The sequence below is a fragment of the Streptomyces sp. NPDC036815 genome, from assembly GCF_055609205.1.
Genome location: NZ_JBVJPW010000002.1, coordinates 448,547 through 539,284 on the forward strand (window position 1 = coordinate 448,547; position 90,738 = coordinate 539,284).

General features: G+C 71.2%; 92 protein-coding genes and 1 rRNA gene (1 of these 93 running past the window's edge). 56 read left to right on the forward strand and 37 right to left on the reverse strand.

Annotated elements, in window-relative coordinates:
- A protein-coding gene (locus tag ACZ69I_RS08310) for a phosphoglyceromutase (protein ID WP_470831001.1) crosses the window boundary here: on the reverse strand, positions 1 to 551 show its 5' portion. It extends 211 nt beyond the left edge of the window; 551 of the gene's 762 nt are visible here — the first part of the coding sequence; its start codon is at positions 549 to 551; its stop codon lies off the left edge, out of view.
- A 198-nt stretch (positions 552 to 749) separates the two neighbouring features.
- Between ACZ69I_RS08310 and ACZ69I_RS08315 the strand changes: the two genes are divergently transcribed.
- Positions 750 to 2,033, forward strand: coding sequence for an MDR family MFS transporter (locus tag ACZ69I_RS08315; RefSeq protein WP_470831002.1), 1,284 nt, complete (start codon positions 750 to 752; stop codon positions 2,031 to 2,033).
- Between the two features lie 132 nt (positions 2,034 to 2,165).
- On the opposite strand, the gene ACZ69I_RS08320 is transcribed toward ACZ69I_RS08315, so the two are convergent.
- Positions 2,166 to 2,675 carry a type III secretion system chaperone family protein gene (locus tag ACZ69I_RS08320; protein WP_470831003.1) on the reverse strand — a complete coding sequence of 170 codons (510 nt, stop codon included), beginning with the start codon at positions 2,673 to 2,675 and terminating at the stop codon, positions 2,166 to 2,168.
- Positions 2,668 to 4,014, reverse strand: a complete 1,347-nt coding sequence (mshA, locus tag ACZ69I_RS08325) for a D-inositol-3-phosphate glycosyltransferase (RefSeq protein ID WP_470831078.1) — start codon at positions 4,012 to 4,014, stop codon at positions 2,668 to 2,670. The genes ACZ69I_RS08320 and mshA overlap by 8 nt, the downstream gene beginning before the upstream one ends.
- A 156-nt stretch (positions 4,015 to 4,170) precedes the next feature.
- On the opposite strand from mshA, the gene ACZ69I_RS08330 reads away from it, so the two are divergent.
- The 3 genes from ACZ69I_RS08330 to ACZ69I_RS08340 all read left to right on the forward strand — a co-directional run bounded on the left by ACZ69I_RS08330 (position 4,171) and on the right by ACZ69I_RS08340 (position 8,066).
- Positions 4,171 to 4,971, forward strand: a complete 801-nt coding sequence (locus ACZ69I_RS08330) for a class I SAM-dependent methyltransferase (RefSeq protein WP_470831004.1) — start codon at positions 4,171 to 4,173, stop codon at positions 4,969 to 4,971.
- Positions 4,972 to 5,279: 308 nt separating this feature from the next.
- The gene (locus ACZ69I_RS08335) at positions 5,280 to 6,380 is read left to right on the forward strand and encodes a C40 family peptidase (protein WP_470831005.1); all 1,101 of its coding nucleotides are present in this window, start codon (positions 5,280 to 5,282) and stop codon (positions 6,378 to 6,380) included.
- 348 nt (positions 6,381 to 6,728) lie between these two features.
- A complete protein-coding gene (locus tag ACZ69I_RS08340; protein ID WP_470831006.1) occupies positions 6,729 to 8,066 on the forward strand; it encodes a PP2C family protein-serine/threonine phosphatase in 1,338 nt (445 codons plus the stop codon).
- Between the two features lie 31 nt (positions 8,067 to 8,097).
- Here ACZ69I_RS08340 and ACZ69I_RS08345 read toward each other — a convergent pair whose 3' ends face one another.
- The 3 genes from ACZ69I_RS08345 to ACZ69I_RS08355 all read right to left on the reverse strand — a co-directional run bounded on the left by ACZ69I_RS08345 (position 8,098) and on the right by ACZ69I_RS08355 (position 9,669).
- On the reverse strand, positions 8,098 to 8,436 hold the full coding sequence (locus ACZ69I_RS08345) for a DUF2516 family protein (protein ID WP_361721631.1): 339 nt from the start codon (positions 8,434 to 8,436) through the stop codon (positions 8,098 to 8,100).
- A 114-nt stretch (positions 8,437 to 8,550) separates the two neighbouring features.
- Positions 8,551 to 9,183, reverse strand: coding sequence for a hypothetical protein (locus ACZ69I_RS08350; RefSeq protein WP_470831007.1), 633 nt, complete (start codon positions 9,181 to 9,183; stop codon positions 8,551 to 8,553).
- 60 nt (positions 9,184 to 9,243) lie between these two features.
- Positions 9,244 to 9,669, reverse strand: coding sequence for a helix-turn-helix domain-containing protein (locus tag ACZ69I_RS08355; protein WP_467672873.1), 426 nt, complete (start codon positions 9,667 to 9,669; stop codon positions 9,244 to 9,246).
- Between the two features lie 167 nt (positions 9,670 to 9,836).
- On the opposite strand from ACZ69I_RS08355, the gene ACZ69I_RS08360 reads away from it, so the two are divergent.
- The 4 genes from ACZ69I_RS08360 to ACZ69I_RS08375 all read left to right on the forward strand — a co-directional run bounded on the left by ACZ69I_RS08360 (position 9,837) and on the right by ACZ69I_RS08375 (position 14,437).
- The gene (locus ACZ69I_RS08360; protein WP_470831008.1) at positions 9,837 to 12,230 is read left to right on the forward strand and encodes an ATP-binding cassette domain-containing protein; all 2,394 of its coding nucleotides are present in this window, start codon (positions 9,837 to 9,839) and stop codon (positions 12,228 to 12,230) included.
- Between the two features lie 130 nt (positions 12,231 to 12,360).
- Complete coding sequence (locus ACZ69I_RS08365; RefSeq protein ID WP_470831079.1) at positions 12,361 to 12,735, forward strand: helix-turn-helix transcriptional regulator; 375 nt, start codon at positions 12,361 to 12,363, stop codon at positions 12,733 to 12,735.
- Positions 12,736 to 12,745: 10 nt separating this feature from the next.
- A complete protein-coding gene (locus ACZ69I_RS08370) occupies positions 12,746 to 13,162 on the forward strand; it encodes a VOC family protein (RefSeq protein WP_470831009.1) in 417 nt (138 codons plus the stop codon).
- Between the two features lie 120 nt (positions 13,163 to 13,282).
- On the forward strand, positions 13,283 to 14,437 hold the full coding sequence (locus ACZ69I_RS08375) for a MerR family transcriptional regulator (RefSeq protein ID WP_470831010.1): 1,155 nt from the start codon (positions 13,283 to 13,285) through the stop codon (positions 14,435 to 14,437).
- 116 nt (positions 14,438 to 14,553) lie between these two features.
- On the opposite strand, the gene ACZ69I_RS08380 is transcribed toward ACZ69I_RS08375, so the two are convergent.
- Positions 14,554 to 14,925, reverse strand: coding sequence for a winged helix-turn-helix transcriptional regulator (locus ACZ69I_RS08380; protein ID WP_470831080.1), 372 nt, complete (start codon positions 14,923 to 14,925; stop codon positions 14,554 to 14,556).
- Between the two features lie 74 nt (positions 14,926 to 14,999).
- Between ACZ69I_RS08380 and ACZ69I_RS08385 the strand changes: the two genes are divergently transcribed.
- Positions 15,000 to 15,914: an NAD(P)-dependent oxidoreductase gene (locus ACZ69I_RS08385; RefSeq protein WP_470831011.1), complete on the forward strand. Its 915-nt coding sequence runs from the start codon at positions 15,000 to 15,002 to the stop codon at positions 15,912 to 15,914.
- Here the strand turns inward: ACZ69I_RS08385 and ACZ69I_RS08390 are convergent.
- Entirely contained in the window at positions 15,889 to 17,082 is a 1,194-nt protein-coding gene (locus ACZ69I_RS08390) for an alkene reductase (protein WP_470831012.1), read from the reverse strand. The two genes, ACZ69I_RS08385 and ACZ69I_RS08390, sit on opposite strands and share 26 nt — an antisense overlap.
- 164 nt (positions 17,083 to 17,246) lie before the next feature.
- Between ACZ69I_RS08390 and ACZ69I_RS08395 the strand changes: the two genes are divergently transcribed.
- Positions 17,247 to 18,731 (forward strand): peptidoglycan D,D-transpeptidase FtsI family protein, encoded by a 1,485-nt coding sequence (locus ACZ69I_RS08395; protein ID WP_470831013.1) that lies wholly within the window; start codon positions 17,247 to 17,249, stop codon positions 18,729 to 18,731.
- Positions 18,732 to 18,733: 2 nt separating this feature from the next.
- Here ACZ69I_RS08395 and ACZ69I_RS08400 read toward each other — a convergent pair whose 3' ends face one another.
- Positions 18,734 to 20,803 (reverse strand): HelD family protein, encoded by a 2,070-nt coding sequence (locus ACZ69I_RS08400; protein ID WP_470831014.1) that lies wholly within the window; start codon positions 20,801 to 20,803, stop codon positions 18,734 to 18,736.
- Positions 20,804 to 20,869: 66 nt separating this feature from the next.
- Here ACZ69I_RS08400 and ACZ69I_RS08405 point away from each other — a divergent pair, with 66 nt between their 5' ends.
- Positions 20,870 to 21,532, forward strand: coding sequence for a TetR/AcrR family transcriptional regulator (locus ACZ69I_RS08405; RefSeq protein WP_470831015.1), 663 nt, complete (start codon positions 20,870 to 20,872; stop codon positions 21,530 to 21,532).
- A 33-nt stretch (positions 21,533 to 21,565) separates the two neighbouring features.
- Here ACZ69I_RS08405 and ACZ69I_RS08410 read toward each other — a convergent pair whose 3' ends face one another.
- Positions 21,566 to 22,681 (reverse strand): phosphotransferase, encoded by a 1,116-nt coding sequence (locus ACZ69I_RS08410; protein ID WP_470831016.1) that lies wholly within the window; start codon positions 22,679 to 22,681, stop codon positions 21,566 to 21,568.
- Between the two features lie 209 nt (positions 22,682 to 22,890).
- Here ACZ69I_RS08410 and ACZ69I_RS08415 point away from each other — a divergent pair, with 209 nt between their 5' ends.
- Both ACZ69I_RS08415 and ACZ69I_RS08420 read left to right on the forward strand, forming a co-directional pair.
- Positions 22,891 to 23,640, forward strand: coding sequence for an HAD family hydrolase (locus ACZ69I_RS08415; protein WP_470831017.1), 750 nt, complete (start codon positions 22,891 to 22,893; stop codon positions 23,638 to 23,640).
- Positions 23,641 to 23,711: 71 nt separating this feature from the next.
- Entirely contained in the window at positions 23,712 to 24,689 is a 978-nt protein-coding gene (locus ACZ69I_RS08420; RefSeq protein ID WP_470831018.1) for a hypothetical protein, read from the forward strand.
- Here ACZ69I_RS08420 and ACZ69I_RS08425 read toward each other — a convergent pair.
- From ACZ69I_RS08425 to ACZ69I_RS08435, 3 genes are all read right to left on the reverse strand, one after another.
- Positions 24,666 to 25,763, reverse strand: a complete 1,098-nt coding sequence (locus ACZ69I_RS08425) for a phosphotransferase family protein (RefSeq protein ID WP_470831019.1) — start codon at positions 25,761 to 25,763, stop codon at positions 24,666 to 24,668. The two genes, ACZ69I_RS08420 and ACZ69I_RS08425, sit on opposite strands and share 24 nt — an antisense overlap.
- Positions 25,764 to 25,825: 62 nt before the next feature.
- Complete coding sequence (locus ACZ69I_RS08430; RefSeq protein WP_470831020.1) at positions 25,826 to 26,599, reverse strand: HAD family hydrolase; 774 nt, start codon at positions 26,597 to 26,599, stop codon at positions 25,826 to 25,828.
- On the reverse strand, positions 26,599 to 27,510 hold the full coding sequence (locus tag ACZ69I_RS08435) for a winged helix-turn-helix domain-containing protein (RefSeq protein WP_470831081.1): 912 nt from the start codon (positions 27,508 to 27,510) through the stop codon (positions 26,599 to 26,601). The genes ACZ69I_RS08430 and ACZ69I_RS08435 overlap by 1 nt, the downstream gene beginning before the upstream one ends.
- 125 nt (positions 27,511 to 27,635) lie before the next feature.
- Here ACZ69I_RS08435 and ACZ69I_RS08440 point away from each other — a divergent pair, with 125 nt between their 5' ends.
- Positions 27,636 to 27,824, forward strand: coding sequence for a hypothetical protein (locus ACZ69I_RS08440; protein ID WP_470831021.1), 189 nt, complete (start codon positions 27,636 to 27,638; stop codon positions 27,822 to 27,824).
- A 38-nt stretch (positions 27,825 to 27,862) separates the two neighbouring features.
- On the opposite strand, the gene ACZ69I_RS08445 is transcribed toward ACZ69I_RS08440, so the two are convergent.
- Complete coding sequence (locus ACZ69I_RS08445; protein WP_467672904.1) at positions 27,863 to 28,768, reverse strand: winged helix-turn-helix domain-containing protein; 906 nt, start codon at positions 28,766 to 28,768, stop codon at positions 27,863 to 27,865.
- 235 nt (positions 28,769 to 29,003) lie between these two features.
- On the opposite strand from ACZ69I_RS08445, the gene ACZ69I_RS08450 reads away from it, so the two are divergent.
- Positions 29,004 to 29,189 (forward strand): hypothetical protein, encoded by a 186-nt coding sequence (locus ACZ69I_RS08450; protein ID WP_470831022.1) that lies wholly within the window; start codon positions 29,004 to 29,006, stop codon positions 29,187 to 29,189.
- A gap of 119 nt (positions 29,190 to 29,308) precedes the next feature.
- Here the strand turns inward: ACZ69I_RS08450 and ACZ69I_RS08455 are convergent, their stop codons facing one another.
- Both ACZ69I_RS08455 and ACZ69I_RS08460 read right to left on the reverse strand, forming a co-directional pair.
- Complete coding sequence (locus tag ACZ69I_RS08455) at positions 29,309 to 30,589, reverse strand: GNAT family N-acetyltransferase (protein WP_470831023.1); 1,281 nt, start codon at positions 30,587 to 30,589, stop codon at positions 29,309 to 29,311.
- A gap of 64 nt (positions 30,590 to 30,653) precedes the next feature.
- Positions 30,654 to 31,265, reverse strand: a complete 612-nt coding sequence (locus ACZ69I_RS08460) for an RsiG family protein (RefSeq protein ID WP_467672910.1) — start codon at positions 31,263 to 31,265, stop codon at positions 30,654 to 30,656.
- Positions 31,266 to 31,427: 162 nt separating this feature from the next.
- Here ACZ69I_RS08460 and dtd point away from each other — a divergent pair, with 162 nt between their 5' ends.
- Entirely contained in the window at positions 31,428 to 31,853 is a 426-nt protein-coding gene (dtd, locus tag ACZ69I_RS08465) for a D-aminoacyl-tRNA deacylase (protein ID WP_470831024.1), read from the forward strand.
- 29 nt (positions 31,854 to 31,882) lie between these two features.
- On the opposite strand, the gene ygfZ is transcribed toward dtd, so the two are convergent.
- The 3 genes from ygfZ to ACZ69I_RS08480 are packed head-to-tail and all read right to left on the reverse strand — an operon-like array spanning position 31,883 to position 33,913.
- Complete coding sequence (gene ygfZ / locus ACZ69I_RS08470; RefSeq protein ID WP_467672914.1) at positions 31,883 to 32,848, reverse strand: CAF17-like 4Fe-4S cluster assembly/insertion protein YgfZ; 966 nt, start codon at positions 32,846 to 32,848, stop codon at positions 31,883 to 31,885.
- A 34-nt stretch (positions 32,849 to 32,882) separates the two neighbouring features.
- Complete coding sequence (locus ACZ69I_RS08475) at positions 32,883 to 33,311, reverse strand: Fur family transcriptional regulator (protein ID WP_470831025.1); 429 nt, start codon at positions 33,309 to 33,311, stop codon at positions 32,883 to 32,885.
- A gap of 29 nt (positions 33,312 to 33,340) precedes the next feature.
- Positions 33,341 to 33,913, reverse strand: coding sequence for a heme-binding beta-barrel domain-containing protein (locus tag ACZ69I_RS08480; RefSeq protein WP_355819309.1), 573 nt, complete (start codon positions 33,911 to 33,913; stop codon positions 33,341 to 33,343).
- A gap of 246 nt (positions 33,914 to 34,159) precedes the next feature.
- Here ACZ69I_RS08480 and ACZ69I_RS08485 point away from each other — a divergent pair, with 246 nt between their 5' ends.
- Positions 34,160 to 34,423 (forward strand): DUF3099 domain-containing protein, encoded by a 264-nt coding sequence (locus ACZ69I_RS08485; protein ID WP_389714049.1) that lies wholly within the window; start codon positions 34,160 to 34,162, stop codon positions 34,421 to 34,423.
- Positions 34,424 to 34,517: 94 nt separating this feature from the next.
- On the opposite strand, the gene ACZ69I_RS08490 is transcribed toward ACZ69I_RS08485, so the two are convergent.
- The 7 genes from ACZ69I_RS08490 to ACZ69I_RS08520 form a co-directional block, all read right to left on the reverse strand.
- Complete coding sequence (locus tag ACZ69I_RS08490; protein ID WP_062773190.1) at positions 34,518 to 34,805, reverse strand: DUF1416 domain-containing protein; 288 nt, start codon at positions 34,803 to 34,805, stop codon at positions 34,518 to 34,520.
- Positions 34,806 to 34,839: 34 nt separating this feature from the next.
- Positions 34,840 to 35,685 carry a sulfurtransferase gene (locus ACZ69I_RS08495; protein WP_467672920.1) on the reverse strand — a complete coding sequence of 282 codons (846 nt, stop codon included), beginning with the start codon at positions 35,683 to 35,685 and terminating at the stop codon, positions 34,840 to 34,842.
- Positions 35,686 to 35,856: 171 nt separating this feature from the next.
- Positions 35,857 to 35,937 carry a putative leader peptide gene (locus ACZ69I_RS08500; RefSeq protein ID WP_351007875.1) on the reverse strand — a complete coding sequence of 27 codons (81 nt, stop codon included), beginning with the start codon at positions 35,935 to 35,937 and terminating at the stop codon, positions 35,857 to 35,859.
- 194 nt (positions 35,938 to 36,131) lie between these two features.
- Positions 36,132 to 36,884 carry an LmeA family phospholipid-binding protein gene (locus ACZ69I_RS08505; RefSeq protein WP_467672922.1) on the reverse strand — a complete coding sequence of 251 codons (753 nt, stop codon included), beginning with the start codon at positions 36,882 to 36,884 and terminating at the stop codon, positions 36,132 to 36,134.
- Between the two features lie 134 nt (positions 36,885 to 37,018).
- Positions 37,019 to 38,218: a hypothetical protein gene (locus ACZ69I_RS08510; RefSeq protein WP_470831026.1), complete on the reverse strand. Its 1,200-nt coding sequence runs from the start codon at positions 38,216 to 38,218 to the stop codon at positions 37,019 to 37,021.
- A 5-nt stretch (positions 38,219 to 38,223) separates the two neighbouring features.
- Positions 38,224 to 38,478: a MoaD/ThiS family protein gene (locus tag ACZ69I_RS08515; protein WP_467672926.1), complete on the reverse strand. Its 255-nt coding sequence runs from the start codon at positions 38,476 to 38,478 to the stop codon at positions 38,224 to 38,226.
- Between the two features lie 12 nt (positions 38,479 to 38,490).
- The gene (locus ACZ69I_RS08520; protein WP_467672928.1) at positions 38,491 to 39,336 is read right to left on the reverse strand and encodes an alpha/beta hydrolase; all 846 of its coding nucleotides are present in this window, start codon (positions 39,334 to 39,336) and stop codon (positions 38,491 to 38,493) included.
- 212 nt (positions 39,337 to 39,548) lie between these two features.
- Here ACZ69I_RS08520 and ACZ69I_RS08525 point away from each other — a divergent pair, with 212 nt between their 5' ends.
- From ACZ69I_RS08525 to ACZ69I_RS08550, 6 genes are all read left to right on the forward strand, one after another.
- A complete protein-coding gene (locus ACZ69I_RS08525) occupies positions 39,549 to 40,307 on the forward strand; it encodes a response regulator transcription factor (RefSeq protein WP_467672930.1) in 759 nt (252 codons plus the stop codon).
- Positions 40,308 to 40,330: 23 nt separating this feature from the next.
- On the forward strand, positions 40,331 to 41,353 hold the full coding sequence (locus ACZ69I_RS08530) for a LacI family DNA-binding transcriptional regulator (protein ID WP_389714037.1): 1,023 nt from the start codon (positions 40,331 to 40,333) through the stop codon (positions 41,351 to 41,353).
- A gap of 120 nt (positions 41,354 to 41,473) precedes the next feature.
- Positions 41,474 to 42,502: a S1C family serine protease gene (locus tag ACZ69I_RS08535; RefSeq protein ID WP_467672934.1), complete on the forward strand. Its 1,029-nt coding sequence runs from the start codon at positions 41,474 to 41,476 to the stop codon at positions 42,500 to 42,502.
- Positions 42,503 to 42,553: 51 nt separating this feature from the next.
- A complete protein-coding gene (locus tag ACZ69I_RS08540) occupies positions 42,554 to 42,715 on the forward strand; it encodes a hypothetical protein (RefSeq protein ID WP_467672936.1) in 162 nt (53 codons plus the stop codon).
- A gap of 42 nt (positions 42,716 to 42,757) precedes the next feature.
- The gene (locus ACZ69I_RS08545) at positions 42,758 to 43,492 is read left to right on the forward strand and encodes a response regulator transcription factor (RefSeq protein ID WP_467672938.1); all 735 of its coding nucleotides are present in this window, start codon (positions 42,758 to 42,760) and stop codon (positions 43,490 to 43,492) included.
- Entirely contained in the window at positions 43,489 to 44,967 is a 1,479-nt protein-coding gene (locus ACZ69I_RS08550; protein ID WP_470831027.1) for a sensor histidine kinase, read from the forward strand. The genes ACZ69I_RS08545 and ACZ69I_RS08550 overlap by 4 nt, the downstream gene beginning before the upstream one ends.
- Before the next feature lie 22 nt (positions 44,968 to 44,989).
- On the opposite strand, the gene ACZ69I_RS08555 is transcribed toward ACZ69I_RS08550, so the two are convergent.
- Positions 44,990 to 46,270 carry an LmeA family phospholipid-binding protein gene (locus ACZ69I_RS08555; RefSeq protein ID WP_470831028.1) on the reverse strand — a complete coding sequence of 427 codons (1,281 nt, stop codon included), beginning with the start codon at positions 46,268 to 46,270 and terminating at the stop codon, positions 44,990 to 44,992.
- Between the two features lie 139 nt (positions 46,271 to 46,409).
- Positions 46,410 to 48,239, reverse strand: coding sequence for a bifunctional metallophosphatase/5'-nucleotidase (locus tag ACZ69I_RS08560; protein ID WP_470831029.1), 1,830 nt, complete (start codon positions 48,237 to 48,239; stop codon positions 46,410 to 46,412).
- A gap of 140 nt (positions 48,240 to 48,379) precedes the next feature.
- On the opposite strand from ACZ69I_RS08560, the gene mshD reads away from it, so the two are divergent.
- The 10 genes from mshD to ACZ69I_RS08610 all read left to right on the forward strand — a co-directional run bounded on the left by mshD (position 48,380) and on the right by ACZ69I_RS08610 (position 58,979).
- The gene (gene mshD, locus ACZ69I_RS08565) at positions 48,380 to 49,309 is read left to right on the forward strand and encodes a mycothiol synthase (RefSeq protein ID WP_470831030.1); all 930 of its coding nucleotides are present in this window, start codon (positions 48,380 to 48,382) and stop codon (positions 49,307 to 49,309) included.
- A gap of 122 nt (positions 49,310 to 49,431) precedes the next feature.
- A complete protein-coding gene (locus ACZ69I_RS08570) occupies positions 49,432 to 49,848 on the forward strand; it encodes a GntR family transcriptional regulator (RefSeq protein ID WP_470831031.1) in 417 nt (138 codons plus the stop codon).
- Positions 49,845 to 50,744, forward strand: a complete 900-nt coding sequence (locus ACZ69I_RS08575) for an ABC transporter ATP-binding protein (protein WP_470831032.1) — start codon at positions 49,845 to 49,847, stop codon at positions 50,742 to 50,744. Before ACZ69I_RS08570 ends, ACZ69I_RS08575 begins: the two co-directional genes overlap by 4 nt.
- Positions 50,741 to 51,703, forward strand: coding sequence for an ABC transporter permease (locus ACZ69I_RS08580; RefSeq protein ID WP_470831033.1), 963 nt, complete (start codon positions 50,741 to 50,743; stop codon positions 51,701 to 51,703). Before ACZ69I_RS08575 ends, ACZ69I_RS08580 begins: the two co-directional genes overlap by 4 nt.
- A gap of 114 nt (positions 51,704 to 51,817) precedes the next feature.
- A complete protein-coding gene (locus tag ACZ69I_RS08585) occupies positions 51,818 to 54,190 on the forward strand; it encodes an RNA degradosome polyphosphate kinase (RefSeq protein WP_470831034.1) in 2,373 nt (790 codons plus the stop codon).
- Positions 54,171 to 55,295 carry a CHAD domain-containing protein gene (locus tag ACZ69I_RS08590; RefSeq protein ID WP_470831035.1) on the forward strand — a complete coding sequence of 375 codons (1,125 nt, stop codon included), beginning with the start codon at positions 54,171 to 54,173 and terminating at the stop codon, positions 55,293 to 55,295. Before ACZ69I_RS08585 ends, ACZ69I_RS08590 begins: the two co-directional genes overlap by 20 nt.
- A 66-nt stretch (positions 55,296 to 55,361) precedes the next feature.
- The gene (locus ACZ69I_RS08595; protein ID WP_470831036.1) at positions 55,362 to 55,787 is read left to right on the forward strand and encodes an NUDIX hydrolase; all 426 of its coding nucleotides are present in this window, start codon (positions 55,362 to 55,364) and stop codon (positions 55,785 to 55,787) included.
- A gap of 503 nt (positions 55,788 to 56,290) precedes the next feature.
- Positions 56,291 to 57,637: a hypothetical protein gene (locus ACZ69I_RS08600; RefSeq protein ID WP_470831037.1), complete on the forward strand. Its 1,347-nt coding sequence runs from the start codon at positions 56,291 to 56,293 to the stop codon at positions 57,635 to 57,637.
- Between the two features lie 47 nt (positions 57,638 to 57,684).
- Positions 57,685 to 58,218 (forward strand): hypothetical protein, encoded by a 534-nt coding sequence (locus ACZ69I_RS08605; protein ID WP_470831038.1) that lies wholly within the window; start codon positions 57,685 to 57,687, stop codon positions 58,216 to 58,218.
- A gap of 14 nt (positions 58,219 to 58,232) precedes the next feature.
- Positions 58,233 to 58,979 (forward strand): ATP-binding cassette domain-containing protein, encoded by a 747-nt coding sequence (locus ACZ69I_RS08610; protein WP_470831039.1) that lies wholly within the window; start codon positions 58,233 to 58,235, stop codon positions 58,977 to 58,979.
- Between the two features lie 242 nt (positions 58,980 to 59,221).
- On the opposite strand, the gene ACZ69I_RS08615 is transcribed toward ACZ69I_RS08610, so the two are convergent.
- On the reverse strand, positions 59,222 to 59,377 hold the full coding sequence (locus tag ACZ69I_RS08615) for a hypothetical protein (RefSeq protein WP_470831040.1): 156 nt from the start codon (positions 59,375 to 59,377) through the stop codon (positions 59,222 to 59,224).
- Between the two features lie 248 nt (positions 59,378 to 59,625).
- Here ACZ69I_RS08615 and pstS point away from each other — a divergent pair, with 248 nt between their 5' ends.
- The 4 genes from pstS (at position 59,626) to pstB (ending at position 63,803) form a co-directional block, all read left to right on the forward strand.
- Positions 59,626 to 60,753 (forward strand): phosphate ABC transporter substrate-binding protein PstS, encoded by a 1,128-nt coding sequence (pstS, locus tag ACZ69I_RS08620; RefSeq protein WP_467672958.1) that lies wholly within the window; start codon positions 59,626 to 59,628, stop codon positions 60,751 to 60,753.
- A gap of 113 nt (positions 60,754 to 60,866) precedes the next feature.
- Complete coding sequence (gene pstC / locus ACZ69I_RS08625; protein ID WP_470831041.1) at positions 60,867 to 61,889, forward strand: phosphate ABC transporter permease subunit PstC; 1,023 nt, start codon at positions 60,867 to 60,869, stop codon at positions 61,887 to 61,889.
- The gene (gene pstA, locus ACZ69I_RS08630; protein WP_470831042.1) at positions 61,886 to 62,962 is read left to right on the forward strand and encodes a phosphate ABC transporter permease PstA; all 1,077 of its coding nucleotides are present in this window, start codon (positions 61,886 to 61,888) and stop codon (positions 62,960 to 62,962) included. Before pstC ends, pstA begins: the two co-directional genes overlap by 4 nt.
- Before the next feature lie 64 nt (positions 62,963 to 63,026).
- Positions 63,027 to 63,803 (forward strand): phosphate ABC transporter ATP-binding protein PstB, encoded by a 777-nt coding sequence (pstB, locus tag ACZ69I_RS08635; protein WP_467672964.1) that lies wholly within the window; start codon positions 63,027 to 63,029, stop codon positions 63,801 to 63,803.
- Between the two features lie 133 nt (positions 63,804 to 63,936).
- Here pstB and ACZ69I_RS08640 read toward each other — a convergent pair whose 3' ends face one another.
- Together ACZ69I_RS08640 and ACZ69I_RS08645 are read right to left on the reverse strand one after the other, a co-directional pair.
- Complete coding sequence (locus tag ACZ69I_RS08640) at positions 63,937 to 64,935, reverse strand: inorganic phosphate transporter (protein ID WP_467672966.1); 999 nt, start codon at positions 64,933 to 64,935, stop codon at positions 63,937 to 63,939.
- Positions 64,936 to 64,944: 9 nt separating this feature from the next.
- Complete coding sequence (locus ACZ69I_RS08645; RefSeq protein ID WP_030784908.1) at positions 64,945 to 65,565, reverse strand: DUF47 domain-containing protein; 621 nt, start codon at positions 65,563 to 65,565, stop codon at positions 64,945 to 64,947.
- A gap of 218 nt (positions 65,566 to 65,783) precedes the next feature.
- Here ACZ69I_RS08645 and ACZ69I_RS08650 point away from each other — a divergent pair, with 218 nt between their 5' ends.
- Positions 65,784 to 66,143, forward strand: coding sequence for a metal-sensitive transcriptional regulator (locus ACZ69I_RS08650; RefSeq protein WP_467672968.1), 360 nt, complete (start codon positions 65,784 to 65,786; stop codon positions 66,141 to 66,143).
- A gap of 24 nt (positions 66,144 to 66,167) precedes the next feature.
- Here ACZ69I_RS08650 and ACZ69I_RS08655 read toward each other — a convergent pair whose 3' ends face one another.
- Both ACZ69I_RS08655 and ACZ69I_RS08660 read right to left on the reverse strand, forming a co-directional pair.
- Positions 66,168 to 66,362 carry a hypothetical protein gene (locus ACZ69I_RS08655; protein WP_467672970.1) on the reverse strand — a complete coding sequence of 65 codons (195 nt, stop codon included), beginning with the start codon at positions 66,360 to 66,362 and terminating at the stop codon, positions 66,168 to 66,170.
- A 102-nt stretch (positions 66,363 to 66,464) separates the two neighbouring features.
- Complete coding sequence (locus tag ACZ69I_RS08660; protein WP_467672972.1) at positions 66,465 to 67,295, reverse strand: SCO4651 family lipoprotein; 831 nt, start codon at positions 67,293 to 67,295, stop codon at positions 66,465 to 66,467.
- 142 nt (positions 67,296 to 67,437) lie between these two features.
- Between ACZ69I_RS08660 and ACZ69I_RS08665 the strand changes: the two genes are divergently transcribed.
- The 3 genes from ACZ69I_RS08665 (at position 67,438) to ACZ69I_RS08675 (ending at position 69,698) form a co-directional block, all read left to right on the forward strand.
- Positions 67,438 to 67,593, forward strand: a complete 156-nt coding sequence (locus ACZ69I_RS08665; protein ID WP_389714006.1) for a hypothetical protein — start codon at positions 67,438 to 67,440, stop codon at positions 67,591 to 67,593.
- 98 nt (positions 67,594 to 67,691) lie between these two features.
- A complete protein-coding gene (locus tag ACZ69I_RS08670; protein ID WP_470831043.1) occupies positions 67,692 to 69,269 on the forward strand; it encodes an FAD-binding oxidoreductase in 1,578 nt (525 codons plus the stop codon).
- Positions 69,270 to 69,404: 135 nt separating this feature from the next.
- On the forward strand, positions 69,405 to 69,698 hold the full coding sequence (locus tag ACZ69I_RS08675) for a hypothetical protein (RefSeq protein WP_470831044.1): 294 nt from the start codon (positions 69,405 to 69,407) through the stop codon (positions 69,696 to 69,698).
- 23 nt (positions 69,699 to 69,721) lie between these two features.
- Here the strand turns inward: ACZ69I_RS08675 and ACZ69I_RS08680 are convergent, their stop codons facing one another.
- Both ACZ69I_RS08680 and ACZ69I_RS08685 read right to left on the reverse strand, forming a co-directional pair.
- On the reverse strand, positions 69,722 to 70,438 hold the full coding sequence (locus ACZ69I_RS08680) for a phosphatase PAP2 family protein (RefSeq protein ID WP_470831045.1): 717 nt from the start codon (positions 70,436 to 70,438) through the stop codon (positions 69,722 to 69,724).
- Positions 70,439 to 70,686: 248 nt separating this feature from the next.
- Positions 70,687 to 71,700 (reverse strand): C40 family peptidase, encoded by a 1,014-nt coding sequence (locus ACZ69I_RS08685; protein WP_467672982.1) that lies wholly within the window; start codon positions 71,698 to 71,700, stop codon positions 70,687 to 70,689.
- A 590-nt stretch (positions 71,701 to 72,290) separates the two neighbouring features.
- On the opposite strand from ACZ69I_RS08685, the gene ACZ69I_RS08690 reads away from it, so the two are divergent.
- The 9 genes from ACZ69I_RS08690 (at position 72,291) to ACZ69I_RS08730 (ending at position 83,293) form a co-directional block, all read left to right on the forward strand.
- Complete coding sequence (locus ACZ69I_RS08690; protein WP_470831046.1) at positions 72,291 to 72,542, forward strand: DUF397 domain-containing protein; 252 nt, start codon at positions 72,291 to 72,293, stop codon at positions 72,540 to 72,542.
- 227 nt (positions 72,543 to 72,769) lie between these two features.
- Positions 72,770 to 73,513 carry a DUF4232 domain-containing protein gene (locus tag ACZ69I_RS08695; protein WP_470831047.1) on the forward strand — a complete coding sequence of 248 codons (744 nt, stop codon included), beginning with the start codon at positions 72,770 to 72,772 and terminating at the stop codon, positions 73,511 to 73,513.
- Positions 73,514 to 73,665: 152 nt separating this feature from the next.
- Positions 73,666 to 75,606: a hypothetical protein gene (locus tag ACZ69I_RS08700; RefSeq protein ID WP_470831048.1), complete on the forward strand. Its 1,941-nt coding sequence runs from the start codon at positions 73,666 to 73,668 to the stop codon at positions 75,604 to 75,606.
- Positions 75,607 to 75,822: 216 nt separating this feature from the next.
- Positions 75,823 to 76,131 carry a hypothetical protein gene (locus ACZ69I_RS08705; protein ID WP_055570172.1) on the forward strand — a complete coding sequence of 103 codons (309 nt, stop codon included), beginning with the start codon at positions 75,823 to 75,825 and terminating at the stop codon, positions 76,129 to 76,131.
- A 258-nt stretch (positions 76,132 to 76,389) separates the two neighbouring features.
- Entirely contained in the window at positions 76,390 to 77,238 is an 849-nt protein-coding gene (locus tag ACZ69I_RS08710; protein WP_470831049.1) for a DUF8175 domain-containg protein, read from the forward strand.
- A complete protein-coding gene (locus ACZ69I_RS08715) occupies positions 77,228 to 78,577 on the forward strand; it encodes a hypothetical protein (protein WP_467672994.1) in 1,350 nt (449 codons plus the stop codon). Before ACZ69I_RS08710 ends, ACZ69I_RS08715 begins: the two co-directional genes overlap by 11 nt.
- The gene (locus ACZ69I_RS08720) at positions 78,574 to 80,133 is read left to right on the forward strand and encodes an SCO6880 family protein (protein ID WP_467672996.1); all 1,560 of its coding nucleotides are present in this window, start codon (positions 78,574 to 78,576) and stop codon (positions 80,131 to 80,133) included. The genes ACZ69I_RS08715 and ACZ69I_RS08720 overlap by 4 nt, the downstream gene beginning before the upstream one ends.
- A gap of 21 nt (positions 80,134 to 80,154) precedes the next feature.
- Positions 80,155 to 81,555, forward strand: a complete 1,401-nt coding sequence (locus tag ACZ69I_RS08725; protein ID WP_467672998.1) for an ATP-binding protein — start codon at positions 80,155 to 80,157, stop codon at positions 81,553 to 81,555.
- Positions 81,545 to 83,293 carry a P-loop NTPase family protein gene (locus tag ACZ69I_RS08730; protein WP_470831050.1) on the forward strand — a complete coding sequence of 583 codons (1,749 nt, stop codon included), beginning with the start codon at positions 81,545 to 81,547 and terminating at the stop codon, positions 83,291 to 83,293. Before ACZ69I_RS08725 ends, ACZ69I_RS08730 begins: the two co-directional genes overlap by 11 nt.
- Before the next feature lie 173 nt (positions 83,294 to 83,466).
- On the opposite strand, the gene ACZ69I_RS08735 is transcribed toward ACZ69I_RS08730, so the two are convergent.
- Positions 83,467 to 84,150, reverse strand: coding sequence for a TetR/AcrR family transcriptional regulator (locus ACZ69I_RS08735; RefSeq protein WP_470831051.1), 684 nt, complete (start codon positions 84,148 to 84,150; stop codon positions 83,467 to 83,469).
- Positions 84,151 to 84,217: 67 nt separating this feature from the next.
- Here ACZ69I_RS08735 and ACZ69I_RS08740 point away from each other — a divergent pair, with 67 nt between their 5' ends.
- The 6 genes from ACZ69I_RS08740 (at position 84,218) to ACZ69I_RS08765 (ending at position 90,369) form a co-directional block, all read left to right on the forward strand.
- Entirely contained in the window at positions 84,218 to 85,801 is a 1,584-nt protein-coding gene (locus ACZ69I_RS08740; protein WP_470831052.1) for an MFS transporter, read from the forward strand.
- 52 nt (positions 85,802 to 85,853) lie between these two features.
- Entirely contained in the window at positions 85,854 to 86,474 is a 621-nt protein-coding gene (locus tag ACZ69I_RS08745) for an NADPH-dependent FMN reductase (RefSeq protein WP_470831053.1), read from the forward strand.
- Positions 86,475 to 86,630: 156 nt separating this feature from the next.
- The gene (locus ACZ69I_RS08750; RefSeq protein ID WP_470831054.1) at positions 86,631 to 87,599 is read left to right on the forward strand and encodes an ATP-binding cassette domain-containing protein; all 969 of its coding nucleotides are present in this window, start codon (positions 86,631 to 86,633) and stop codon (positions 87,597 to 87,599) included.
- Positions 87,596 to 88,414: an ABC transporter permease gene (locus tag ACZ69I_RS08755; protein ID WP_470831055.1), complete on the forward strand. Its 819-nt coding sequence runs from the start codon at positions 87,596 to 87,598 to the stop codon at positions 88,412 to 88,414. The genes ACZ69I_RS08750 and ACZ69I_RS08755 overlap by 4 nt, the downstream gene beginning before the upstream one ends.
- A gap of 54 nt (positions 88,415 to 88,468) precedes the next feature.
- Positions 88,469 to 89,701: a sensor histidine kinase gene (locus ACZ69I_RS08760; RefSeq protein WP_470831056.1), complete on the forward strand. Its 1,233-nt coding sequence runs from the start codon at positions 88,469 to 88,471 to the stop codon at positions 89,699 to 89,701.
- The gene (locus ACZ69I_RS08765) at positions 89,698 to 90,369 is read left to right on the forward strand and encodes a response regulator (protein WP_470831057.1); all 672 of its coding nucleotides are present in this window, start codon (positions 89,698 to 89,700) and stop codon (positions 90,367 to 90,369) included. The genes ACZ69I_RS08760 and ACZ69I_RS08765 overlap by 4 nt, the downstream gene beginning before the upstream one ends.
- An 88-nt stretch (positions 90,370 to 90,457) precedes the next feature.
- Here ACZ69I_RS08765 and rrf read toward each other — a convergent pair.
- Positions 90,458 to 90,574, reverse strand: a 5S ribosomal RNA gene (gene rrf, locus ACZ69I_RS08770).
- Positions 90,575 to 90,738: the final 164 nt, after the last annotated feature.

The following is a 90,738-nucleotide window of genomic DNA, read 5'->3' on the forward strand; positions in this document are numbered from 1 at the left end:
GCTACCAGGACCGTCCTGCCGGTCAGCAGGTCCGGGACGATGCCGTCGAACCAGTACGGGAGCATCCGGACGACGACGTCCTTCAGGCACTCCGTCCGGGGGCGCAGCTCCGGCGGGAGCGTCGCGTAGCGGGGGTCGGAGAACTGCGAGTACTCCGCGTCGCGGTCGAGCGCCGGCGGCGGGGTGTCGTACGAGCGGCGCCAGAGCATGAACTGCTCCTCGCCGAACTCGGCGAGCGTCTGCGCCTTGTCCTTGCCCTGGAGCGCGCCGTAGTGGCGCTCGTTCAGGCGCCAGCTGCGGTGGACCGGGATCCAGTGGCGGTCGGCGGACTCCAGCGCCAGCTGGGCCGTGCGGATCGCGCGCTTCTGGAGCGACGTGTGGACCACGTCGGGGAGCAGGCCGGCGTCCTTCAGCAGCTCACCGCCGCGGACCGCCTCCTTCTCACCCTTCTCGTTGAGGTTGACGTCCACCCAGCCGGTGAACAGGTTCTTCGCGTTCCATTCGCTCTCGCCGTGGCGGAGGAGGATCAGCTTGTACGGTGCGTCGGCCATGCCTCTGAGCGTAATCGAACCCCGGGGAGCCTCGCGCGCGCGGGCGTGAGGGCGGGCGCGGGCGGCGGCAGGGGTGACAGTTGACGGCTCCCGTCAATTGAGTGGCCGTTCCTGACCCGGAACTCGTAATGTGCGGTTACCGCGTGAGCCACTTACATACGCGGATGAGCCACTTACATACTTTCCCGGGGGATCCCTATGCCGTTCACCGCCGTGAGACGCGCCGTCAGCGAGAGCGTCTCGGGTCTGCCCCGCGCCTTCTGGTGGCTGTGGACGAGCACCCTGGTCAACCGGCTCGGCGCCTTCGTCGCCACCTTCATGGCCCTGTACCTCACCCTGGAGCGCGGCTACTCCGCCTCGTACGCGGGGCTCGTCGCCGCCCTCCACGGGCTCGGCGGCGTCGTCTCCTCGCTGGGCGCGGGGGTCATGGCCGACCGGCTCGGGCGGCGGCCCACCCTGCTGATCGCCCAGGCGTCGACCGCCGTGTCGGTGGCGGTGCTCGGCTTCGTGCAGCACCCCCTCGCCATCGCCGGTGTCGCCTTCCTGGTGGGCATGGCCAGCAACGCCTCCCGCCCCGCCGTGCAGGCGATGATGGCCGACATCGTGCGCCCCGAGGACCGGGTACGGGCGTTCTCCCTCAACTACTGGGCCATCAACCTCGGATTCGCCGTCTCCTCGGCCGGGGCGGGGTTCATCGCCTCGTACAGCTACCGCGCGGGCTTCCTCATCGAGGCCGCCATGACCATGGCCTGCGCGATCGTCGTCTTCATGAAGCTGCCGGAGTCGCGGCCCGTGCGTACCGCCCTGGAGAAGGAGTCCGAGCCGGAGGCCGGGCTCGGGACCGTCCTGCGCGACGGGCGGTTCATGGGCGTCGTCGGCCTTTCGTTCCTCGTCGCGCTGGTCTTCCAGCAGGGGTCGGTGGGTCTGCCGGTCGCCATGGGCGCGGCCGGGTTCACGCCCGCCGACTACGGCGTCGCCATCGCCGTGAACGGCGTACTGATCGTCGCCCTGCAGATCCCCGTCACCCGGTTCATCGAACACCGGGACCCGCGGCGGCTGTTGGTGATCTCCTCGGTCCTCGCCGGGTACGGATTCGGGCTCACCGCGTTCGCCGGGTCGGTCGGCGTCTTCGCGCTCACGGTGTGCGTGTGGACGCTCGCCGAGATCGTCAACGCGCCGACCCAGACCGGTCTGGTCGTGCGGCTCTCGCCCACGCACGGACGCGGGCGCTACCAGGGCATGTACACGATGTCGTGGTCCGTCGCCGCGCTCGTCGCTCCGCTGATGTCCGGCACGATCATCGACCGGTTCGGGGCCCAGTGGCTGTGGGGGGCGTGCGCGGTGCTCGGGACGGGGGCGGCGCTGGGGTACTGGGGGTTGATGCGGGGGCTTCCGGAGGGGGCGGATGTGGTGGCGGTGGACGCCAAGGGCGCAGGGTCCGTTGCGCCTCGTACAGATTCCGTGGACGCACCACGTCCGTAGTGCAGTACGGCTCCAGGCGCTCGCGTCGCCGCCGTGCCGGCCGTCGTTGTCGACGGTGATGTCCGTACGTACGTTCGCGAAGGGCGTCCCGCGATGGCTCTCTCGAACGAAGGCGCGGACAATGCCCCCCAATTACTCCCCCGCCCCCACCCTCCTCCCAGTCAGATGCGTGAACGCATCCAGGTTCCGCGTCGACTCCCCCCGGGAAACCCGCCACTCGTACTCCTTGCGGATCGCCGAAGCGAACCCGAGCTCCAGGAGCGTGTTGAAGGAGTCGTCCGAGGCGGAGAGGACCGCCCCGAGGAGGCGGTCCAGTTCGGCGGGGGTGACCGCGGAGAGCGGCAGCTTGCCGGCGAGGTAGATGTCGCCGAGCGAGTCGATCGCGTAACTGACGCCGTAGAGGCGCAGGTTGCGCTCGAGGAGCCAGCGATGCACCGCTTCGTGGTTCTCGTCGGGGTGCCGGATCACGAACGCGTTCAGGGAGAGGGAGTGCTTGCCGACCCGCAACGAGAGCGTGGTCGAGAGCTTCCGCGTGCCCGGCAGCTTCACCACGTACGAGCCGGGCTCCGGCGCCTCCCACTCGAGCTCGGCGTCGTCCAGGGTCCGCTCGATGATCGTCGCGGTGTCTGCCTGCTCAGCCATGGTGCGAGCGTACGTGACGCCGGAAGTCGTGCATGGCTGCGGTGTAGACGTCCGCCGTGGCGTTCGCCGCCGTGTCCCAGCCGAAGGACTGCGCGTGCCGGGCCGCCGCCTCCCCCATCCGGTCCACGAGGTGCGGGCGGTCGGCGAAATCGCGCAGCACGCGCGCGTAGTGGGCCGGTTCGTGGCCGGAGATCAGGAAGCCGGTCTCGCCGTCGCGCACGGCGACGGGCAGACCGCCCACCGCGGCCGCGAGGACCGGCGTGCCCGCGGCCTGCGCCTCGATGGCGACGAGGCCGAAGGACTCGCTGTAGGACGGCATGACCAGGACCGAGGCCGCCCTGAACCAGTCCGCCAACTGCTCCTGCCCGACCGGCGGCTGGAAGCGGACGACGTCCGCGATGCCCAGCTTCGCGGCCAGCTTCTGGAGCCCTTCGGGCTTCGCGAGACCGCTGCCGCTCGGGCCGCCGACGATGGGGACGACGATGTTCGAGCGCAGCGCGGGCCGCTCGTCCAGGAGCACGGCGACCGCGCGGAGCAGCAGGTCCGGGGCCTTGAGGGGCTGGATGCGGCCCGCGAAGAGCGGCACGAGGGCGTTCTGGGGCAGGCCCAGGCGGTGCCGGGCGGCGGCGCGGCCGTCGGCGGGGCGGAACCGGTCGAGGTTCACGCCGGGGTGGACGACGGCCACCTTTCCGGGCTCGGCCTCGTAGTGCCGTACGAGCTCGTCGGCCTCTTCGGCGGTGTTGGCGATGAGGCGGTCGGCGGCGCGGACTATCTGCGTCTCGCCGATGACGCGGGCGGCGGGCTCGGGGGTGTCGCCCGCGGCGAGCGCCGCGTTCTTGACCTTCGCCATGGTGTGCATGGCGTGGACGAGGGGGACGCCCCAGCGCTCGGCGGCGAGCCAGCCGACGTGGCCCGAGAGCCAGTAGTGGGAGTGGACCAGGTCGTAGTAGCCGGGGCGGTGGCCCGCCCAGGCCTGCATCACGCCGTGGGTGAAGGCGCAGAGCTGGGCCGGCAGCTCTTCCTTGGCGAGGCCTTCGTAGGGTCCCGCGTCGACGTGCCGTACGAGGACGCCGGGCGCCATCTCGACGGCGGGCGGGAGTCCGCCGGTGGTGGCGCGCGTGAAGATCTCGACCTCGACGTTGATCGCGGCGAGGCGCTTGGCGAGCTCGACGATGTAGACGTTCATGCCGCCCGCGTCGCCGGTGCCCGGCTGGTGCAGGGGTGAGGTGTGCACGCTGAGCATGGCCACGCGGCGTGGACGCCGGTGGGCGCCGGGAATGCGGAGCCTGGAGGGTGCCGCCGGGGAGCGACGCCCGAGCCTGGACACGTACTGGCTCACGTGGCGGTCCTCCTTGCGTACGGGCATGACAACACGGAGGGCGTACGGTCCTCCGCAGGGAGAACACCGGACGTCGCTGCTCCATTTCCGCCCGGCCCCTTTTTGCCAAAGCGTTACGCGGGGTCCTCGACCGTCGCCCCCGCATACCCTTCTCCCATGGCCCCACGCACCCCTTCCCGCCCCGTGGGAACGGTGACGCGCGGGACCACGAACCCGAACCGGCTGCGCCGCATGGACCGCTGGATCGCCGCCACGCACGGCGCCGCGCTGCGCCGCTCCCCGGACCCCGTCGCCGTCGACCTCGGCTACGGCGCCTCCCCCTGGACCGCGGTCGAGCTCCTCCTCAGGTTGCGCACCGTCGCGCCCCACGCGCGCGTGGTCGGCATCGAGATCGACCCGGCGCGGGTCGCGGCGGCCGCCCCGTACGCGCGCGAGGGCCTCTCCTTCCGGCACGGCGGCTTCGAGGTGCCGCTGCCGGGCGCGTCCCCCATCCTGATCCGGGCCGCGAACGTCCTGCGCCAGTACGACGAGGAGCAGGTCGCCGACGTCTGGGAGCGGCTGCGCGCCCGCCTCTCCCCCGGCGGGCTGCTCGTCGAGGGGACCTGCGACGAGATCGGGCGCCGCCACGTCTGGGTCGCGCTCGGGCCCGAGGGGCCGCGCACGGTGACGTTCGCGACGCGGCTCGGCTCCCTGGAGCAGCCCTCCGACCTCGCCGAGCGGCTGCCGAAGGCGCTGATCCACCGGAACGTACCGGGCGAGCCGGTGCACGCGTTCCTGCGGGACTTCGACCGGGCCTGGGCGGCGGCGGCGCCGTACGCCTCGTACGGGGCCCGGCAGCGGTGGATCAGGGCGGTCCGGGATCTGACCGCCGACTGGCCGGTGAGCGACGGGGTGACGCGGTGGCGGCAGGGCGAAGTCACGGTGCGGTGGGAGGCGTTGGCGCCGGCCCGCCCCTGAGCCGACCCGCACAGCGGCCCTGAGCCGACCCGCACAGCGACCCTGAGCCAACCGCACAGCGCCCCCGAGCCGACCCGCACAGCCGCCCCGAGCTCAGCCACACCCCGCCCCTGACTCCCCGCCACCCGCCCCGCACACCACCCCACTTCGCGCTCCCGCGCCCTCGTCCCGCCCTCGCGCCCCCTCGTGACCAGCGGGGAACGATCTCCGCGTGTCGTTCGTCACATGGGGCGGACAGTGGGATTCAAGTGACCGCCGGGCTCTGTCCTAACGGGCTCCGACGTGGCACCATCCCGGTGGCGAACCGAATGTTACTGACGGTAAATCAGCTTTGGGGGTGTCGGGGCGTGACTGGCAAGAGATACTCGACGGCGACGGCCGTGGCGCTGATCTGCGCGGCGACGGTGCTGGCCGCACCGGGAACGGCCTTCGCGCGTCCGGCGAAGTCACCGGCCGACCCGACTCCCCGTACCGACACGTCACTTGAGCAGGTCCGCAAGGAGATCGACGATCTCTACCACGACGCGGGCGTGGCCACGGACGCGTACAACGCCGCCGAGGAGAAGGCCGACAAGCAGTCCGAGCAGATCGTGAAGCTGGCCAAGGACATCGCCGACGGCCAGGCGAAGCTCAAGACGCTGCAGGCCCGCGCGGGCGCCGCGGCCCGCGCTCAGTACCGCGGCGGCGGCATGCCGGACGAGGCCCAGTTGATGCTCAGCGAGGACCCGCGCCAGTTCCTGGACGGCGCCGGACGCATGCGGCAGGGCGAGAAGGCCACCAAGGGCATGCTGACCGAGCTGGAGCGGACCCAGGACGACCTGCGGGTCTACGCCAAGGACGCCACCGCCCGCTGGAAGAAGCTGGAAGCCAACCGCAAGGCGAAGGCCGCGTCGAAGAAGAAGATCAAGAAGAAGATCGCGGCCGCCGAGAAGATCGAGTCGACGCTGGAGAAGAAGGAGCGGGACCGGCTGCGCAAGCTGGAGGAGGCCGCCGCCCTCAAGAAGCAGTCCGCGTGGGTGAGTTCGGGCGTCCTGAAGGACATCGACGGCAAGGCGTCGCCCCAGGGCAGGAAGGCCATCGAGTTCGCCACCGCGCAGATCGGCAAGCCGTACGTGTGGGGCGCCGAGGGCCCGGGGTCGTACGACTGCTCGGGGCTCACCTCGAAGGCCTGGTCGGCCGCGGGCCGCGGCATTCCGCGGACGTCGCAGGAACAGTGGAAGCAGCTGCCGCACGTGGACGTGAAGAACATGCGCCCCGGCGACCTGATCATCTACCACTCGGACGCGAGCCACGTCGGGATGTACCTGGGCGACGGCGCGATCGTGCACGCACCCCGGCCGGGCCGGAACGTGACGATCACGGGTGCGGGCTCGATGCAGATCCTCGGGGTCGTACGCCCGGACAAGTAGCCGTACGCCCGGACGGTTAGTCGTATGCCGGACAGGTAGCGGCCGGGCGGCGTCGGCCAGGTGGCACCGGCGCCCCCACGTACGGGCCGGCGCACCCGTCCGCCCGCGGACGCCGCCCGCATGTGACCCACTCCACCCCGCCCCTCCCCGCTCAACCCGCACGGCGTGATGTTCGTCATCCCTTGCGGGAGCCCGCCGTGCCCAAGTGCGTTCCTGGATGCGGCATATGACGGTGGCCGTTTGCCGCGCGGCATTCCAATGGAGGCGCGGCTACCGCTATGGTCCCCGTCGGTGCTGCGTCGACCTGCGCGGCACCACGCCCTCGGGGGGAGGGAAGGAAACCAAGCGATGCCCGTACCCATACCGCGGCAGAGAGCGATCCCGGCCGCGGAAGGCGGTCAGGCTCATCCGGCGCCCCCGTACGACACGGCGGCCGCCCACGACCCGGCGACACCCGCCCCCGACCGCCCCACGGCCGACCAGGGCACCGGCAACAGCAACGGCTCCGGCCTCACCCTGCTGGTGATCGAGGACGACCCGGCGGGATCCCTGAGCGTCCCCGAACTCCTCGACTCCGCGGGCAAGCCCATCCGCGTCCGCACCGCCCGCAACCTCACCGAGGCCGAGCGGCTGCTCACGGACGACGTGCACTGCATCCTGCTCGACCTCGCCCTGCCCGCGCCCGGCGCCGCGGAGGGAGACGAGGACGAGTTCGTCGCCCTCCAGCACGTGCTGCGCCTCGCGCCCCGGCACGCCGTCCTCGCGCTCACCGGGGACGACGACTCCGAGCGCGGCGCGGAGGCGGTACGGGTCGGCGCCCAGGACTACCTCTTCCGGGACGAGCTGGACGGGCGGCTGCTGAGCCGCACCATCCGGTACGCGGTGGAGCGCAAGCGCGCCGATGTCGCACAGCGCCAGCTGACCGAGTCGCGGCTGCACGCGCAGGAGAACGCCCGCCTCGAGCGCGGCCTGCTGCCCACGCCGCTCCTGGACGGCTCCCCGCTGCGGTTCGCCGCCCGCTACCGGCCCGGCCGCTCCCGCGCGCTGCTCGGCGGCGACTTCTACGACACCGTGCGCACCCCCGACGGGTCCGTGCACGTCATGATCGGCGACGTCTGCGGCCACGGCCCCGACGAGGCCGCGCTCGGCGTGGAGCTGCGGATCGCCTGGCGCGCGCTGACCTTCGCGGGCCTGTGCGGCGACGAGCTGCTGTCCACGCTGCAGAAGGTCCTGGAGCACGAGCGCCCGGACGACGAGATCTTCGCGACGCTCTGCACGGTCGACATCGCGCCCGACGGCCGCCGGGCCGGGCTGTGCCTCGCCGGGCACCCGGCGCCGCTGATCGCGCGCGAGGGCCGCCTCGCCGAGCTGCTTCCGTACGAGGACGGCGGCCCGGCGCTCGGCCTCCTGCCGCGGGCCCGCTGGCCGCGCCGCCAGGTGGAGCTGGGCGGCGCGTGGAGCCTGATGCTCTACACGGACGGCCTGATCGAGGGCCGCATCGGCCAGGGGAACCAGCGGCTGGGGCAGGACGGCATGGTGGACATGGTCCGCCGCCAGATCGCCGAGGGGCTGCGGGGCGACGAGCTGCTCGAAGCCGCCGTGAACGAGGTGCGCGACCTCAACGGCGGGGACCTGACGGACGACGTGGCGGTACTGCTCCTGGACCGGTCGCCCGGCGGACGGTGAGCCACCGCCTCCGGGCCGGACGCGCTACCGGCTAGCGGCCGCCGTTGTAGGGACCGTACGGGCCGTCGCTGCTGGAGCCGCCGCGGCGGCCGCCCCGGCCGCCGCCGGTGATCTGCTGGATCGCGGGGCGCACGTCGACCATGTACACGATGGTGGCGACGAGCCCGATGATCGGCAGGAACGACAGGATCGGGAAGAGCAGGTTCACCACGAAGGCGATGCCGAGAATGATCAGCCAGAACGGCTTGGTCTTCTTGTCCGCCGCGCGATAGGCGTCCTCGCGCCGGACGGCGGCGTCGATGAGCGCGAATCCGCTGAAGACGATCAGGGCCAGCGACAGCAGCCACATGAAGTTCGCGAACCCTTGCATCAGCACAACGTCCACCACCAGTCTCGGCTCTTCGATTACGCGGCCACGGTACCCGCTACCCCGTCAACGGGGCGGGCACCCCGGGAGTGCCCGCCCCTCACACACGACGGATGACTACTTGGCGGGCGGCGTGGTCTTCTTCGCCGCCGTCTTGCGCGTCGTGGTCTTCTTCGCGACGGGCTTCTTCGCCGGAGCCGGGGCCGCGGCCACGGTCTGCGGCCCGGCCGGCGCGGTCGACTGCTGACCGATCCTGGGGGCGACGGCGTCCCCGGTCTCCGGGGCCTGCGGCTCCGCGTCCGGCTCGACCGTCTCGGCCAGGTCGAGGATCTCCTCGGCGGCCTCGCCGCGCCAGGACTTCACGGCCTGCTCGCCGTGCTCGGCGACCTCGTCGTACCGCTCGCGCGCCTTGACCGCGAGCTCGGCGGCCACGCCGACGCTGCGCAGCGCGAGGTCCTGTGCGGTCTCGCCGAGCTTCTTCAGGTCGGCGTCGAACGTGCCGAGGACCTCGGTGACCTTCGCCTGGAGGGCCTCCTGCGCCTCCTTGGCGCGGGCGGCGGCCTTGTCCTGCACGGCCTTGGGGTCGGTGTTGCGCACCGCGTCGATACGGGACGGCGCCTCGGCGATCAGCTGCTCGACCAGGCCGGGCACCTTCTTCGCCTGCTGGAACGCGAGGTCCGCGGACCCGGCGACGAAGTACGCGGGCGTGGGGTTCTTGAGGGTCTTGCGCAGGTCATCGGTGATGGCCATGACGATGGTCCTCCCGGATTCGCGTCAGCTTGTCACTTGAGGGTGTGCTTCTGGTGGGCATCACGTGCCGTCGGCGGCTCGGGGCTCTTCCCCGTCACCGGCGTCACCGGCGGCGTCCTGTTCCGCGTACGACGAGGTCTCGAAGCCGTTCTCCTTGCGGAACGACTCGTAGATCTGCAGCAGCACCTGCTTCTGGCGCTCGTTGATGGAGGGGTCGGCGAGGATGACGGCGCGCGTCTCCAGCTCGTCCCGCTCCTTCTCGTCGAGGATCCCGGCCCGCACGTACAGCGTCTCGGCGGAGATCCGCAGGGCCTTGGCGACCTGCTGCAGGACCTCGGCGCTCGGCTTGCGCAGCCCGCGCTCGATCTGGCTCAGATACGGATTGGACACCCCGGCGGCGTCGGCGAGCTGCCGCAGCGACAGCTGCGCGGTGCGCCGCTGTTCGCGCAGGTACTCACCGAGATTGCCGACGTTGAGCGATGCCATGCGTCGATGGTGCAGCACCCTTGCTAACTTTTGCAAGCGCCTGCTTGCAAAAGTGCGCCACGCCACTGTGGACCGATCAGGAATCGAGAAGCATCCGCCCCGCCCCGCCGCTAGCGTGACCGAGGTGGACCGCGGGCCGGTCCGAGGCCCGAGGGACGGAGAGCGCGATGAGCGAGGCCGGACAGACACCATCGCAGGCGGACGGCGCGCACGCCGCCGACCGGCACGACCTGATCCGCGTGCACGGCGCCCGCGAGAACAACCTCAAGGACGTCAGCATCGAGATCCCCAAGCGGCGCCTGACGGTGTTCACCGGGGTGTCCGGGTCGGGCAAGAGCTCGCTGGTGTTCGACACGATCGCCGCGGAGTCGCAGCGGCTGATCAACGAGACGTACAGCGCGTTCGTCCAGGGGTTCATGCCCACGCAGGCGCGGCCCGAGGTCGACGTGCTCGACGGGCTGACCACCGCGATCACCGTCGGCCAGCAGCGGATGGGCGGCGACCCGCGCTCCACGGTCGGCACCGCCACCGACGCCCACGCCATGCTGCGCATCCTCTTCAGCAGGCTGGCCGAGCCGCACATCGGCCCGCCCAGCGCGTACTCCTTCAACACCGCCTCGGTCCGGGCCAGCGGCGCGATCACCGTCGAGCGCGGCGGCAGGACGAAGGCGCAGAAGGCCACCTACCAGCGCACCGGCGGCATGTGCGTGCGCTGCGAGGGGCGCGGCACGGTCTCCGACATCGACCTCACCCAGCTCTACGACGACTCCAAGTCGCTCTCCGAGGGCGCGTTCACCATCCCCGGCTGGAAGTCCGACAGCCAGTGGACCGTGCAGGTCTACGCCCAGTCCGGCTTCGTCGACCCGGCCAAGCCGATCCGCGAGTACACCAAGAAGGAGCTGCGCGACTTCCTCTACGGCGAGCCGGTCAAGGTGAAGGTCAACGGCGTGAACCTCACCTACGAAGGGCTCATCCCCAAGATCCAGAAGTCGTTCCTCGCCAAGGACAAGGAGTCGCTGCAGCCGCACGTCCGCGCCTTCGTCGAGCGCGCCGTCACCTTCACCGTCTGCCCCGAGTGCGACGGGACCCGGCTCAGCGAGGGCGCCCGCTCCTCGAAGATCGGCCGCAAGAGCATCGCCGACCTCTGCGCGATGGAGATCCGGGACCTGGCCGAGTGGGTGCGCGGCCTCACCGAGCCGTCGGTGGCACCGCTGCTCACCGCGTTGCGGCAGACCCTCGACTCGTTCGTGGAGATCGGCCTCGGCTACCTCGCGCTCGACCGCCCCGCGGGCACGCTCTCGGGCGGCGAGGCGCAGCGCGTCAAGATGATCCGCCACCTCGGCTCCTCGCTCACCGACGTCACGTACGTCTTCGACGAGCCCACCGTCGGCCTGCACCCCCACGACATCCAGCGGATGAACGACCTGCTGCTGCGCCTGCGGGACAAGGGCAACACCGTGCTCGTCGTGGAGCACAAGCCGGAGACGATCTCGGTCGCCGACCACGTCGTCGACCTCGGCCCCGGCGCGGGCACGGCGGGCGGCACGGTCTGCTTCGAGGGCACCGTCGAGGGCCTGCGGGCCTCCGGCACCGTCACGGGACGCCACTTCGACGACCGGGCCGCGCTGAAGGAGACGGTGCGCGAGCCCACCGGCGCACTGGAGATCCGCGGCGCGGACACGCACAACCTGCGCGGCGTCGACGTCGACATCCCGCTCGGCGTGCTCACCGTCGTCACCGGCGTCGCCGGATCCGGCAAGAGTTCGCTCGTGCACGGGTCGATGCCCGCCGACGCGGACGTGGTGACCGTCGACCAGACCCCGATCCGCGGCTCCCGGCGGAGCAATCCGGCGACGTACACCGGGCTGCTCGACCCGGTCCGCAAGGCGTTCGCGAAGGCCAACGGCGTGCAGCCCGCGCTGTTCAGCGCCAACTCCGAGGGCGCCTGCCCGACCTGCAACGGCGCCGGTGTCCTCTACTCCGACCTGGCGATGATGGCCGGCGTGGCCACCCCGTGCGAGGAGTGCGAGGGCAGGCGGTATCAGGCGTCGGTCCTGGAGTACCGGCTCGGCGGCCGCGACATCAGCGAGGTCCTCGCGATGTCGGTGGACGAGGCCGAGGCGTTCTTCGGCGACGGCGAGGCGCGGACCCCCGCGGCCCACCGCATCCTGCGGCGCCTCGCGGACGTCGGGCTCGGCTACCTCAGCCTCGGCCAGCCGCTCACCACGCTCTCCGGCGGCGAGCGGCAGCGGCTCAAGCTGGCCACCCACATGGCCGACAAGGGCGGCGTCTACGTCCTCGACGAGCCGACCACCGGCCTCCACCTCGCCGACGTCGAGCAGCTGCTCGGCCTCCTCGACCGGCTCGTCGACTCGGGCAAGTCGGTCGTCGTCGTCGAGCACCACCAGGCGGTCATGGCCCACGCCGACTGGATCATCGACCTCGGTCCCGGCGCGGGGCACGACGGCGGGAAGGTCGTCTTCGAGGGCACGCCCGCCGACCTCGTCGCCGCCCGCTCCACCCGCACCGCCGAGCACCTCGCGAAGTACGTCGGTGTGTGATCCGGCCGCGGTCGCGGCGGCGCCGGGGGACCGGCACCCCGGGCGCCGCGCCGCCCGCCTCGGTACCGTGGTCCCCGTGTCCCGTGTCTCCCTCCCCGACCTCGTCCGGCTGCGCCAGGCCCGCGACCGGATGGACCGTGACTACGCGCAGCCCCTGGACGTCCCCGCCCTGGCGCGCGGCGCCCTCATGTCGGCGGGCCACTTCTCCCGCAGCTTCCGCGCCGCCTACGGCGAGACCCCGTACAGCTATCTCATGACCCGGCGGATCGAGCGCGCGAAGGCGCTGCTGCGCCGCGGCGACCTCAGCGTCACCGAGGTCTGCTTCGAGGTGGGCTGTACGTCGCTGGGTTCGTTCAGCTCGCGCTTCACCGAGCTCGTCGGCGAGAGCCCGAGCGCCTACCGGGCCCGCGACCACGCCGACGGCGCCGCCGTCCCCGCCTGCGTCGCCAAGCTCCGCACCCGCCCGGTCAGGAACGGGGAAGCGAAGACCGGACCCAGTGCCTAGCGTGGTGGGCATGGACATCGAACTCGCACAGTGCTTCATCGCCGTCGACGACCACGACAAGGCCCTCGCCTTCTACCGTGACGTGCTCGGCTTCGAGGTGCGCAACGACGTAGGTTTCGAGGGCATGCGCTGGGTGACCGTGGCGCTGCCCGGGCAGCCGGGCGTGGAGGTCGTCCTGGAACCGCCGCTCGCCGATCCGAACGCCCCCGCCGCCGACCGGCGGGCGGCGGCCGAGCTGATGGCCAAGGGCATGCTCCGGGGCGTCAACTTCCGGACCGGCGACTGCGACGCCACGTTCGAGCGGATCCGCGCCGCGGGCGGCGAGGTCCTCCAGGAGCCGGTGGACCAGCCGTACGGCGTGCGCGACTGCGCGTTCCGCGACCCGGCGGGGAACATGCTGCGCTTCGTCCAGCCGCGCGAGAAGTAGCCGCGCGGACCCCTCCGCGGGAAGCGGACACTCTCGTAGGACGTGGTTGACCTTCACCTCGGGGGAAGCCGCAGCATCGGTCGTGCCGGGCGACGTGCCCGGCACGAGGGAGGGACGGGCATGGGCCTGCTGACCATCGGGGCGTTCGCGAAGGCGTCCCGGCTTTCGCCGAAGGCACTGCGCCTCTACGACGAACTCGGCCTGCTGCCCCCGGCCCGCGTCGATCCGGTGACCGGCTACCGCTTCTACGCGCCGGACCAGCTGGAGCAGGCCCGGCTCGTCGCCTGGCTGCGCCGCCTCGGCATGCCGCTCGCCCGCATCCGGCACGTCTGCGCGCTCGACGCGGAGACGGGTGCGGGCACCGGTGCGGAAGGGGCCACGAGTGCGGCCGCCCGGGAAGTACGGGCGTACTGGGCGCAGGTCGAGGCCGACGTCGCAGCCCGGCGTGACCTGGCCGCCTTCCTCGTCGACCACCTGTCACGGAAGGACCCCGCCATGTCCCCGACCACCCAGCCCCTGGGCATCCGCTACGCCGCCCTCTCCGACACCGGACGCGTACGGGAGAGCAACCAGGACACCGCGTACGCCGGTTCCCGGCTGCTCGCCGTCGCCGACGGCTTCGGCCGCACGGGCGCCCCCGCGAGCGCCGCCGCCGTCGACACCTTCAAACGCCTGGAGAACCTGGAGGCCCTGGAGTCGGGGGACGTCCCCGCGGCCAGCCTCCTCAACCTCCTCGAGGAAGCGGTCGAGCAGGCGGGCCGGGCCGTGCACGGCGCCACGGCCTCCGGGACCGAACCGGCCGACGAGGCCGGTACGACGCTCACCGCCATGCTCTGGACCGGCTCGCGGCTCGCCCTCGTCCACATCGGCGACTCCCGGGCCTGTCTCCTGCGCGACGGCGAGTTCTTCCGGATCACCCACGACCACACGCTGGTGCAGTCCCTGCTCGACGAGGGCCGCATCACGCCGGAGGAGGCGTCCTCCCACCCGCAGCGGTCGCTGCTGCTGCGCGCCCTCACCCACGGCGGCGACGCCACCCCCGACGTACGGCTGCACGACGCCCGGCCCGGCGACCGCTATCTGCTCTGCTCCGACGGGCTGTCCACGGTCGTCCCGGACGAGGAGGTCCGGCGGGTCCTCGGCACGACCGCCGACCCCGAGCGGGCCGTACGGGAACTCGTCGGGCTGGCCAACGCGCTGGGCGGCCCCGACAACGTGAGCTGTGTCGTCGCCGACGTGGTGGAGCTCCCGGCCGTCCCCGGACCGCGCGGATAGCCACTTTTAAGTGGGTACTTGGCGGGCGGTGAGCGAGCGGCGAAGCTGAGGGGGAAGCGCGCGGGCAGGCCGTGCGGCTACCGAGAACTACGGAGGAGGTGCCGGATGACGGTCCGTCAAGATGCTTGCCGCGTACGGGAATCGGTCTGTTCCGCAGCCGTCATCCTGTCCAGGCGCCGGTGCCCCCAGTCCGACAGCGGGGCCAGCGCCTCGGCGAGGTCACGGCCGTACTCCGTAAGGGAGTAGACGGTCTTCAACGGCCGCACATCGTGCACCTCCCGGTGCACGAGGCCGTCCTCCTCCATCTCGCGCAGCGCCTGCGTCAGCACCTTCTCCGTCAGCCCGGCAAGCAGGCGGCGGATCTCGCCGGGACGGCGCGGGCCGCTTTCGAGGGTCCACAGCAGCCCGGTCTTCCACTTGCCGTCGATCACGGCGATCGCGGCGGTCACCCCGCACACGGTCGGGTCGTGCGCACGCCCGCGCGTCATGTTCTCCGCCCCCTCGTCCTGCTCACCTCTACGCCCCCTCATTCTTCTTCACTTCTTACGGGAGTCGATCAACCATGTCTCTGCACACCGAACAGTCTGCCGCCACGGCCCCCGCCACCGCCCCCGCCGTCACCGTCATCGGCCTCGGGCCGATGGGCCGGGCCCTGGCCCGCGCCTTCCTCGCCGCCGGGGTACGGACCACCGTGTGGAACCGGACGCCCGGACGGGACGGGGAGCTGGCCGAGCTGGGCGCGGTCGGCGCCGCCACGGCCGAGGAGGCCGTCGCCGCGAGCCCGTTGACCGTGGTCTGCGTCGTCAACTACGACGCGTCCGACGCCGTGCTGCACCGCCCCGACGTCACCCGTACGCTCAAGGGCCGCACGGTGGTGAACCTCAGCGCCGACACCCCCGACCGCGCCAGATCCGCCGCGAGCCGGGCCGCCGAGCACGGCATCCGCTGGCTGGACGGCGCGATCATGACACCGGCCACGACCATCGGCACCCCGCACGCAGTGTTCATCCACAGCGGGGAGGCCGCGCTCTACGAGGAGCACCGCCCCGTCCTCGAAGCGCTGGGCGGCACCCACACCCACCTCGGCGAGGAGATCGGCCGGGCGGCGGCGTACGACGTGGCGCTGCTCGACATCTTCTGGACCGCGATGACCGGCTATCTGCACGCGATGGCCCTGGCGAAGGCCGAGGGCATCACCGCGCGCGAGCTGGCGCCCTTCGCGGCCGGCATCGGCGCGATCCTGCCGGAGCTCTTCGAGGAGTTCGCGGGGGACGTCGACGACGGCACGTTCTCGGGCGAGCTCAACCCGATCACGTCGGCGGCCTCGACCATGGCCCACGTCATCCACGCCTCCGAGCTCCACGGCATCGACGCGGGCGTCATGCGCGCCGCCGAGCGCCTGGCCCGCCGCGTGATCGACGAGGGCCACGGCGCCGACGGATCGACCCGGATCACCGAGCTGCTCGGCCGCCGCTGAGCGGGGGCAGGGTGGGGTAGTCGGTGTAGCCGGCCGCCCCGCCCACGTACATCAGGCCCTTGTCCTTGAGGGGGTTGAGCGGGGCGCCGAGGCGCATCCGCTCGACCAGGTCGGGGTTGGCGAGGAACGCGCGGCCCAGGGAGATCAGGTCCGCCCCGGCGGCGAGCAGCCGCTCCCCGGCGCGCCGGCCGCCGTCGGCGGGCAGCGGGCCGCCCCAGCCGAGGACCGGGTTGGCGACGAGCGTGCCCGGCCAGCTCGCGCGGATCCGCCGGAAGAGGGCGCTGTCGGGGTCGGCGAAGACGACGTGGAGGTAGGCGAGTGCGCCGACGCCCTCGAGGGCGTCGAGCAGCGCCGGGTAGATGTCCTCGGTGTCGCCCTCCTCGATGCCGTTGACGGTGATGCCGGGGGCGATGCGCACGCCGACGCGTTCGGCGCCGATCGCGTCGGCGACGGCGCGCACGACCTCCGCCACGAAGCGGACGCGGTGCGCGACGGGGCCGCCGTAGGCGTCGGTGCGGTGGTTGGTGTTGCGGGCGAGGAACTGCTGCAGCAGGTAGCCGTTGGCCGCGTGCACCTCGACCCCGGCGAACCCCGCGTCGACGGCGCGGCCGGCGGCGGCCGCGAAGTCGGCGACCGTGGTGTCGATGTCGTCGAGGGTCATCTCTCTTGGTACGACGGCCGGTTGGGGGCCGCTGGGCGTGTGGATGGTGCCCGGGAGCGGCACGGGCGACGGCGCGAGCGGCGTCAGTCCGCTGTTCTCGGGGTGCCCGACCCGGCCGCCGTGCTGCAGTTGCAGGAACATCCGCCCGCCCGCGTCGCGCACCGCGTCGGTCACCCGCCGCCAGCCCGCGACGTGGGCCTCGTCGTGGATCGCGGTGATGTTGGCGTACGTCTGCCCGACCGCGTTGGGCGTGGACGCCTCGGCGACGATCAGCCCGGCGGTGGCGCGCTGGGCGTAGTACGTGGCCATGACGGGCTCCGGGACGCCGTCGGCGGAGGCGCGGTTGCGGGTCATCGGCGCCATGACGAGCCGGTTGGGGAGGGTGAGGTCGCCGAGGCGGGTGGGTTGCAGGAGGGGGGAGTCGGCTGTGGCTGCCGGGGTGGCGGGAGCGGTGGCGGAAACGGGAGCGGTGACGGTAGCGGTAGCGGTGACAGTGGTGGTGGTCATGCGAGGACTCTGCTCCCGGCCGCTTCGGGAAAGCTGACGGTCTGCTGACGCCTCCCGAAGGCGGCGCCGAGGCGCCGGATCCCCTGTTCTCGCCCGCCCCCGGGCGAAAGTGGCCAGGATGGTTGTCCGCACCGTTCGTTCGCCGGCACCGGGGGGCGCCACCCATGAACCGTCCGTTGCGTCACATAGCCGTCTTCTGCGGCATCCTCACGCTCGCCCTGCTCCTGCGGGCGACATGGGTGCAGTTCGCGCAGAACGACGAGTTGTCGAACGACAAGCACAACCGGCGCGTGCAGATCGAGGCCTTCTCCCACCCCCGCGGCGACATCATCGTCGGGGGCAAGCCGATCACCGGCTCGAAGGAGACCGCGGGCTCGGACTTCAAGTACAAGCGGGTCTTCAAGGAGGGCCCGATGTACGCGCCGGTGACGGGCTACTTCTCGCAGGCCCAGGGCGGCACCTTCCTGGAGGGCGTCCACAACGGCATCCTCAGCGGCAACGACGACCGGCTCTTCATCAAGCGCACCCTGGACATGCTGACCGGCAAGAAGCAGCAGGGCGGCGACGTCGTCACGACCATCGATCCGGAGGCCCAGAAGGCCGCCTACCAGGGCCTGGTGAACCTCGACGCCAAGGGGGCGGTGGTCGCCCTCGACCCCCGCTCCGGCAAGGTGCTCGCGCTGGCCAGCACCCCCTCGTACGACCCGTCGGCCTTCGCGGGCATCTCGCAGGAGGAGGGGCGGGTCTTCGAGCGGCTCGCCGAGCGCGAGGACAAGCCGCTGAGCAACCGCGCGCTGCGCGAGACCTACCCGCCGGGCTCCACCTTCAAGATCCTCACCGCGGCGGCCGCCCTGGAGCACGGCGTGGTGACGGACATCGACAAGCCGACCGGCGCCGAGACCCCGTACAAGCTGCCCCTCAGCTCCACCCGCATCGGCAACGACGTGCCCGCCGCGAACTGCGACAAGGTGTCGATGAAGACCGGCATGCAGTGGTCCTGCAACAACGTCTTCCTCGACATCGCGCTGAAGGTCGGCAAGGACCGGATGCGCGAGACGGCGGAGAAGTTCGGGTTCAACGACGAGCAGTTCCTTCCCGTACGCGCCGTCGCCGGCAGCTATCCGGAGAAGCTCGACAAGCCGCAGACCGCGCTGACCGGCATGGGACAGGGGAGCGTGACCAGTACCCCGCTGCAGATGGCGATGGTCACCGCGGGACTCGCCAACGACGGCAAGGTCATGAAGCCGTACCTGGTCGAGGAGTTGCGCGGCCCGGACCTCTCGACGGTCGAGAAGGGCGAACCGCACGAGCTCGGCCGGGCCGTCTCCGAGAAGACCGCGAAGACCGTGCAGGAGATGATGGAGAACACCGTCGAGAACGGCACCGCGAACAAGGCGCGCATCGACGGCGTGACGGTCGGCGGCAAGACCGGCACGGCCCAGCACGGCGCGAACGTCGACGACGAGCGCCCGTACGCGTGGTTCGTCTCCTACGCCAGGGCCCCCGGCGGAGACGACGGCGAATCGCCGGTCGCGGTCGCCGTCTTCGTCGACCCCTCCGCCATGGACATCGCGCGCTCGGAGATCGCGGGCGGCAAGCTGGGGGCGCCGATCGCGAAGGCGGTGATGGAGGCGGTGCTGGAGCGCTGAGCCTACGGCCGCCACGGCAGCGGCCTGGCGTGCAGCACGTCCAGGCGGGAGACGGCGCGGGTCAGCACCACGTACAGCCGGTGCAGCCCGCGCCGTTCCGCCTCCGCGATCGACGCGGGCTCGACGGCGACGACGTGGTCGTACTCCAGGCCCTTGGCGACCGAGGCGGGCAGCAGGGTCACCCGGGCGCCGAGCCGGTCGGGGCCCGCGGCCTCGACGCCGGCGGCCGCCAGGGCCGCGCGCACCCCCTCGACGTCCCGGTCCGCCGCGATGACCCCGATCGAGCCCTCCCGCCCGAGCCCGTCCCGCACCGCGTCGACAGCCGCGGCGGTCACGTCGTCGGTCTCCGTGACCCTCAACTCCCCGTCGGCGCGCAGCGACCGGGCGGGCGGTACGTCCACGTCGAGCCGTCCGAGCAGCTCGTTGGCGAGCCCGACGATGGCCCGCGGGACCCGGAAGCCGGTGGTCAGCGGAGTGACCGCGGCATCCGGTTTGCCGAGGTGGGCGAGGAGCTCCGGCCAACTCCTGGCGGCCCAGGGGGTGGTGGCCTGCGCCAGGTCGCCGAGGACGGTGAGTGAGCCGAAGCCCGCGCGGCGGGCGATGGCCCGGCACTCCATGGGCGAGAGGTCCTGCGCCTCGTCGACGACGATGTGGCCGTATCCCGCGGGGCGTTCCAGGAGCCCCTCCACCTCGTCGAGGAGCACGAGATCGGCGGCGCTCCACTTGGCCGACTTCCAGGAGCGCGGCGGCCGGGCCCACAGCACGGCCCGCTGCTCGGCGCCGTCGAGGACCCCGTCGGCCGCGGCGGCGAGCGCGTCCGCGTCGGCGAGCAGCTCCGCGAGCACCTCGTCCGCCCGGACCCTCGGCCAGGCGGCGTCGACGAAGGCGCCGACGGGCCGGGACCGGGCGATCTTCATCAGCCAGGTGTTGTTCCGCGGCCCCGCCCGCCGCTCGGCCCGCACCTGGACCGCCCGGACGGCCCGGCTGCGCACCCGCTCGCGCCCGACGGCGTACGGCGGTTCCTCGCCCCGTACGTCCTCGATGATCCGCTCCAGTTCACCGAGCGGCACGCGCCAGCGGTACGAACCGTCGGGCACGGCGAGGGAGTCGGCGGGCGGCGCGACCCGCGCGTACAGCGCGCGGCGCAGCACGTCGGCCATCCGGGCGTCGTGCTTGACGACGGCGGCCGCCTCGTCGTCGACGGCGCGCACCGGGTGCCGCGCGATCTCGTCCTGGACGGTGGACTGCCGCACGCCGGTCTCGCCGAGGGAGGGCAGGACCTCGGCGATGTAGCGCAGGAAGGTGCGGTTGGGCCCGAGGATCAGGAGGCCGGAGCGCTGCACGCGCCGGGGGTGGGTGTAGAGGAGGTAGGCGGCGCGATGCAGGCCGACGGCGGTCTTGCCGGTGCCGGGGGCGCCCTGCACGCAGACGGACGCGGCGAGTTCACCGCGTACGAGGTCGTCCTGCTCGGGCTGGATGGTGGCGGCGATGTCGCGCATGGGGCCGACGCGGGGCCGCTCGATCTCCCCGGCGAGAATCCCGCCCACCGGCCCGCCCGCGTCCCGCTCCCCCTCTCCCTCTCCCACGCCCTCGCCCAGGGGTTCGTCCTCCATGCCGGTGAGGTCGGCGGAATCGCCCTTGCTGCCGGGCGCCCAGCCGAACCGGCGGCGGACGGCGACGCCCTGCGGGTCGCGGGTGCCCGCCTGGTAGAAGGCGCGGGAGACGGGGGCGCGCCAGTCGACGACGAGGGGCGGGGCCGAGGGGTGCTCGGTGATGCGCAGCCGCCCGATGTGGTAGCGCTGGCCGCGGTGTTCGCCGGCCCGGTCGCCCTCGGTGCCGTCGGCGGCGAAGTCGAGGCGGCCGAAGAAGAGGGGGGCTTCGGGGAGCTCGCGCAGGGCCTTCGCGTGGCTGCGGAACTGGTAGCCGAGCACTTCGGCGTCGGCTCCGGACGCGGAGACGTCCGCTCCGCCGGTGACCAGTTCCTCGGCGCCTTCGACCATGCCGGTCAGGGCGGCGCGGCAGGTGTCGTGGTAGCTGCGTTCCTGGGCGAGGGCGTCGGAGGGCGTCGTCATGCGGCCAGAGTAATGTAACCGAGTTAAATTCGTAACCTAGTATCACCCATCGGCTACACTTCCCCCATGAGCAGCGCCAGCACGAGCAGCCACCCGCGTCCGGAGGCCGGGGGCCTGCGCGCCCGCAAGAAGCAGCGCCGGTACGAGGCGATCTCCGAGACCGCGATCGCCCTCTTCCTGGCGAAGGGGTTCGAGAAGGTGTCGGTGGCGGAGGTGGCGGAGGCCGCCGAGATCTCCAAGCCGACCCTCTTCCGCTACTTCGCGTCGAAGGAGGACCTGGTACTCCACCGCTTCGCCGACCACGAGGACGAGGCGGCCCGCGTGGTCACCGCCCGCCCCGCCGACGACACCGCGCTCGACGCGCTGCGCCGGAACTTCCTGACCGGCCTCGACCACCGCGACCCGGTGACCGGCCTCAACGACCACCCCGGCGTCCTGGCCTTCCACCGTCTCCTCTACGGCACCCCGTCCCTGGTCGCCCGCCTCCACGGCTACCAGGACCGCTCCGAACAGGCCCTGGCCGCCGCCCTGTCGCAGGCCCACGGCGGCACCCCCCTCGAAGCCCGCCTGGCCGCCGCCCAGATCGTGGCCGTCCAGCGCGTCCTGGCCGAGGAGAACTGGCGGCGCGTGGCGGGGGGCGAGAGCGTGGAGGAGGTGGCCGGGGACGCGAGCGCGGCGGCGGACGACGCTTTTGCGCGACTGCGCGGGGGGCTGGCCCGGTACGCGTGAGGTGCGCTGCGGACTCCCACCGGCGGGCCCGCGCTACACAGGTGCCGCGCGGCTCTCCCGGTCCGCGCCCGCGTCCCGGCGGGCCCACCCCCGCAACGCCTCCATGACCTGCCACTGACTCGGCACGTCCGCCAGGTCCAGGGCGGTACGGGCCCGGCTGAGGACCCCGTGGACCTTGCGGCCCGCGTGGATCAGGGGCCACCAGGAGAGGCCCGGCCGGGTGTCGAGGGTGAGGGCGGCGCGGATGACGTCGGTGAACACCGACTGCGCCCGCTTGTAGTCGAGGAGGACGGGGAGGTCGTCCTCCCATCCGGCGGAGCTGCCCGGCCTGGCCTGTTCCACGGCCTCGCACCACCGCCGCGCCAGGTCCCGCTCCTGCTCCGGGCGGTAGCGCATCAGATACAGGTGGGTCGCCAGGTCGTACAGCGGGTCCCCCACCATGGCCAGTTCCCAGTCGATGGTCCAGAGGCGGCCTGCGGGGTCGACGACGAAGTTCTCCCGGTGCAGATCGCCGTGCAGGAGGCCGAAGGGTCTCGGCGTCAGGCCCGGGACGTTTCTGCTCAGTCGGCGCAGGCAGCCCTCGTCGACCCCGAGCGCCCGGAAGAGCTCGCCGAACCGCCCCGCGTTCGCCCGGTGGACCTGCTCTTCGGTGAAACGGATCAGCCGTTCCAGGAACCCCTTGGTGTCGCGCTCGGCGAGGGGGCCCTCGGCCGCGCAGCGGCGCCGCACGGAGAGCTTCTCGGGGTCGACCGCGGCCAGCTCCTCGAACAGCTCCACGATCTGCGCGATCAGCGGTTCCGGGACGACGTCGCCGACCGCGTGGCGCGAACCGAGCGTGCGGCCCTCGATGAACTTCTGCAGGCCGATGTCGCCGACGTCGATGACCTCCGGGATCCGGGTGACGTGCCCGGCCAGGGCGCGTACCAGCTCTTCCTCGGAGACGAAGCAGCGCCGGTCGAACCAGAGCAGGTCCCTGCGGGGCTCCCGGCACTTCCAGCGGGACCGGCCCGGGTCCTTCGGATCCGCGGCCGGCAGCGGGAAGACGTACGTCTCGTGGTGGTACCCCTTGAGGGGGCCGACGAGGGCTTGCTCGCCGCCACTCACCAGAGCGGCGCGTTCCCGGGCCGAGGAAGTCGGTTCGGATGTCATGGTCCGTCTTTCAGCCTGGGACTGATCCGATGAGTAAGGAGTGGAGCAGGATACTTGTGCGCACTTGAGCCCGGTGCCGTCGGCCGCTCAAGTGCCGCTCAATGGCACCCCCAGGGACGACCCCACGCTCGCCAGTGCGAGAAGGCCCCTCGCGTGGCGGTGACTTCGGGAAGTGGCCGTACGCCGGACCGTGGGCCACACTTGCTGAGATGACTTCCCGCAGGCCCGCCGGCAGCTCCCCCGGCCCGCACGCCCCGGCCGGTCTCCTCGCGGACGCCCGCGCGGTCCTGTTCGACTTCGACGGGCCGATCACGCGGTTCTTCGCGCGCTATGCCACGCCGCCGATCGCCGACGAGATCAAGGCACTGCTGAAGGAAACCGGCGAACCACTGCCCGCCGCCGTACGGGAGTGCGACAACGCGCACCGCCTCCTGCGGCTCCTGCGGACCGAGATGTTCCGTGACCCGACGCCGGGCCACGAGGACCAGAAGACACTCGACCGCGCCGAGGCCATCGTGACGGCGCACGAGTACGCGGCGGTTTCCGACGCACCCCTCGACACGCACATCGAGGCTCTCCTGACCACGCTGCGGCGGCTCGGGAAGCGGCTCGTGGTCGTCAGCAACAACGCCGAGGGCCCCATCGGCACCTATCTCGAACGCCACCACCTGGACGTCTTCTTCGAGCGGATCTTCGGCCGCGACCCTCACGAACCGCTCCGCATGAAGCCCGACCCCGACTGCGTGTACCGCGCCCTCGACCACCTCCGCGCCGATCCCGGCGCGTGCCTCCTGATCGGCGACCAGCTCACCGACCTCGACGCGGCGGACCGGGCCGGCGTGCCCTTCCTCGGGTACGCGCGCAGCCCCGTCGAAGCGGCGGACATGCGGCGGAAGGGGGCCGCGTGGGCGGGCACGTCCCTGGCGCCCCTGAAACGTGCCGCGGACGGACTGCTGTGAGGTAACCGCCCTCTGGTGCCCCGGAGTTGACGGCGCGATGATGGTGCGCCACTACTCGGGGGAGGCCGGGGTTGCCCACACGCCGCGCGGGGAGGAACCACGGACGGTCGGCGCTAGAAGAACTGCGGAGCCGCCTCGCGGACCTGAAGTCCGGCCTCATCAAGGGGCTCCTGGCCACCGTCGCCGTCGTCGGCGCCGCCGCCGAGGTCATCGGGCCCGTGGGGGACGCGCTGCGGGGCCGGGAGTTCCTGGGCGGCTCGTTCGCCGCGGTCGTCGCCCTCATCCTCTTCGACGCGATCGGCGACTCCACGGACCGGGAGGTCGCGGGCGTCGACGTCTTCGGCACCCTGAGCGACCTCGGCGAGCCCGCCAAGGAGGCGTTCGACGCCCGGCACGTGCGGGTCTTCTTCTCCGGCTTCACGATGCAGACGCTGCACGACGTCGTACGGGACCGCCTCATCGAGGTCGCCGACGGATCCGTGCGGCCGAAGCGGATCACGCTGCACATCATCGTCGTCCACCTCAACTCGCCGATGAACCTGCCCGGCGCCCTGGCCCCCGCGACGGCCGACGGCAAGCGCACCTTCGACGACTCGCCCGCGAACCGCGAGCGCATGCGCGAGGACTTCACCCTCAAGTACTGGGACGGCCTGCGCGCCCTCCTGGACGAGATCAGCCGCCGCCACCGCCGCATCGCCATCGAGTGCGAGGTGCGCGAGTCACCGCACGGGCCCCAGTCCAAGCTGTACATCCTCAACGAGGAGCGGGCCATCTACGGGACGTACGGCATCAGGAAGGTTTCGTTCGTACGCGGCGGGACGACGCACGAGATCCTCGACGCGGAAGGCTTCGGCATCAAGCACGGCGACGCCCGGTTCGTGGGCTGGGACGTGCGCTCCCGCACCAAGTCGACGCGCCAGCTGGCCAATTACCACATGGCCTGGTTCCAGAACCTCTGGGACGTCCTGGACGAGGTCAAGCCCGCGGCCCCCGTGATCCCCGACCCCGTCTGGCGGCCGCCCCCCTCACCGGGCGGCCCGGTCGTCTGAACCGTGCCACCGGATCAGCGCCTCCGTCGCCTCTTCCTCGTCCGGCACCGACACCAGGCCGAGGGGCTCCGCGGCCCGCCGCACGGACCGGCACATGCGCCACGCGGCGGCCGCGAAGTCGGCGTCCCCGGGCGTCGGCGGCAGGGTGAGCGCCGCCCGCATGAGGTCGGGGAAGACCGACTGCGCGTACTCGAAGGCCAGCTGGACGGGCAGGTCGGTGTCGAGGCCCGCCGTCATGTCGCCGAGGCCCGCGCCGTTCATCGCCTCCGACCAGAGCTTCACCATCCGCTCGCGCTCCCCCTCGTCGTACTCCATGCGTACGAGGTGGGTGGCGAGGTCGTGCAGCGGGTCGCCGTGGAGCGCCAGCTCCCAGTCGATGACGGTGATGCGCGCGCCGTCGACGACCACGTTGGCCCGGTGCACGTCGGAGTGCAGCAGGCAGAACGGGCGTGCCGCCAGGACGGGGATCCGCAGCCCGAACGTCTCCAGGGCGTCCCCCGGAACCCCGAGGGCCTCGAAGAGCCCGCCGAAGCGGTCCTCGTTGGCGCGCCGCACCCGCCGCTCGGTCCAGTCGGCGCGCCAGCGCAGGAAGGCCGTGCTGTCGCCGGGCGCCGGCCCGTCGGCGGGCACCGGCGGCAGCTCGGACACCGGCACGGACGCGAGACGGGCGAAGAACTCGGCCAGCTGCACCATGAGTTCGTGCGGTACCGGGTGTCCGTAGGGGGCCAGGTCGGAGAGGCAGGCACCGACCTTGTACTCGTGCATCGACGTCGCGCCGAAGTCCGCGAGCCAGCGCGGCACTTCGGGCAGATGGCGCGCGACGACCTCAAGGACGTCGGCCTCCCTGGACCAGGACCTCGGGCAGACCTCCGGGGCGGGCAGGGGGGTGCGGAACTTGGCGTGGGCGCCGAAGGGGGGACGGCCCAGGAGCAGGGCCAGTGGCCAGCTGAGCGGCACGACGTGGTTGCGGTTGTGGTGGCCGGTGATGAAGTGGCCGCCGGGGTTGCTTCGCAGTGAAGCCCCCAGCCGACGGACCAGCGCCGCACGGGCTCGGCGCCGCAGAGGTGACGACATGAGCGGAGACCTTAACCCTCATGGGGCAGCACCCACGACCGAAGTCACCCTTCAGACGGAATTCACGCTCGGGCAGGCGTCCCGTACTCCCTGATGACCCGCAGCACCCGCTCCCACGACGGCACGAGGCAGTCATCCGGCGCCCCCACCTCCCGCAACAACTTCGCCTTGCGCTCGTTGCGGGCGAAGCCGAGGAACGCCACGCCCGCGTCCCGCGCCGCCAGGAAGTCGGAGGGCGCGTCGCCGACCATGACCGTCGCGGACGGCTCCGCGCCCATCGCCGTCAGCGCCCTGTTGAGCACGCTCGGGTGCGGTTTCAGCAGGTGGAGGTCGTCGGTGCGGCCGTAGACGTGCGGCGCGAAGCAGGCCGTGAGGCCCCGGGACTCCAGGTAACGGTCCACGGTGCGGGCCGAGTTGTTGGTGGTGATGGCGAGCCTGGCGCCGATGGCCGTCCAGGTGCGGATGACCACGTCGGCGTACTCCGTGGGCCAGGCGCTCGGCACCGCGCTCAGCTCGTGCTGCGTGAGCCGCTCCTCCAGCTCCGCGACCAGGTCACTGTTGGGGTGGCGGTGCTCGACGGCGCGCAGGACGGCGAACGGGTCCGTCTCGTCGCGCACGTCATCGGTCAGCAGACCGTGCAGGCCCCGGGCCGCGAGCCAGCGGATCTGTTCGTCCGCGATCCCGGCGGCCGAGAGTCCCGCGAAGAGCCTGCAGATGGGACCGTCGAAGTCGAGCAGCACGAAGCGCGCACGCGTGATCGTTGCGCGTACGTACGCGGTCTCAACCGGCCCTTGCTGGAGGCTCGTTGTGTCGGAGTGCGTCGAGTCGGAAGTCATTAAGAGAGTGTCAGGTCAGTCGTGATGGTTTCCCAGAGCGCGTCGAACCACTTCTGCGACTCGTCGACGAACGAGGTGTCGCGCGAGGCCGGGCCGTCCTTCTCGAAGGAGAAGAGCGGCGCCTTGATGCCCCCGGCGTCCCAGATGTCCATGACCTCGGGGTTACTGCCGTTCTCCCCCACCTCCACGGAGTTCGCGGTCAACGTGTAGTAGGCGAGCAGCGTCTCGTTGCCGTTCAGCAGATACAGCTTGACCGGCGTGGTGAACGGCAGCGCGCGGAACGTCACGTCCACGTCGATGCCGTGCGAGGAGCGCAGGGCACGGAGATTGTGCCGCAGCACCTGGCCCTGCGCGTTGCGCTGGGTGAGCCACCGCTCGTGGAGGCGGTCCCGCGCCGCCTTGCCGTCGTCCTCCATCGGCACCGGGAACGCCAGCGTGATGTCGCTGCTCGGCAGCAGGATCCGTACGCGGATCGCCTCCGGCCGGATCCGGCCCTCGTGGATCAGCCGCACCGGCTCCCCGAGCGCGATCATCAGCGTCTCCGCGGTGTAGGACACCACGTCGATCGTCACGTGCGGCTGCGCGAAGGCCGCCGCGAGGCGGGGTGCGAGCGCGACCATGGACGGCTGCGGCCCCTCGCTCGCCGCGGCCGGGGGGTGTGCCGCGGCGACCCGTGGCGGGCTGCCCTTGCTGACGTTGGACAGGAGGCCTTCGCTCTGGAGCTTCTTCATCGCCTGGCGCACCGTGCCGCGTTCGACGCCGAACTCCTCGGCCAGTTCGGCCTGCGTCGGCAGGCGCTCCCCCGCCCGGAGCCGGCCCGCACGGATGCGGTCGCGGAGGGTGTCGGCGATGTCCTGAGGTGAGAGTTTTCTGCTGCCGTTCACTGCCACGTTCTCCTGAGTCACCATCAGACGATACAACTGGCCGCCATCTTTCGGCAGTTGATGCGAAGTTGTTTATCCACTCCGACCAAGTGGGGACAACCACAACAGAGTTGGTTGCCAACTGACTCAAGATGGCAGAAGGAGGCACCACCATGCCCGCCCTAGCCCTCCTCGCAGCCGTGGTCGCCGTCACCCTCGAACAAGTCGTGCAGTGGAAGTACGGCCCGATGGGCATCGTGGGTCTCCTCCTGCTGACCGTGGGAGTCAAGGCGAAGAACCCCACCTGCAGCTCCATCGGCGCCGTCGTCCTCGCCCTGATGGTGACGGGCCCGGCCGGCTGACCGGCCCGGCGGCGGAGCTGCCCCGGCTCCCGGGACTCTCAGCCCGCCGCCAGCTCCAGGTCCTGGCTGATCGTGTTCCAGAGCGCGTTGAACCACAGGTGGGACTGCTCGACGAAGGTCGTGTCCCGCAGGCCGTCCCCTTCCTTGAACGGGAACAGCATCGACTGTGTGCCCTGTGCGTCGTACATCTCCAGGGACTCCTTGCCGATCTCCTCGTCACGCTTGGTGAGCGTGTAATAGGCGAAAAGCGCCTCGGTGTTGTTGATCAGGTACAGCTTCACCGGCGGGGTGAACGGCAGCGCGCGGAACTGCACCGACACGTCGATGCCGTGCGAGGTCCGCAGCGCGAGGAGGTTGTGGCGCAGCACCTGCCCCTGCGCGTTGCGCTGCTCCAGCCAGCGCCGGTGGACCTGGCTCGACCCGTCCTCGCCGCTGTCGACCGGCGCCGGGAAGGCGAGGTCGATGTCGCGGCTCGGCAGCAGCACCCGGACGTCGACCTTGGCCGGTTTCCGCTGTCCGGCGTGGATCTGCCGCAACGGTTCGCCGATGGCCATGGTGAGGGAGATGGACGTCAGGCACAGCGCGTCTATCTCTACGTGCGGGGCCTCGAAGGCGGCCGCGATGCGTGGGGCGAGACCGACCATGGTCGGCTGCGGGCGCACCTCGCCGGGGTGGACGGGACCGCGCTCCGCCGCGTCGGCGACCGTTGCGGGGCTTCCCTTGGACACATTGGACAGCAAATGCTCGCGGTGCAGGATACGCAGCGCCTCGCGCACCGCGCCGCGCTCCACACCGAACTCATCGGCCAGCTCGGCCTGCGTGGGCATGCGCTGCCCCGGCCGGAGCGACCCGGACCTGATCCGGTCGCGCAGCGCGTCCGCCACCTCTTGGTGGGACCGCTGCGTCCGCTTCCGCCCGTTGAGGGCGGCATGGTCGGTGCTCACAACCAAACAGTACAACTTCGCGCCATCTTAGGGGAGTTGCAGGAAAGGTGGTTATGAGTCGTCTCCCAGCGGAGATAACTCAGTTGAAGTTGGTAGCCAACTTCGGCGACCTGGTCAGACCCTCCCGGGGTTGGCCACCAGCCGTCGGCCGTCGCCCCGGAGCACCACCCGGTGGCAGCCAGTTGGTCATCAGCTGAACGGGGTCCGCCGCCCCGATCCCGAAGGAGGGAACGTCATGCCGCTCATCGCCATCGCCGTCGCCGCCCTCGCCATCGGATTCGAGCAGCTCGTCCAGTGGAAGTACGGCCCGCTCGGCATCATCGCCTTCGTCCTGCTGACCGTCGGCATCAAGGCCCAGAACGTCAAGCTCAGCGGCTTGGGCGCGGGCCTTCTCGTCCTGCTCCTCGCCCAGTCGGGCTGATCCGGCAGGACTCACGGGTCCGGCTGGCCGGGCTCCCATCCGGAGGGGAGCCGGGAGTCCGGTCAGTCGTCGCGAAACAGAGCCCCGGCTCCCTGCTACGGGGGAGCCGGGGCTCGTCATCAGAACATGTCCGGGCACCACGGGCGCCGCGACGTACGGAAGAGGGCGTCGGCCACCGCGGCCGCACCCGGCCGCTCCTCCACCACCCGGCCCAGATCCACGAGCCGCGCCACGGACGCGTCCCCGAGCCAGAGCTGGCTCAACTCGGCGATGCCCAGGGTGAGTTCCGGCTCCGCCACGGTCGGGCAGCAGGTCGCCGCCGCCCCCGCCCCCTCGCCCGGCGCCACCTCCAGCGCGAAGCGCCCACCGGAGAGCCCGGCCCCGTCGACGACCTCCACGACGAGGGTCCCCGCCCCGCCGTACGTACGCGCCTCAAGGGCCCGCACCACGTCCAGGATCCGCACCCAGAGCCAGTCCGCGTGCCGGGTCACCCTGGCCGCCCGGGGGTCGGGCAGGAGCTGCGGGAGCAGGTCGTCGGGGGCCAGCCAGCCGGTCTCGACCTCGGTGACCCGGTCGATGGCGCAGAGGAAGTGCCACAGGGCGCGTTCGGCGGCGGGGGTGACGGCGGTCATGCCGAGCACCGTCACCTTGTTCTCCGGCTGCCGTGACTCCCCCGTCACCCCGCTCGTCGCCCGGTACGCGACGAGTCCGTCGACGCGGCCCGAGGGCGCGCGGTAGAGGGCGTAGAACGGCTCCTCCCACGGGTTTTCGCGGGTGGCCTGCAGCCCGGTGTTGCGCAGCCACCACTCCTCGGCGCGGTCGATCGCACCGTGCCGGGCGGCCCGGAACCGCTCGTACAGCTCCGGTCCGTGCTTGCGCACGTCCTCGCCGTCGACGAGGTCGATACGGGCGCCGGACTCCTCGGGACCCGACCAGCGCGGGTCGAGACCGGCGCGCGGCACGTCGATCGTCCACGCGGTCGCCCAGGTCGCGGGGCCGAAGCCGAACCGGCCGTAGATCGGGTACTGGCTGGCGTTGAGGGTGGCGAGCACGTCGCCGCGCTCCCTCGCCGCGGCGAGGTCTCCGTCCATCATCCGGCTGAGGATGCCCCGGCGGCGGTGGGTGGGCGCCACGGTCACCCCCGAGACCGCGTTGGCCACCACGGGGGCGCCGCCCACCGCGGTGACCTCCTGCCGGAAGGAGCGGTAGGTACCCACGCAGCGGTCGCCGTCGTAGGCCCCGAGGGTGCGGGACGGGGCGGTGCGGGACCGCAGGTGGCCGACGGTCTCGTCCGACAGGGTGGCGAAGGGCTTCAGGAACCCGGCGTGCAGCGCCCGCAGCCAGCCGGGCAACTCGGCGTCGAGGACCGCTCTTATGTCGACATCGCTCATGCGCCCCACGCTAGGCAGCGCACCGCCCGCGCCGCACCGGAGTTTCCCCTCCCGCACGCCACGGCCGCCCCGCTCACGCCAGCAGGTCGTCCACCTGTGCCTCGCCGACCCGGTACCTGCGGGCGATCTCCGCGCTGCAGTCGTCCGCCGTCCGCTGCAGCAGCTGGCGCCTGCGCGACACCTGCTGTTCGTGCCGGACGAGGCGGCCCATCGCCGCGTGCAGCTCGTCGTCCGTGCGCGCCGCCAGGTCGGAGAGCTCGACCTCGGCGAGCATCTCCGTGGCGAGCAGGCGGTACTCCTCGCCGAGCGGCGTGCCGAGCGTGACGTGCCGGGCCGAGGAGCGGTGGCGGGCCGGGGCGTCCGTGAGGATCTCCGGGAGCCGGCTCACGACCGTCCCCGCCGGGCGGGGCGCCTGCTGCCGCTGGTCGCCGCGGTGCGCGAGCTCGGCCCGCAGGATGTCGATGCGGCCCTGGAGGAGCCGTCGCAGATAGCTGAGGTCGGCCTCGTCCTGCTGCGCCGACCTGCGCAGCTCACGGAGTTCGGGCAGGCGCAGCGCGGCCAGGTCGTGCTCGGGCACCTCGGGCAGCAGTCGGCTGCCGCCCGTGCGCTGCGTGGGTGGCCGCGGAACCTGCGGACGCCGCAGGGAGACGCGGCCCGGCGACTGCCCCGTGCTTGGTGTGCTCATGTGGCTCTACCCGTCCCCTCGACCGGCCGACGCGGGTGCACCGCGTGTGAGCATGGTGCCACCCCAAGTGGCCGCTATGGGAGCGAGTGCCCGGAATCGACCCCGGATGGGGGGATCGGACCGCCGTCCCGAGCGCCCTGTGCGGCACGGCATGATGACCGTATGCGAGTAGTGGTGCAGAGGGTCGACGGGGCGAGCGTGGTCGTCGACGGCGAGACCGTCGGCGAGATCAGCGGCGAGGGACTGTGCGTCCTGGTGGGCGTCACGCACGACGACACCAAGGAGAAGGCGGCCCAACTGGCCCGCAAGCTGTGGTCGTTGCGGATGCTGGCCGAGGAGAGGTCGTGCAGCGACATCGACGCGCCGCTCCTGGTCATCAGCCAGTTCACGCTCTACGGGGACGCCCGCAAGGGCCGCCGCCCCACGTGGAACGCGGCGGCCCCCGGTGACGTGGCCGAACCCCTGGTCGAGGAGGTCGTGGCCCAGCTCCGCGCGCTGGGGGCGACGGTGGCGACGGGCCGCTTCGGGGCGCAGATGCGGGTGGGCCTGACGAACGACGGCCCGTTCACGGTGCTCCTGGAGATGTGACCGCCCGACCGGGGACGGGGCACGGACGCCTACGGCTCGACCACGACCTCCTGCGCGGCGGCCGTGTCGCCCGCGATCAGCCGCGCGTCCAGGGGCACGTTGCGCTTGACGAGGGCCAGGGCGATCGGGCCGAGTTCGTGGTGGCGTACGGCCGTGGTGATGAACCCCAGCTTCCGCCCTTCGAGGCCCTCGCTCGCGAGGTGCAGCGGCGTACCGGCGGCGGGCAGGTGCACCTCGCTGCCGTCCAGGTGCAGGAAGACCAGGCGGCGCGGCGGCTTCCCCAGGTTGTGGACGCGGGCGACGGTCTCCTGCCCGCGGTAGCAGCCCTTCTGCAGGTGCACGGCGGTGCCGATCCAGCCCAGCTCGTGCGGGATGGTGCGGTGGTCGGTCTCGAAGCCGAGGCGCGGCCGGTGGGACTCCACCCGCAGCGCCTCGTACGCCAGGAGCCCGGCCGCGGGGCCGTTCTCGGCGGCGTACGACGCCAGGTCCGTGCGGGGCAGGAACAGGTCGCGGCCGTGCGGGGTCTCGCGTACGACGACGCCGTCCGGGACGGCGGCGATGGAGCCGGCCGGCAGGTGGACGACGGCGAACGCGTCCGTGCGGTCCTCGACCTCGACGCGGTAGAAGAACTTCATGCTCTCCAGGTACGCGATGAGGGCGTCCTGGGTGCCGGGCTCGACGTGCGCCCAGACGGTCTCGCCGTCGTCGACGAGGTACAGGGCGTGCTCGATGTGGCCGTTGGCGGAGAGGATCAGCGCCTCGGTGGCTTGGCCGGCCGGCAGCTCGCTGACGTGCTGGGTGATCAGCAGGTGCAGCCAGCTCAGCCGGTCGGAGCCGCTGACGGCGATCACGCCCCGGTGCGAGAGGTCGACGAAACCGGTGCCGTCGGCGAGGGCGCGCTGCTCGCGGAACAGTTCTCCGTAGTGGGCGGCTACGCCTTCGTCCACGCCCTCGGCGGGGACGGCGCCGGGCAGGGACAACAGGGGGCTCTTCATGTTCACACAGACTACGACCCGGCCGCCGCCGCGCTTATTCCGCGCCCCGGCACTTCCCGCACTGCCCGAAGATCGCGAAGTGCTTCAGGTCGGTGTCGAAGCCGAAGGTGTCGCGCAGCTTGGCGGTGAACTCCGCCGCGACGGAGGTGTCCGCCTCGATGACGTCCGTGCAGTCCCGGCAGACCAGGTGGATGTGGTGGTGGCGGTCCGCGAGGTGGTACGTCGGCGCGCCGTGCCCCAGGTGGGCGTGGCTGACCAGGCCCAGCTCCTCGAGGAGCTCCAGGGTGCGGTAGACGGTGGAGATGTTGACCCCCGACGCCGTCCTGCGCACTTCGCAGAGGATGTCGTCGGGGGTCGCGTGTTCCAGGGCGTCGACGGCTTCGAGGACAAGCTGACGCTGCGGCGTCAGCCGGTAGCCGCGCTGACGCAGGTCGCTCTTCCAGTCGGAGTCGGTGCTCGCCACACCAGAAGTCTAGGGCCTGGTGTCCGGGTCTACTTGAAGAAGGCGATGCCGTCGTCGGGGAGGTCGCCGAGGTTGCGGGCCATGTCGGCGACCTCTTCGGGGGTGACGACCTTCTTCAGCTGGGCCGACATGTAGGGCCGCAGCGGGACCTCGGGGGTCTGCTTTTCGCCGACCCACATCAGGTCGCCCTTCACGTAGCCGTAGAGGCGCTTGCCGCCGGTGTACGGGCCGGAGGCCGCGGTGCGCGCGACGGCGTCCGTGGCCAGGTCGATCTGCGGCTTCTTGTCGGCGAGCTCGCCGTACCAGACCTCGACGACGCCGTCGTCGCGGACCATCACGACCTCGACCTTGCGGTCCTTGTCGATCCGCCAGAAGCCGGACTCGGACTCCAGGGGCTTGACCTTGTTGCCCTCGGCGTCGAGCACCCAGGTGTACGAGCGGTACTCGATGAAGTCGCGCCCGTCGTGCGTGAAGGAGACCTCCTGGCCGAAGTTCGCCTTCTCGGCGCCGGGGAAGTCGGTGACACCCGCGCCGGCCCAGTTGCCGAGGAGGAAGGCGAGGGGGACGAGGTCGGGGTTCAGGTCGGACGGAATCTCGATCATGGGAAGCTCAGGCGATCTGTGGAGGAGGGGGTGGGGGTCAGCGCTGGCCCTGGTACAGCTTCTTCACGGTCAGTCCGGCGAAGGCGAGAACGCCGACGCAGACGAGAACCAGCAGGGCGGAGAAGAAGGCCTCAAGCACGGGGTGCTCCTCGGTGAGCGGTGGGGGCAGGTATCAGAGCCGGTCCCACTGTAGTCGGGCGGCGCCCGTCCCTCTCTGTGAGGTCCCTCGCGACGTACGCTGGGTGTATGTACGCGCGAAGGCGCCGCCTGTACTTCGCCATGATGGGGACCTGCGTCGGTCTCTTCGTTCTGGCCTGGGGTGTCGTGCGGCTCTGGTCGATGCCCGTGGCCGTCGGGATGTGTGTCGTGGCGATGGTGATCCCGCCGCTCGCCGCGATGACGGCGAACCGGCGCGGGCCCGACGACCGCTGGTGGGACGACCCCAGCGGGGACCGGAAGTCCGACGAGTGGTGGGACGAGCTGGACGGCAAGCGCAGGCGGCAGCCGTAGCCGAAGGGCCGCACCCCGTTCCAGTGGCGTCCAACCCCCTGGGGTGCGGCCCTTCAGCCGTTCTCGGCGCGGTGGGTGACACCGCGGCGCGCGGTCAGACCGCGATCGCGACCTCCGCCAGACCGCCCGTCCGGGCGACGACCGTACGGTCCGCCGTGCCGCCGGGGATCAGCGCCCGGACGGTCCACGTGCCCTCGGCGGCGTAGAAGCGGAACTGTCCGGTGGCCGAGGTGGGGACCTCGGCGGTGAACTCGCCGGTCGAGTCGAGCAGGCGCACGTAACCGGTGACGGGCTCGCCGTCGCGGGTCACCTGGCCCTGGATCGTCGTCTCACCGGGCTTGATCGTCGAAGCGTCGGGGCCGCCGGCCTTTGCTCCACACATGGGTACTCCTGAGGGGGAAGGTAGGTCGGGGGATCTACTTGTTGGCGCCGAGCTCGATCGGCACGCCGACGAGGGAGCCGTACTCGGTCCACGAGCCGTCGTAGTTCTTGACGTTGGTCTGGCCGAGCAGCTCGTGCAGGACGAACCAGGTCAGGGCCGAACGCTCACCGATGCGGCAGTAGGCGATGGTGTCCTTCGACAGGTCGACCTGCTCGTCCTCGTAGAGGGCCTTGAGCTCGTCGTCCGACTTGAACGTGCCGTCGTCGTTGGCGTTCTTCGACCACGGGATGTTGCGGGCGCTCGGCACGTGGCCGGGGCGCTGCGACTGCTCCTGCGGGAGGTGGGCCGGGGCGAGCAGCTTGCCGCTGAACTCGTCGGGCGAGCGCACGTCGACCAGGTTCTGCGCGCCGATCGCCTTGACGACGTCGTCGCGGAAGGCGCGGATCGAGGTGTCCTGCGGCTTGGCCTTGTAGTCCGTGGCGGGACGGTTGGGGACCTGCGCGCCGTCGACCAGGTCGCGGGAGTCGAGCTCCCACTTCTTGCGGCCGCCGTCGAGGAGCTTCACGTCCTGGTGGCCGTAGAGCTTGAAGTACCAGAAGGCGTAGGAGGCGAACCAGTTGTTGTTGCCGCCGTAGAGGACCACGGTCGAGTCGTTCGCGATGCCCTTCTTCGAGAGGAGCTTCTCGAAGCCCTCCTGGTCGATGAAGTCACGGCGGACCGGGTCCTGGAGGTCCTTGGTCCAGTCGATGCGGATCGCGTTCTTGATGTGGTTCTTGTCGTACGCGGAGGTGTCCTCGTCGACCTCGACGATGACGACCTTCGGGTCCTCGATGTGGGCCTCGACCCAGTCGGCGTCTACCAGGACGTCGCTGCGGCTCATGTGTCTCTCCTCCGGGGCAGTTACGGCGGTGCGGTGCTGTGCTGCGGTGCACGAGGGGGCGGCCGGTACGGGCCGGTGGTGCGGGGAGGCACGGGTGGCGTACGTACGGCGCGGGGGCGGCCCGCCGGATGGGCGTCGGACAGGCCTGGGAAACGAGGGTTGCGGCCCTCGCTAGAAGGTGCGACAGAGCATGGCGGCGACGCGGCACAGGTCGACTGCCCGCCGCTTCGTGAGGTCCGCCTGTCGTTGCATGCGTCCGATCGTAGGGACGGAGGGGCGGCCGTGTCACCGGCGCTCCGCATGGTGAGACACGATCGTCCACGATGTGGGAATCGTTGAACCCCGGAGCCGCCCCGGCGGGGCCCCGGGCCGGTGTAGCCCCCGTCACATCCGCCCGCCGGACGACCGCGTCTCGTACTGCGGACGCGGCTCCCAGGGCGCCGGTGTCAGCCCGCCAGCCGCACGTTCGACCCGGTCACGGACATGTCCACGCCGTCCGGTGCCGCCTCGACCTTCTCCAGCTCGATGCCGGCCGGCAGGTCGTCGATCTTCTGGTTGAAGTCGGTGACGTCGCGGACCATGCCCTCGGGGAGCGGAATGGCGACGCCGAGGACGTCCAGGCTCTTGGGGATCTCGTCGGCGTGGACCTTGATGTCGTCGCCCTCGACCCGGACCGAGCTGAGCACGTGCACGGGCTTCGGCAGCTTCGCGCCGCCCTTGCTGACCTCGACCTCGACCTTGATCTTGCCGTTGCCGCCGTCGGAGAGGCCGACGACCTTGCCGGTGGCGCCGAGCGGCAGCTCGACCGGCTCGGACTTGCTGGCCTTCAGGAGCTCGTCGTACGAGACGTGCGCCGTGCCCGTGGCGGTCGCGGCGGTCGCCGAGCTGTAGTCGCCGGAGAACTCCACGCCCTTCATGTGGGCCGTGAGGTCGGCGATGCGGATGGAGTCGGAGCCCGACTTGGCGTCGTAGTTCTTGATCCCGACCTCCACGTCGTCGAGTTCACCGCCCACGACCTGGGTGAGGAAGGGGAAGCCCTTGATGGAGACGTCGGGCGTCTCGCTCAGCCCCTCGCTGGTGCGCATCTTCTCCGCCGCCTCGCCCTCGGCGAAGTTCACGGCAAGCCGGTCGGCCGCCACGAAGAGCCCTCCGAGGATGACGACGACGATCAGGAGTATGCGTACGGCTCGCTTGCTCATGTCCGGTGTTCCCCCACCTTGTCCCCCGTCTCAACTGTCGTTCCGGCGAGCCTAAAGGACAGCTCCCCGGCCGAAGGGTTCGGCGGGGGACCTGTCGATCAGCTGTGACGATCGCCTGCGGCGGTGTGCGGGGCTCAGCCGATGGCGCGGCCGAGCACGTAGACGACCGGGGCGGCGGCCGCGAGCGGCAGCGCGACGCCCGCCGTCATGTGCACGAAGCGGGACGGGTAGTCGTAACTGGCGACGCGGTGTCCGATCAGCGCGCAGACCCCGGCGCCGAGGCCGAGCAGCGCGCCCTGGCTGCCGTAGTCCGTGGTGCCGCCGACGGCGATCCCGGCACCGGCCGCCGCGAGCAGCGCGACGACGACGGAGGCGGCCGTGGGCAGCGGCAGCGCGCGGGCCAGGATCGCCGCGGCGACCGCGATGGCGCCCACGGTGACGGCGTCGGAGGCGGCCGCGAGGTGTCCGGCGGCGACGATCGCGAGCGCGGACGAGGCCACGGTCGCCATCAGCCCGTACATCCGCTCGTCGGCGCCCGCGCGGCTGCGGAGCTGCAGCACGAGCACGAGCAGCACCCACACGCCGAGGGTGCCGAGGATGGCGGCGGGCCCGTTCTCCTTGCCCGCGGCGAGCAGCGCGACGTCCGCGACGACGCCGCCGAGGAAGGCCAGCGCGATGCCCTGCCGGGCCGGCCACATCCCGTTGAGCCGGAACCATCCGGCCGCGGTCACGGCCTGCAGCAGCACCAGCGGCACGAGCAGCGCGTACTGCCCGACGGCGGCGCCCGCGGCGAGCAGCAGCCCGAGCAGCGCGGTCAGCACGGCGGGCTGCATCCCCGGCTCGATGACCGGCGACCGTCCCTCGGCACGGGCCCGCTGGGCGTCGGTGAGGCGGGGGTTGCCGGTGGTGGTGGCGGGGCCGTACGAAGCGTCGTCGGAGGCGGCGGCCTCCGCCGTGGCCTGCGGGGGCAGGTACGCGGTCTCCGTCACGTCCACCGCGGCGACGGGCGGCTGCGCCTGCGTCTCCCAGGTCTGTCCCTGCCACTGCTGGGTGTACTGGTCCTGGGAGTAGTGCTCCTGGGCGTACTGGTCCTGGGCGTACTGCTGCTGCGGCTCGGCGTAGTACGGGGGCTGGGGCTGGGGCTGGGCGTAGTACCCCTGCTGATCCGGGTACTGCTGGTGCTGCTGATGCTCCGGATACGGCTGTTGCTGCTGATGCTGTTGCTGTTGCTGTTGCTGTTCCGGATACGGCTGCTGCTGCCCGGCGTACCGCTGCTGCGCGTACGGGTCGTACGGGTCGTACCCCTCGTACCCCTCATAGGGCTGATCGGACATGGCGCTCATCCTCCTGCGAACGGCGGGAGCACCTCGACCGTGCCGCCCTCGGCCAGCCGTACGGTCTCATGCCTGCGAGTTCCGACGGGGTCGCCGTCGACGAGAAAAGAGCAGCGCTGCAGGACCCGGACCAGTTCACCGGGGTGCCGCTCGCGGGCGGCGTCCAGCGCTTCGGCGAGCGTCACCGCCGCGTACGGCTCCTCGGCGACGCCCGCGGCCGCCTTGGCAGCGGCCCAGTAACGAATGGTGCCGTTCACCATGCGACTCCCCTTTCAGTCGGCGGTTGCCGACGTCCATGATGCCGTGACCCACGAGGCGATCCGTCCGACGAGCTCGTCCGTGGCCGCGTGCTCGGCGTGCCCCATGCCCTCCTCGAGCCAGAGCTCGGCCCCGCCCTCGGCGGCGGCCACGAGCATCCGCGGGTGATCGACCGGAAAGTACGGGTCCCGGTCGCCGTGGACGATGAGCAGCGGTGTCGGGGCAATGAGCGGGACGGACTCGACCGGGGAGAGGGGGACGGGGTCCCACTCGTGCGGGTGGATTCGCGTCCGCAGACCGAGACGGCCGACCGTACGGCCCGCGCGCCGGGTGACCACCCAGTGCAGCCGCCGCATCGGCGCCGTCCCCCGGTAGTACCAGCGTGCGGGAGCACTCACCGCGACCACTGCGTCGGTGCGCGCTTCCGTGCGCCCCCTGTGCAACGCGGCGTGGCGCAGTACGACCGAGCCGCCCATCGAGAAACCGACGGTCACCACGCGCGCGTGCCCGAGGGAGCGCGCCCACTCCACGGCCGCCGCCAGATCGAGCACCTCGCGGTCGCCGACCGTGGAGTGCCCGCCGGAGCCGCCGTGGCCACGGAACGAGAACGTGATCACGGCCGCACGCTGGGCGAAGACACCCGCGATGCGTCGTACGTGGGGCCGGGCGAGACCGCCCGTGAAGCCGTGCGCGAGGACGACCGCGACCTCGCCCGCGGGGTCGGGCCCGGGGTCGTACGCGGCCTCGATGGCCACTCCGTCACGTGTACGAAGCGTTGCCCGCCGCTGAACGCCACCCTGACCGTGAGTGATCGGAGGCACAGAAGATCGCGCCGCTTGACCTGCCGGACCGGAACTCATGTGGGCTATTCTCCTTGCCAGAGGATCCGGGCAGCGCAGCCCCCGGGTCCTTTCGTGCTTTCCGGAGGCTCCGGGCGCGGGCCCCAGTGAACAGCGCGAAGCTAAGTACGAAGCAGTGCCGTAAACGTCCTCGCAGGGACCGAGGAGGAACCAGACGTTATGGGCGAGCGAAACGTGCACGACAGTCGGACGACCCGGGCAGGTGGTCGGCGGTGAGTTCTCTGCTGCTCCTGACCAATGCCCTCCAGCCGTCGACGGAGGTGCTCCCCGCCCTCGGCCTGCTCCTTCATCACGTGCGCGTCGCCCCCGCGGAGGGGCCCGCTCTCGTCGACACCCCCGGTGCCGACGTGATCCTGATCGACGGCCGCCGTGACCTGCCGCAGGTCCGCAGCCTCTGCCAGCTCCTGCGGTCCACGGGGCCCGGCTGTCCGCTGGTCCTCGTCGTGACGGAGGGCGGCCTCGCGGCCGTCACCGCCGACTGGGGCATCGACGACGTGCTGCTCGACACGGCGGGTCCCGCCGAGGTCGAGGCGCGGCTGCGGCTCGCGATGGGCCGCCAGCAGATCACCTGCGACGACTCCCCCATGGAGATCCGCAACGGTGACCTCTCCGTGGACGAGGCGACGTACAGCGCGAAGCTGAAGGGGCGGGTCCTGGACCTGACCTTCAAGGAGTTCGAGCTGCTCAAGTACCTGGCGCAGCACCCGGGGCGGGTCTTCACCCGCGCCCAGCTGCTCCAGGAGGTGTGGGGATACGACTACTTCGGCGGTACGCGCACGGTCGACGTCCACGTGCGGCGGCTGCGGGCGAAACTCGGCGTCGAGCACGAGTCGCTCATCGGCACCGTCCGCAACGTCGGCTACCGCTTCGTCGTGCCGGAGAAGGTCGAACGCGCGGCCGAGGAGGAGAAGGCGAAGGCCGCCGCGGAGTCCGCGGCGAAGGAAGCCGCCGTACGCCCTGCCCAGCGGTAGTTCCATCCGCGTAGACTCCGCGCGTGGCCAAGGTGACTCGGGATGACGTGGCAAGACTTGCGGGTACTTCGACCGCGGTCGTCAGTTACGTCATCAACAACGGACCCAGGCCGGTCGCCCCGGCCACGCGCGAGCGGGTACTCGCAGCGATCAAGGAGCTGGGCTACCGGCCCGACCGGGTCGCCCAGGCCATGGCGTCCCGGCGCACGGACCTCATAGGCATGATCGTGCCGGACGCGCGTCAGCCGTTCTTCGCGGAGATGACGCACGCGGTCGAACAGGCGGCGTCCGAGCGCGGAAAGATGGTCCTCGTCGGCAACTCCGACTACGTGGAGGAGCGCGAGACCCACTACCTCCGCGCCTTCCTCGGCATGCGGGTCTCCGGCCTCATCCTCGTCAGCCACGGCCTGACCGACCAGGCCGCCGCCGAGATCGACGCGTGGGACGCCCGCGTGGTGCTCCTGCACGAGCGGCCCGAGGCCATCGACGACGTCGCGGTCGTCACGGACGACGTCGGCGGCGCGCAGCTCGCCACCCGCCACCTCCTGGAGCACGGCCACGCGTACGTGGCCTGCGTCGGCGGCACCGCGGACACCCCGACCGTCGGCGACCCCGTCTCCGACCACGTCGAGGGCTGGCGACGCGCGATGCGGGAGGCCGGTCTGCCGGTCGAGGGCCGCCTCTTCGAGGCCCCGTACAACCGCTACGACGCCTACCAGGTGGGCCTGGAGCTCCTCGCCCGCCCCGACCGGCCCACCGCGATCTTCTGCTCCACGGACGACCAGGCCATCGGCATCCTGCGGGCGGCGCGGGAGCTGCGCATCGACGTGCCGGGGGAGTTGGCCGTGGCCGGCTTCGACGACGTCAAGGAGGCGGGCCTCACGGATCCGCCGCTGACGACGGTGGCATCGGACCGGCCCGCGATGGCCCGCGCCGCGGTGGACCTCGTCCTGGACGACGGGCTGCGGGTCGCCGGGTCGCGCCGGGAGCGGCTGAAGCTGTTCCCGTCCCGGCTCGTCGTGCGGCAGTCCTGCGGCTGCGCGTAGCCGCCCACCGCCCCGCCCCCCGCCTCGCCCGCCACGCTTTATATCGGGCATACGCACTTCTGCCGGGCTTCTCAGGACGTACTCAGACGTCTCTCATGTACAGCCGACAACCTCATAGTCATGACCGAGACCTTCCGCCACAGCGGCGAGTACCCCCAGCAGCAGTCGGCAGCGTCTGTTCAGCACGGCGGTACGCAGGGCGCGTTCGCGCACGGTGCGTACCCGCCCCCGCCCGCTCACGCGCCGGAAGCCCCGCAGGTGCCCCCGCGGCGGCGCCGCGCCAGGGGTCCCGCGGCGCTGCTCGCCGCCGTGGCCATCGCGGCGGCCGCGGTCGGCGGCGGCACCGCGTACGCCGTGCAGACGCTCACCGACCGGGACGGCGGCTCCTCGGCCACCTCCACGGACGTCGTGCCGACGAGCCAGCAGGGCACCGTCTCCGGGGTCGCCCAGGCGGTCAGCCCCAGCATCGTCGAGGTGAGCGCCACCAAGGGGCAGGGCAAGTCGACCGGCTCCGGTGTGATCACCAAGAGCGACGGCGAGATCGTCACCAACAACCACGTGATCGCGGGCGCCACGTCGGTCAAGGTGCGCACGAACGACGGCAAGACGTACGAGGCCGAGGTCGTCGGCACCGACAGCAAGAAGGACCTCGCGCTCCTCCAGCTGAAGGACGCCTCCGGTCTCAAGCCCGCGACGCTCGGCAACTCCGGCAACGTCAAGGTCGGCGACCAGGTCGTCGCCATCGGCTCCCCCGAGGGCCTCACCGGCACCGTCACCAGCGGCATCGTCTCCGCCCTCGACCGCGACGTCACGGTCTCCACGGGCGACGGCCAGGAGCAGCAGAACCCGCGGGGCGAGTGGCCCTTCGAGTTCGGCGGCCAGGAGTTCAACGGCGACACCGGGTCGTCGAAGACCACGTACAAGGCGCTGCAGACCGACGCCTCGCTCAACCCCGGCAACTCCGGCGGCGCCCTCATCGACATGAACGGCAACATCATCGGCATCAACTCCGCGATGTACTCGCCCAGTTCGGCCGGGAGCCAGGGCGCGGACGAGTCCGGCTCCGGCAGCGTCGGCCTCGGCTTCGCCATCCCCATCGACACGGTCAAGCAGGACCTCGGCAAGCTGCGGTCCGGCTCCCAGACCTGATCCTGTCCTCGACCCTGACCCTGATCCTGACCTTGATCCCAGGAGGCCGCCATGTCCGCCGCCACCCTCACCGTCAACCGTGTCCGGCACTCCCTCGCCGTCACCCTCGGCCGGGGCGGGTCCGGTGCGGGGCCCTCGGGGCTCGGCCTCCCGCTCGCCGTGGCGCGGGACCTGCACGGCGCGCGCACGCCCCGCGCGCGCGTGCGAGGCTGATAGCGGCCCCGTCCACCCCGTACCCGAGGAAGTCCGAAGCCCATGAGCCCCGCCGAAGGCGACCGCACCGGTGACCGCGAGCAGCTGCGCATCCTGATCGTGGACGACGAACCCGCCGTGCGGGAGGCGCTGCGGCGCAGCCTCGCCTTCGAGGGGTACGGCACGGAGGTCGCCGTCGACGGCGCCGACGCGCTGGAGAAGGCCGCGGCGTACCGCCCCGACCTCGTGGTGCTCGACATCCAGATGCCCCGCATGGACGGCCTCACGGCCGCGCGCAGGCTCCGCGCCACCGGCTCGACCACGCCGATCCTGATGCTGACCGCGCGCGACACCGTCGGCGACCGCGTCACCGGACTCGACGCGGGCGCCGACGACTACCTGGTCAAGCCCTTCGAGCTGGACGAGCTCTTCGCCCGCATCCGGGCGCTGCTGCGCCGCAGTTCGTACGCGCCTGCCGGGCAGGCCGCCGAGGGCGACGTCCTCGCCTTCGCCGACCTGCGGATGGACCTGGCGACGCGCGAGGTCACGCGGGGCGCGCGGACCGTGGAACTGACCCGCACGGAGTTCACGCTCCTGGAGATGTTCCTCGCGCACCCCCGCCAGGTCCTCACCCGCGAGCAGATCCTCAAGGCCGTGTGGGGCTTCGACTTCGAGCCGTCGTCCAACTCCCTCGACGTGTACGTCATGTACCTGCGCCGCAAGACGGAGGCGGGCGGCGAACCGCGTCTGGTGCACACGGTGCGGGGCGTGGGGTATGTGCTGCGGGGCGGCGAGTGAACGGGGTCGTACGGCGGTTCCGCGGGCTGCCGTTGCGCTCGCGGCTCGCGTTGCTGGTCACCGCGGCGGTGACCCTCGCGGTCGCGGCGGCCGCGGTGACGTGCTGGTTCGTGGTGCGCAACGCGCTGCTGGACTCGCTGGACAGCGCGCTGAGCAGCAACCGGCCCAAGCCGGGCGAGGTGACGCAGCGGATCGACATCGACGCGGTGGCGGGCAACGCGAAGTGCCTGCGCGAGATCCCCGGCCGCGACAATCCCGACCTGTTCAAGCAGACCATCCAGGTCGTGGCCAAGAACGGCACGAGCTGCGTGGTCCTGGGACGCCAGGAGATCGCTGTCGGCGCCGAGGACACCGGGGTCGCCGGGCGCGAGAAACCGGCGAACTACCACAACGCCACGGCGTCCAACGGCGAGAAGTACCGCGTCTACACCTACCCGTTGGAGGAGTACCCGCAGCTGTCGCTCGCCGTCTCCGTGGCCCGCCCCCTCAGCGAGGTGGACAACACCCTCGACGACCTCGCCCTGATCCTCCTCTTCGTGGCGGGGATCGGCGTCGTGGGCGCGGGCGCCGCGGGCCTCTGGGTGGCCCGCACCGGGCTCCGCCCCGTCGACCGGCTCACCGCCGCCGTGGAGCACGTGGCCCGCACGGAGGACCTGGACCTCCGCATCCCCGTGGAGGGCGACGACGAGATCGCCCGCCTTTCGGAGTCCTTCAACTCCATGACCGCCTCGCTGGCGTCCTCCCGCGACCTGCAGCAACAGCTGATCGCCGACGCCGGCCACGAACTGCGCACCCCGCTCACCTCGCTGCGCACCAACATCGAGCTCCTCGCCCGCAGCGAGGAGACGGGCCGGGCCATCCCGCCCGACGACCGCAAGGCGCTGCTCGCCTCGGTCACCGCGCAGATGACCGAACTGGCCGCGCTCATCGGCGACTTGCAGGAGCTCTCCCGCCCCGACGCCGGTGACGCCGGCGGCAAGGTCCAGGTGGTCGCCCTGCACGAGCTCACCAGGGCGGCCATCGAGCGGGCCCGGCTGCGCGGCCCGGAGCTGACCATCACCGCGGAGCTCGCGCCCTGGTACGTGCGGGCGGAGCCGCCCGCGCTGGAGCGGGCCGTCGTCAACATCCTCGACAACGCGGTGAAGTTCAGCCCGCCGCACGGCACGGTGGCGGTCACGCTCGACCGCGGACACCTGGTGGTGCGGGACCACGGCCCCGGCATCCCCGCGGACGAACTGCCGCACGTCTTCGACCGCTTCTGGCGCTCGCCGTCCGCCCGCTCCCTGCCGGGCTCGGGCCTCGGCCTGTCCATCGTGGCCCGCACGGTGCAGAGTTGCGGCGGCGAGGTGGCGCTGCGGGCGGCGGACGGCGGCGGCACGGAGGCGTCGGTACGGCTGCCGGGGGCACCCACACCGCCGCCCGAGACCCCGTCGGCACCCGACACCCCGTCGGCGCCGGAGGCCTTCGCCCAGTAGTTGATACGGGCCCGCGAGTTCCTCAGTGGCCGATCCCGATCCCCGACCCCGCGATCCGCACCCGGATGCCCTCCTTCTCGACCTTCACGTCCTGCAGCGCCATCGTCCCCGCGCCCGGCAGCTTCGGGAGCTGGAAGGCGAGGGTGAGGCGGTCGGCGAGGATGGGGCGGGTGAGGCCCGCGAGGCCTTCGAGGAGGGCGGGGTCGAGGCCGAGCTTCTTGAGGAGCTCGGGGTGCCCCATCGCCACGTCGATGAGGTTGAGGCCCATCACGTCGTTCACGAACTTGGGCGAGCCGGTGAGCTCGTTCAGCTTGGCGTCGCTCTTCAGGGCCCCCCGGACCACCTTCTGCGGCACGCCGAGCCGCTGGACGATCGCCGGTACGGACAGCAGTGCCTTCGCCTTGGACGTCTCCTCGGCGACGCGGTCCGCGGAGTCCTTCGACAGGTGCAGGCCCTCCTTCTCGCGCGTGCCGGGACGGTAGGTCGCCAGGTCGCCGAGTTGCAGGCTCATGCCGCCGATGTCGGTGGAGACGCCGCGGTCGCCGTTGCGCTGGATGCGGGCGTCGGCGCGCACCTTCAGGTCGTGGCCCGCGACGGGCAGCGTGCCGCGCGCGAGGACCTGGTCGTGGCCGTGGCCGGTGAACGTGACCTGGGACGCGCCCAGTTCGCGGTTGAGGTCCTCGAAGGAGAGCAGCACCTCGCCCTTCATCTCGCCGATGCTGGCGCCCGTGATCGAGGTGGGCCCGTCGCCCTCGATCGTCACGTCCGTGGCGGTCGCGGAGACCTTGGCGAGGGAGACCCGGTCGGCCGCGACGTCCGGGACAGTCACCTTCACCTTGTCGACGCGCTTGTCGAAGACCTGGGTGAGGAAGGGGAACCCCTCGATGTCGACCTCGGGCGCCGCGCTCAGGTGCATCTGGTCCTTGAGCTTCTCCGCCGCCTCGTGCTCGGCGTAGAGGAGCGCCCAGCGGTCGCCGAGCCCGAGGAACGCGGTGGCGACGAGGACGGCGACCAGGAGTTTCGCGGCGAGCGGCAGGCCCGCGAAACGGCTGCGGCGACGGCCCCGGCCCCGTCCCCGGCCGCCGCGGCGGTGGTTCGGCGGCGTCCAGGGCTCCTCCGCGCGGGGCTCGTCCTTCTCCTCGTGGAGGAACTCGTCCAGCGGATTCGGCGCGAGCGCGGCCAGCTCGTCGTACGGGTTCACGTACGTGGCGGCGGGCAGCTCAGCGGTGTCGTTCGGGCGGTCGTCGCGGGCGTCGGGTGAGGCATCCGAAGGATGCGTGGCTATGCGGTGGGGGGAACGCATCAAGTGATCTCACCATACGTTCACACCCCACCCCAAGCCTTACATCCGGTAACAGCCGGTTTCGGCCGGTTGTTTTAACGCGGTGTTTTCAAGCTCACGCCACTTCCGGGCCACCGCGCGGACACCCGCGTGACGTCCGTTACCTCACGACCGTGATCCGGTCCGCCTTGGGCGGCGCGATCGGCTTGTCCGCCGAGGAGTTGGCGCTCATGTAGTCGCTGAACGCCTTCAGGTCGTCGCTGCCGACCAGCGGCTTCGTGCCCTTCCCGAGCTCGGCGAAGCCGTCGCCGCCGCCCGCGAGGAAGGAGTTCATCGCGACGCGGTAGGTGGCCGCCGGGTCGATCGCCCCGCCGTTCAGCTTGATCGAGTCGGCGACGACCCGGTCCGCGCCCGACTTGGTCATGTCCAGCGTGTAGGTGAGCCCGTCGGACACCTGGAGGATCTTCGGCGAGGCCTCGTTGGACCCGCTGACCTGCTGCTTCAGGCCGGTGACGAGCTGCTCGCCGGTCAGGTCGACCAGATTGACCGTGTTGCTGAAGGGCTGCACGGTGAACGCCTCGCCGTACGTGACGACACCGTCACCCTCGCCCCCGCTCGCCTTGTACACGATGTCGGAGCGGATGCCGCCCGGGTTCATCAGCGCGAGGTCGGCCTCCGGGTCGAGGGACTTGGCCTGCGCGAGCTGCGCGTCGGAGATGAGGTCGCCGAGCGGCGACTCGGGCACGCCCGCGCCGCGGCCGGGGATGTCCCCGGAGATGTAGCCGACGGGCTTGTTGGCGACGGGCGCGGCGAGCTTGTCCCAGCGCCCGATGAGGGAGGTCATGTCGGGGGCCTTGGCCTGCTCCCGGCTGACGACGTGGTTCGCGGACCGCACGCTCGTACGGACGATGTCCTTGGTCCCGCGGTCGTACGTGAGCGTGGTGTCGGTGTAGAGCTTGCCGAAGGAGGACGCCGACGTGACCATGCGGGGCTTGCCCGCGGGGTCGGGGATCGTGCAGACGTACGCGTTGTGGGTGTGGCCGGTGACGAGCGCGTCGACCTTGGGCGTGATGCCCTTGGCGATGGTGGTGATCGGGCCGGAGATGCCGTCGCCCGCGCCCGGGGAGTCGCAGTCGTAGTTGTACGTCTGGCTCTTCGGCACGCCGCCCTCGTGGATGAGCGTGACGATGGACTTCACGCCCTGCTTGTCGAGGATCTTCGCGTACTTGTTGACCGTCTCGATCTCGTCGTGGAACTTCAGCCCCTTGACACCGTCGGCGGAGACGATGTCCGGGGTGCCTTCGAGCGTGACGCCGATGAAGCCGATCTTGACGCCCTTGTGCTTCCACACCCAGTAGGGCTTGAGGATCGGCTTGCCGGTCTTCTCGCTCGTGACGTTCGCGGCGAGGTAGGGGTAGTCGGCGCCCTCGAACTTCTTGCCCTTGCCGCGCGAGTCCTTCTCGAAGCAGCCGTCCTTGGGGTGGCAGCCGCCGTTCTGCATGCGGGCCAGCTCGGTGGCGCCCTCGTCGAACTCGTGGTTGCCGACGCTGGTGACGTCCAGGTCGAGCTTGTTCATCGCCTCGACGGTCGGCTCGTCGTGGAAGAGCCCGGAGAGCAGCGGGCTGGCGCCGATGAGGTCGCCCGCGGCGGCGGTGACGCTGTAGGGGTGGGCCTTGCGCGCGGTCCGCAGCGAGGTGGCCAGGTACTCGACCCCACCGGCGTCGATCTTCTTCTCGGTCCCGTCCGCCTGCTTCTCCGTGACCTGCCCGGAGGAGCCCGCGGGCGGCTGCAGGTTGCCGTGGAAGTCGTTGAAGGACAGCAACTGCACGTCGACGGTGCGGCTCTTGCCGCCCCTGCCGCCCCCGTGGTCCTGTCCGGCTCCGGCGGGCAGCGCGGCGGCCATCGCGCCGACGGTGGCGAGCCCCGCCGCCACGGCGAGGACGCGGCCGGCCCGGCGCCTGGGCCTTCGGTGCTTCGGTATGGCGGACACGCGTTCCCCCGGGATGGTGTGAGACGAATGGGACCGGTCGGCAGCCTATGGTCAACGCGCGTAGCGCAACAGAGGATCGCGGGTCACATCCTGGTTGCGCACGGACCACCGCCGGGAGGCCGCGCGGTTACGCTCGACCCATGACTGACGACCGGCCCGCCGAGGCACCCGCGCCCCTCCGGAAGATCGACACCCTCGCCGCCCTCTCCCCCGCGCAGGCCGACGCCGTGCTCGGGCTGCTCGCCGAGGCCGCCCGTACGGACGGGCAGCAGGCGGTGTCCGAGCAGGGGCGGCTGCAGCTCCGGGGAGGCGCCCGCGAGGGGATCCGGCATCTGCTGCTCAGCGTCGGCGACGAACTCGTCGGGTACGCGCAGCTGGAGGACACCGACCCGGTGGAGGCGCCGGCCGCCGAACTCGTCGTACACCCCGCGCGCCGGGGGCACGGGCACGGCAGGGCGCTCGGCTCGGCGCTGCTCGCCGAGTCGGGGCGGCGCCTGCGCGTCTGGGCGCACGGCGGGCACTCCGCGGCCCGGCACCTGGCGCAGGTGCTCGGCCTCGCGCTCTTCCGCGAACTGCGGCAGATGCGGCGCCCGTTGGCGGAGCTCGACCTGCCGGACCCGGTGCTTCCCGAGGGCGTGAGCATCCGTGCCTTCGTGCCGGGACAGGACGACGCGGCCTGGCTCGCGGTGAACGCCGAGGCGTTCGCGCACCACCCCGAGCAGGGCTCCCTCACCCAGCGCGACCTGGACGACCGCAAGGCGGAGCCGTGGTTCGACCCGGCGGGCTTCTTCCTCGCGGAGAAGGCCGGGGAACTGGTCGGCTTCCACTGGACGAAGGTGCACGACCAGGAGCGCCTCGGCGAGGTGTACGTGGTCGGCGTGCGGCCCGGCGCGCAGGGCGGCGGCCTCGGCAAGGCCCTGACCACGACCGGCCTGCGCCACCTCGCGGAGTCCGGCCTGCCGACCGCGATGCTGTACGTGGACGCGGACAACAAGGCGGCCGTGAGCGTCTACGAACGCCTCGGCTTCGTCACGCACGAGACGGACCTGATGTACCGCACGGAGTCCTGACCCGCGCCTTCCTGCCCGTAAGCGGGTAGCGAGCGGAACTTGAGGGGCGGCGTCACTTGACGCCGCCCCTCTCTTGCACCACCCTTTCACTACTCAATTAGTGAAAGGGTGGTGGAAGGCGGGTGTTCGAGTACCGCATCGATCGGCGCAGCGGCGTCGCCACCTATCTCCAGATCGTCCAGCAGACCCAACAGGCCCTGCGCCTGGGCCTGTTGGAGCCCGGCGACAAGCTGCCCACGGCCCGTGAGGTGGTCGAGGCCACCGCCATCAACCCGAACACCGTGCTGAAGGCCTACCGCGAGCTGGAGCGGGAGGGCCTGGTCGAGGCGCGGCGCGGCCTCGGCACGTTCGTACGCCGGACGCTGGGCAGGACACCGGCCGACTCGCCGCTGCGGGGGGAACTCGCCGAATGGGCCGCGCGGGCGCGGCGGGCGGGCCTGGAGAGGGACGACGCGGCAGCACTGTTCCACGCCGTACTGGACGAGCAGTTCAGCGAACGGCAGAGCCAAGATCAGGGAACCAAGGGGGACTTCGCATGACCGGCACCGCCATCGAGGCGTCCGCACTGACCAAGCGCCACGGGCGGCGCCTCGCCCTGGACGCCTGCTCGTTCCGCCTGCCCACCGGGCGCGTCTGCGCCGTCGTCGGCCCGAACGGCGCCGGCAAGTCCACCCTGCTCGCCCTCGCCGCGGGCCTGGACCGCCCCACCGAAGGCGGCCTCACCGTCCTCGGCACCAGCCCCGCCGAGGCCCGCGCCCGCGTCGCCTACGTCGCCCAGGACAAGCCGCTCCACCCGCAGCTGACCATCGAGGACACCCTGCGGCTCGGCGCCGAGCTCAACCCCGGCCGCTGGGACCCGGCCACCGCCGCACGCGTCATCGGCAGCGGCGACCTCGACCCGGGCGCCCGCGTCCGTACGCTCTCCGGGGGCCAGCGCACCCGCGTCGCGCTCGCCCTCGCCCTCGGCAAGCGCGCCGAACTCCTGCTCCTGGACGAGCCGATGGCCGACCTGGACCCGCTCGCCCGGCACCGGCTCATGGGCACGCTCATGGCGGAGGCGGCCGAGCACGGCACGACCGTCGTGATGTCCTCGCACATCGTCACCGAACTCGCCGACGCCTGCGACCACTTGCTGCTCGTCTCCGGGGGCCGGATCCTCCTCGGCGGCGGCATCGACGACCTCGTCGGCGCGCACCGCCTGGTCACCGGGCGCGGCCCGGACGGCCGGCTGTACCCGCACACCGTCGTCGAGTCCCGCACCACCGGCCGCGGTCTGTCGGCCCTGATCCGCCCCGACGGCCCGGTCGACGACGACTGGGACGTCGAAGAACCCTCCCTGGAGGAGCTGTTGCTCGCCCATCTCCGGTCGCCGGACACGCCCGCGCTCCTGACCCCGGCCACGACGGCCCGCGGCACGGCCGGGGTGACCGCATGAGCATGCCCACCCTGCGCGGCCCCCGCTGGGCCGACGTCCGCCTGCACCGCACCGCCCTGCTGACCGGCGGCGGCATCCTCCTCGCCGCCCTGGCCTACACCGGCTGGCTGCGCTGGGCCGCCCACGCCTACCCCCAGCCCCGCTGTTACGCCGACGCCGGCTGCGACACGTTCCTCGGCTTCACCAGCGCCCGCGACCTGCTCTACATCAGCATGGAGAACGGCTCCCTCGGCCTGCTCCTGCTGCCCCTGCTCGTCGGCGCCTTCGTCGCGGGCCCGATGGTCGCGCGCGAGCTGGAGTCCGGGGTCTACAAGGTGTCCTGGACCCAGTCGGTCCCACCGGCACGCTGGCTCGCCTCGAAGCTGACCACCGCCGCCGCGTGCGCCGTCGGCGCGACCCTCTTCCTCATGGCGGTCCTCCAGCTCGGCGCCTCCCAGGCGAACGGCGGCCGCTGGCAGCTGAACTGGGCCGACCGCGGCGTCTACGAGGCCACCGGACCGGCCCTCGCCGCCTACGGCCTGCTCGCGGTGGCCGTGGGGGCGGCCGTCGGCCTCCTGGTGCGCCGCACGCTGTTCGCCGTCTCCCTCACGACGGTGATCACCGGGGCCGTGGTCCTGCTCATGGGCCAGGTCCGCTGGCACCTGTTCCCGGCCCGCTCGGTCTCGGGGGCCTCCCCCCGCGGCGACTGGTGGCCCGCCGCGCAGCCCCTCGACTCCTTCGTCATGGACCAGGGCGTCACCAACGCCGCGGGCGAGCGCTTCGTCGCGGGCCAGTGCCTCCCCCACCCCGAGCCCGGTTACTCCTGCCCCACGGACACCAGGGTCACCGGCTGGTTCATGGACTACCATCCCCGGTCGCACTTCTGGTACGTCCAGCTCATCGAGACCGGCATCGTGCTCGCGCTCACGGCCGCCGCCGCGTATGCCGCGTTCCGGCTGCTTCGCCGCCGCGTGGCCTGAACCGTACGATCAGCAAGGCCCCCGGGCGCGTGGACGCCCGGGGGCCTTCGGCCGATGTCCTGCACGTCATGTCGCCGTAACCGCTCATTCAGACAGGCTTGCGACGCTCGCTCAATGCAGCCCGCCGCGCCCGACCCCGCCCCGGAGAACGGGGAGCCCCGTCCGGAGAACGGAAAGCTCCGCATCGCTCCCGCGCTCTCCGACGCGCCCATCGTCGTGCCCGCGCGGAAGAATGGTCGTATGAGCCAGCAGAACACGCAGGGATTCGTTCAGCACGCCCAGCCTTCCGTGGGTTCCATCGCCGCGCACCGCCCGGCCACCATCGCCGCCACCGTCTCCGACCTCGACCCCGACATCGACGCCGACCTCGACGCCTACGACGAGGACGCGGCGGTCGGCCACGACGGCGCCGAGCTGCCGCAGGGCCGTTTCCTGGACCGGGAGCGCAGCTGGCTCGCCTTCAACGAACGGGTCCTTGAGCTCGCCGAGGACCCCCAGACACCCCTCCTCGAACGGGCCAACTTCCTGGCGATCTTCGCCTCGAACCTGGACGAGTTCTTCATGGTCCGCGTCGCCGGTCTCAAGCGCCGCATCGCGACCGGCGTCGCCACCCGGTCGGCCTCGGGCCTGCAGCCCCGCGAGGTCCTCGACCTCATCTGGAACCGCTCCCGCGAGCTCATGGCCCGGCACGCCGCCTGCTACCAGGACGACGTCGCGCCCGGCCTCGCCGACGAGGGCATCCACCTGGTGCGCTGGCACGAGCTGACCGAGAAGGAGCAGTCCCGCCTCTTCACGCTCTTCCGGCAGCAGATCTTCCCCGTCCTGACCCCGCTGGCCGTGGATCCCGCGCACCCCTTCCCGTACATCTCGGGCCTCTCCCTGAACCTCGCCGTGGTGGTCCGCAACCCGGTATCGGGGCATCAGCACTTCGCACGCGTGAAGGTCCCGCCGCTGCTCTCCCGTTTCCTGGAGGCCTCCCCGCAGCGGTACGTGCCCATCGAGGACGTCATCGCCGCGCCCGCGCACCTCCAGGAGCTCTTCCCGGGCATGGAGATCCAGGAGCACCACATGTTCCGGCTCACCAGGAACGAGGACCTGGAGGTCGAGGAGGACGACGCCGAGAACCTGCTCCAGGCCCTGGAGAAGGAGCTCATGCGGCGCCGTTTCGGCCCGCCCGTGCGCCTGGAGGTCGAGGAGTCCATCGCCCCGAACGTCCTCAGCCTGCTGGTGCGCGAGCTGAAGATCAGCGAGGCCGAGGTGTACCCGCTGCCCGGCCCGCTCGACCTCACCGGCCTCTTCAGCATCGCCAAGCTGGACCGGCCCGAGCTCAAGTACCCCAAGTTCGTCGCCGGCACCCACCGCGACCTGGCCGAGGTCGAGTCGGCGTCCGCGCCCGACATCTTCGCCGCCCTTCGCGAACGCGACGTACTCCTGCACCATCCGTACGACTCGTTCTCCACGTCCGTGCAGGCGTTCCTCGAACAGGCCGCGTCCGACCCGGACGTGCTCGCCATCAAGCAGACGCTGTACCGCACCTCGGGCGACTCCCCGATAGTCGACGCGCTGATCGACGCCGCCGAGTCCGGCAAGCAGGTCCTCGTCCTCGTCGAGATCAAGGCCCGCTTCGACGAGCAGGCCAACATCAAGTGGGCGCGGAAGCTGGAGGAGGCCGGCTGCCACGTCGTCTACGGCCTCGTCGGCCTGAAGACCCACTGCAAGCTCTCCCTCGTGGTGCGCCAGGAGGGCGAGGCCCTCGTCCGCTACTCGCACGTGGGCACCGGCAACTACCACCCCAAGACCGCCCGCCTCTACGAGGACCTGGGCCTGCTCACCTCCAACGCGGAGGTCGGCGCGGACCTCTCCGACCTCTTCAACCGGCTCTCCGGCTACTCCCGCCGCGAGACCTACCGGCGGCTGCTCGTGGCCCCCAAGTCCCTGCGCGACGGCCTCGTCTCCCGCATAGACAAGGAGATGCAGCACCACAAGGCGGGCCGCCCCGCCTACGTCCGCATCAAGGTCAACTCGATGGTCGACGAGGCCGTCGTCGACGCGCTGTACCGCGCCTCGCAGGCGGGCGTCGAGGTGGACGTGTGGGTGCGCGGCATCTGCGCGGTGCGCCCCGGCGTCGCGGGACTCTCGGAGAACATCCGCGTGCGCTCCGTCCTCGGCCGCTTCCTGGAGCACTCCCGCGTCTTCGCCTTCGGCAACGGCGGCGAGCCCGAGGTGTGGATCGGCAGCGCCGACATGATGCACCGCAATCTCGACCGCCGTATCGAGGCGCTGGTCAGGGTCCAGGACCCGGCGCACCGAACGGCCCTCAGCCGGCTCCTGGAGACCGGCATGTCGGACACCACCGCCTCCTGGCACCTGGGCGCGGACGGCAACTGGACCCGCCACTCGGCGGATCCGGACGGCCAGCCCCTGCGGAACGTACAGGAGATGCTCATAGACGCCCGGAGGCGCCGGCGTGGCACAGCAACACCATGAGACGACGACGGGCACGGGGACCGCGGGCGAGGCCCTGACGGCCTACCTCCAGGAGCAGGCGACGGAGTTCCTCCGCTCGCTGCGGCTGCACCGCGAGTCCTCCACGGACGCGCAGGGCGCCGAGGAGTCCCTGGCGGCGGCCTGCTCACTGCGGCGCGCGGCGCGTCGCATCGGCGGCACGCTGCACACGTTCCGGCCGCTGCTCGACGCGGACTGGTCCGCGTCGCTGCGGCCCGAACTGGCCTGGCTCTCGGGCACCTTGGCGCAGGAGCACGCGTACGAGTCCCGGCTCTCCCGCCTCCTGGAGGCCCTGCACCGCCTGTCGGGCCCGCCGCCCGTTCCCGCCGCCGTCCCCGCGCCCGTGGTCGCCGCCGGGGGCAGGCGTTCCGCGCGGCGCTCGGGGCGCCCCCTGCTGGAGCGCGGCCGCGGCCCCGGGGAGACGTGGGCCAAGGCCGAGGCGCCGGTGACCGCCGGGGAGAACGGCGCGCCGCGGGGGCTCGCGGTGGGCGCCGCCAAGGCCGCCGCGCTCCTGGAGCGGCAGCTGACGCTCGCCCGGACCCGCGCCCACTCCGCCGCCCTCCAGGCCCTCGGCTCCTCCCGCTTCCACGCGGTGGCGGACAACGTGGCCGTACTCGCCAGCGACGTCCCGTTCAACGGCGCCACGGACGGCCTCGAACGCCTCGCCGCCACGGCCGAGTCGGCCCTCGCCGAAGCGGTCGCCGCGCTCCCCCTCGGCCAGGCGGGCCACCCCTACAACGCCGGGGCGCTCGTCCACGGCCTCGCGGCGGACGCGGCCCCCGACGCCCAGGACGCCCCCTGGCTGAAGGTCCGCTCCCTGCTGCGCCTGCACCGGTACGCCCAGGAGGTCCTCCTCGGCCACGCGCCCCCCGAGCCCCGCATCGCGGACGCGAGCCACGCCCTGAACGTCCACCGGGAGGCGTCGGCGGCGGCGGCCGCGGCAGCGCAGGCGGCCCGCACCCCGCGGATCGCCCCGGCCACGGCGTACGCCCTGGGTGTGCTGCACGCGGACCAGCGGCACGATGTCGAGGCGGCACGTTTCGCCTTCCAGCAGGCGTGGCTGCACGAGGAGGCGAGGACGTGGTGACGTACGAGGATGGGGGCGAGCGGGTCGTACCGCAGGTCAGAGGCGTTATTCCCTGGGAGCGTCACCATGGCTGACTCACCGATCCTCGCAGCGGGCTGCCTTCTCTGGCGCCGGCTGCCTTCCGGCAACGGCATCGAACTTGCCCTGGTGTATCGACCGAAGTGGGCGGACTGGTCCCACCCGAAAGGCAAGCTGGAGCGCGGCGAGGACGCTTGCGAAGGCGCACTGCGCGAGGTCCTGGAAGAGACGGGGATGACGTGCGAGCTGGGCCCGGAGCTGCCCACCGTCCGCTATCGGGTCGACGGTCGCCCCAAGGAGGTCCGTTACTGGGCGGCGGAGTCCACGGGCGGCGTGTTCGTGCCGAACAGGGAGGTGTCCCGGCTTGAGTGGCTCTCCCCCACGGCTGCTCGGGACAAGCTGACTCAGGAGCGGGACAAAGAGCTGCTCGACGCTCTGCTGGGAGCTCTTCATGCGGCTGGGGAGGCGTTGTGATGGCAGGGCAGGCAGAGTGACGTCGAGCCGGGCCCGCCACGGTCACTCCGGACGGCTGGACCGCTGCGGAACTGGAGTCGGCGCCTGAGTGGCCGCATAGAGGTGAACGTCATGGTTCAGACCTAACGCGGAAGTATGGCCTCCATCACAGCGGGTGACGTGTACGCCTGTTTAGATGATCTTTACCGAAAGGGCACAGGAGGGGCGCAAGACCGTCACGTTCACAACGGGTCGGGCAAAACGTCCCGGGGTGAGTGGGATGTCCACGTGAACGGCGGTGACAACCGCTACTTCACGACCCCCAAGCTCAACGGCTCCGAGTACAACCACATTCAGTTGTCGGTCAAGAAGGTGTACGTCGACGTCTCGAAGGCCGACTAACCACGGCTGACCCGATGTGACGCAGAGCCGGGAAGCATTTTTTGCTTCCCGGCTTCCCCCATTTCTTCACAGAGCGGCCTCGTTCCTTGAACCTTCGCACCCGACTGCGCACCACCCCGGCTGTGTGGACTGCGCCTGTGTGGCTCGGCATCATCGCCTTCTACTACTTCTACGCCCTGCACTTCGAGGACTCGTACGAGGAAGTACGCGCGGGCTCGCTGTGGGCGCCCGAACAGGTCCAGTTGGCCCTGTCCTACTTCTACGTCTTCGCCTACGCCATCACGATCGGGCTCGCCGTATGGGAGGGCGGGCGGCTGAAGAGGGACGGCGTGTGGCAACTCGCCCCGGGCCGGTCTCGCTACCGCGTGGCCGCTCACACGCTGCTGCCAGTCGTGGCCGCCGGCTGGCTGGTGCTCGTGCTACCCGTGGTGATGCGTCTGATCGAAACACAGCTCTGGCCGACCCCGGCCGCGCTGGCGCCCCTGTTCATGGCCATGGGCATCGTGTGTGCCTACGCGGTACTCGGATGCGCTCTCGGCCACCTCACCCCCAGGATGATCTCCGCCCCACTGTCCGCCGTCGCCGTGTTCTACGTGATCGCCGAAACAGTGAAGTACGACGACCCGATATGGCCGAGGCACGTCTCGGGCCAGCCGGATACGTCGCTCGCGTTCGGCGAGGAATACGGCGCCGCCACGATGCTCGTACCCCTCCTGTTCGTCGTGGCACTGGCAGCCGCGGTGGGTGTGTGGTGGATCCGCACGACGCGTGGAAGCCAGTGGGCGATACGCGGTGCAGCGGGCGTCGCAGCCGTGGCGGTCATGGCCTCGTGCGCCAACGTCGCATCGGGGTGGGCCATCGCGGAGGGCCCCATCACCTCTGGACACGCCGCCGCCCGTTGCACCGGCAGCGCCCCGCGCGTGTGCATGGCCGAGACCGGTGGTGCGGTCGAAGAACTCGACCGGGTGCGAGGGGAGATCGTGGAGTCGGTGACCAAGCTCCGCGCCGCCGGTGTGAAGGTGCGCATGCCCCGCACCGTGTCCGACAGCCTGCTGAACGGCCGGGACCGGAAGGCGCCGTCGGAGACGACGTGGTGGCTCCCCCTGTCCCGGGATGCCGGGCAGTTGGGCGGCGGAATGACCTCTATCCGCTACGCCGTCCTGCGCATGAGTGTCACCTTCCCCTGTGCCTTCCCGGCTTCCTTCGAATCGGCCCCCTCCGCCAATTACGTCGTCAACCACGACGCCGCCACGTTGTGGGCCGCCGCTCGCATCGATGCCGACAAGCCGTACCTGGCCTGGCGCAGGGGAGAGTACGGCGGTGTGTTCCAGAACCCCCGCCAGGTCCTGGCGAAGGTGCAGGAACGCGCGGCCAACGCCCTGAAGCTCCCTGCCGACCAGCAGGCAGCGTGGTTCCACAAGGAGCAGGCGAAGGCATGCCGCCTCGTCGCCCAGGGGGCGAAGCCGTGATCTGGTGGATCAAAGCACGGCGGTTGCTGCCCGTTCTCCTGCCGGGCGTGGTCGCGTTCACGTTGATCGTCGCCTTCGCGCACGACCGGGCCATCGAACTGCCCGGCGTGCTGAGCGCGGGCGGTAACCGCGTGTTTCTCATGCAGATCATCCCGCTCGTGATCACCTCAACGCTTGCCCACAGCCTGGACCAGCGGCTCGCCGAAGCCGAGATAGTGGCCACGCGGAACCTGCGCCGCCTGGACACGCTGCTGATCACCGCGTGTGTTCTGGCCGCAGTCGTGGCTGGCCTGATCATCGGGTCCCTGGCCGGGAACGATGAGGCGACCACGGTCGGTCGCAACACCGCCTTCCTGACGGGCCTCATGCTCCTCGCGGCCGCGGTGCACCCGAAGGCATCCACGGTGGCCCCGGTGGGGTGGGTGTTCATCATCATCTTCCTCGGCTACGCCGACTTCCAACACCCTTGGCCCTGGGCTGTGACCCTGCACAGCTCGTCCAACCTCCCCGCTCTCGCCCTCTGCTCGCTCGTCTTCGTCGGTGGCCTGGCCGCTCAGGCCCGTAACCGCCGCTCCCTGTGAAAGGCCCCTCACACATGCCCGTTGAGCTCGACGCCGTGTCATACGCGTACGGACGCAACAAACCCCACATCCTCGACCGGCTCTCCTACATCACACCCGACGGGCTCACCGTCCTCCTGGGCCCCAACGGCGCTGGTAAGTCGACCCTGTTGAAGCTCGCAGCCGGAGTGAACCAGCCCACCACGGGTGCCGTACGCCTCGGCCGCCTGCCGTCGACGTCCCGGGAGTACCGCACCAGGGTCGCGTGGATGCCCCAGACGATCACCGCCATGACCGGCCTCACCGCCCGCGAGCAGGTCGCCTACACCGGCTGGCTCAAGGGCATGAATCGTGCCGACGCATGGACCACAGCTGCCACCGCCCTCGACCGTGTCCAGATGAAGGACCGGGCCGACGCGAAGACCAAACAGCTCTCCGGAGGCCAGCTCCGACGCGTCGGAGTCGCCTCCGCCCTCGTCCACGACGCCCGCATCCTGCTCCTCGACGAACCCACCGCCGGCATGGATCCCACCCAACGCCGCGTTTTCCGCGATCTGATACTGAACCTCGCCACCGATGAGGTGCAGGTGCTCATGTCCACCCACGATGTCGCCGACCTCGCCGAAGAAGCCGACCACGTCACCGTCCTGGCCGAAGGAGCGATCCGCTTCAACGGCGCCACCCGGGACTTCCTCGCCCACGCCCCCGTCGACACACCGGAAGGACGACGAGCCGAAATCGCCTACACCACCGTGTCCAGCTACCACACCGCTTCCGGCTGAGCGAGGCCCAACAGGCAGAACAAGGACAACCGCTCGGCACTCCTGGCGTCGTTCCCGTGCTGACGCCCAACACCGATTCCGTTGCCCTTCAGGCGATCGGCAGAGACACGCGCGTACGAGATCAGCGGGATCCGCCCGGCCAGCCAGCCCTCAGCAGTGCCGCCTTCGTCCAGGTGCGCTGGAGGGCGGGGGCAGCGTAGGTGCGGGAGAACGTCCTGGGTGGCCGCGCGACGCCGAGCTCGTCACCGAGCTGCTCGCGGCGCTCCACCCGGCCGAGGGCGACCAGGGCTGAGCCGGCGCCGCTCGCGGCACTCCTTGCGGTACTCCAGGCCGATCCACGCCGCCACGGCGGCGACGGCGGCCAGCACGGCCATGCCCACGAGGAACGGGATGATCATGCCGGGAGCGTATCCGCCCGTCACCGGGGCCCCGCCGCCACCCCGCTGACGACCTCCCTCACTCCATGTAGCAGTACCGCTACTTTTTGCAGCGGGTCGGCTAACCAGGCCGACCGCCGAGGTTCACCCGCCGTTCACTCGTGCCCATCGGCCGCTTCACCTGTCCTGCCTAATTTCGGCCTTACAACACGACGTAAGTCATCGCACGCCGCCACAAGGGTCGGCGGCTCCCGGAAGGAAGACCCGAAGTGAAGCTTCAGCGCAAGAACCGGCTCCGCGCCCTCTCCCTCGGCGCCATCGCCGTCTCCGGCGCCCTGGCCCTCACGGCGTGCGGCTCCGACGACACGAGCGGCTCGGGCGACGGCGGCAAGGAGACCAACGCCAACGCCAACATCAAGTGCGACGACGCCAAGGGCCAGCTCGCGGCCTCGGGCTCGTCCGCGCAGAAGAACGCGATCGACGCCTGGCGCAAGGTCTACACGTCCAACTGCAAGGACGTGCAGCTGAACTACAACCCGACGGGCTCGGGCGCCGGCATCACCGCGTTCCTCCAGGGTCAGACGGCGTTCGCCGGTTCCGACTCGGCGCTGAAGCCCGAGGAGGTCGAGAAGTCGAAGAAGATCTGCAAGGGCAGCCAGGCCATCGACCTGCCCATGGTGGGCGGCCCGATCGCCATCGGCTTCAACGTCCCCGGCGTCGACGACCTGACCCTGGACGCCAAGACCCTGGCCGACATCTTCAACGACAAGATCAAGAGCTGGGACGACAAGGCGATCGCCAAGCTCAACCCCGGCGTCAAGCTCCCCAGCACCAAGGTCCAGGCGTTCCACCGCTCCGACGAGTCGGGCACCACGGACAACTTCACCAAGTACCTGAAGGGCGCCGCCCCCAGCGCCTGGCCGTACGAGCCGGGCAAGTCGTGGGCGCCCAAGGGCGGCCAGTCCGCGAACGGCTCCGCCGGTGTGGCGGGCCAGGTCAAGCAGACCGCGGGCGCCATCTCGTACTTCGAGCTCTCGTACGCCGGTGAGGGCGTCAAGACCGTCGACCTGAAGACGGGCGCCAAGGAGCCGGTGAAGGCCACCGTCGACAACGCCTCCAAGGCGATCGCCGAGGCCAAGGTCGTCGGCAAGGGCAAGGACCTCTCCCTGCAGCTGAACTACAAGCCGACCGCCGAGGGCGCCTACCCGATCACCCTGGTGACGTACGAGGTCGTCTGCGAGAAGGGCAACAAGGCCGAGACGCTCGCCGCCACCAAGTCCTTCCTGACCTACATCGCCGGTGAGGACGGCCAGAAGGTCCTCAAGGACAACGACTACGCGCCGATCCCGGCCGAGATCATCGCCAAGGTCCGCACCACCGTCGCGGGCCTGAGCTAGCTGAACCGAGTGCGGCCGGCCCCGCGGTACCGGGCCGGCCGCACCGTCCGGTGCACCGCCGCCACGGAGCGCCTGCGTCACCCGCACGGCGCCTCCGCAGACCGGAGAACCCCATGGACATACCAAGCAACACGACCGCTCCTCCCCCCGTCGACGACGTCAGGCCGACGGCCCCGGTGAGCAAGGCAGCCGCCCGCGGCGCCACCCGCCCCGGTGACCGGATCTTCCTCGGCCTCTCCCGCGGCTCCGGGATCGTGCTCCTCGCGATCATGGCGGCCATCGCCGTGTTCCTGACGTACCGCACGGCCCTCGCCCTCTCCGACAACACGGGCAACTTCCTCACCACCTTCGAGTGGGACCCGGCCGGTGTCACCACCGATGGCAAGCCGTACTTCGGCATCGCCGTCCTCGTCTTCGGCACCGTGGTGAGCTCGGTGATCGCCCTCGTGATCGCGGTCCCCGTCGCCATCGGCATCGCGCTCTTCATCTCGCACTACGCGCCGCGCAAGCTCGCAGGACCCATCGCCTACGTGATCGACCTGCTGGCCGCCGTGCCCTCGATCGTGTACGGCCTGTGGGGCGCCCTCGTGGTCGCCCCCCACCTCACCGGGCTCTACGGCTGGCTCGACGACTACCTCGGCTGGACCGGCGTCTTCGAGTACAAGGGCGGCGCCCCGCGCTCCCTGATGACCGTCGGCATCCTCCTCGCGATCATGATCCTGCCGATCATCACGAACGTGAGCCGCGAGGTCTTCCTCCAGGTCCCGAAGATGCACGAGGAGGCCGCGCTGGCCCTCGGCGCCACGCGCTGGGAGGTCATCCGCATGTCGGTGCTCCCCTTCGCCCGCTCCGGCATCATCTCCGCCTCGATGCTGGGCCTCGGCCGCGCGCTCGGCGAGACGATCGCCGTCGCCACCGTGCTCTCCCCGACCTTCGTGATCCAGACCTCCGTGCTCGACTACGGCGGCGGCACCTTCGCGCAGAACATCGCCAGCAAGTTCAACGAGGCCAGTGAGTACGGCCAGGACGCGCTCATCGCCTCCGGCCTGATCCTGTTCGTCATCACCCTGCTGGTCAACGGCGCGGCCCGCCTGATCATCGCGCGCCGCAAGGAGTACTCGGGGGCCAACGCATGAGCACCACGACACCCACCCACCAGGCCGATCCCCGCGTCAAGCGCCCCGCGACGCTCCGGGCAGCGAGCCTGCCGCGCTGGTCCCCCGCGGCCGTCGCGCTCGGCTCGGCCGCCGTCGCGGTCGGCATCGGCGCCGGGGCGGGCCTGGACAGCCGCATCCAGTGGGGCCTGATAGCCGCCCTGCTCTTCATCGTCGGCTCGTACGTCCTCGCGGTCACCGTCGAAGGCGTCCGGCAGGCCAAGGACCGCCTCGCCACCTCGCTGGTCTGGGTCATGTTCCTGCTGGCCGTCGTCCCGCTCGCCTCGCTGATCTACGAGACCGTGCAGCGCGGCTCCAAGGTCTTCGACGTCTACTTCCTCACCCACTCGATGGGCGTCATCGCCGACGACGAGACCGGCGGCGGCATCTACCACGCGCTCATCGGCACCCTGGAGCAGGTGCTCCTGGCCTCCGTGATCGCCGTGCCGATCGGCCTGCTCACCGCGGTCTACCTCGTCGAGTACGGACGCGGGAAGCTCTCCAAGGTCGTCACGTTCTTCGTGGACGTCATGACCGGTATCCCCTCGATCGTCGCGGGTCTGTTCGTCCTCAGCTTCTGGATCCTGATCCTGGGCTTCGACTTCTCCGGCTGGGCCGGCGCCATGGCGCTCGCGATCCTGATGATGCCGGTGGTCGTGCGCTCCACCGAGGAGATGCTCAAGCTCGTCCCGAACGAGCTGCGCGAGGCGTCGCTCGCCCTCGGCGTCCCGAAGTGGCGGACGATCCTGAAGGTCGTCCTGCCCACCGCCATCGGCGGCATCACCACGGGCGTCATGCTCTCGGTCGCCCGCATCGCGGGCGAGACCGCGCCGGTCCTGCTGCTCGTGTGGGTGACCCCCCTGATCAACACGAACCCCTTCGACGGCGCCCAGGGCTCGCTGCCGCTGTACATCTACCAGCAGTACGCGGCCGGCACCGACGCGTCGTACGACCGTGCCTGGGCCGCGGCCCTCGCGCTCATCGCCTTCATCATGATCCTCAACCTGGCGGCCCGCGGCGTAGCCCGCTGGAAGGCCCCCAAGACGGGCCGCTGAGCGGCCAATCAGCGGTCCCTCGCGCCTGCGCGCACCCAAAGACCCGAAAGAAGCAGTGATCCCCATGGCCAAGCGAATCGACGTATCGGGCCTGACCGCCTACTACGGCTCCCACAAGGCGATCGAGGACATCTCGATGACCGTGGAGCCCCGCTCCGTGACCGCCTTCATCGGCCCCTCCGGCTGCGGCAAGTCCACGTTCCTGCGCACCCTGAACCGCATGCACGAGGTGACCTCCGGCGGCCGCGTCGAGGGCAAGGTGCTCCTGGACGACGAGGACCTCTACGGCAGCGGCGTCGACCCGGTGGCCGTGCGCCGCACGGTCGGCATGGTCTTCCAGCGCCCGAACCCGTTCCCCACGATGTCGATCTTCGACAACGTCGCGGCGGGCCTCAAGCTCAACGGCTCGTACAAGAAGAGCGAGCTGAACGACGTCGTCGAGAAGTCCCTCAAGGGCGCGAACCTCTGGAACGAGGTCAAGGACCGCCTCAACAAGCCCGGCTCGGGCCTCTCCGGCGGCCAGCAGCAGCGCCTGTGCATCGCGCGGGCCATCGCGGTCGAGCCCGACGTGCTCCTCATGGACGAGCCCTGCTCGGCCCTCGACCCGATCTCGACGCTCGCCATCGAGGACCTGATCGGCGAGCTGAAGGAACGCTTCACGATCGTCATCGTGACGCACAACATGCAGCAGGCGGCCCGCGTCTCGGACCGCACGGCGTTCTTCAACCTCGCCGCCGTCGGCCAGCCCGGCAAGCTCATCGAGATCGACGAGACCGAGCGGATCTTCTCCAACCCCTCGGTCCAGGCGACCGAGGACTACATCTCGGGCCGCTTCGGCTAGGCCCTGCCCCGACTCCCCGCGGTGCTGCATGGCGGTGCCACCGCAGGGAAACCGAGAAAGGCCCGCCCCCGGCTCCCGGGGGCGGGCCTTTCCTTGGAGCCTGTGTCATATCCCCGGCCGGGCGGGCGGAGCGCTACAGGAAGGCGAGGTCGACGGCCCAGAAGCTGACCGCCGCGACCAGAGCCGCCGCGGGCATCGTGATGAACCAGCCCAGAATGATGTTCTTGGCCACGCCCCACCGCACCGCGTTGACCCGCTTCGTCGCCCCCACACCCATGATCGCGGAGGTGATGACGTGCGTCGTCGAGATCGGCGCGTGGAACATGAACGCGGTCGTGAACATGATGCCCGCGCCGGTCGTCTCCGCGGCGAAGCCCTGCGGCGGGTCCAGCTCGATGATCTTGCGTCCGAGGGTCCGCATGATGCGCCAGCCGCCCGCGTACGTACCGAGCGAGAGCATCAGCGCACAGGCGATCTTGACCCAGATCGGGATGGGCGCGTCCGCGCTCTGCACGTCGGAGATGACGAGCGCCATCACCACGATGCCCATCGTCTTCTGCGCGTCCTGCAGACCGTGGCCCAGCGCCATACCGGCCGCGGACACCGTCTGCGCGATGCGGAAACCGCGCTTGGCCTTGTGCGGGTTGGACTTGCGGAACATCCACATGATCGCGCACATGACCAGGTAACCGACGACGAGGCCGACCACCGGCGACAGGAACATCGGGATGACGATCTTGTCGACGACCCCGGACCAGATGACCCCGATGCCGCCGGCGAGCGCCGCCCCGACCATGCCGCCGAACAGCGCGTGCGACGAGGACGAGGGCAGGCCGAAGTACCAGGTGATGAGGTTCCACACGATGGCGCCGATGAGCGCCGCGAAGAGGATCCACATCCCCTTGTTGCCGTGCGGGGTCTCGATGATCCCCTCACTGACGGTCTTGGCGACGCCACTGCCCAGGAAGGCACCGGCGAGGTTCATCACCGCGGCCATGGCGAGCGCCGCGCGGGGCGTCAGCGCCCGGGTGGAGACGGATGTGGCGATGGCGTTCGCGGAGTCGTGGAAACCGTTCGTATACGTGAATCCGAGCGCGACGCCGATGGTCACGATCAAAGCAAAGGTGTCCATGGCGGCGCCTCAGGACTCCTTGACCGCGATGGTCTCCACCGTGTTCGCCACGTGCTCGAAGGCGTCGGCCGCTTCTTCGAGGACGTCCACGATCTGCTTCAGCTTCAGCACCTCTATGGCGTCGTACTTGCCGTTGAAGAGCTGGGCGAGGAGCTTCCGGTGGATCTGGTCGGCCTGGTTCTCCAGGCGGTTGACCTCGATCCAGTACTCGGTGAGGTTCTCCATGGTCCGCAGGTTCGGCATGGCCTCGGCCGTGAGCTCCGCGGCCCGCGAGAGGACCTCGATCTGCTGCTCGACGCCCTTGGGGAGCTCTTCGACCTGGTAGAGGACGACCAGGTCGACGGCCTCCTCCATGAAGTCCATGATGTCGTCCAGGGACGACGCGAGGTTGTAGATGTCCTCGCGGTCGAACGGCGTGATGAAGGAGGAGTTCAGCTGGTGGAAGATCGCATGCGTGGCGTCGTCTCCCGCGTGTTCCGCGGCCCGCATACGCTCTGCGATCTCGGCCCGTGCGGAAGAGTCCGCTCCGAGCAGTTCCATGAGGAGCTTCGAGCCCGTGACGATGTTGTCCGCGGATGCGGCGAACATGTCGTAGAAGCTCGTCTCCCTGGGGGTCAGACGAAAGCGCACGTGGGGTCCTCGGGGTGCTTTGGATGCGGTCAGGCTGATGCTAGGCGCATCATCCGGCCACGGCTAACCGGCCGCCCCCCAGTGTCGCCCATCAGGCACAGTGATCAGCACACCCCCCGAGAAATCGGCTATCATATACCCTCCGGGGGTATATGGATCTGCAGAAATGCGGGTACGTCCGACGGGGAGCCCCGCAGGAAGACCAGGAGGAGGACGCGATGACGACCACCGAGGCGGCCGACGCGGCCGTACCCACCCCGGGGGCGTCCGCAGCGCCCTCCGACCACGACCGCGGGGTACACGGGTACCACAAGCAGAAGGACGAGCACCTCAAGCGGCTGCGCCGCATCGAGGGCCAGATCCGCGGCCTGCAGCGCATGGTCGAGGAAGACGTCTACTGCATCGACATACTCACGCAGGTCTCGGCCGGCACGAAGGCGCTGCAGTCCTTCGCGCTGCAGCTCCTGGAGGAACACCTGCGGCACTGCGTGGCCGACGCGGCGGTCAAGGGCGGGACCGAGATCGACGCGAAGGTGGAAGAGGCGACGAAGGCGATCGCGCGGATGCTCCGGACGTAACGCGTGCGCGAGGGGGCGGCCCCCTCACGACCACCGATCGTCCGGGGGCGCCGCCGGATCCTGCGAGTCGGCGACTCTCAGGACCTCGTCGATGCGGTCGAAGCTCAGGCGCTCCGCCGCCGCACTCGCCGCGATGATGAGCTCCCCGCACAGTTCGATCTCGGCGAGGGCGACGTGGTCCTGAACCGCCGTACCGCCACGCATCGGAGCCACGTTCATCACCTCTTCCTGACCCGGGACCACATACCGGCTTCCTAGGGTAGGGAGCCGTCTACGCACCGCGCATGGCACAGACGGACCATTTCCACCAGTCGCCAGCGACTACTGCTCGGCGATTTTCCCGGCGTAGATGTCCTTCTCGGCCGGAAGTCGCACCTTCACGGGCGCACCGAAGTCGTAGAGCAATGTGGTCGACGCCACGTTCGCGTCGGCTACGGAGAACTGCTGACGCAACTTCCGTACGCGACCTCGGTCATCGAGGTAGACGTCGAACGCGGCGCTCCCCTTGCTGAACCCTTTCGCCGCCGCCGCACCGAGCGCACCGCGCTGACCTGCGGAGGCGGCACGGGCCGCGGCACGCAGGTCGACGACGCCGCGATAGTGCCGCACCTCCGCCCCACCCACTCGCTCGTCCCCCACGAACCCCACCTTCCTCGCCCCGCGCAGCAGTTCCGCCGCCGCGAGGGGGTCCGTGGCTCCGCCGGTGACGAGATTCCCGTCGGAGAGGGAACGTGTCTCGATCCGCACCCACTTGTCGGCCGGCACCCCGGCCCCGCGGTTCTTCATGTAGAGCGCGCCGTCGGACAGCAGCTCGGTGATGGGCCGGTGCTCGTCGTCGCCCGCGGGGTCCGGCGGCAGCACCACCTCGAAGACACCGAGTTGCCGCTCGAAGTCGTAGGCCCCGGTGCCCCGGACGGTGACGCGCGTGCCGCCGCTGGCCATCTCCATCGACGTGTTCGCCTTCGAACTGCCCGCCGCGACCAGGGAGTCGGCGGACCGCCGCACCGCGTCCCCGGGGTCGACGCCCCCGCTGCCGTCCGCGGCGGCGCCGGTGTCCGTACATCCGGTGGCGACCGCCATCAGCCCCGCCGCCGCGACGGCCGCGACCACCACGGCGTCCGCCGCGCCCGTGCGCCTGTGCCGCTGCACCATGGTGTCTACCCCCAAGCGTCCCGCGCCTGTCCTGCCCGTTCGGCCGTCCTTGACCTAACGACCGGTCGATGGAGCCGTCACGCGAACGTCGCCGTGACGGAGCCGTCGACAGCCGTTCACCGACGGTCGGTACGGTGGCCGCGTGGCCGATCAGCAAGCCCCCGCGTCCCACCGCACGACGACCGTCGAGAAGGGCCGTTTCGTCGCGGCCCACTGCACCTGCGGCTGGCGCGGTCCCGCCCGCAGAGCCCGCAGCAAGGCCCGTACGGACGCCGTCGAACACGAGGCGACGCCCTGACCCCTCCGGTAGCCTCCGCGCGGCGGTCCGTGCCCGCGCGGGCGGAACCCCGGCGCCCCGCAGACCGTCTCGTTCTCCGGGAAGCAACGGGAGGCGCCATGGAACGACGTACATTCATCGGCACAACGGCGGCCACACTGGCCGCCGCCACGGTCGCGGGCTGCACCAGCGGCGGCTCGGGCGGTGCCGCGGCACACACCAGCGGCACCACCGGTGCCGGCGGCAGCGGTACGCCCATCAGAACGTCCAGCGCCGCGGCCACCTCCCCCGCCACTCTCAAGGCACTCGCCCGCGATCTGGACGGCCTCCTCGTCCGGCCCGGCGAGGCCAAGTGGGCGGCGGCGCGCCAGCTGTACAACACGCGCTTCGACGACCTGAAGCCCACCGCCGTCGCGTACGTCGCGCACCCGGACGACGTCCGCACCGCCCTCGCGTACGCCCGTGCCCACCGCACACCGGTCGCGATACGCAACGGCGGCCACTCGTACGCGGGTTGGTCCTCCGGCACGGGCCGGCTGGTCATCGACGTGTCGAAGCTCAGCAAGATACGGGCGAGCGGCGGCAGCGCCACCATCGGCGGCGGCGCCAAGCTCATCGACGTCTACCGCTCGCTCGCCGCGAAGGGCGTCACCCTCCCCGCGGGCTCCTGCCCGACCGTCGGCATATCCGGGCTCACGCTCGGCGGCGGCCACGGCGTGGTGTCCCGGGCGTACGGGCTGACCTGCGACAGCCTCACGTCCGCGACGCTGATCACGGCCGACGGCAAGCAGCTCACCGCCTCCAAGTCCGAGAACAAGGACCTCTTCTGGGCGCTGCGCGGCGCGGGCAACGGCAACTTCGGCGTCGTCACCGAGCTCACCTACCGCACGCACGCCGCGCCCCAGGGCGTGTCCGCGTACATGACCTGGCCCTGGTCGAAGGCGGCGGCGGTGGTCAAGGCGTGGCAGGCCTGGGGCCCCGACCAGCCCGACGAGATCTGGTCGTCCCTCCACCTGGCGAACACGCCGGGCGGCACGCCGACCGTCTCCGTCGCGTGCTTCTCCCTCGGTACGTACGGGGAGTTGCAGAACGCCGTCGACCGTCTCGCGGACAGGATCGGCGCGCCCGCCCGCAGCGTCTCGCTGAAGCGGCGTACGTACGAGGAGTCGATGGAGGTGTACGCGGGCTGCTCGTCGTTCCCCACCGACGCCCAGTGCCACCTGCCCGGCGGAACGCCGGGACGCACTCCGCAGGGCGCCCTCAACCGTGAGACGTACGCGGCGGGTTCGGACTTCTACGACCGCTCCCTCTCCGCGGCGGGCATCCGCACGCTGCTGTCGCAGATCGAGAACGTGACGGGCGCGAGCGGCGGCAGCATCGCGCTCACCGCGCTCGGCGGCGCGATCAACCGCGTCGACCCGACGGCGACGGCCTTCGTGCACCGCCGCTCGCGGATGCTGGCGCAGTACCTCGCGTCGTGGCGCGCGGGCACGTCGGGCAAGCCGGCCCAGGCGTGGCTGAAAAAGGCGCATGGGGCGATGGGGCGGTACGCGTCGGGTGCGGCGTACCAGAACTACACCGACGCCACGCTGACGAACTGGCGGGAGGCGTACTACGGGGACGCGGCCCCGCGCCTGAAGAAGCTGAAGAAGCAGTACGACCCGGGCCGCTTCTTCGACTTCCCGCAGGCGCTGTAGCCCTCCCGGGCGGGGCGAGGGCGGGGCGCGGGCGGGGCGCGGGCGTCATCCGTACGGCCGTCCCCGCCACTCGAACGGCCCCGTCCGACACGCCCTCGGGTGGCCCACCCGGCTGGACAAGGCTGCGCTGAGGACATGACCTCAGCGCGCAGCACCCACCGGACCTGCGGCGCTTGCCGCACCCGCCACACCCGTCGCATAGCCACCGGCACGGGGGCGGCGGCCGCGGCCCTCCTCGTCGCCCTGGCGGGCCCCGCCACCGCCCTGGAAGAGCCCACGGGCCCGGGCCGTCCGGCGGTCGCCGCGGAGCACCCCGAGGCGGGGCCCCTGGCACTCGTCTCCGCGGTCGTCACCGGAGCCGCGGCTGGAGCGGGGATCTGGATGCTTCGCCGCCGCCGTACCGATGAAGCCGACGGCGAGGACCAGTAGAGACCGGTATTGCGCGACCCGCGTTACGCCGCGAGGTCCCGCTCGTCCGGGTCCGCCGTGGCCGACTCCGACGGCGACGCCGTCCCGCTCAGGGGCGCCGCGACAGGAGCCACTTTCCGGTCCCACACCAGCCACCCCGCGCGCCCGCTCCGCCCGACCATCTTGGTGAGCGGCGTGAGCAGCGCCATGGCGAGCGGCGACAGGAGCAGGACGACGGCCGTGCCGAGCGCGAAGCCACCGACGACGTCCGTCGGGTAGTGCACGCCCATGAAGACCCGGCAGAAGCCCTCCAGGGCGGCGAGCCCGATGCCGACGAGCCCGAACTTCCGGTGGGCGACGAAGAGTCCGGCGCCGACGGCCATCGCGAGTGTCGCGTGGTCGCTGACGAAGGAGTAGTCGGTCTTGCCGTCCACCAGGAGTTCCACCCCGGGGTGGTCGCGGAACGGACGCGGCCGTTCCACGAAGCTGCGGATGGGGACGTTGACCAGTACGGCGAGGCCCGCGGCGAGCGGCGCCCAGACGACTGCGGCGACCGACGACGCGGCGTCGTCGAGGGCGGCGCGCCTGCGCTGGCCCCACCAGCACCACACCACGAGCAGCACCAGGGCGATCAGCAGCCCGTACTCGCCGACGAACGCCATCGCGCCGTCGAACCAGGACGGGGAGTCCTTCGCCAGTCCGTTGATGTCGTAGAGCAGGCTGACGTCGGGGTTCGACCCGGATTCATCGAGTCCAGCCATGGCGCTGCGGCCCCTTGTCTCCTAGCCCGTGGGCGCACCTTTCTGTGCGCCCGTCCATCAACCCCCGTGGTCGGTCCAGTCAAGGGAACGCCCTGCCCCCCGCCCTACGTTCCACTCTCCACCGAAAGATCACTGAGACGTTACCGAAGAGAGACTCATTGCCGCAGCTCAGAAGAAGTGTACTAACGGAGAGTTCAAGCCACATCACCGCTCGCGTACGCTTCCGCAAGCCCCCGTGCAAAGGGTTCTCAGACCTCTGACGGCTTGTCCGGCAAGGCCTTGGCGCCGTCCTCGGTGACACGGGTCGCGCCAAAATAATCCGGGGTGTCGACCGGGTCGAACCGGATCACGGCGCCCGGCCGGGGGGCGTCGATCATGTAGCCCCCGCCGACGTAGATCCCGACGTGCCGGATGGCCCGGGAATTGGTGAGGTCGTCCGAGAAGAACACCAGGTCGCCCGGGAGCAGTTCGTCCCTCTTGGGGTGCGGACCGGCGTTGTACTGGTCGTTGGCGACGCGCGGCAGCGTGATGCCGACGGTGCGGTAGGCGGCGAGGGTGAGCCCGGAGCAGTCGAAGCGGCCGTTCTGGGCAGCGGTGCCGTTGCCGCCCCACAGGTACTCGGTGCCGAGCTTCTTCTGCGCGTAGTAGATGGCCGCGGCCGCCTGCCGCGAGGGTGCGACCCGGCCGACGGGCCGCGCGAAGCTCTTGGAGAGGTTGGTGATGGTCTTCACGTAGTTCTGGGTCTCGCGGTAGGGCGGCACGCCGCCGTACTTGATGACCGCGTACGCGCCCGCGTTGTACGCGGCGAGCATGTTCTCCGTGGGGCTTCCCGGCGCGTCCTTCACGTACCCGGCGAGCTTGCAGTCGTACGAGGCGGCGGACGGGATGGCGTCCTGCGGGTCCCAGATGTCCCGGTCCCCGTCCCCGTCCCCGTCGAGGCCGTGCGCGGCCCACGTGCCCGGGATGAACTGCGCTATCCCCAGCGCCTGGGCCGGGCTCTTGGCGCGCGGGTTGAAGCCGCTCTCCTGATAGAGCTGGGCGGCGAGCAGCGCGGGGTTGATCGCCTTGCAGAGGTTGCCCCACTTCTGCACGAGGGGCTGATAGGTCGCGGGCACGGCGCCTTTGGCGAGCCCCACGGTCTCACCGCCGCCCGCGCCGCCCGCGAGGCTTCCCGCGGCCATGTACGTCCCGACGACGAGCAGCGCGATGAAGCTGAGGGCCCCGCCGATCCCGACGGACGCGACCAGCCACGCCTTACGCACCGTCAACCACCCCTCACCGCCGGCAGCCCACCGGCGCTCAGTGTAGAGGCCCCGTACGACAGTGACAGGAGCCATTGCCCGAGAAACTTCCGGAACTTCACGGGTCCCGCGCGTCTCGCACCCACCCTCCGGGGTGACGTACGACTTCCTTCGCGACGTCGGCCCCGGTCACGCGAATCCGGAGCCCCCGCAGCGCCGCCACGGCGACCCGGGCGTGACCTCGGCCCACAACAACTTCCCCGCGTCCCCCGCGGCGACGGGGTGGCCGGGCAGGTGGTCCTCCGCGAATCCTGGCGGGATCTGCGGGTTCGAGTCCCATACGGCCGTGGGGCAGTTGGAGGGTGTAGGTCCAGGGCGGCGATACGGTTGGCTTCATGGAAGTCTCCGTTGGGGGCGGGGAGTTGCCGGGCGGGCCCCAGTGACGATGCCGCCGCGTCGGGCGGGGTCTTCTGGGTGATGGCCCGAGGCGCGATACTCACCGCCGCCCCCACAGCCTTCGCCGCGCTGATCCGCGACGCGAAACGGCCCGCAGGCGCCCGTACGGCCTGAGCCCCACGCCCGCACCCCCAGAAGGGACGCCCACCCGCACCATGACCGAGACACCCGCCCCCCGCCCCGCCATCCCCACCGACCTCGACTGGATCCGCGCCGCCCCCGAGGACGAGCCGGGCCCCGGTCCCTGGATCGAGATCGCCTTCGGTGCGGACGACGCGGTGTACCTCAGGGAGACCAGCGACCCCGACAACGTCGTCACGACGACGCGGAAGAAGTGGGACGCCTTCGTACTCGGCGTACAGGCGGGCGAGTTCGACCACTTCGTGGAGGGCTTCGACCTTTCCTGACGTGGGCGCGACCGCCGATTTCATGATCGCCGCGTTCCAGGACGGCGTTCCAGGGGACCGGCATTCCCCCAGGTCAGACCCCGTGCATGCGTTCCATCGTTCCTGATCCACCGGCACTCCTTGCCCCGTCCGAGCGGCACCCGCTTCGCTGTTCACCAGGCCGGACAGCACGGCCTCGCAGCACCGCGAACATCCGCCGCTCACACCACACACTCACGGGGACCCCCATGAAGCACGCCCACGCCACCAAGACCCTCCTCGCAGGCCTCGCCCTCATCAGCACCCTCGGCCTGACCGCCTGCAACGGGGACGAAGTCGGCGGCTCGGACGCAACCCCCGCCGGCTCCTCCAGCGGCCAGGCGAACGGGAGCGGCTCCGGCGGCACCGGGGGCTCCGGCCAGGGCTCCACCGAGGGCGGCAGCGCCAACGGCGGCGGAAACGGCGGCAGCGGCAAGGGCGGGGAAGGCGACGGTGGCGGCACCGGTACCGGCACCGCGGCCGGGTCCGGTTCCGGGTCCGGCTCGGACAAGGGCGGCAAGGCCGGGATCTGCCGCAGCGACGAGCTGGAGGTGACGGCCGTCGACAACAGCACCGACAAGACGGAGGGCGTCGTCACCGTCCAGTTCAAGAACGGCGGCGGCCGCGACTGCGCCATCAACGGTTACGCGGGCGTCGACCTGAAGTCGGCCACCGGCGAAACCATGTCCGTGGACCGCAACGGCGAGCCCGCCACCCCCGACACCCTCAAGGACGGCGAGTCCGCGGCCTTCAACATCACGTTCCCCATCAACAACAGCGGCGGTTCCGGCGTGCGCATCGCCAAGATCCTCGTGACGCCGCCGAACGAGACGAAGACCGTCACCATCGCCTGGCCCGCGGGCACCCTGCCGGTGAGCGACGGCGAGGGTGCCGGCGGCACCAAGCTGGCTGTCGGCCCTGTCGTCAAGGTCAGCGACTCCCCCGCGGGCTGAGGTAGCAGAGGAACCCCTGTGGCCAGAGGAACGTGCTGGTCACAGGGGTTCAAGCCCTCTGCCACGCCTGATTGACGCGCCCCCAACCAACCTCGATGGTGGGGGAATTGGGCGTTGTGCGACCGCCGCGCCACGGCTGGGGGGAGCCGAGGATGGAACCTAGGGACCAGCCTGGCGCGGAGCCGGGTGAGCGGACCGGTACGGAGCCGGGTGAGCGGACCGGTGAGCAGCCGGGCCAGCGGACCGGTGCGGAGCCGGGTGAGCGGACCGGTGAGCAGCCGGGCCAGCGAACCGGTGCGGAGCCGGGTGAGCGGACCGGTGAGCAGCCCGCCGAGCGGCCCGCCGAGCAGCCCAGCGACGGACGCCCGGGCGAGTTCGGCCCGCCCCCACTCGTCCCACCTGCCCCACAGGCCTCTCCCCCTCCACAGACCTCTCTCCCTCCGCAGACCTCTCCGCCCCTACAGGGCCCACCGCCTCCGCAGGTCCCACCACCCCCGTACGCCCCACCCCCGTACGCCCCACCGCCCCCACACACTCCCCCAGCCCCCTACGCGTACCCACCACCTCCCCACCCCCCAACCCCCGGCCCCACTCAAGCCCCGGACACCACCCCCCTGCACCCCACAGCCGTCGCCCTCCTCAACCTCACCGGTCTGGGCCTCGGCTATCTCCTTCTGCGCCGTTACCTGCTCGCCGCCCTCTGCTGTGCCGCCACCGCCGCGCTGCTCCTCCTCGCCCTGCCCGCCGATGTCGACCGCGTCCCCCTGGGCGTGCTCGTCGTCTACGCCGCCGTTCTGCTCCTGGCCGCCGCGCACGGCGCGTACCGGGCCACCCGGGACCGGAGCCGCTGGCCGCGAGCGCTGCGCGCACCCGTCGCCGTCGGCCTGGGCGTCGTCCTGCTCGCGGTGCCCGCGGGCGGCGCCTTCGCGTACGAGAGCGCGCACGACGACGCGGTCGAGCAGATGCTCCTGGACCGCCTCGACCGGGCCGACCGCATCGTCGCGGGCCTCGACGGGCAACGCTTCGGCGGGGCGACGGAACGCCGGTACAAGAAGGCGCTCCGCGTCTACCGCGGCCTCGCCGAGGACCACGGCGGCTCGAAGGCCGCGGACCGGCTGCCCGACAGCCTCGCCGCCTACTACAAGGCCGTCGCCACCCCGTACGCCGCCGAGCGCTATTGCGATGCCATCACCCCGCTCAGGCACCTGCGGACCGTCCCCGACACCCTCGGCGGCCCCGGCAGGGAGCACCTGGGCACCCTCGCCACCTGGCCCGACGACCGCCTCGCCACCTCGCTCTACGCATGCGGGACCGCCGCGCTGGGCCGCGCCGACGCGAAAGGGCCGCTCGGCGAACTGCTCCGCACCTTCCCGGAGTCGGAACGCGCCGCGGCCGTCGGACCCGCCCTGCGCGACGCCGTCGCCACCCGCTCCGCCGCGCTCCGGGGCTCCGACCCCTGCCCCGACGTCGACGAGCTCCGCGCCCTGGGCGAGACCGCCGCCGCCCTGCCCGGCGACCGGATCGACGCGGAGGCCCTGCGCGCCACCACCGACCGGGCCGTGGAGCGCGGCGTCTACGCGTGCGGCGTGGACCAGTTCGAGGACGCCGACTTCACGAAAGCGGCCGCGACGCTGGACGGCTTCGCCTCGAAGTACCCGGGCAGCGCCAAACGCCATCGCGCCGAGGACATCGCCATCGCCGCGGAGATCGCCGCCGAACGCCCGAGCGCGGGCCGCCACCTGCCCCCGGCCCGCTCCTCCTCCGGCGGCGGCACGGTCGAGTTCCTCGTGGCGAACCTCGGCCCCGGCGAGCTGGAGGTCCTCTACACCGGCCCCACCACCGGCACCCTCAAGCTGAAGGACTGCCCCTCGTGCCGCATCTACGCCACCACGTCACAGGGCGACGCCGCCTGCCGGGCCGGCGTCACGTCGTACCCCAGGACCACGCTCCGGCTGCCCGTCGGCGAGTACCACTTCCTCTACAAGCGGGCCACCGTACGCAATCGAGCCGACGGTGCGAGGCTCAGCACCGCCTACCGCTACACCGACTGCTCCTTCGTGACCCGTGGCTCCGCCGGGCTCGGGCTCACTTAACACCTGGTCAGGGGCACGCCGGGCCGTCATTGCCCGGCGTCGTACCGCGTGATACACAGAGTCACCAGACGTCACGTACGAGGAAACGCACGAAGTCAGCCAACGAATGGCGCCAAGGCGACATGCGCGGGCCCGATTGTCGGCGAGAATGAGCTGTCCTCTGTACTGACGTAGGCAGAGGTGCCAGAACAACCCACTAGGGGCGGTGAGTTACACATGCTTATGGCAGCCGAAAAGGGCGACATCACCACCATCATCGGCGGGATCGCCCCCGACTGGGGTCCCTTCGGGAGCCTGGGCAACGAGGCACGCGTGATGATCGAGGTCGTGATGGCGATCGCCATCCTCCTCTGTCTCGGCATTGCGATCTGGGGCGCGGCGAAACAGCGCATCGGCGCGACGGCGCTGCGTGACACGTTCAGCGCGGAGCAGGGCAAGGGCCTGATCATCGCGGGGCTGACCGGCGTCTTCATCATCGGCTCACTCGGCACGCTCTTCACGATCGTCTACGGCATGGCGGTCTAGTACGTCCCGGCGCAGGCCCGCGGTCCCCCGCTCGCCTCCGCCCGTCCCCCCACCCACGTCCCCCTCCCCCTGTCCCCTTCTCCCCGTCCCCTCCTTCTCCCTGTCCCCACTCCCCCACCCGTCCGTCGTGCCCACCGGCTGAGGTTGCAACTCCCTGATGTCGAGTCACCACACCGCGCCCGCGCGGGAACCAGCACGGCTACCGTCGTACGTGTCCTGTGCGACGGTTCAGCGAGAGGTTGAGGGGGCGTGCGCGGCATGAGTCCCGACGACGACCGGAACGACGGCCTCTTCTTCGGCGGCTCGGGGGAGACCCGGACGCGGCTTCCCGAGGGGGATGGCGGGGGCGGCGACGGCTACGGCAGCCCGCGCAGATCCGGCCGCTCCGGCCGGACGTCCTCGCGGAGCCTGGTCACCGTCGTGGGCGTCGTGGTCCTGCTGATCGCCGCGATCGCGTTCGCCAATCGGGGAGGGGACGATTCCTCTTCGGCGGACGGAGACGCGAAGAAGCGGGAGGCTGCGCCGACGGCTCCTTCGGGGGAGAGGCCGGTGGGGGGCAAGCGTGGGGGGATCCCTGCGGGGTTCGCTCGTGATGAGCAGGGGGCGCAGAGTGCGGCGTCCAACTATGCGGTGTCGCTGGTCTCGGCAGACATCCTCAAGCCCGAGCGTAGAACCGAGATCGTCAGGCAGCTCTTCGTCGCCGATGCGGTGAGCGGGCTGGAGGCCAAGTTCAACAAAACGTACTCCAAGGAACTCCTGGGCAAGATCGGTCTCGACGAGAAGGGCAACCCTCCCCCCGGACAGACGTACGTCTCGCGCACCGTGCCTGTCGGCACGAAGACCACGGCGTACTCGGGCAGTGCCGCCACGGTCGACGTCTGGTGCACGGGCGCCTTCGGCACGGCCGGCCAGGACACGACCAACCCGGTCAGCAACGACTGGTTCACCTTGACACTCAAACTGCGGTGGTCCGGTGGCGACTGGAAGGTCGAGAGTTTCCAGTCGAAGGACGGCCCTGCTCCCGTGAACGGCGACAACAAGATCTCCACGGCCGACGAGATCGCCAAGGCCGTCCAGGAGTACGGAGGGTTCACGTATGCCCGTTAGCCGTCGCGTACTGAAATTCACCGCCGCTGCATCAGCCGTGCAAGTCTCGGCGGTGCTGCTCGCTTCGCGTGCCTACGCGGTACCGGAGCCGAAGGACGACAAATGTGACCTCATCGTCGGCCCCGCCAAAAAATACTGCGAAAAAGGCCAGAGCGGCAGCTCCGGCGGAGGCAAGTACCCCACCGACTCCCCCCTCCCCGACAGCCTCGACCCCCTCGCCTCCCTGGCCAAGGGCTGTGCCGACGCCGCGTCCTGGACCGTCGACAAGCTCTCCGAGGCCGTGAAGGAGACCGCGAACGTCGACTTCACGAACCCCCAGTTCCTCCAGCAGTACGCCGTCGTCTTCGCCGCGTCGACCATCCTGACGCTGCTCCTGTGGCTGCTCGCCGTCGCCAAGCGGGCGGTCCGCGGCGTGCCGCTGACGACCGCGATCTCCGAGGCCATCGGGTTCCTGTGGCTCACCGTGCTCGCGTCCGCCTTCACCCCGCTGATCCTGTACACCGTCGTCTCGGCGGCCGACGGCGTCACGGACGTCATCGCCAAGGCGACGGGCGGTCAGACGGACACGTTCTTCGGGACGTTCTCCGGCGCGCTCAAGAAGGGGGACGACATCGGCGGCGGCCCGATCATGCTGATCGTCGTCTCGCTCGTGTCGATCCTCGCCGCCGGCATCCTCTGGCTGGAGCTCGTGATCAGGGCCGCGCTCCTCTACGTAGGAGCGCTCCTCGGCACCGTCGTGTACGCCGGTCTCGTCGACAAGAACCTGTGGTCGCACGTCCGCCGCTGGGCGGGCATCATGATCGCGGTGATTCTGGTCAAACCGATCATCGTGATCGTGCTCGGCCTCGCCGGGGCGCTCTCCGCGGACGACGGCCCCGACTCGTTCTCGGCGGTCGTCTCCGGGCTCTCGATCATTCTGCTCGCCATCTTCGCGAGCGCCATGATCTACCGCTTCGTCCCGGGATTCGGGGACGAGATCGCCGGTTCCCGCAACAACCGCATCATGCGCGGCGCCGAGAACAAGGCCGCCGCCGTGATCAGCTCCCCCGCATCGCTCGTCTCCCAGGGCATCAAGACCCACAGTGCCCGGGGCAACGGCAGCGGCGGCGGCAGCCAGGGCGGCCAGCCCAGCCAGGCGCGCCCCGCCAATCCCGTCGGCGGCGGCGTCGCCGCGCACAGCAGCCGTCCCTCCGGGGGCGGCGGCTCGTCGAACGGCGGCGGATCCGTCCCCTCCGCCGCACCCCAGCCGCGCAGCAGCGCGACGAGCACCCCGCACGCGGGCCACCGCGGCGGGTCCCGCAACAGCAGTACCAACAGCACGGGAGGTGAAGGGCGTTGACGACCCAGTCCCACGTGTCCCAGCCGGTCGCGCCCCGCCGCACATATCTGATCGGCCGCGCGCGGCCGAACGCGATCGTCGGCAAGAACCGCGAGACGGGCGAGATCGCCCTGATCATCGCGGGGGCGTTCCTCGGCATGATGTGCGGGCTCCTCGTCCCCGTCCTCTCCCTGCGCATCGTCCTCCTGACGGGCCTCCCGATGCTCGCCATCGCGGCCGTGTACGTCCCGTACAAGAACCGCACCTTCTACAAGTGGTTCGAGATCAACCGCAGCTACAAGCGCTCCCTGAAGCGCGGCACCACCTACCGTTCCAGCGCCTCCGAGGCCGGTATCCGGCTCGACGGGCGGGAGGTCGAGGTCGGGCCGCCGCCGGGCATCGGCCGCATCAGCTGGCTGGCCGCGCCCTTCGGCCCCGACGAGATCGCCGTGCTCCTGCACGCGGACCGGCGCACCGTCACCGCCGCCATCGAGATCGAGGGGCCCGGCGTCGGCCTGCGGGACAGCGAGGACCAGGAGGCCCTCGTCGACCGCTTCGGCACACTCCTCAAGCACGTCGCGAACGGCGACGGCTTCGTCACCCGCCTGCAGATGCTCGCCCGTACGCTGCCCGCCGACCCCGACGCGCATGCCAAGGACGTCAGCCAGCGCGGCGACGACCGGGCCCTGCCCTGGCTCCAGGAGTCGTACGACCAGTTGCAGTCGATGGTGTCGACCAGCAGCGAGCAGCACCGCGCCTACCTCGTCGCCTGCATGCACTACTCCCGCGACCTGGCCGCCGAGGCGCAGGCGATGGCCCGCGCCGCCCGCCCGCAGGGTGGCAGGAAGCTCGACAAGGACGCCGGTCTCGCCGTCGTCATGGCGCGCGAGCTGACCGACATCTGCTCGCGGCTGCAGGAGGCCGACATCCGCGTACGGCAACCGCTCGGCCAGGGCCGCCTCGCCTCGCTCGTGCACTCGATGTACGACCCGGACCACCCCATCGACCACATCCAGGCGATGACGAAGCGCAACGCCTGGCCCGCCGAGCTCGACGCCATGGAGCCCACCTACCTCCAGGCCAAGACCCGCGAGTCCTCGACCCGCGCCCCCTGGTGCCACTCCACAGCCTGGGTGAAGGAGTGGCCGATGACGCCCGTCGGCGTCAACTTCCTCGCCCCGCTGCTCGTCCACACCCCGGACGTGATCCGCACGGTGGCCGTGACGATGGACCTCGAACCCACCGAGGTCGCCATCGAGCGGATGCTGACCGAGAAGACGAACGACGAGGCGGAGGCCAGCCGCCAGGCCAAGATGAACCGGACGGTCGACCCCCGCGACATCGCCTCGCACTCCCGCCTCGACCAGCGCGGCGAGGACCTGGCGAGCGGCGCGGCGGGCGTCAACCTGGTCGGGTACATCACGGTCTCGTCCCGTTCCCCGGAGGCCCTGGCGCGCGACAAGCGCACCATCCGCGCCTCCGCCGGCAAGTCGTATCTGAAGCTGGAGTGGTGCGACCGCGAGCACCACAGGGCCTTCGTCAATACGCTGCCGTTCGCGACCGGCATCCGACGCTAGACGTAGAGGCAGGCTGCCCAGATGCGGGATCCGCTGACCATCCTCACGGACGCCTTCACCGCCTTCCTCTTCGGGAAGGTCGAGACGACCAGGCTTCCGGTGCGCACGTCGACGGGGCAGGCCCAGGCGGTCTACCTCCCCACGGCCGCGCCGGGCCTCGGCGACTCGGGCGTCATCATCGGTCGTGAGGTGTACTCCGGCAAGGGGTACATCTACGACCCGTTCCAGCTGTACGGGCAGCAGCTGCCCGCACCGCACTGGCTGGTGCTCGGCGAGTCCGGCAACGGCAAGTCGGCCCTGGAGAAGACGTACGTCCTGCGGCAGCTGCGCTTCAAGGACCGCCAGGTCGTCGTCCTCGACGCACAGGGCGAGGACGGCGTCGGCGAGTGGAACCTCATCGCCCAGGAGCTGGGGATAACTCCCATCCGCCTCGACCCGACGGCGGCCCTGGACATGGGCATCCGCCTGAACCCGCTGGACCCGGCGATCACGACGACGGGCCAGCTGGCGCTGCTCCGCACGATCATCGAGGTCGCGATGGGGCACGGCCTGGACGAGCGCTCCGGCTTCGCCCTGAAGGTCGCGCACGCGTACGTCAACGAGACCATCGTGGAGCGCCAGCCCGTCCTGACCGACATCGTCGAGCAGCTGCGCCACCCCGAGCCGGAGTCGGCCGAGGCCATGAACGTGGCCATAGACGACGTACGGGCCTGGGGCCTGGACGTGGCGCTGGTCCTGGACCGGCTCGTCGACGGTGACCTGCGCGGCATGTTCGACGGCCCGACGACGGTGGGCATCGACCTCGACGCCCCCCTCATCGTCTTCGACCTCTCCCACATCGACCGGAACTCCATCGCGATGCCGATCCTGATGGCGATCGTGGGTGTGTGGCTGGAGCACACGTGGATCCGGCCCGACCGCAAGAAGCGCATCTTCCTGGTGGAGGAGGCGTGGCACATCATCAACTCCCCCTTCGTCGCGCAGCTGTTCCAGCGGCTGCTGAAGTTCGGGCGGCGCCTCGGCCTGTCGTTCGTGGCGGTGGTGCACCACTTGAGCGACGTCGTGGACGGGGCCGCGGCCAAGGAGGCGGCCGCGATCCTGAAGATGGCGTCGACCCGGACGATCTATGCCCAGAAGGCGGACGAGGCGCGGGCGACGGGACGGGTGCTGGGGCTGCCGAGGTGGGCGGTGGAGATCATCCCGACCCTCACCCCCGGCATCGCGGTCTGGGACGTCAACGGCAACGTCCAGGTGGTCAAACACCTGATCACGGAGACGGAACGCCCCCTGGTCTTCACCGACCGCGCGATGACGGAGTCGTCGGCGGACCTCGTCCACGACGTACCGGCGGACGACGCGATGCGGGCGGCGGAGCTGGAGGCGGCGGAACGGGCGGCGTACATGGAGCAGCATGCGGGATGAGTGGGAGCGGGGCCGGAGCCGGGACCCGTACGGGCGGCCCCCGCACGAACGGTCCCCGCAGGGGAGCCCTCAACGGGGCGTGCCCGACGGGTTGTTGGTGGGGTTCCTGGCCCTCCTGCTCGGGGCCACGGTGCTCGTCTGGTCGGCCACGAACCTCGCGGGGCGCTTCGCGCGGGGTTCGTGGCCGGAGAAGGTCTCCTTCGGCCACACGCCCCCGGCCGTACGCCATCTGATCGGCCGGCCGCACGACGTCGCGGGCGCCTGGCCGGACACGCCACCGGGGCAGCTCTCGGGGTACGGCCTCTTCTGGGGCCTGTTCATCGGCCAGCTCCTGATCCTGATCGTGCTGACCATCTTCGTGATGGGGACGGTGGCGAGGTGGCGGGCGGTCCGGAGGCTCCGCCGGGAGTCGGAACCGCCCCCACCCGACGCGACCCCACGATCCTCCCTGCGCGCCGGAGGCACGGAGGGAGGCGAGGTCCCCGCCCAGCCCACGCGTGCCGGAGGCACGGAGATGATGGGCGAAGTTCCCGGCCGACCCACGCGTGCCGGAGGCACGGAGATGATGGGCGAAGTTCCCGCCCACCCCACCCGTGCCGGAGGCACGGAGCTCCGGGCCGAAAGGGTGGGCGGGTGGGAAAACCGCGCCGGAGGCGCGGGGTACGGCCCCCCGGTGCTGAGCCCAGAACCGGAGACCCCCCGCGCCGGAGGCGCGGAGAACAGCACCGACCCCCCGCTCCCCCAGCCGGGAGGCCCCCGCGCCGGAGGCGCGGCGAACAGCACCGACCCCCCGCTCCCCCACCCAAACCGCACCCTGATCCTCGGCAGCCCGACGACCCGTCGCCCCCTGGCCGTGGAGGCCGTCCGGGACGCCGAGGGCGCCGCCCTCGTCCTGACCTCCGACCCCACCCTGTGGGCCGAGACGAAGGACGCCCGGGCCAAACTCGGCCCCGTCCTGCTCTACGACCCCGCCCACCTGTGCGACACCCCGGCCCGCCTGCACTGGTCCCCCACCGCCGGCTGCCAGGACAAGGAGACGGCCGACCAGCGCGCCGCCGCACTCATCGCGCCGATAAGACCGGCCGCGAAGCTGGACGCCGCCGTGGCCGACACGGCGCACATCCTGATGCGCAGCTTCCTGCACGCCGCCGCGGTGGGCGACAAGCCCATGAAGGTCGTGCACCGCTGGTCGCAGGGCACCCAGGTCCAGGAGGCGGTCCGCATCCTCCGTACGCACCCCAAGGCGTCGTCCGGCGCCGCGGGCGAACTGGAAGCGGCCCTCACCGGATACCCCGAACGGCGCGACATCGCGCAGGAGTTGACGGCTCGCGCCCTCTCCGCGCTTTTCACGGTCCACGTACGCGAGTCCTGCACGCCGAACCGAACTGATGCCCTCACCCTGGATTCCTTCGTCGATGAAGGGGGCACGCTTTTTGTGGTGGGTGAGGCGATCGAGGATCCCAAGTCCCACCAGGGCCCGGGTGCCATGCCACTGCTCACGGCACTCGCCTCCAGCGTGGTCGAGCACGGCCGGCGCATGGCCGAACGGTCATCCTCCGGTCGGCTCGACCCACCAATGACGCTCGTCCTGGAGGATGTCGCCGCGGTGGCGCCGCTGCCCCAGCTGCCGGAGCTGCTCGCCGGCGGCAAGGACCGCGGCCTGCCGACCCTGGCCCTGCTCCGCTCCCGGGAACAGGGCAGGGCCCGCTGGCCGGACAGCGAACTCCCGGCGACGTAAGGGCGTCACGACCTCCCGGCGACGCAAGGTCGCCACGACCTCCCGGGACTCGGCCCCACGCCCACGCTCCCGTCCCGGCTACCTGACCACCCGGCCGGAACCCGACCTCCAGCCTCCCGGCACCCGCGGGCCCCGCCACTCCTCCCCGGCCCCCGCACCCGCGGGCCCCGTCGTCACCCCTCCCCGGCCCCCCGCACCCCGTACAGCCGCAGGAAGATCCCCACCCCCTCCCGCACGAGCTCCTCGACCGTCTCGTCCTCCAACGGCAGCGCCCCGAAGTACGACTCGGCCGTCACCATGCCGCCCACCAGGAACGCGAAGTGCCGCGCCGCCTTGCGCGCGTTCGCCTCGTCGACGGCCAGCAGCCCCTGCCGCCCGAGCTCCAACAGCCAGCGCCCCAGGGCCTCCTGGGACGCCCGCGGCCCGATCCGCTGCCACTCCTCAAGGACGCTCGCGGGCAGCCGTCCGCCCTCCGGAATGATCTGGCGTACGACGGAGAAGTGCCCGGGGTGCGCCGCGCCCTGCCCGGCCCAGTCGCGGGCGAGGTCCAGGAGGTCCTCGTCGATGTCGCGGATCTTGCGCAGATGCCGTTCGAAGAGCGTCTCCGCGGCCTCCGTCACCGATGCCGCGCTCTCCAGCAGCACGGCACGGAAGAGGCCCTCCTTGTCGCCGAAGTGGTTGTAGATGGTGCGCGTGGAGACACCGGCCTCGGCGGCGATGGCGTCGATGCTCGCCCGCGTGTAGCCCTCGCGGCCGAAGACGGTGCGGGCACCGCTCGTGATGGCCCTGCGTTTCTCCAACATCCCCTTGCGCAGAGGCTTCTGCCCCTCTTCACCCTGTTCCGTCCTGCTCGCCATCTCACCTCTCCCAGAAAAATTACAATGACCGTTGTAATAACTACAACGCTCGTTGTACTTTACTCGCATGCCTACCGAGACCGCTCCGCAGGCCCCGCAACCCGTCCGCAGGGGCCGTCCCGTCCTGACCCTCCTCGTCGTCCTCCTCGGCATGTTCACACTGCCGATGGCGATGTCCGGCACCACCGTGGCCCTGCCCCGCATCGGTTCCGACCTCGACGCGTCGGGCGCGGCCCTCCAGTGGGTGGTCGTCGGCTACTTCCTCGCCGCCTCGTCCTTCATGCTCGTCGCGGGTTCGCTCGGCGACATCTTCGGCCGCCGCCGCGTCCTCACGGCGGGCGCCACGCTCTACACCGCGGGCACCCTGGGTTCCGCGCTCGCCCACCACATCCTGCTCCTGGACGCCGCCCGGCTCCTCTCGGGCATTGGCGCCGCGGGCGTCATGGCGAGCGGCGGCTCCCTGCTCGCGGCGACCTTCACCGGACCGGCCAGGACCAGGGTGTTCGCCGCCCTCGGGACCACGGCGGGCGTCGGCCTCGCCACCGGCCCCACCTTCTCCGGCTGGATGGTGGACGGCCTCGGCTGGCGCACCACGTTCCTCGTCTTCGCCGCCGCCGGAGCCCTCATCGTCACCGGCACCCGCTTCCTCGCCGAGTCCCGCGCCGACACCCCGCCGCACGTCGACAAGGCCGGCGCCGCCACCTTCATCGGCGGCCTCTCCCTGACCCTGTTCGCCGTCACGCAGGGCTCCAAGTCCGGCTGGGGATCAGTGAGTACGCTGCTGCCGCTCGCCGTCGGCCTGGCCCTGCTCACCGCCTTCGTACGCGTCGAGAAGCGCCTCGCCACGACCGGCGGCCAGCCGATCCTCGACCTCTCCCTGACCCGCAACCCCGCCTTCCTCGGCTGGTCCCTCGGCGCCTTCGGACTCGGCGCGGGCACCACCGGCGTCCTGGTCTTCCTGCCCACCTACCTCCAGGGCACCAGCGGCACCACGGCACGCGACGCGGGCCTGATCCTCCTGCTGATGACCGTCCCCGTACTCGCCCTGCCCCCGCTCGGCGCCCGCCTGGTCAACCGGAGCGTCCCCGCCCGCCACCTGCTCGTCCTGTCCCTGCTCCTGATCGCCGCGGGCAACAGCTGGCTGACCACCCTCCACCCCGGCATCTCCACGGCCTCGCTCGCCGGGCCCCTGCTGACCATCGGCGCCGGTCAGGGCCTGTCCCTCGGCATCATCGACGCCCAGGCGCTCGGCCTGGTCGAGCCCGCGAAGGTCGGCATGGCCTCGGGCTTCCTCAACACGGTCCGCGGCGGCACCGGCGCCGTCATGCTCACCCTCTTCGGCGCGCTGCTGCTCGCCCTGGTGGAGGCCCGGGTCGGTTCGGCGGAGCTCGCGGGCCGCGTGACGGCCGGCGCGGGCGGTCACGCCGACCGGTTCACCGAGGCCTGGCGGATCACGCTCTGGACCGTGGCGGGCCTCGTCGCCGGGCTCGCGCTCCTGGTCCAGCGGCTGCTGCGGGGGCGTACGGGGGTGTCAGGGGCGCCCATCTCACCCATCCGGCCGGAGGCGACGCCCGTACCTGCTCCCGTCCCCACACCCGCCCCCGTACCCACACCCGCACCCGCACCCGCACCTGTGGCGCAGACGCGCTGACCGCCGCACGAACCCTGTACCGACTCCCTCACCAACTCCCAAGGAGCAAGCCATGTCCACCACGCCGCACACCACCACGTCTCGCACCACCACGTCTCGCACCACCACCCCCCTCCGCCTCGCCGTCATCATCGGCTCCACCCGTGACGGCCGCTTCGGCCCCACCGTCGCCGGCTGGTTCACCGCCCTCGCCGAGCGCCACACCGGCTTCGACCTGGACGTCATCGACGTCGCCGACCTCGAACTGCCTTCGAACCAACCCGGTTGGGGCGCCGAACGCACCCCCGCCCTCGCCGCACTCGCCGAGCGGGTCGACGCCGCCGACGCGTACGTCGTCGTCACCCCGGAGTACAACCACAGCTTCCCGGCCGCCCTGAAGCACTTCATCGACCTGCACCGCGTCGAGTGGGCGGCCAAGCCGGTCGCGTTCGTCTCCTACGGCGGCCTCGGCGGTGGCCTGCGCGCCGTCGAACAGCTCCGCCTGGTCTTCGCCGAGCTGCACTGCGCGACCATCCGCGACGGGGTCAGCTTCCACAACGGCTGGGACCACTTCGGGGAAGACGGCCGGGCACACGAGGAGAACGGCGCGGCCGGCGCCGCCAAGGTCATGCTCGACCAACTGGCCTGGTGGGCAAGGGCCCTGCGCACGGCCCGCACGGAGAACCCGTACTAGAACCGCCTTGCCGGAGCATCCGCGACGAGGGGCCGCCCGGCGGCAGGGGCGGCCCCTCCACGTCGGGGTCACGTCCTACCCCGGTACTACGCCCGCCCCGCACATCCCGACCCCGGTCCGACGCCCCGCGCCACCACGCACGCCAGCATCGAAGACATGATCAGGGCATACGGATTGACCAAACGCTACGGCGACAAGACCGTCGTCGACGACCTCGGCTTCGAGGTCCTCCCCGGCACCGTCACCGGCTTCCTCGGCCCCAACGGCGCGGGCAAGTCCACCACCATGCGGATGCTCCTCGGCCTCGACGCCCCCACCCGCGGCCGCGCCACCGTCGGCGGCCGCGCCTACGCCACCCACCCCGCGCCCCTCCACGAGGTCGGCGCCCTCCTGGAGGCCCGCTCGGTCCACCCGGGCCGCTCCGCGTACCACCACCTGATGGCGCTCGCCCACACCCACTCCATCCCGAAGAGCCGCGTGGACGCCGTCCTGGAACTCGCGGGCATCCACGAAGTCGCCCGCAGGCGCGTCAAAGGCTTCTCCCTCGGCATGGGCCAGCGCCTGGGCATCGCCGCCGCCCTGCTCGGCGACCCCGCCACCGTCATCCTCGACGAGCCGGTCAACGGCCTCGACCCCGAGGGCGTCCTGTGGATCCGCACCCTCCTCAAGTCCCTCGCCGCCGAGGGCCGCACGGTCCTGGTCTCCTCCCACCTCATGAGCGAGATGGCGCTGACCGCCGAGCACCTGATCATCATCGGCCGCGGCAGACTCCTCGCGGACACCACCGTCGAACGCTTCGTACGCGAGTCGGGCACCGGAGCGGTCAAGGTCGTCACCCCCGAGGCGGGCCGCCTGACCGAGCTGCTCGCGGGCCCCGGCGTCCGGTTCTCCAGCGACGCCTCCGGTGTCCTGGACGTGCGCGGCACGGACGCCGAGCACATCGGCCGTACCGCCGCCGCCCACGGCATCCCCCTCTTCGAACTCACGCCGCACGCCGCGTCGTTGGAGCAGGCGTTCATGGACCTCACCCGCGACTCCGTCGAATACGTCGCCACACCGAACGCCCCATACACGCCGAACGCCCCAGCCACCCACCAGCCCCACCCGCAAGGAGCCGCGGCATGAGCACGCTCACCACCACCGGGCCCGCCCACCGCACCGAGGCCCCTGTCCCCACTCCCCCGTACCGCCTGAGCGCCAAGGGCATCCTCCGCTCCGAGTGGCACAAGCTGTGGACGCTCCGCTCCACCTGGATCACCCTGGTCACCGCGAGCGCCCTCGTCCTCGCCGTCGGCATCACCATGGGCGCCACCTACGACGGCGACGACTCCGAGATCGACACGATCGTCTTCACCCTCTTCGGCACCCAGCTCTCCCAGATCTGCCTCGCCGTCCTCGGCATCCTCGTCACCGCGGGCGAGTACTCGACGGGCCTGATCCGGGCGTCCCTCTCCGCCGTCCCGACCCGCCTGCCCGTCCTGTGGTCCAAAGCGGGCATCTTCACGGCGGTCGCCTTCACCGTGTCGTTCGTGACGAACGTCGTCACCTTCCTCGCGGCCCAGATCTGGCTCTCGGACTCGGACAAGGCCCTCTCCCTCACCGACTCCGGCGTGCTCGGCGCCCTCGCGAGCAGCGCCGTCGCCCTGACCCTGCTCAGCCTGATCGCGCTGGGCCTCGGCGCCCTGTTCCGCTCGGTCCCCGGCGCCATCGGCGCGTTCGTCGGCGCGGTCCTGATCCTGCCGGAGGTCCTTTCGATGCTGCCGTTCGGCGCCGTGGACACCGTCGTCAGGCACTTCCCCGCCCAGGCGGCGAGCTCGCTCGGCTCGATCTCCCGGGTGGAGAACACCGTCGCGCCGGGCACCGCCCTGGTCGCCCTCGCCCTCTGGGCCGCCGCGATCCTCGCCGGGGCGTCCGTCCTGCTCAAGCGGCGCGACGTATGAACCCACGCGGGAATCCCGTACCGGCCCGAGGGGCCCCTGCACGAGGATGAGGACGTGACCGAGCCGCACCCCCTCACCCAGTTCCTCCAGCGCTCGACCCAGCGGGTGCGCGCCTTCGACCGGCGGCGCCCGCTCGTCTGGGATCTGCTGGTCACCGGCTTCTTCGTGAGCGCCGCCCTCGTCGACGCGAGCGGCGGCTGGCGCACCGTCGCGCCCAACGCGGACGTACCGGTCCCGCTCGTCCTCGCGATGACCACCGGCCTCTCGCTGCCGCTGCTGTGGCGCCGCCGCCACCCGATGGCGGTCCTCACGGTGATGGTGGCCACGGGCCTGGTCAGCAGCTGGACCGGCGCCATGCTGCAGGCGTCCCTCATCCAGATGGTGGTCCTGTTCAGCATCGCGATGCGTCTGCCGCTCATCACGCTGGGGCGGGCGGGCCTGATGATGACGGCGCCGCTCGTGGTGGGCGCCGTCCGCTATCCCGAGGGCAGCTGGAACCAGCAGATCATCCCGTACGTATGGGCGTACGCTCTCGTCGCTCTGCTCGGCATCGCGGTACGCTCACGCCAGGACTACACCCGCGCCCTCGTCGAACGCGCCCGCCAGCTGGAGGTCGAGCGCGACCAGCAGGCCCAGCTCGCCGCCGCCGCCGAACGCACCCGCATCGCCCGCGAGATGCACGACATCATCGGCCACAATCTCTCCGTCATCACCGGCCTCGCGGACGGCGGTTCGTACGCCGCCGCCAAATCCCCCGAGCGCGCGGGCCAGGCGCTCGCCGCCATCGGCACCACCAGCCGCCAGGCCCTCGCCGAACTCCGCCGCCTCCTGGACGTCCTGCGCGACGACGCCCCCGCCACGGCCGAACTCGCCCCGCAACCGGCGCTGACCGACCTCGACCAGCTCATCGACGGCGTACGGGCCGCGGGCCTGCCGGTACGCCACACCCTGCGCGGCCACCCCGAATCGGTGGGCGCCGGGCGTCAGTTGACCGTCTACCGCGTCGTCCAGGAAGCCCTGACGAACACCCTCAAGCACGCCGGCCCCGACGCCACGGCCACCGTCGGCGTCACCTACGGGACCGACGGCGTCACCGTCGAGATCACGGACACGGGCGAGACGGCCATCTTCGGCTCCCGCTCCGGCTCCGGCAGCGGTCGCGGCCTGACGGGAATGCGCGAGCGAACATCGTTGTACGGCGGCACACTTGAGGCGGGGCCGCGCCCCCATCCGCCAGGCGGCTGGCGGGTACACCTCCATCTCCCGAAGGACGACGACACCCCGTGACGACCGTGCTCATCGTCGACGACCAGCCCATGCAGCGCTTCGGCTTCCGCATGCTCCTGGAGAGCCAGGACGACATGACGGTGGCGGGCGAGGCCGGCAACGGCAGCGAGGCGGTTCGCATGACGGCCGAACTCCACCCGGACGTGGTCCTGATGGACATCCGCATGCCCGGCCTCGACGGCATCGAGGCGACACGTCGCATCGTCGCGTCGGGCGCCCGCACCCGCGTCCTGATCCTCACCACGTTCGACCTCGACGAGTACGCGTACGCGGGTCTGCGCGCGGGAGCGTCCGGCTTCCTCATCAAGGACGCCCTCCCCGAGGAACTCCTCTCCGGAATCCGCGCGGTCGCCTCGGGCGACGCGGTGGTGGCCCCGAGCCTGACCCGCCGGCTCCTCGACACGTACGCGGATCAGCTGCCGTCAGTGGGCACGGCCCCGTCCGACCCGGCCGACGACCCGCGCCTGTCCGCCCTCACACACCGGGAACGCGAAATCCTCACGGTCATAGGCCAGGGCTGGACGAACGCGGAGATCGCTTCTCGTCTGCACCTCGCGGAATCAACGGTGAAGACGCACGTGGGCCGCATCCTCGCGAAGACAGGAACGCGGGACCGGGTGCAAGCGGTCATTCTGGCGTACGACACGAAATTGGTGAGCCCGTCGTAGTCGGCGGCGGACGGAAAGAGAAGAAACACCCAGAACGCAGAAAACCCCCGCACCAATGGTGCGGGGGTTCCCCTTTTCTCTAAAATGAGTTCGGCGGCGTCCTACTCTCCCACAGGGTCCCCCCTGCAGTACCATCGGCGCTGTGAGGCTTAGCTTCCGGGTTCGGAATGTAACCGGGCGTTTCCCTCACGCTATGACCACCGAAACACTATGAAACTGTCAACCGCACCGCAGTCGTGGCCCGACATACGGGGTTGTTCGTGGTTTCAGAACCAACACAGTGGACGCGAGCAACTGAGGACAAGCCCTCGGCCTATTAGTACCAGTCACCTCCACCCGTTACCGGGCTTCCAGATCTGGCCTATCAAC

Excerpts from the sequence above, each read along its gene's own strand:
- ACZ69I_RS08315 (WP_470831002.1), top strand. The coding sequence starts at position 750 with ATGCCGTTCACCGCCGTGAGACGCGCCGTCAGCGAGAGCGTCTCGGGT.
- ACZ69I_RS08320 (WP_470831003.1), bottom strand. The coding sequence starts at position 2,675 with ATGGCTGAGCAGGCAGACACCGCGACGATCATCGAGCGGACCCTGGAC.
- ACZ69I_RS08330 (WP_470831004.1), top strand. The coding sequence starts at position 4,171 with ATGGCCCCACGCACCCCTTCCCGCCCCGTGGGAACGGTGACGCGCGGG.
- ACZ69I_RS08335 (WP_470831005.1), top strand. The coding sequence starts at position 5,280 with ATGTTACTGACGGTAAATCAGCTTTGGGGGTGTCGGGGCGTGACTGGC.
- ACZ69I_RS08340 (WP_470831006.1), top strand. The coding sequence starts at position 6,729 with ATGCCCGTACCCATACCGCGGCAGAGAGCGATCCCGGCCGCGGAAGGC.
- ACZ69I_RS08345 (WP_361721631.1), bottom strand. The coding sequence starts at position 8,436 with ATGCAAGGGTTCGCGAACTTCATGTGGCTGCTGTCGCTGGCCCTGATC.
- ACZ69I_RS08350 (WP_470831007.1), bottom strand. The coding sequence starts at position 9,183 with ATGGCCATCACCGATGACCTGCGCAAGACCCTCAAGAACCCCACGCCC.
- ACZ69I_RS08355 (WP_467672873.1), bottom strand. The coding sequence starts at position 9,669 with ATGGCATCGCTCAACGTCGGCAATCTCGGTGAGTACCTGCGCGAACAG.
- ACZ69I_RS08360 (WP_470831008.1), top strand. The coding sequence starts at position 9,837 with ATGAGCGAGGCCGGACAGACACCATCGCAGGCGGACGGCGCGCACGCC.
- ACZ69I_RS08365 (WP_470831079.1), top strand. The coding sequence starts at position 12,361 with ATGGACCGTGACTACGCGCAGCCCCTGGACGTCCCCGCCCTGGCGCGC.
- ACZ69I_RS08370 (WP_470831009.1), top strand. The coding sequence starts at position 12,746 with ATGGACATCGAACTCGCACAGTGCTTCATCGCCGTCGACGACCACGAC.
- ACZ69I_RS08375 (WP_470831010.1), top strand. The coding sequence starts at position 13,283 with ATGGGCCTGCTGACCATCGGGGCGTTCGCGAAGGCGTCCCGGCTTTCG.
- ACZ69I_RS08380 (WP_470831080.1), bottom strand. The coding sequence starts at position 14,925 with ATGACGCGCGGGCGTGCGCACGACCCGACCGTGTGCGGGGTGACCGCC.
- ACZ69I_RS08385 (WP_470831011.1), top strand. The coding sequence starts at position 15,000 with ATGTCTCTGCACACCGAACAGTCTGCCGCCACGGCCCCCGCCACCGCC.
- ACZ69I_RS08390 (WP_470831012.1), bottom strand. The coding sequence starts at position 17,082 with ATGACCACCACCACTGTCACCGCTACCGCTACCGTCACCGCTCCCGTT.
- ACZ69I_RS08395 (WP_470831013.1), top strand. The coding sequence starts at position 17,247 with ATGAACCGTCCGTTGCGTCACATAGCCGTCTTCTGCGGCATCCTCACG.
- ACZ69I_RS08400 (WP_470831014.1), bottom strand. The coding sequence starts at position 20,803 with ATGACGACGCCCTCCGACGCCCTCGCCCAGGAACGCAGCTACCACGAC.
- ACZ69I_RS08405 (WP_470831015.1), top strand. The coding sequence starts at position 20,870 with ATGAGCAGCGCCAGCACGAGCAGCCACCCGCGTCCGGAGGCCGGGGGC.
- ACZ69I_RS08410 (WP_470831016.1), bottom strand. The coding sequence starts at position 22,681 with ATGACATCCGAACCGACTTCCTCGGCCCGGGAACGCGCCGCTCTGGTG.
- ACZ69I_RS08415 (WP_470831017.1), top strand. The coding sequence starts at position 22,891 with ATGACTTCCCGCAGGCCCGCCGGCAGCTCCCCCGGCCCGCACGCCCCG.
- ACZ69I_RS08425 (WP_470831019.1), bottom strand. The coding sequence starts at position 25,763 with ATGTCGTCACCTCTGCGGCGCCGAGCCCGTGCGGCGCTGGTCCGTCGG.
- ACZ69I_RS08430 (WP_470831020.1), bottom strand. The coding sequence starts at position 26,599 with ATGACTTCCGACTCGACGCACTCCGACACAACGAGCCTCCAGCAAGGG.
- ACZ69I_RS08440 (WP_470831021.1), top strand. The coding sequence starts at position 27,636 with ATGCCCGCCCTAGCCCTCCTCGCAGCCGTGGTCGCCGTCACCCTCGAA.
- ACZ69I_RS08450 (WP_470831022.1), top strand. The coding sequence starts at position 29,004 with ATGCCGCTCATCGCCATCGCCGTCGCCGCCCTCGCCATCGGATTCGAG.
- ACZ69I_RS08460 (WP_467672910.1), bottom strand. The coding sequence starts at position 31,265 with ATGAGCACACCAAGCACGGGGCAGTCGCCGGGCCGCGTCTCCCTGCGG.
- dtd (WP_470831024.1), top strand. The coding sequence starts at position 31,428 with ATGCGAGTAGTGGTGCAGAGGGTCGACGGGGCGAGCGTGGTCGTCGAC.
- ygfZ (WP_467672914.1), bottom strand. The coding sequence starts at position 32,848 with ATGAAGAGCCCCCTGTTGTCCCTGCCCGGCGCCGTCCCCGCCGAGGGC.
- ACZ69I_RS08480 (WP_355819309.1), bottom strand. The coding sequence starts at position 33,913 with ATGATCGAGATTCCGTCCGACCTGAACCCCGACCTCGTCCCCCTCGCC.
- ACZ69I_RS08485 (WP_389714049.1), top strand. The coding sequence starts at position 34,160 with ATGTACGCGCGAAGGCGCCGCCTGTACTTCGCCATGATGGGGACCTGC.
- ACZ69I_RS08490 (WP_062773190.1), bottom strand. The coding sequence starts at position 34,805 with ATGTGTGGAGCAAAGGCCGGCGGCCCCGACGCTTCGACGATCAAGCCC.
- ACZ69I_RS08495 (WP_467672920.1), bottom strand. The coding sequence starts at position 35,685 with ATGAGCCGCAGCGACGTCCTGGTAGACGCCGACTGGGTCGAGGCCCAC.
- ACZ69I_RS08500 (WP_351007875.1), bottom strand. The coding sequence starts at position 35,937 with ATGCAACGACAGGCGGACCTCACGAAGCGGCGGGCAGTCGACCTGTGC.
- ACZ69I_RS08505 (WP_467672922.1), bottom strand. The coding sequence starts at position 36,884 with ATGAGCAAGCGAGCCGTACGCATACTCCTGATCGTCGTCGTCATCCTC.
- ACZ69I_RS08510 (WP_470831026.1), bottom strand. The coding sequence starts at position 38,218 with ATGTCCGATCAGCCCTATGAGGGGTACGAGGGGTACGACCCGTACGAC.
- ACZ69I_RS08515 (WP_467672926.1), bottom strand. The coding sequence starts at position 38,478 with ATGGTGAACGGCACCATTCGTTACTGGGCCGCTGCCAAGGCGGCCGCG.
- ACZ69I_RS08520 (WP_467672928.1), bottom strand. The coding sequence starts at position 39,336 with ATGAGTTCCGGTCCGGCAGGTCAAGCGGCGCGATCTTCTGTGCCTCCG.
- ACZ69I_RS08535 (WP_467672934.1), top strand. The coding sequence starts at position 41,474 with ATGACCGAGACCTTCCGCCACAGCGGCGAGTACCCCCAGCAGCAGTCG.
- ACZ69I_RS08540 (WP_467672936.1), top strand. The coding sequence starts at position 42,554 with ATGTCCGCCGCCACCCTCACCGTCAACCGTGTCCGGCACTCCCTCGCC.
- ACZ69I_RS08545 (WP_467672938.1), top strand. The coding sequence starts at position 42,758 with ATGAGCCCCGCCGAAGGCGACCGCACCGGTGACCGCGAGCAGCTGCGC.
- ACZ69I_RS08555 (WP_470831028.1), bottom strand. The coding sequence starts at position 46,270 with ATGCGTTCCCCCCACCGCATAGCCACGCATCCTTCGGATGCCTCACCC.
- mshD (WP_470831030.1), top strand. The coding sequence starts at position 48,380 with ATGACTGACGACCGGCCCGCCGAGGCACCCGCGCCCCTCCGGAAGATC.
- ACZ69I_RS08575 (WP_470831032.1), top strand. The coding sequence starts at position 49,845 with ATGACCGGCACCGCCATCGAGGCGTCCGCACTGACCAAGCGCCACGGG.
- ACZ69I_RS08580 (WP_470831033.1), top strand. The coding sequence starts at position 50,741 with ATGAGCATGCCCACCCTGCGCGGCCCCCGCTGGGCCGACGTCCGCCTG.
- ACZ69I_RS08585 (WP_470831034.1), top strand. The coding sequence starts at position 51,818 with ATGCAGCCCGCCGCGCCCGACCCCGCCCCGGAGAACGGGGAGCCCCGT.
- ACZ69I_RS08595 (WP_470831036.1), top strand. The coding sequence starts at position 55,362 with ATGGCTGACTCACCGATCCTCGCAGCGGGCTGCCTTCTCTGGCGCCGG.
- ACZ69I_RS08610 (WP_470831039.1), top strand. The coding sequence starts at position 58,233 with ATGCCCGTTGAGCTCGACGCCGTGTCATACGCGTACGGACGCAACAAA.
- ACZ69I_RS08615 (WP_470831040.1), bottom strand. The coding sequence starts at position 59,377 with ATGATCATCCCGTTCCTCGTGGGCATGGCCGTGCTGGCCGCCGTCGCC.
- pstC (WP_470831041.1), top strand. The coding sequence starts at position 60,867 with ATGGACATACCAAGCAACACGACCGCTCCTCCCCCCGTCGACGACGTC.
- pstA (WP_470831042.1), top strand. The coding sequence starts at position 61,886 with ATGAGCACCACGACACCCACCCACCAGGCCGATCCCCGCGTCAAGCGC.
- pstB (WP_467672964.1), top strand. The coding sequence starts at position 63,027 with ATGGCCAAGCGAATCGACGTATCGGGCCTGACCGCCTACTACGGCTCC.
- ACZ69I_RS08640 (WP_467672966.1), bottom strand. The coding sequence starts at position 64,935 with ATGGACACCTTTGCTTTGATCGTGACCATCGGCGTCGCGCTCGGATTC.
- ACZ69I_RS08650 (WP_467672968.1), top strand. The coding sequence starts at position 65,784 with ATGACGACCACCGAGGCGGCCGACGCGGCCGTACCCACCCCGGGGGCG.
- ACZ69I_RS08655 (WP_467672970.1), bottom strand. The coding sequence starts at position 66,362 with ATGAACGTGGCTCCGATGCGTGGCGGTACGGCGGTTCAGGACCACGTC.
- ACZ69I_RS08660 (WP_467672972.1), bottom strand. The coding sequence starts at position 67,295 with ATGGTGCAGCGGCACAGGCGCACGGGCGCGGCGGACGCCGTGGTGGTC.
- ACZ69I_RS08670 (WP_470831043.1), top strand. The coding sequence starts at position 67,692 with ATGGAACGACGTACATTCATCGGCACAACGGCGGCCACACTGGCCGCC.
- ACZ69I_RS08675 (WP_470831044.1), top strand. The coding sequence starts at position 69,405 with ATGACCTCAGCGCGCAGCACCCACCGGACCTGCGGCGCTTGCCGCACC.
- ACZ69I_RS08680 (WP_470831045.1), bottom strand. The coding sequence starts at position 70,438 with ATGGCTGGACTCGATGAATCCGGGTCGAACCCCGACGTCAGCCTGCTC.
- ACZ69I_RS08690 (WP_470831046.1), top strand. The coding sequence starts at position 72,291 with ATGACCGAGACACCCGCCCCCCGCCCCGCCATCCCCACCGACCTCGAC.
- ACZ69I_RS08695 (WP_470831047.1), top strand. The coding sequence starts at position 72,770 with ATGAAGCACGCCCACGCCACCAAGACCCTCCTCGCAGGCCTCGCCCTC.
- ACZ69I_RS08700 (WP_470831048.1), top strand. The coding sequence starts at position 73,666 with ATGGAACCTAGGGACCAGCCTGGCGCGGAGCCGGGTGAGCGGACCGGT.
- ACZ69I_RS08705 (WP_055570172.1), top strand. The coding sequence starts at position 75,823 with ATGCTTATGGCAGCCGAAAAGGGCGACATCACCACCATCATCGGCGGG.
- ACZ69I_RS08710 (WP_470831049.1), top strand. The coding sequence starts at position 76,390 with ATGAGTCCCGACGACGACCGGAACGACGGCCTCTTCTTCGGCGGCTCG.
- ACZ69I_RS08715 (WP_467672994.1), top strand. The coding sequence starts at position 77,228 with ATGCCCGTTAGCCGTCGCGTACTGAAATTCACCGCCGCTGCATCAGCC.
- ACZ69I_RS08725 (WP_467672998.1), top strand. The coding sequence starts at position 80,155 with ATGCGGGATCCGCTGACCATCCTCACGGACGCCTTCACCGCCTTCCTC.
- ACZ69I_RS08730 (WP_470831050.1), top strand. The coding sequence starts at position 81,545 with ATGCGGGATGAGTGGGAGCGGGGCCGGAGCCGGGACCCGTACGGGCGG.
- ACZ69I_RS08735 (WP_470831051.1), bottom strand. The coding sequence starts at position 84,150 with ATGGCGAGCAGGACGGAACAGGGTGAAGAGGGGCAGAAGCCTCTGCGC.
- ACZ69I_RS08740 (WP_470831052.1), top strand. The coding sequence starts at position 84,218 with ATGCCTACCGAGACCGCTCCGCAGGCCCCGCAACCCGTCCGCAGGGGC.
- ACZ69I_RS08745 (WP_470831053.1), top strand. The coding sequence starts at position 85,854 with ATGTCCACCACGCCGCACACCACCACGTCTCGCACCACCACGTCTCGC.
- ACZ69I_RS08750 (WP_470831054.1), top strand. The coding sequence starts at position 86,631 with ATGATCAGGGCATACGGATTGACCAAACGCTACGGCGACAAGACCGTC.
- ACZ69I_RS08755 (WP_470831055.1), top strand. The coding sequence starts at position 87,596 with ATGAGCACGCTCACCACCACCGGGCCCGCCCACCGCACCGAGGCCCCT.